Origin of the sequence: Bradyrhizobium niftali, assembly GCF_004571025.1 — a bacterium.
In the GTDB taxonomy this organism is placed as follows: domain Bacteria; phylum Pseudomonadota; class Alphaproteobacteria; order Rhizobiales; family Xanthobacteraceae; genus Bradyrhizobium; species Bradyrhizobium niftali.
This window is the reverse complement of sequence record NZ_SPQT01000022.1, coordinates 1-109,671: the sequence shown is the minus strand read 5'-3', so window position 1 is coordinate 109,671 and position 109,671 is coordinate 1. Positions and strand designations below refer to the sequence as shown.

The 109,671-nt window shown below is 63.9% G+C and carries 114 protein-coding genes, 1 tRNA gene, 1 pseudogene and 1 riboswitch (1 of these 117 only partly in view); of the genes and pseudogenes, 57 read left to right on the top strand and 59 right to left on the bottom strand.

Annotated features, from left to right (window positions below; genetic code table 11):
• The 8 genes from tkt to E4K65_RS31460 form a co-directional block, all read left to right on the top strand.
• Nucleotides 1-50: the final stretch of a transketolase gene (gene tkt, locus E4K65_RS31495; protein WP_135177428.1), read on the top strand. Its footprint begins 1,969 nt before the window's first position; only the last 50 of its 2,019 coding nucleotides appear in the window; its start codon lies beyond the left edge, outside the window; the stop codon is at nt 48-50.
• A gap of 12 nt (nt 51-62) precedes the next feature.
• Nucleotides 63-1,148 (top strand): class II fructose-bisphosphate aldolase, encoded by a 1,086-nt coding sequence (gene fba, locus E4K65_RS31490; RefSeq protein WP_027546250.1) that lies wholly within the window; start codon nt 63-65, stop codon nt 1,146-1,148.
• Between the two features lie 29 nt (nt 1,149-1,177).
• Nucleotides 1,178-2,638, top strand: a complete 1,461-nt coding sequence (locus E4K65_RS31485) for a form I ribulose bisphosphate carboxylase large subunit (protein WP_135177427.1) — start codon at nt 1,178-1,180, stop codon at nt 2,636-2,638.
• An 11-nt stretch (nt 2,639-2,649) separates the two neighbouring features.
• A complete protein-coding gene (locus tag E4K65_RS31480; protein ID WP_135177426.1) occupies nt 2,650-3,054 on the top strand; it encodes a ribulose bisphosphate carboxylase small subunit in 405 nt (134 codons plus the stop codon).
• A gap of 101 nt (nt 3,055-3,155) precedes the next feature.
• Nucleotides 3,156-4,088 (top strand): CbbX protein, encoded by a 933-nt coding sequence (cbbX, locus tag E4K65_RS31475; protein ID WP_167771298.1) that lies wholly within the window; start codon nt 3,156-3,158, stop codon nt 4,086-4,088.
• On the top strand, nt 4,085-4,822 hold the full coding sequence (gene rpe / locus E4K65_RS31470) for a ribulose-phosphate 3-epimerase (RefSeq protein WP_135177424.1): 738 nt from the start codon (nt 4,085-4,087) through the stop codon (nt 4,820-4,822). The genes cbbX and rpe overlap by 4 nt, the downstream gene beginning before the upstream one ends.
• Before the next feature lie 237 nt (nt 4,823-5,059).
• The gene (locus E4K65_RS31465; RefSeq protein WP_235885791.1) at nt 5,060-6,910 is read left to right on the top strand and encodes a putative bifunctional diguanylate cyclase/phosphodiesterase; all 1,851 of its coding nucleotides are present in this window, start codon (nt 5,060-5,062) and stop codon (nt 6,908-6,910) included.
• Nucleotides 6,911-7,293: 383 nt separating this feature from the next.
• Complete coding sequence (locus tag E4K65_RS31460; RefSeq protein ID WP_135177422.1) at nt 7,294-7,506, top strand: hypothetical protein; 213 nt, start codon at nt 7,294-7,296, stop codon at nt 7,504-7,506.
• Between the two features lie 20 nt (nt 7,507-7,526).
• Here the strand turns inward: E4K65_RS31460 and E4K65_RS31455 are convergent, their stop codons facing one another.
• Complete coding sequence (locus tag E4K65_RS31455; protein WP_167771297.1) at nt 7,527-8,363, bottom strand: universal stress protein; 837 nt, start codon at nt 8,361-8,363, stop codon at nt 7,527-7,529.
• A gap of 212 nt (nt 8,364-8,575) precedes the next feature.
• Here E4K65_RS31455 and E4K65_RS31450 point away from each other — a divergent pair, with 212 nt between their 5' ends.
• Entirely contained in the window at nt 8,576-10,123 is a 1,548-nt protein-coding gene (locus tag E4K65_RS31450) for a Do family serine endopeptidase (protein ID WP_167771296.1), read from the top strand.
• A 267-nt stretch (nt 10,124-10,390) separates the two neighbouring features.
• Entirely contained in the window at nt 10,391-10,753 is a 363-nt protein-coding gene (locus tag E4K65_RS31445) for a hypothetical protein (protein ID WP_026312964.1), read from the top strand.
• Nucleotides 10,754-10,765: 12 nt separating this feature from the next.
• Here E4K65_RS31445 and E4K65_RS31440 read toward each other — a convergent pair whose 3' ends face one another.
• Nucleotides 10,766-11,047, bottom strand: coding sequence for a DUF6496 domain-containing protein (locus tag E4K65_RS31440; RefSeq protein WP_135177419.1), 282 nt, complete (start codon nt 11,045-11,047; stop codon nt 10,766-10,768).
• A gap of 89 nt (nt 11,048-11,136) precedes the next feature.
• Nucleotides 11,137-11,331, bottom strand: a complete 195-nt coding sequence (locus E4K65_RS31435) for a DUF3072 domain-containing protein (RefSeq protein WP_027546239.1) — start codon at nt 11,329-11,331, stop codon at nt 11,137-11,139.
• A 115-nt stretch (nt 11,332-11,446) separates the two neighbouring features.
• Here E4K65_RS31435 and E4K65_RS47700 point away from each other — a divergent pair, with 115 nt between their 5' ends.
• Together E4K65_RS47700 and E4K65_RS47695 are read left to right on the top strand one after the other, a co-directional pair.
• Nucleotides 11,447-11,668 (top strand): hypothetical protein, encoded by a 222-nt coding sequence (locus E4K65_RS47700; protein WP_167771303.1) that lies wholly within the window; start codon nt 11,447-11,449, stop codon nt 11,666-11,668.
• Nucleotides 11,669-11,687: 19 nt separating this feature from the next.
• A complete protein-coding gene (locus E4K65_RS47695) occupies nt 11,688-11,897 on the top strand; it encodes a hypothetical protein (RefSeq protein WP_027546237.1) in 210 nt (69 codons plus the stop codon).
• A gap of 93 nt (nt 11,898-11,990) precedes the next feature.
• On the opposite strand, the gene E4K65_RS31425 is transcribed toward E4K65_RS47695, so the two are convergent.
• The gene (locus E4K65_RS31425) at nt 11,991-12,230 is read right to left on the bottom strand and encodes a hypothetical protein (protein ID WP_135177418.1); all 240 of its coding nucleotides are present in this window, start codon (nt 12,228-12,230) and stop codon (nt 11,991-11,993) included.
• A 95-nt stretch (nt 12,231-12,325) separates the two neighbouring features.
• Nucleotides 12,326-12,595 carry a hypothetical protein gene (locus E4K65_RS31420; RefSeq protein ID WP_135177417.1) on the bottom strand — a complete coding sequence of 90 codons (270 nt, stop codon included), beginning with the start codon at nt 12,593-12,595 and terminating at the stop codon, nt 12,326-12,328.
• On the opposite strand from E4K65_RS31420, the gene E4K65_RS48900 reads away from it, so the two are divergent.
• Complete coding sequence (locus tag E4K65_RS48900; RefSeq protein ID WP_235885789.1) at nt 12,528-12,956, top strand: hypothetical protein; 429 nt, start codon at nt 12,528-12,530, stop codon at nt 12,954-12,956. The genes E4K65_RS31420 and E4K65_RS48900 overlap by 68 nt on opposite strands.
• Here E4K65_RS48900 and E4K65_RS31410 read toward each other — a convergent pair.
• From E4K65_RS31410 to E4K65_RS31400, 3 genes are all read right to left on the bottom strand, one after another.
• Entirely contained in the window at nt 12,953-14,443 is a 1,491-nt protein-coding gene (locus E4K65_RS31410; protein WP_135177415.1) for an HWE histidine kinase domain-containing protein, read from the bottom strand. The genes E4K65_RS48900 and E4K65_RS31410 overlap by 4 nt on opposite strands.
• A gap of 13 nt (nt 14,444-14,456) precedes the next feature.
• Nucleotides 14,457-20,744 carry a HAMP domain-containing protein gene (locus E4K65_RS31405; protein ID WP_027546232.1) on the bottom strand — a complete coding sequence of 2,096 codons (6,288 nt, stop codon included), beginning with the start codon at nt 20,742-20,744 and terminating at the stop codon, nt 14,457-14,459.
• Between the two features lie 271 nt (nt 20,745-21,015).
• The gene (locus E4K65_RS31400; RefSeq protein ID WP_135177414.1) at nt 21,016-21,525 is read right to left on the bottom strand and encodes a DUF4142 domain-containing protein; all 510 of its coding nucleotides are present in this window, start codon (nt 21,523-21,525) and stop codon (nt 21,016-21,018) included.
• A 94-nt stretch (nt 21,526-21,619) separates the two neighbouring features.
• Here E4K65_RS31400 and E4K65_RS31395 point away from each other — a divergent pair, with 94 nt between their 5' ends.
• The 3 genes and pseudogenes from E4K65_RS31395 to E4K65_RS49820 all read left to right on the top strand — a co-directional run bounded on the left by E4K65_RS31395 (nt 21,620) and on the right by E4K65_RS49820 (nt 22,377).
• A complete protein-coding gene (locus tag E4K65_RS31395; protein ID WP_135177413.1) occupies nt 21,620-21,814 on the top strand; it encodes a hypothetical protein in 195 nt (64 codons plus the stop codon).
• A gap of 108 nt (nt 21,815-21,922) precedes the next feature.
• Nucleotides 21,923-22,054 carry a hypothetical protein gene (locus E4K65_RS49565; RefSeq protein ID WP_283813910.1) on the top strand — a complete coding sequence of 44 codons (132 nt, stop codon included), beginning with the start codon at nt 21,923-21,925 and terminating at the stop codon, nt 22,052-22,054.
• Between the two features lie 96 nt (nt 22,055-22,150).
• Nucleotides 22,151-22,377, top strand: a pseudogene (locus E4K65_RS49820) (hypothetical protein).
• A 142-nt stretch (nt 22,378-22,519) separates the two neighbouring features.
• Here E4K65_RS49820 and E4K65_RS31385 read toward each other — a convergent pair.
• A complete protein-coding gene (locus E4K65_RS31385) occupies nt 22,520-22,780 on the bottom strand; it encodes a hypothetical protein (RefSeq protein WP_167771295.1) in 261 nt (86 codons plus the stop codon).
• 173 nt (nt 22,781-22,953) lie between these two features.
• Between E4K65_RS31385 and E4K65_RS47685 the strand changes: the two genes are divergently transcribed.
• Nucleotides 22,954-23,112 carry a hypothetical protein gene (locus E4K65_RS47685; protein ID WP_167771294.1) on the top strand — a complete coding sequence of 53 codons (159 nt, stop codon included), beginning with the start codon at nt 22,954-22,956 and terminating at the stop codon, nt 23,110-23,112.
• On the top strand, nt 23,096-23,287 hold the full coding sequence (locus E4K65_RS31380) for a hypothetical protein (protein ID WP_135177412.1): 192 nt from the start codon (nt 23,096-23,098) through the stop codon (nt 23,285-23,287). The genes E4K65_RS47685 and E4K65_RS31380 overlap by 17 nt, the downstream gene beginning before the upstream one ends.
• Nucleotides 23,288-23,298: 11 nt before the next feature.
• Here E4K65_RS31380 and E4K65_RS31375 read toward each other — a convergent pair whose 3' ends face one another.
• The 4 genes from E4K65_RS31375 to E4K65_RS31360 form a co-directional block, all read right to left on the bottom strand.
• Nucleotides 23,299-23,745, bottom strand: coding sequence for a DUF3147 family protein (locus E4K65_RS31375; RefSeq protein WP_135177411.1), 447 nt, complete (start codon nt 23,743-23,745; stop codon nt 23,299-23,301).
• Nucleotides 23,745-24,092 (bottom strand): DUF3147 family protein, encoded by a 348-nt coding sequence (locus E4K65_RS31370; protein WP_135177410.1) that lies wholly within the window; start codon nt 24,090-24,092, stop codon nt 23,745-23,747. Before E4K65_RS31370 ends, E4K65_RS31375 begins: the two co-directional genes overlap by 1 nt.
• Entirely contained in the window at nt 24,089-24,670 is a 582-nt protein-coding gene (locus E4K65_RS31365) for a phosphatase PAP2 family protein (RefSeq protein ID WP_135177409.1), read from the bottom strand. The genes E4K65_RS31370 and E4K65_RS31365 overlap by 4 nt, the downstream gene beginning before the upstream one ends.
• Nucleotides 24,671-24,871: 201 nt before the next feature.
• Entirely contained in the window at nt 24,872-25,099 is a 228-nt protein-coding gene (locus E4K65_RS31360; protein WP_135177408.1) for a hypothetical protein, read from the bottom strand.
• Nucleotides 25,100-25,229: 130 nt separating this feature from the next.
• Between E4K65_RS31360 and E4K65_RS31355 the strand changes: the two genes are divergently transcribed.
• Nucleotides 25,230-25,604, top strand: coding sequence for a PRC-barrel domain-containing protein (locus tag E4K65_RS31355; RefSeq protein WP_135177407.1), 375 nt, complete (start codon nt 25,230-25,232; stop codon nt 25,602-25,604).
• Between the two features lie 23 nt (nt 25,605-25,627).
• Nucleotides 25,628-25,786 carry a hypothetical protein gene (locus E4K65_RS47680; RefSeq protein ID WP_167771293.1) on the top strand — a complete coding sequence of 53 codons (159 nt, stop codon included), beginning with the start codon at nt 25,628-25,630 and terminating at the stop codon, nt 25,784-25,786.
• A 124-nt stretch (nt 25,787-25,910) separates the two neighbouring features.
• On the opposite strand, the gene E4K65_RS31350 is transcribed toward E4K65_RS47680, so the two are convergent.
• Nucleotides 25,911-26,375, bottom strand: a complete 465-nt coding sequence (locus E4K65_RS31350; RefSeq protein ID WP_135177406.1) for a winged helix-turn-helix transcriptional regulator — start codon at nt 26,373-26,375, stop codon at nt 25,911-25,913.
• Nucleotides 26,376-26,537: 162 nt separating this feature from the next.
• Here E4K65_RS31350 and E4K65_RS31345 point away from each other — a divergent pair, with 162 nt between their 5' ends.
• The 4 genes from E4K65_RS31345 (at nt 26,538) to E4K65_RS31330 (ending at nt 30,700) form a co-directional block, all read left to right on the top strand.
• Complete coding sequence (locus tag E4K65_RS31345; protein ID WP_135177405.1) at nt 26,538-27,275, top strand: SDR family oxidoreductase; 738 nt, start codon at nt 26,538-26,540, stop codon at nt 27,273-27,275.
• Between the two features lie 62 nt (nt 27,276-27,337).
• Nucleotides 27,338-28,339: an NAD(P)H-dependent flavin oxidoreductase gene (locus E4K65_RS31340; protein ID WP_135177404.1), complete on the top strand. Its 1,002-nt coding sequence runs from the start codon at nt 27,338-27,340 to the stop codon at nt 28,337-28,339.
• Between the two features lie 109 nt (nt 28,340-28,448).
• Nucleotides 28,449-28,868 (top strand): hypothetical protein, encoded by a 420-nt coding sequence (locus E4K65_RS31335; protein WP_135177403.1) that lies wholly within the window; start codon nt 28,449-28,451, stop codon nt 28,866-28,868.
• Between the two features lie 266 nt (nt 28,869-29,134).
• Complete coding sequence (locus tag E4K65_RS31330; RefSeq protein ID WP_135177402.1) at nt 29,135-30,700, top strand: alkaline phosphatase D family protein; 1,566 nt, start codon at nt 29,135-29,137, stop codon at nt 30,698-30,700.
• Here the strand turns inward: E4K65_RS31330 and E4K65_RS31325 are convergent.
• Entirely contained in the window at nt 30,697-30,918 is a 222-nt protein-coding gene (locus E4K65_RS31325; RefSeq protein ID WP_135177401.1) for a hypothetical protein, read from the bottom strand. The two genes, E4K65_RS31330 and E4K65_RS31325, sit on opposite strands and share 4 nt — an antisense overlap.
• A gap of 258 nt (nt 30,919-31,176) precedes the next feature.
• Between E4K65_RS31325 and E4K65_RS31320 the strand changes: the two genes are divergently transcribed.
• Nucleotides 31,177-31,995, top strand: a complete 819-nt coding sequence (locus E4K65_RS31320; RefSeq protein WP_135177400.1) for an aldo/keto reductase — start codon at nt 31,177-31,179, stop codon at nt 31,993-31,995.
• Nucleotides 31,996-32,061: 66 nt separating this feature from the next.
• On the opposite strand, the gene E4K65_RS31315 is transcribed toward E4K65_RS31320, so the two are convergent.
• Nucleotides 32,062-32,277: a hypothetical protein gene (locus E4K65_RS31315; protein WP_135177399.1), complete on the bottom strand. Its 216-nt coding sequence runs from the start codon at nt 32,275-32,277 to the stop codon at nt 32,062-32,064.
• Nucleotides 32,278-32,372: 95 nt separating this feature from the next.
• The gene (locus tag E4K65_RS31310; RefSeq protein WP_235885788.1) at nt 32,373-32,813 is read right to left on the bottom strand and encodes a hypothetical protein; all 441 of its coding nucleotides are present in this window, start codon (nt 32,811-32,813) and stop codon (nt 32,373-32,375) included.
• A gap of 170 nt (nt 32,814-32,983) precedes the next feature.
• Here E4K65_RS31310 and E4K65_RS31305 point away from each other — a divergent pair, with 170 nt between their 5' ends.
• Entirely contained in the window at nt 32,984-33,256 is a 273-nt protein-coding gene (locus E4K65_RS31305; protein ID WP_027546217.1) for a helix-turn-helix domain-containing protein, read from the top strand.
• Nucleotides 33,257-33,263: 7 nt separating this feature from the next.
• On the opposite strand, the gene E4K65_RS31300 is transcribed toward E4K65_RS31305, so the two are convergent.
• Nucleotides 33,264-34,496, bottom strand: coding sequence for an aminotransferase-like domain-containing protein (locus E4K65_RS31300; RefSeq protein ID WP_135177398.1), 1,233 nt, complete (start codon nt 34,494-34,496; stop codon nt 33,264-33,266).
• 89 nt (nt 34,497-34,585) lie between these two features.
• Entirely contained in the window at nt 34,586-35,113 is a 528-nt protein-coding gene (locus E4K65_RS31295; RefSeq protein WP_167771291.1) for a DUF3124 domain-containing protein, read from the bottom strand.
• Nucleotides 35,114-35,180: 67 nt separating this feature from the next.
• On the opposite strand from E4K65_RS31295, the gene E4K65_RS31290 reads away from it, so the two are divergent.
• The 4 genes from E4K65_RS31290 to E4K65_RS31275 all read left to right on the top strand — a co-directional run bounded on the left by E4K65_RS31290 (nt 35,181) and on the right by E4K65_RS31275 (nt 40,629).
• Nucleotides 35,181-36,911: a cation:proton antiporter gene (locus tag E4K65_RS31290; RefSeq protein ID WP_135177396.1), complete on the top strand. Its 1,731-nt coding sequence runs from the start codon at nt 35,181-35,183 to the stop codon at nt 36,909-36,911.
• A gap of 188 nt (nt 36,912-37,099) precedes the next feature.
• On the top strand, nt 37,100-38,176 hold the full coding sequence (ribB, locus tag E4K65_RS31285; RefSeq protein WP_135177395.1) for a 3,4-dihydroxy-2-butanone-4-phosphate synthase: 1,077 nt from the start codon (nt 37,100-37,102) through the stop codon (nt 38,174-38,176).
• 131 nt (nt 38,177-38,307) lie between these two features.
• On the top strand, nt 38,308-39,522 hold the full coding sequence (locus E4K65_RS31280) for an acyl-CoA dehydrogenase (protein WP_135177394.1): 1,215 nt from the start codon (nt 38,308-38,310) through the stop codon (nt 39,520-39,522).
• 189 nt (nt 39,523-39,711) lie between these two features.
• A complete protein-coding gene (locus E4K65_RS31275) occupies nt 39,712-40,629 on the top strand; it encodes an MBL fold metallo-hydrolase (protein ID WP_027546211.1) in 918 nt (305 codons plus the stop codon).
• Between the two features lie 115 nt (nt 40,630-40,744).
• On the opposite strand, the gene E4K65_RS31270 is transcribed toward E4K65_RS31275, so the two are convergent.
• Both E4K65_RS31270 and E4K65_RS31265 read right to left on the bottom strand, forming a co-directional pair.
• Nucleotides 40,745-41,599, bottom strand: coding sequence for a DUF1499 domain-containing protein (locus E4K65_RS31270; RefSeq protein WP_135177392.1), 855 nt, complete (start codon nt 41,597-41,599; stop codon nt 40,745-40,747).
• Nucleotides 41,600-41,818: 219 nt separating this feature from the next.
• Complete coding sequence (locus E4K65_RS31265; protein WP_135177391.1) at nt 41,819-43,447, bottom strand: fatty-acid--CoA ligase; 1,629 nt, start codon at nt 43,445-43,447, stop codon at nt 41,819-41,821.
• Nucleotides 43,448-43,512: 65 nt separating this feature from the next.
• On the opposite strand from E4K65_RS31265, the gene E4K65_RS31260 reads away from it, so the two are divergent.
• Complete coding sequence (locus E4K65_RS31260; RefSeq protein ID WP_135177390.1) at nt 43,513-44,583, top strand: extensin family protein; 1,071 nt, start codon at nt 43,513-43,515, stop codon at nt 44,581-44,583.
• A 36-nt stretch (nt 44,584-44,619) separates the two neighbouring features.
• Here the strand turns inward: E4K65_RS31260 and E4K65_RS31255 are convergent, their stop codons facing one another.
• Nucleotides 44,620-45,300, bottom strand: coding sequence for a L,D-transpeptidase (locus E4K65_RS31255; protein WP_135177389.1), 681 nt, complete (start codon nt 45,298-45,300; stop codon nt 44,620-44,622).
• Nucleotides 45,301-45,637: 337 nt separating this feature from the next.
• Here E4K65_RS31255 and E4K65_RS31250 point away from each other — a divergent pair, with 337 nt between their 5' ends.
• Together E4K65_RS31250 and E4K65_RS31245 are read left to right on the top strand one after the other, a co-directional pair.
• Entirely contained in the window at nt 45,638-46,615 is a 978-nt protein-coding gene (locus E4K65_RS31250; protein WP_135177388.1) for a magnesium transporter CorA family protein, read from the top strand.
• A gap of 185 nt (nt 46,616-46,800) precedes the next feature.
• Nucleotides 46,801-47,019, top strand: coding sequence for a hypothetical protein (locus tag E4K65_RS31245; protein WP_074077209.1), 219 nt, complete (start codon nt 46,801-46,803; stop codon nt 47,017-47,019).
• 183 nt (nt 47,020-47,202) lie between these two features.
• On the opposite strand, the gene E4K65_RS31240 is transcribed toward E4K65_RS31245, so the two are convergent.
• Together E4K65_RS31240 and pdxH are read right to left on the bottom strand one after the other, a co-directional pair.
• On the bottom strand, nt 47,203-47,955 hold the full coding sequence (locus E4K65_RS31240) for an SDR family NAD(P)-dependent oxidoreductase (RefSeq protein WP_027546205.1): 753 nt from the start codon (nt 47,953-47,955) through the stop codon (nt 47,203-47,205).
• Nucleotides 47,956-48,031: 76 nt separating this feature from the next.
• Nucleotides 48,032-48,673, bottom strand: a complete 642-nt coding sequence (gene pdxH, locus E4K65_RS31235) for a pyridoxamine 5'-phosphate oxidase (RefSeq protein ID WP_135177387.1) — start codon at nt 48,671-48,673, stop codon at nt 48,032-48,034.
• Between the two features lie 113 nt (nt 48,674-48,786).
• On the opposite strand from pdxH, the gene E4K65_RS31230 reads away from it, so the two are divergent.
• Both E4K65_RS31230 and E4K65_RS31225 read left to right on the top strand, forming a co-directional pair.
• Nucleotides 48,787-49,194: an RT0821/Lpp0805 family surface protein gene (locus tag E4K65_RS31230; protein WP_167771290.1), complete on the top strand. Its 408-nt coding sequence runs from the start codon at nt 48,787-48,789 to the stop codon at nt 49,192-49,194.
• Nucleotides 49,195-49,304: 110 nt separating this feature from the next.
• Nucleotides 49,305-50,267, top strand: a complete 963-nt coding sequence (locus E4K65_RS31225; RefSeq protein WP_027546202.1) for a DnaJ C-terminal domain-containing protein — start codon at nt 49,305-49,307, stop codon at nt 50,265-50,267.
• Nucleotides 50,268-50,592: 325 nt separating this feature from the next.
• Here the strand turns inward: E4K65_RS31225 and E4K65_RS31220 are convergent, their stop codons facing one another.
• Both E4K65_RS31220 and E4K65_RS31215 read right to left on the bottom strand, forming a co-directional pair.
• Nucleotides 50,593-51,363 carry an anti-sigma factor family protein gene (locus E4K65_RS31220; RefSeq protein ID WP_135177385.1) on the bottom strand — a complete coding sequence of 257 codons (771 nt, stop codon included), beginning with the start codon at nt 51,361-51,363 and terminating at the stop codon, nt 50,593-50,595.
• A 106-nt stretch (nt 51,364-51,469) separates the two neighbouring features.
• Entirely contained in the window at nt 51,470-51,958 is a 489-nt protein-coding gene (locus E4K65_RS31215) for a sigma-70 family RNA polymerase sigma factor (RefSeq protein WP_011085414.1), read from the bottom strand.
• A 172-nt stretch (nt 51,959-52,130) separates the two neighbouring features.
• Here E4K65_RS31215 and fabI point away from each other — a divergent pair, with 172 nt between their 5' ends.
• From fabI to E4K65_RS31190, 4 genes are all read left to right on the top strand, one after another.
• Entirely contained in the window at nt 52,131-52,946 is an 816-nt protein-coding gene (gene fabI / locus E4K65_RS31210; protein ID WP_027546200.1) for an enoyl-ACP reductase FabI, read from the top strand.
• Nucleotides 52,947-52,958: 12 nt separating this feature from the next.
• Nucleotides 52,959-53,558 carry a histidine phosphatase family protein gene (locus tag E4K65_RS31205; protein WP_135177384.1) on the top strand — a complete coding sequence of 200 codons (600 nt, stop codon included), beginning with the start codon at nt 52,959-52,961 and terminating at the stop codon, nt 53,556-53,558.
• Nucleotides 53,559-53,732: 174 nt separating this feature from the next.
• On the top strand, nt 53,733-54,821 hold the full coding sequence (aroC, locus tag E4K65_RS31195) for a chorismate synthase (protein WP_135177382.1): 1,089 nt from the start codon (nt 53,733-53,735) through the stop codon (nt 54,819-54,821).
• Between the two features lie 139 nt (nt 54,822-54,960).
• Nucleotides 54,961-56,151, top strand: coding sequence for an adenylate/guanylate cyclase domain-containing protein (locus tag E4K65_RS31190; protein ID WP_135177381.1), 1,191 nt, complete (start codon nt 54,961-54,963; stop codon nt 56,149-56,151).
• A 74-nt stretch (nt 56,152-56,225) separates the two neighbouring features.
• Here E4K65_RS31190 and E4K65_RS31185 read toward each other — a convergent pair whose 3' ends face one another.
• The 7 genes from E4K65_RS31185 to E4K65_RS31155 form a co-directional block, all read right to left on the bottom strand.
• Nucleotides 56,226-57,530, bottom strand: a complete 1,305-nt coding sequence (locus E4K65_RS31185) for an FAD-dependent oxidoreductase (protein ID WP_235885787.1) — start codon at nt 57,528-57,530, stop codon at nt 56,226-56,228.
• A 35-nt stretch (nt 57,531-57,565) separates the two neighbouring features.
• On the bottom strand, nt 57,566-58,600 hold the full coding sequence (locus E4K65_RS31180; RefSeq protein WP_135177379.1) for an ABC transporter substrate-binding protein: 1,035 nt from the start codon (nt 58,598-58,600) through the stop codon (nt 57,566-57,568).
• Between the two features lie 99 nt (nt 58,601-58,699).
• Nucleotides 58,700-59,005 carry an ATP-dependent Clp protease adapter ClpS gene (gene clpS / locus E4K65_RS31175; RefSeq protein WP_092188508.1) on the bottom strand — a complete coding sequence of 102 codons (306 nt, stop codon included), beginning with the start codon at nt 59,003-59,005 and terminating at the stop codon, nt 58,700-58,702.
• A gap of 43 nt (nt 59,006-59,048) precedes the next feature.
• Nucleotides 59,049-59,390: a DUF190 domain-containing protein gene (locus E4K65_RS31170; protein ID WP_135177378.1), complete on the bottom strand. Its 342-nt coding sequence runs from the start codon at nt 59,388-59,390 to the stop codon at nt 59,049-59,051.
• 2 nt (nt 59,391-59,392) lie between these two features.
• The gene (gene crcB / locus E4K65_RS31165) at nt 59,393-59,818 is read right to left on the bottom strand and encodes a fluoride efflux transporter CrcB (RefSeq protein ID WP_135177377.1); all 426 of its coding nucleotides are present in this window, start codon (nt 59,816-59,818) and stop codon (nt 59,393-59,395) included.
• Nucleotides 59,819-59,824: 6 nt separating this feature from the next.
• Nucleotides 59,825-60,259: a fluoride efflux transporter CrcB gene (gene crcB / locus E4K65_RS31160; protein WP_135177376.1), complete on the bottom strand. Its 435-nt coding sequence runs from the start codon at nt 60,257-60,259 to the stop codon at nt 59,825-59,827.
• On the bottom strand, nt 60,234-61,442 hold the full coding sequence (locus E4K65_RS31155) for an MFS transporter (protein WP_135177375.1): 1,209 nt from the start codon (nt 61,440-61,442) through the stop codon (nt 60,234-60,236). The genes crcB (E4K65_RS31160) and E4K65_RS31155 overlap by 26 nt, the downstream gene beginning before the upstream one ends.
• A 127-nt stretch (nt 61,443-61,569) precedes the next feature.
• Nucleotides 61,570-61,647, bottom strand: a riboswitch (Fluoride riboswitch).
• Nucleotides 61,648-61,965: 318 nt separating this feature from the next.
• On the opposite strand from E4K65_RS31155, the gene E4K65_RS31150 reads away from it, so the two are divergent.
• Complete coding sequence (locus E4K65_RS31150) at nt 61,966-62,829, top strand: DUF1194 domain-containing protein (RefSeq protein WP_135177374.1); 864 nt, start codon at nt 61,966-61,968, stop codon at nt 62,827-62,829.
• A 160-nt stretch (nt 62,830-62,989) separates the two neighbouring features.
• Nucleotides 62,990-63,625, top strand: a complete 636-nt coding sequence (locus tag E4K65_RS31145) for a hypothetical protein (RefSeq protein ID WP_135177373.1) — start codon at nt 62,990-62,992, stop codon at nt 63,623-63,625.
• A 39-nt stretch (nt 63,626-63,664) separates the two neighbouring features.
• Here the strand turns inward: E4K65_RS31145 and E4K65_RS31140 are convergent, their stop codons facing one another.
• Together E4K65_RS31140 and E4K65_RS31135 are read right to left on the bottom strand one after the other, a co-directional pair.
• Nucleotides 63,665-64,438 (bottom strand): enoyl-CoA hydratase/isomerase family protein, encoded by a 774-nt coding sequence (locus E4K65_RS31140; protein ID WP_135177372.1) that lies wholly within the window; start codon nt 64,436-64,438, stop codon nt 63,665-63,667.
• A gap of 16 nt (nt 64,439-64,454) precedes the next feature.
• Nucleotides 64,455-65,282 carry a nucleotidyltransferase domain-containing protein gene (locus tag E4K65_RS31135; RefSeq protein ID WP_135177371.1) on the bottom strand — a complete coding sequence of 276 codons (828 nt, stop codon included), beginning with the start codon at nt 65,280-65,282 and terminating at the stop codon, nt 64,455-64,457.
• A 129-nt stretch (nt 65,283-65,411) separates the two neighbouring features.
• Here E4K65_RS31135 and E4K65_RS31130 point away from each other — a divergent pair, with 129 nt between their 5' ends.
• A complete protein-coding gene (locus tag E4K65_RS31130; RefSeq protein WP_135177370.1) occupies nt 65,412-65,795 on the top strand; it encodes a bleomycin resistance protein in 384 nt (127 codons plus the stop codon).
• Between the two features lie 30 nt (nt 65,796-65,825).
• Here E4K65_RS31130 and E4K65_RS31125 read toward each other — a convergent pair whose 3' ends face one another.
• On the bottom strand, nt 65,826-66,884 hold the full coding sequence (locus E4K65_RS31125; protein WP_167771289.1) for a class I SAM-dependent methyltransferase: 1,059 nt from the start codon (nt 66,882-66,884) through the stop codon (nt 65,826-65,828).
• Between the two features lie 216 nt (nt 66,885-67,100).
• Between E4K65_RS31125 and E4K65_RS31120 the strand changes: the two genes are divergently transcribed.
• The gene (locus E4K65_RS31120) at nt 67,101-67,703 is read left to right on the top strand and encodes a hypothetical protein (protein ID WP_135177368.1); all 603 of its coding nucleotides are present in this window, start codon (nt 67,101-67,103) and stop codon (nt 67,701-67,703) included.
• 4 nt (nt 67,704-67,707) lie between these two features.
• Here the strand turns inward: E4K65_RS31120 and E4K65_RS31115 are convergent, their stop codons facing one another.
• From E4K65_RS31115 to E4K65_RS31075, 9 genes are all read right to left on the bottom strand, one after another.
• On the bottom strand, nt 67,708-68,814 hold the full coding sequence (locus E4K65_RS31115) for an Acg family FMN-binding oxidoreductase (protein WP_235885786.1): 1,107 nt from the start codon (nt 68,812-68,814) through the stop codon (nt 67,708-67,710).
• A gap of 119 nt (nt 68,815-68,933) precedes the next feature.
• Nucleotides 68,934-70,181 carry a class I SAM-dependent RNA methyltransferase gene (locus E4K65_RS31110; protein WP_135177366.1) on the bottom strand — a complete coding sequence of 416 codons (1,248 nt, stop codon included), beginning with the start codon at nt 70,179-70,181 and terminating at the stop codon, nt 68,934-68,936.
• Complete coding sequence (locus E4K65_RS31105; RefSeq protein WP_027546180.1) at nt 70,174-70,908, bottom strand: TlyA family RNA methyltransferase; 735 nt, start codon at nt 70,906-70,908, stop codon at nt 70,174-70,176. Before E4K65_RS31105 ends, E4K65_RS31110 begins: the two co-directional genes overlap by 8 nt.
• 39 nt (nt 70,909-70,947) lie before the next feature.
• Nucleotides 70,948-71,502: a nucleoside 2-deoxyribosyltransferase gene (locus tag E4K65_RS31100; RefSeq protein ID WP_135177365.1), complete on the bottom strand. Its 555-nt coding sequence runs from the start codon at nt 71,500-71,502 to the stop codon at nt 70,948-70,950.
• A 39-nt stretch (nt 71,503-71,541) separates the two neighbouring features.
• On the bottom strand, nt 71,542-73,470 hold the full coding sequence (gene dxs, locus E4K65_RS31095) for a 1-deoxy-D-xylulose-5-phosphate synthase (RefSeq protein ID WP_167771288.1): 1,929 nt from the start codon (nt 73,468-73,470) through the stop codon (nt 71,542-71,544).
• A gap of 586 nt (nt 73,471-74,056) precedes the next feature.
• Nucleotides 74,057-74,308 (bottom strand): exodeoxyribonuclease VII small subunit, encoded by a 252-nt coding sequence (locus E4K65_RS31090; protein ID WP_008132970.1) that lies wholly within the window; start codon nt 74,306-74,308, stop codon nt 74,057-74,059.
• 74 nt (nt 74,309-74,382) lie between these two features.
• Complete coding sequence (locus tag E4K65_RS31085; RefSeq protein WP_135177363.1) at nt 74,383-75,312, bottom strand: histone deacetylase family protein; 930 nt, start codon at nt 75,310-75,312, stop codon at nt 74,383-74,385.
• 134 nt (nt 75,313-75,446) lie between these two features.
• On the bottom strand, nt 75,447-77,105 hold the full coding sequence (locus E4K65_RS31080) for a bifunctional metallophosphatase/5'-nucleotidase (protein ID WP_135177362.1): 1,659 nt from the start codon (nt 77,103-77,105) through the stop codon (nt 75,447-75,449).
• A 214-nt stretch (nt 77,106-77,319) separates the two neighbouring features.
• Entirely contained in the window at nt 77,320-78,078 is a 759-nt protein-coding gene (locus E4K65_RS31075; protein ID WP_027546175.1) for an enoyl-CoA hydratase-related protein, read from the bottom strand.
• 300 nt (nt 78,079-78,378) lie between these two features.
• Between E4K65_RS31075 and E4K65_RS31070 the strand changes: the two genes are divergently transcribed.
• Nucleotides 78,379-79,617, top strand: a complete 1,239-nt coding sequence (locus E4K65_RS31070; protein ID WP_135177361.1) for an MFS transporter — start codon at nt 78,379-78,381, stop codon at nt 79,615-79,617.
• A gap of 166 nt (nt 79,618-79,783) precedes the next feature.
• On the opposite strand, the gene E4K65_RS31065 is transcribed toward E4K65_RS31070, so the two are convergent.
• Nucleotides 79,784-81,562, bottom strand: coding sequence for an acyl-CoA dehydrogenase family protein (locus tag E4K65_RS31065; RefSeq protein ID WP_135177360.1), 1,779 nt, complete (start codon nt 81,560-81,562; stop codon nt 79,784-79,786).
• Nucleotides 81,563-81,818: 256 nt separating this feature from the next.
• On the opposite strand from E4K65_RS31065, the gene E4K65_RS31060 reads away from it, so the two are divergent.
• Nucleotides 81,819-81,893: transfer RNA gene (locus E4K65_RS31060), tRNA-Gln, on the top strand.
• 58 nt (nt 81,894-81,951) lie between these two features.
• A complete protein-coding gene (locus E4K65_RS31055) occupies nt 81,952-82,689 on the top strand; it encodes a DUF6538 domain-containing protein (RefSeq protein WP_135177359.1) in 738 nt (245 codons plus the stop codon).
• 228 nt (nt 82,690-82,917) lie between these two features.
• Here the strand turns inward: E4K65_RS31055 and E4K65_RS31050 are convergent, their stop codons facing one another.
• From E4K65_RS31050 to E4K65_RS31025, 6 genes are all read right to left on the bottom strand, one after another.
• On the bottom strand, nt 82,918-83,979 hold the full coding sequence (locus tag E4K65_RS31050; RefSeq protein WP_209312103.1) for an RNA polymerase subunit sigma-70: 1,062 nt from the start codon (nt 83,977-83,979) through the stop codon (nt 82,918-82,920).
• A gap of 10 nt (nt 83,980-83,989) precedes the next feature.
• Nucleotides 83,990-84,751 (bottom strand): SDR family NAD(P)-dependent oxidoreductase, encoded by a 762-nt coding sequence (locus tag E4K65_RS31045; RefSeq protein ID WP_135177358.1) that lies wholly within the window; start codon nt 84,749-84,751, stop codon nt 83,990-83,992.
• Nucleotides 84,752-84,978: 227 nt separating this feature from the next.
• Nucleotides 84,979-85,155, bottom strand: a complete 177-nt coding sequence (locus E4K65_RS48240; protein ID WP_209312102.1) for a nuclear transport factor 2 family protein — start codon at nt 85,153-85,155, stop codon at nt 84,979-84,981.
• A 96-nt stretch (nt 85,156-85,251) separates the two neighbouring features.
• A complete protein-coding gene (locus tag E4K65_RS31035; protein WP_135177357.1) occupies nt 85,252-85,692 on the bottom strand; it encodes a DUF3237 family protein in 441 nt (146 codons plus the stop codon).
• 91 nt (nt 85,693-85,783) lie between these two features.
• Entirely contained in the window at nt 85,784-86,323 is a 540-nt protein-coding gene (locus E4K65_RS31030) for a dihydrofolate reductase family protein (RefSeq protein ID WP_135177356.1), read from the bottom strand.
• A 196-nt stretch (nt 86,324-86,519) separates the two neighbouring features.
• Nucleotides 86,520-87,329: an SDR family NAD(P)-dependent oxidoreductase gene (locus E4K65_RS31025; RefSeq protein ID WP_135177355.1), complete on the bottom strand. Its 810-nt coding sequence runs from the start codon at nt 87,327-87,329 to the stop codon at nt 86,520-86,522.
• A 200-nt stretch (nt 87,330-87,529) separates the two neighbouring features.
• Between E4K65_RS31025 and E4K65_RS31020 the strand changes: the two genes are divergently transcribed.
• Nucleotides 87,530-87,733 (top strand): hypothetical protein, encoded by a 204-nt coding sequence (locus E4K65_RS31020; RefSeq protein ID WP_209312101.1) that lies wholly within the window; start codon nt 87,530-87,532, stop codon nt 87,731-87,733.
• 87 nt (nt 87,734-87,820) lie between these two features.
• On the opposite strand, the gene E4K65_RS31015 is transcribed toward E4K65_RS31020, so the two are convergent.
• The 3 genes from E4K65_RS31015 to E4K65_RS31005 all read right to left on the bottom strand — a co-directional run bounded on the left by E4K65_RS31015 (nt 87,821) and on the right by E4K65_RS31005 (nt 89,264).
• Nucleotides 87,821-88,147 carry a hypothetical protein gene (locus E4K65_RS31015; protein ID WP_135177354.1) on the bottom strand — a complete coding sequence of 109 codons (327 nt, stop codon included), beginning with the start codon at nt 88,145-88,147 and terminating at the stop codon, nt 87,821-87,823.
• An 81-nt stretch (nt 88,148-88,228) separates the two neighbouring features.
• The gene (locus E4K65_RS31010) at nt 88,229-88,717 is read right to left on the bottom strand and encodes an Hsp20/alpha crystallin family protein (protein WP_135177353.1); all 489 of its coding nucleotides are present in this window, start codon (nt 88,715-88,717) and stop codon (nt 88,229-88,231) included.
• A gap of 85 nt (nt 88,718-88,802) precedes the next feature.
• On the bottom strand, nt 88,803-89,264 hold the full coding sequence (locus E4K65_RS31005) for an Hsp20 family protein (RefSeq protein ID WP_028153323.1): 462 nt from the start codon (nt 89,262-89,264) through the stop codon (nt 88,803-88,805).
• Between the two features lie 380 nt (nt 89,265-89,644).
• On the opposite strand from E4K65_RS31005, the gene E4K65_RS31000 reads away from it, so the two are divergent.
• Nucleotides 89,645-89,878, top strand: a complete 234-nt coding sequence (locus E4K65_RS31000) for a hypothetical protein (RefSeq protein ID WP_135177352.1) — start codon at nt 89,645-89,647, stop codon at nt 89,876-89,878.
• 66 nt (nt 89,879-89,944) lie between these two features.
• Here the strand turns inward: E4K65_RS31000 and E4K65_RS47675 are convergent, their stop codons facing one another.
• On the bottom strand, nt 89,945-90,088 hold the full coding sequence (locus tag E4K65_RS47675; protein WP_167771287.1) for a hypothetical protein: 144 nt from the start codon (nt 90,086-90,088) through the stop codon (nt 89,945-89,947).
• Nucleotides 90,089-90,546: 458 nt separating this feature from the next.
• On the opposite strand from E4K65_RS47675, the gene E4K65_RS30995 reads away from it, so the two are divergent.
• The gene (locus tag E4K65_RS30995) at nt 90,547-92,577 is read left to right on the top strand and encodes a LuxR C-terminal-related transcriptional regulator (protein ID WP_135177351.1); all 2,031 of its coding nucleotides are present in this window, start codon (nt 90,547-90,549) and stop codon (nt 92,575-92,577) included.
• Between the two features lie 217 nt (nt 92,578-92,794).
• Here E4K65_RS30995 and E4K65_RS30990 read toward each other — a convergent pair whose 3' ends face one another.
• Nucleotides 92,795-94,591 (bottom strand): NAD(P)/FAD-dependent oxidoreductase, encoded by a 1,797-nt coding sequence (locus tag E4K65_RS30990; RefSeq protein WP_135177350.1) that lies wholly within the window; start codon nt 94,589-94,591, stop codon nt 92,795-92,797.
• A 175-nt stretch (nt 94,592-94,766) separates the two neighbouring features.
• Nucleotides 94,767-100,643, bottom strand: coding sequence for an AAA family ATPase (locus tag E4K65_RS30985; RefSeq protein ID WP_135177471.1), 5,877 nt, complete (start codon nt 100,641-100,643; stop codon nt 94,767-94,769).
• Nucleotides 100,644-101,159: 516 nt separating this feature from the next.
• Between E4K65_RS30985 and E4K65_RS30975 the strand changes: the two genes are divergently transcribed.
• The 8 genes from E4K65_RS30975 to E4K65_RS30935 all read left to right on the top strand — a co-directional run bounded on the left by E4K65_RS30975 (nt 101,160) and on the right by E4K65_RS30935 (nt 109,254).
• Nucleotides 101,160-101,624, top strand: a complete 465-nt coding sequence (locus E4K65_RS30975; protein WP_135177349.1) for a metallophosphoesterase family protein — start codon at nt 101,160-101,162, stop codon at nt 101,622-101,624.
• Nucleotides 101,625-102,008: 384 nt separating this feature from the next.
• Nucleotides 102,009-103,610 carry an ABC transporter substrate-binding protein gene (locus E4K65_RS30970; protein WP_135177348.1) on the top strand — a complete coding sequence of 534 codons (1,602 nt, stop codon included), beginning with the start codon at nt 102,009-102,011 and terminating at the stop codon, nt 103,608-103,610.
• Between the two features lie 82 nt (nt 103,611-103,692).
• Nucleotides 103,693-104,703, top strand: coding sequence for an ABC transporter permease subunit (locus E4K65_RS30965; RefSeq protein ID WP_135177470.1), 1,011 nt, complete (start codon nt 103,693-103,695; stop codon nt 104,701-104,703).
• Nucleotides 104,700-105,611 carry an ABC transporter permease subunit gene (locus E4K65_RS30960; RefSeq protein WP_135177347.1) on the top strand — a complete coding sequence of 304 codons (912 nt, stop codon included), beginning with the start codon at nt 104,700-104,702 and terminating at the stop codon, nt 105,609-105,611. Before E4K65_RS30965 ends, E4K65_RS30960 begins: the two co-directional genes overlap by 4 nt.
• Nucleotides 105,612-105,629: 18 nt before the next feature.
• Nucleotides 105,630-106,658 carry an ABC transporter ATP-binding protein gene (locus E4K65_RS30955; RefSeq protein ID WP_135177346.1) on the top strand — a complete coding sequence of 343 codons (1,029 nt, stop codon included), beginning with the start codon at nt 105,630-105,632 and terminating at the stop codon, nt 106,656-106,658.
• Nucleotides 106,655-107,632, top strand: coding sequence for a peptide ABC transporter ATP-binding protein (locus E4K65_RS30950; RefSeq protein ID WP_135177345.1), 978 nt, complete (start codon nt 106,655-106,657; stop codon nt 107,630-107,632). Before E4K65_RS30955 ends, E4K65_RS30950 begins: the two co-directional genes overlap by 4 nt.
• Nucleotides 107,633-108,468: 836 nt before the next feature.
• On the top strand, nt 108,469-108,675 hold the full coding sequence (locus E4K65_RS30940; protein WP_135177344.1) for a hypothetical protein: 207 nt from the start codon (nt 108,469-108,471) through the stop codon (nt 108,673-108,675).
• Nucleotides 108,676-108,687: 12 nt separating this feature from the next.
• Nucleotides 108,688-109,254 (top strand): ATP-dependent DNA ligase, encoded by a 567-nt coding sequence (locus tag E4K65_RS30935; protein WP_135177343.1) that lies wholly within the window; start codon nt 108,688-108,690, stop codon nt 109,252-109,254.
• Nucleotides 109,255-109,406: 152 nt separating this feature from the next.
• Here E4K65_RS30935 and E4K65_RS30930 read toward each other — a convergent pair.
• Nucleotides 109,407-109,671 (bottom strand): transposase (locus E4K65_RS30930; protein WP_209312100.1); only part of this gene is annotated, 265 nt, incomplete at its 5' end.

The window sequence follows — 109,671 nt, the reverse complement described above, 5'->3', positions numbered from 1 at the left end:
AAAACATTGCGGAAGCCGCCCGCCGGGCGATCGCCCGCAAGAGCCAATAAGGAGGACGACCCTTGGCCCGTATCACCCTTCGCCAACTGCTCGATCACGCCGCCAGCCACGGATACGCGGTGCCGGCATTCAACATCAACAACATGGAGCAGGGGATCGCGATCATGCAGGCGGCCGCCGAGGTCGATGCGCCCGTGATCATCCAGGCCTCGCGCGGCGCGCGCAGCTATGCCGGCGATCTCATGCTGTCCCACATGATCGACGCGCTGGAGCGGACTTATCCCGACATCCCGCTCTGCATGCACCAGGACCACGGCAATGACGAGGCGACCTGCGCGTCCGCCATCGCGCACGGTTTCACCTCGGTGATGATGGACGGCTCGCTGAAAGCCGACGCCAAGACCGCGGCCGATTACGACTACAACGTCGCGATCACCCGCCGCGTCGTCGATCTCGCCCATTGGGTCGGCGCCTCGGTCGAAGGCGAGCTCGGCGTGCTCGGCTCGCTCGAACATGGCGGCGGCGAGCAGGAGGACGGTCATGGCGTCGAGGGCAAGGTCAGCCACGACCAGCTGCTGACCGATCCTGACCAGGCCGTCGATTTCGTTCGCGCGACGAAAGTCGATGCGCTGGCCATTGCAATGGGCACCTCGCACGGCGCCTACAAGTTCAGCCGCAAGCCCGATGGCGATATCCTGGCGATGCGGGTGGTTGAGGAGATTCACCGCCGGCTGCCGAACACGCATCTCGTCATGCACGGCTCGTCCTCGGTGCCGCAGCCGCTCCAGGACATGTTCAACCAGTTCGGCGGCGAGATGCCGCAGACCTGGGGCGTGCCGGTGGAAGAGATCGTGCGCGGCATCAAGAGCGGCGTGCGCAAGGTCAATATCGACACCGACTGCCGTCTGGCGATGACCGCGGTGTTCCGGAAAGTGGCCGCGCAGGCACGCTCCGAGTTCGATCCGCGCAAATTCCTCAAGCCGGCGATGGACGCGATGCGCGAGCTCTGCCGCGAGCGCTTCGAACAGTTCGGCACCGCGGGCCACGCGAGCAGGATCAAGGTCGTTCCCCTGAGCGAGATGGCGCGGCGCTATCGCGCCGGCGAGCTCGATCCGCGCGTCGACGCCCGAGAGTCGGTCGCCGCCTAGTCATTCAGAGAGAAGAACAGGAGAGAGTCATGAATGCACATACCGGCACGGTTCGCGGCAAGGAGCGCTATCGCTCGGGCGTGATGGAATACAAGCGCATGGGCTATTGGGAGCCCGATTACATGCCAAAGGACACCGACGTCATCGCGCTGTTCCGCGTCACGCCGCAGGAAGGCGTCGATCCGATCGAAGCGTCCGCTGCGGTTGCCGGCGAGTCCTCGACCGCGACCTGGACGGTGGTGTGGACCGACCGGCTGACGGCCGCCGAAAAATATCGCGCGAAATGCTATCGCGTCGATCCGGTGCCGGGCACGCCGGGCTCGTATTTCGCCTACATCGCCTACGATCTCGACCTGTTCGAGCCGGGCTCGATCGCCAACCTCTCGGCCTCGATCATCGGCAACGTGTTCGGCTTCAAGCCGCTGAAGGCGCTGCGGCTCGAGGACATGCGTTTCCCCGTCGCCTATGTGAAGACGTTTCAGGGGCCGGCGACCGGCATCGTGGTCGAGCGCGAGCGGCTCGACAAGTTCGGCCGGCCGCTGCTGGGCGCAACCGTGAAGCCGAAGCTCGGGCTTTCGGGGCGCAATTACGGCCGCGTGGTCTACGAGGCGCTGAAGGGCGGGCTCGACTTCACCAAGGACGACGAGAACATCAACTCGCAGCCCTTCATGCATTGGCGCGATCGCTTCCTCTATTGCATGGAGGCGGTGAACCGTGCGCAGGCCGCTTCCGGCGAGGTGAAAGGCACGTACCTGAACATCACCGCGGGCACGATGGAGGACATGTACGAGCGCGCGGAATTCGCCAAGGAGCTCGGATCGTGCATCGTCATGATCGACCTCGTGATCGGCTACACCGCGATCCAGTCGATGGCCAAATGGGCCCGGCGCAACGACATGATCCTGCATCTGCATCGCGCCGGTCACTCGACCTATACGCGGCAGAAGAGCCACGGCGTGTCGTTCCGCGTCATCGCCAAATGGATGCGGCTTGCCGGCGTCGATCACATCCATGCCGGCACGGTGGTCGGCAAGCTCGAAGGCGATCCGAACACCACGCGCGGCTATTACGATGTCTGCCGCGAGGATTTCAACCCGACCAAGCTCGAGCATGGCTTGTTCTTCGACCAGTCCTGGGCGAGCCTGAACAAGATGATGCCGGTGGCCTCCGGCGGCATCCATGCCGGCCAGATGCACCAGCTGCTCGATCTCCTGGGCGAAGACGTCGTGCTGCAATTCGGCGGCGGCACGATCGGCCATCCCATGGGCATCGCGGCGGGCGCGATCGCCAACCGCGTGGCGCTGGAGGCGATGATCCTCGCCCGCAACGAGGGCCGCGACTACGTCCATGAAGGGCCGGAGATCCTGGCCAGGGCGGCCGAGACTTGCACGCCGCTGAAGGCGGCGCTCGAAGTCTGGAAGGACGTCACCTTCAACTATCAATCCACCGACACGCCGGACTTCGTGCCGACTGCGCTCGAAACCGTTTGAGGAGACGCAACATGAAACTCACCCAGGGCTGCTTTTCGTTCCTGCCCGACCTCACCGACGATCAGATCGCCAAGCAGGTGCAGTATTGCCTCGCAAACGGCTGGGCGGTGAATATCGAGTTCACGGACGATCCGCACCCCCGCAACACCTATTGGGAGATGTGGGGCCTGCCGATGTTCGACCTTCAGGACGCCGCCGGCGTGATGATGGAGCTCGCCCAATGCCGCAGGGTGTACGGCGACCGATACATCCGTATCAGCGGCTTCGACTCCAGCTATGGCTGGGAGTCGGTGCGAATCTCGTTCCTCGTCAACCGGCCGCCGCAGGAAGCGGAATTCGAGCTGGTGCGCCAGGAAGTGGGGGGGCGCGCGATCCGCTACACCACCGTGCGAAAGACGCCTGCACACGTGTCCTAGTCATCCGTTTCCGCGCGGAGCTCTCCCTGCTCCGTATCCTTGGCGGACCACTGCTTCGCCGCTTCCCCCCCCGCGGCGAAGCTTTTTTCTTCGAGGTGCCGATGCTTGACGTGCCCCATGCGACGACCGCCGAAGGCGGCGAGACCAATTTCGATCTCCGCAAGGAAACCGAAGCGGCCGGGATCACGGATACGCTGCAGCAGCTCGAGCAGGAGCTGGTTGGCCTCCGGCCGGTCAAGAACCGCGTACGCCAAATTGCCTCGCTCCTGCTGATCGAGCGCATCCGGCAGCGTGCGGGCCTCGCCTCCGCGCCGCCGACGCTGCACATGTCGTTCACGGGCAATCCCGGCACCGGCAAGACCACCGTGGCGCTGCGCATGGCGAAGATCCTGCACGGGCTCGGTTTCGTGCGGCGCGGCCAGGTGATCTCCGTGACGCGTGACGACCTCGTCGGCCAGTATATCGGCCACACCGCGCCGAAGACGAAGGAGATCTTAAAGAAGGCGATGGGCGGCGTGCTGTTCATCGACGAGGCCTATTATCTGCACCGGCCGGACAATGAGCGCGACTACGGCCAGGAGGCGATCGAGATCCTGCTTCAGGTGATGGAGAACCAGCGCGAGGATCTCGTCGTGATCCTCGCCGGTTATGGCGAGCGAATGACCAGCTTCTTCGCTTCCAATCCCGGCTTCCGTTCGCGCATCGCCCACCACATCGAGTTTCCGGACTATGCGGAAGCCGAGCTGCTCGTCATTGCCGAGCTGATGCTGAAGGAGCGCGGCTATCGCTTCTCGGCGGCCGCGCGCGAGGCCTTTGAAAGATACATCGCGCTGCGGCGGACCCAGCCGTTCTTCTCCAACGCGCGCTCGATCCGCAATGCCGTCGACCGCATCCGCTTGCGGCAGGCCGATCGGCTGGTGTCCGATCTCGACCGGATGCTCGAAATTACCGACCTCGAGACCATCGATCCCGTGGACGTGCTGGCAAGCCGCGTCTTCAGCGGCGGGGCCGACGTGCGGAGTGCAAAGCCATGATCAGCGAGATCCTTATCGCTCCCTCGATCCTGGCCGCGGACTTCGCCCGTCTCGGGGAGGAGATCGCAGCCATCGACGCGGCCGGCGCGGACTGGATCCATTGCGACGTCATGGACGGACATTTCGTCCCGAACATCAGCTTCGGCGCCGATGTCATCAAGGCGATCCGGCCGGTGACGAAGAAGATCTTCGACGTGCATCTGATGATCGCGCCGGTCGACCCTTATCTCGAGGCGTTCGCGAAGGCCGGGGCCGATGTCATCACCGTGCATGCCGAAGCGGGACCGCATCTCGATCGCACGTTGCAGGCGATCCGCGCGCTCGGGAAGAAGGCCGGTGTCAGCCTGTGCCCGGCGACATCGGAAGGCGCGATCGAATATGTGCTCGATCGCGTCGATCTGGTGCTGGTGATGACGGTCAATCCGGGCTTCGGCGGCCAGTCCTTCCTCGAATCCCAGCTCGACAAGATCCGGCGCATTCGAACCATGATCGGCGATCGGCCGATCCGGCTCGAGGTCGATGGCGGCATCACGCGCGACAACGCTGCTGCTGTGGCCGCCGCGGGTGCCGATACGCTCGTGGCGGGTTCGGCGGTGTTCCGCGGCAAGAGCAGCGCCGACTATGCCGGCAATATTGCAGCTATTCGCATCGCCGCCGAGGCCGGCCGGGTTCCACAATCGCAGGATAATTCCGCGCAGCCGCTGCGGGTCGGCGAAAGCGCGCGTCTCCGGTAGACTACGGGAGCCGTGCACCCGGGTGTCGCTTGTGCCAACGCGTGCCACTTTGCTCCGGGGTTCCACGGAACTTGCCTCACAAGGCGATCGGATTCCTTCAGGCCGGGGTAACCACCGCGTCCGCGGCGAACGTTCGATTAACGCCCGCGCAATGCTAAGAGTCTCAATCTGCGGTTCAGGAACGCGAGATATCTGCGGGCATGAGGCCTGCACTCGGCCAGTTGGGGTGGCATGAGCATGCATCGCTTGTTCGCTGAGCAGCTTCGCTGTGCCACCGAAGCGACCGGACGGGTCGATCTCGACAAGTTGGGCGAACTCGTCAGCGCGGCCTACGAGGCAAACGACCGCGATCGCCAGCGGATCGCCGACGCGCGCGCCCAGACGCACGATCAGGTCGAAGAGGACTTGCTCCGGACCCGCGAGTTCCTCGATACGATCGTCGAGAATATCCCGATTGCCGTGTTCGCAAAGTGCGCGAAGGATTCCCGCTACATTCTGCTCAACCGAGCCGGCGAGGACTATTACGGCCTGCCCCGCGAACAGATGCTGGGCAGGACTCCCGAGGAGATTTTTCCGGCGGACGTTGCCCGCGTGGTCAACGAGCAGGACCGCAGGGTCGTCGCCAGTGGAATGCCGATGTTCCTCGAGGAACACCTACTCGAGGTCGGCGTCAAGGGCCACGATCGCGTCGTCAATTCGCGCAAGATGCTGATCAGGGACGGCGCCGGCGATCCGCAATATCTGGTCGGCGTGATCGAGGATGTCACCGAGCGTGTCACGAACCATGAGCGCATCAGTCATCTTGCCCATCATGATGCCTTGACCGACCTGCCGAACCGCAGCGCCTTCAACGCGGAGCTGGACGAGCGGCTGGAGCGGGCGCAGGAGGCTTCGACCGGCTTTGCAGTGCTCAGCCTCGATCTCGACCGCTTCAAGGAGGTCAACGACGTGTTAGGGCACCCCGTCGGCGACATGCTGATGCGGGCGGCGGCGGATCGTCTTGCCGCAGAAGCCGACGGCGCCTTCGTCGCCCGCATCGGCGGCGACGAGTTCATGATCCTGATGCCCGACAACGCGCGCCGCGAGGACGTGCTGACGCTGGCCGAGCGTCTGGTCGAGGTGATCCGCAAGGAGCTCGAGGTCGACGACTATCTCTCCCAGGTGGGCGTCAGCGTCGGCATCGCCGTCTACCCCGATGACGGCGTGGATCCCGCGACGCTGCTTGCCAACGCCGATTCCGCGCTCTATCGCGCCAAGCGCGAGGGCAGGGCCCGGGTCTGCTTCTTCGAATCCGAGACGGACCAGGAGCTGCGTGATCGCAGGCTGTTGCAGCACGATCTGCGACAGGCGCTGGAGCAGAACCAGTTCCTCGTCTACTTCCAGCCGCAGGCGCGGATGGATGGCGAGGTCATCGGCTTCGAGGCGCTGCTGCGCTGGAATCACCCGACGCGGGGCTTCGTGCCGCCAGACCAATTCATTCCACTTGCCGAGGAGAACGGGCTGATCATCCAGATCGGCGAATGGGTTCTGCGCGAAGCATGCCGCGAGGCGGCATCCTGGCCACGGCCGTTGCAGGTCGCGGTCAATTTGTCGCCGGTCCAGTTCCAGGCCGGCGACCTCGAACGCTCGATCCACCAGGTTCTGCTGGAGACGGGGCTTACGCCGACGCGGCTCGAGGTCGAGATCACCGAGGGCGTGCTGATCGGCGATTTTACCCGCGCGCTCAATCTGCTGCGGCGATTGAAGGCACTCGGCATCCGCATTGCGATGGACGATTTCGGCACCGGCTACTCCTCGCTGTCCTATCTCCAGTCGTTTCCGTTCGACAAGATCAAGATCGACCGCAGCTTCATCTCCAACCTCGAGGCGACGCCGCAATCGGCCGAGATCGTCCGCGCCGTCCTCAGCCTCGCGCACGCGCTGAATATCCCGGTCATCGCTGAAGGGGTGGAGACGGAGGCGCAGCGTGCCTTCCTGGCGCACGAAGCCTGCGAGCAGATGCAGGGCTATCTCGTCGGCCGACCCGACCTGATCGAGCGCTATCTCGACCTGGTCGGCGTGACCGTGGAACGCCGCCTCTACGCCTAGTCGCCGCCCGAAACGAAATGAGCCGCCGGTTCCATGCCCGCACGGCTCCAAAGTCGCAGGCTGCGTTGATAGCGTAGCCGTGGTGTACCGCCGTTACCTTGTTTGCGGCCATACGCAAAAAATTATACGCGCGACAGGGACGTCGGGCTGTGCTTTGCCTCACACATGCCGTAACTTTGTGGCTGGTTCGGCGTTGAGCGGTACGCTGCTGAGATCCATCGCCAAACATTTGTAAAGTTTGCGCCAAAGCAAAGCGGCCGCGTTGCAGCACACGTTAACATTCCCGAGACCGACGGCGTTGCGCAGAAAAAGTTTCGCACAAGTGCAATGCCCCTGACGCAAACCGGAGAAATAAGCCGGGTGTGACCGAGAGGGAGATTCTCATGGAGAACGTACGTCGCTACCGTGCGCTGGCGTCCCTCTGTCGCCAGCAGGCGGCCTACCGGCCGCTCCAGAACTGGGAACTCCTCGGCCAGGCCGAACATTTCGAATATCTCGCCGAGCTCGCACTCAAGGCGCATTTCGATGCGTGCAATGTGCACCGCGACGAGAACGCCACCGCAACCGCTGGATGGGAGACCCCCGCTGCGGCGTGAGAGAGCCGGGCCAGCTTCGGTCAGTGCGACATCAGCGTCGGCACCGTCATGGCTTCCAGCATGGCGCGGGTGACGCCGCCGAGAACGCGCTCCTGCAATCGCGAATGGCCGTAGCCGCCCATCACCAGGAGATCGAGGCTCTCGTAGGCCGCCAGCGACAGGATGGTCGGCTGGATCTCGGAGCGGGTGGCTGACAGGCCGTCCGTGCGGGTCGAGAGCCCGCGCCGGCCGAGATGTCTTGCCAGATTGCTTGCCGACACTTCGCCGGGCACCACGTCGGCTTCGTTGATCGTGATGATCACGATCTCTTCGGCGCGCGCCAGGAACGGTGCCGCGTCGCGCATCGCGCGGGCGGCGAGCCGGCTGCCGTCCCAGCAGATGCCGATCCGCCTCGCCTTGAAGGCTCCTCGGAAAGTGTACGGCAGGAACAGCACCGGGCCGCCCGCCTGGAACAGGATCTCGCCGGGCACGTCGTTGTCGAACGAGCTTTGCGCGGGATCCGGCTGAAGCACGATGCTGAGGTCGTGCAGCCGCGCCATCTCGCCGAGTGATCTGGCCGCATCCACCGGGATCGCGCCGAGCGGGTGGCATGTGTAGGAAATGCCGGCGTTCGCCGCCTCGCTTCCGAACACCGCGAGCGCAGTCTCGGCCCGCTCAACTGCGCGCTCGCGTTCCAGTTCGAACACGGCCGCCAGGGCGGCCCCGCCGTCCATGACATAAGCTGCACTGGCTGCGAGATAGCCGACCGCGGCCGCGTCGAGATGGGCGTTGAAATGCGCTGCGAGCGAGATCGAGCCGTCGATCGCCGGACGCATCGGGCGCTCGGTCGGGATGTGGACGAGAATATCCTTGTACATGGTGCGCCTCCGATGGACATCGTTCGGTGGCCGCAGTCTTTCACCGCGCGGGAGGGCGGCGTTGAGCTGCATCAAATGTGCAGCCGTGATGTCCGGCCGTGCCGCGACCGCACCACCTTTGCCAAGATTTAATCGCGTGGACGGGACACCGTAAGGTGCGAGCGGCCATGTTGCGTGCAAGGCGACACCTGACCCAACATGGACATTTCGACATGAATGACCGCGTCAATCCCGACATCACCACGTCCCGCACGATCTTTAAGCCGCGCCGGCTCGCGCTGCTTGGCACCGTGGCCGCGCTTGGCGTGGCCGTGCTGGCTGCTTCTCCCGGCGCTTCGCCGCTCGGCATAGCCTCCTTCATCGCGCCGGCCCAGGCCGCGGAAAGCGCTGCGACTCCGCCGGGCTTCGGCGACCTCGTCGCCAGGGTCAAACCGGCCGTCATCTCGGTGCGGGTCAAGATCGACCAGGACAACGACAAGAGCGCAATGCTGCAACAGAACCGGATGGATTCGGACGAGGACTCCCCGTTCGACCAGTTTTCGCGGCAGTTCGGCTCCCGCGGCCCGGGGGGCATGAACGGTATGCCGCGCCAGCGTCACCAGATGGTCACGGGCGAAGGCTCCGGTTTCTTCATCTCAGCCGACGGCTATGCCGTGACCAACAACCACGTCGTCGACCACGCCGAGTCCGTGCAGGTCACCATGGATGACGGGACGAGTTACACCGCGAAGGTGGTCGGCACCGATCCGAAAACCGATCTCGCGCTGATCAAGGTCGATGGCAAGAAGGACTTCCCCTTCGTCAAGTTCTCCGACCAGAAGCCGCGGATCGGCGACTGGGTGGTCGCGGTCGGCAATCCCTTCGGCCTCGGCGGCACCGTGACCGCCGGCATCGTCTCGGCCAGCGGCCGCGACATCGGCAATGGTCCCTATGACGACTTCATCCAGATCGACGCGCCCATCAACAAGGGCAATTCCGGCGGCCCGGCCTTCGACATGAACGGCAACGTGATCGGCGTGAACACCGCGATCTTCTCGCCGTCGGGCGGCTCGGTCGGCATCGGCTTCGACATTCCGGCCACGACCGCAAAGCTCGTCGTCGCGCAGTTGAAGGACAAGGGTGCGGTCACCCGCGGCTGGCTCGGCGTGCAGGTGCAGCCGGTGACGTCAGAGATCGCCGACAGCCTCGGCCTGAAGGAGGCGCGCGGCGCGATCGTCGACAATCCGCAGGACAATAGCCCGGCGGCAAAGGCCGGCATCGAGGCGGGCGACGTCGTCACCGCCGTCAACGGTACCGCGATCAAGGACTCCCGCGATCTCGCCCGCACCATCGCCACGCTGGCGCCGGGCACGTCCGTGAAGCTCGACGTCTTCCACAAGGGCGCGAGCAAGACGGTGACCCTCGCGCTCGGCGAACTGCCGAACGAGCGGCAGGCCCAAGGAAACGGAAAGGCCGACGAGGGCAAGGCGCAGCCGGGCAACGGCACGCCGCGCCTCGGGCTCAGCCTGGCGCCCGCCGGCGACGTGCAGGGCGCCGGCCAGAAGGGCGTCGTCGTCACCGAGGTCGATCCGCGAGGGCCGGCGGCGCAGCGCGGCATTCAGACCGGCGACGTCATCCTCAATGTCGGCGGCAAGCCCGTCGCCAATGTCGGCGACGTCCGCTCCGAGCTGGCGCAGGCCAAATCGTCCGGCAAGTCCAGCGTGCTGTTGCAGGTCAAAAGTGCGGACGCGACCCGGTTTGTCGCGGTGCCACTCGCGTAGGTCGAGCTCTTCCGGCGCAAATCCAAAAAGGCGGCCTTCGGGCCGCCTTTTCTCGTTGGCATCCGAGATACCCACAGGTCGCCGATAACATTCTCGTCAACGGCAGCATTGGTGACAGGTTCGTCCGAAAAAGCCGCGTTCGCTCGTCAGAATTCGATCGCGTGTTGCCTTGGCGGCAATGAAGGCGCCCAGGCGAGTTGCAAGAGTGGAACTTCGGACCTCCGGCCGTCTTATGGAACCGGCGGTTCGTATTTGATCGGTGCCGACATGGATCGATTGAAGCTCTCGCTGAGACGTGCGCTGCTCGTGGCGCCGCTCGTGCTGTCGGCTGGAAGTGCCCTGGGGCGCGATGATGGCCGCTACGCCGATTCGCCGCTCAAGCCCTGGTTCGACAGCCTGCGCAGCCATCTCGGCCCGTGCTGCTCGGACGCTGACGGATTTGCCGTCTCCGATCCGGATTGGGAGTCGCATGACGGGCACTATCGCGTGCGCCTCGATGGGCAGTGGGTCGATGTGCCCGATGAAGCCGTCATCACCGAGCCGAACCGCGCCGGCCGCACCATGGTGTGGCCGGTGAAGACCGCGTTTGGCATCTCGATCCGCTGCTTCATGCCGGGCAGCATGATCTAGCGCCGATTGCCGCTATCGCTTGGCGGATTTGCGTTTGGACGTTTTCTTGCTCGTCCTTTTTTTGGATGCCTTCTTCTTGGATGTCTTCCGCTTCGAGGCCTTCTTCGGGACCTTCTTGCCTTTCTTGCGTGCCTTCGACAGGCCGATTGCGATCGCCTGCTTGCGGCTCTTCACACGTCCGCCGCGACCACCGGGGCCGCTCTTTGCCGTGCCCTTCTTGTAGCGCCGCATTTCGCTTTCGACGTCGCTGCCGGCGCTGCGCGAGTAGCGGCGTTTCTTTGCATTGCGTGCCATTCGGATTCTCCCTTGGCCGGGAGAAAACCCATTCGGCATAAGCATGGTTCCGAAAGCGCGCCCGCAACGTTCCGGATGCACGATGCAGCCTAGAAGGAATTTGCCAGTTCGATCTCCGCCTCGAGCACCTGGATGCGACGCGCAGCTTCAGTGAAGGACAGATCGCGATCATATTGCGCGGGCTGATAAGCCTCCTCGCTGAGCCGCTTCAACCTCAGGCCCTGTGACCTCGTCATCTGCTCCGCAAGGAAAACCCTGGCGTCGTATTTACCTTGAACCTGCATCTGGCCTCTCCGTTCTGAAATCGTGACTTGACTATATGTTCTTATTTTGTTCTAACAAGCCATGGACAACAGAATTAATGAAATTCGACGTAAGATCAGCGCCTTGAGGCTGGAAATGGCCGATGTCGAGGCGTCCGTGCGCGGTCTCGTCGATCGCGATCGCGACTGCTCAGAAAAGGCCCTGGCGCAGATGGATCTGCGCCGGAGAATCAATCTGCTGATCGGCGAATGGAAGGCGGCTGGCGGTGGCGATGTCCTGCCGGATGTTCGCGATCGTGTGCGTCTTCGTTCCCTCAAGAAAGCCGCGGGTCCCGTGCGCGCAATCGCGCGCCGCTGAGACATTTTGGGAGCGCGCCATGGAGGAAGACCCGGACACGTACCGGATCTTGAGACTGCGCGCCGAGATCCTCGAACTGGGATCCGCGATCCGGCAATTGCAGCGCGAGGGTCTCGACGATGCCGCGGCCCAGCTTCTGATCGCACGCAAGCGGGCGCAGCTCGATCATCTCGTGAAGACGAACTCCGCGGGCGGTGGCCTGAACATCGCCGACATCCGGCGCAGCTGAAGCGCGCGCGGACGATGGCGTGAGAAGGATTGGAGCGAACACCAAAGCAAGAAGGCCCCGCGATCGCGGGGCCTTCGATGAACGGCGGCGAGCCTACTTGGCGTTGGTCGTGCCCTTGTTGTTCGTCATGGTGCCGCCCTGGTCGGAGCCGGGACTGGAGCCGCCCTGACCGGAGGGATCCGCGCTCTTGGATTTCGTGTTGGCGCCCGTCGTCTGCGAGGACGACGTCGAGGATTCATGTTTCGCCTTGTGCGACTTCGCCTGCGCGGCGAACGGGGCGGCGGCGAGGCCGGTTGCCAACATCATGGCGAGGGCGAGCTTGGTCGTCTTCATGCGCGGGAACTCCCTGAGTTAAAATGACGCAGGCAGCCAACTGCCATCCGCCGCCGGAGTTCCCGACAAAGCAGTTCGCAGGTTTCACGCGCGGTTCAAGATTCCTTGTCCTCGGCGATGATGAACACGATACCTGTGAGCATCGCGCCGATTGCGAAAGTCGTCACTAACGTGACGACGAAAACGGCAGCGGCCGAATCTCCGCCATGTTTCAGCAAATTTGCGACCGGCGGGTTGGATAGAATGAGCGCGAGACCGAAGGCGAGGCCGAGCGCCGCGCCCATCATCGCGTGCGTCATGATCGTGATGATGCCGATTGGAGAGATCAGACTTCTCGACTTTTTCGGCGACTTTCTCACACGCATGGAACCGACCTCGATCATCCGTGCAACGCAGCCGGCGATTTCGGGTTCCATTGGCATGAACGATTTGTCACGTCGGGCTTCATCCGACGTTCATGCCGACCTTGCGACCATGGAAGCCGTCAACACGGGAACATTCGATATGGGTAAGGTTGTCTTTCTCTATCGCTCACTGGCCTATCGAAACGCGGCCGCCGATATGCTGCGCAAGGCGCGCAAGCTGCCACGCGGTGCCGAGCGAAGCGCGGCCCGCCGCTATGCGATGGCGTTACGCGATCTCGCGCAAACAGAAGCTTGGCTCGAAGGGCGCATCGCCCATGAACCGCGGTCGGTGCAGCGCATGAAAGTCGCCGCGTCGGGTTAACCCGACGCGCGCTGGAGCGCGAGGGAGGTGGCGGCGTCGAACTTGCCCTGCGCGGCCGCGGTCGGGGTCTTCCGGGTCAACGGCACTTCCAGGCGGCACAACAGGCCCTCGGCGCGCCAATCGAATTGCGCCTGTCCGCCGAGCTGGGACTCGACGCTCGCAAGCAGGCTCCGCGTGCCGAAGCCGCGAGATTTCGGCGTCCTCACAAGTGGGCCGCCGGATTCCTCCCAGATCAATGTGAGGTGGTCCTCCTTGACCTGCCAGCTGATCATGAGCCGTCCCGACCGCGTCGAGAGTGCGCCATACTTTGCCGAGTTGGTGAAAAGCTCGTGCAGCGCCAGCGCCAGCGTCTGGGCGGTTGCGGGCAGCAACTGAACCTCGGGCCCCGCCAGCTTGATCTGGCCGCCGAGCGAATAGGGCGCGAGTTCCTCGTCGATCAGCTTCGAGAGTTCGGCGCCCTGCCAGCTCGACAGCGACAGGATCGTATGCACGCGCGCCAGCGCGTTGATACGCCCCTCGACGGCGTTGACATAGGCCTTGACCTCGTCGGCTCGGGTGAGACGCACGATCGATTGCGCCAGCGCCAGCGCATTCTTGGCACGATGATCGACTTCCCGCGCCAGCAGATTTTGCCGCTCCTCGGCCCGCTTGCGGTCGGTGATGTCCACGGTGACACCGCTCACGCGCACCACGCGGCCGGCCTGGTCCACCGTTGCGGCCGCCGTGCCGACGCACCAGCGCACCTCGCCGTCGGGCCTGCTGACGCGAAACTCGCCTTCATAGGCGTGCGCCCCGGTGTTGAACGCGGCGATCGCCTGGCCAAACCGGTCGACGTCGTCAGGGTGCAGCAGAGCCTGGATGTTCGCCGAGGTGACGTTGAAGGTCTCCGGCGTCACGCCGAAAATGCGATACTGGCCCTCGTCCCACATCCAGTCGCCGTTGATCCAGTCCCAGTCCCAGGATCCCATCTTGCCGGCGGCGATCGCCATGCTGCGGCGCTGTTCGCTCTCGCGCAGCTTTGCGGTCGAGTTCTCCAGCTCGGCCGTGCGCGCGCGAACGCGATCCTCGAGTTCCTGGTTCAGCCGTTCGAGCTCGCGGGTCTTGCGATAGAGCTCGGCAAACACCTTGATCTTGGCGCGCAGCACCTCCGGCACCACGGGCACAGGAACATAGTCGACCGCGCCCATCTCATAGCCGCGCAACCGGTCGATGTCGCTCACCTGAATGGCCGAGATGAAGATCATCGCCGTCTTCTGGAAGCGCGGATGCTCCCGGATCATCGCCGCGAGCTCGAAGCCGTCGAGCTCGGGCATGCAGACGTCGACCAGGATCACCGCGATCTCGGTCTTGAGCAGCACCTCGAGCGCCTCGCGGCCGGACGAGGCGATCACGAGGTTCTCGCCGAGTTCCTTCAAGATCACCTCATAGGCGAGCAGCTTGGCCGGCTGGTCGTCGACGAGGAGGATGTTGACCTTTTCGTGGTCCATTCGCGCATCCAGCTCAGCGGTGCAGCCACATGCGGATTGCAAGCAGCAATTGATCGGTGTTGACGGGCTTGGCGAGGTAGTCGGACGCGCCGGCTTCCAGGCATTTCTCGCGGTCGCCCTTCATTGCCTTGGCGGTCAACGCGATGATCGGCAGGCGCGCGAAGGCCGGATTTTCGCGGATCACGCCGATGGTCTGATAGCCATCCATCTGGGGCATCATGATGTCCATCAGCACGATGGCGATTTCCGGATTGGACTCGACCAGCGTCACTGCCTCGCGGCCGGTGGTCGCCGTCAGCACCTTCATTCCGCGCCGTTCCAGCACGCTCGACAGCGCGAAGATGTTCCGGGCGTCGTCGTCGACCAGCAGCGCGGTCTTGCCGATCAGGTCCTCGTCGGAACTGTTCAGCTTCTCCAGCATGCGCTGCTTCTCGACCGGCAGTTCCGTGATCACGCGGTGCAGGAATAATGCGGTCTCGTCGAGCAGGCGCTCGGGCGATTCCACGCCCTTGACCACGATGCTGCGCGCCATGGTGTGGAGCTCGGCATCTTCCTCCGCCGAGAGCTCGCGGCCGGTGAACACCACCACCGGAATGTTCGAAAGTGCTTCGTCGTGGCGGATCTGGTCCAGCACCTCGAAACCGCTCATGTCGGGCAGGCGCAGGTCCAGCACCACGCAATCGCAGGGCGCTTCGCGCAGCGTCGAGAGTGCGCCGGCGCCGGTGTCGGTCGTCACGATCTCGATGTCGTCGTGATGCAGGAGCTCGCGGATCGAGAGCCGCTCGGCCTCGTTGTCCTCGACGATCAGGAGCCGCTTGCGACGCGGCCGCGCATATTCCTTGATCTGCGCCAGCGCGGCCGAAACCCCCTCGGTCGTCGTCGGCTTGTTGACGAAGGAGAACGCGCCGCGCGCCAGCGCATGCTGGCGGTCCTCGTCGAGCGTGATGATCTGCACGGGGATGTGGCGCGTCAGCGGATTGTGCTTGAGCTGGCTCAGCACCGTCCAGCCGAGCATGTCCGGCAGGAACACGTCCAGCGAGACCGCTCTCGGCTGGTATTGCTTGGCAAGTTCCAGCGCCTCGGCACCGCGAGCCGCGACCAGCACCTTGAAACCCTTGTCGCGCGCGAGATCGACCAGCACGCGTGCGTAATGCGGGTCGTCCTCGACGATCAGGAGGATGCTGTCGCCGGGTTCGAGGTTGAGGCGGTCGTCGGGAAGCTGCTCGATGACGCGCTGCTCGGGCGCCGTCGGTTGCAGCGCCGGTGGCTGGCTGTATTGCTGTGGCGTGGCGCGCGGCGCAAGTGTCGGGCCGGAATATTTCAACGGCAGATAAAGGATGAAGGACGAGCCCTTGCCCGGTGCGCTGCGCAGATGGATTTCGCCGCCGAGCAGGCTGGCGAGCTCGCGGCTGATGGCGAGGCCAAGGCCGGTGCCGCCATATTTGCGGCTGGTGCCGGCGTCGGCTTGCTGGAACGCCTCGAAGATCAGCTTCTGCTTCTCCAGGGGAATGCCGATGCCGGTATCGGACACCTCGAACGCGATCACGGCCGGCGCGGAGTTCAGCACCGGGTGATCCGTTCCCCAGCCGCCGAGCGCGCCGCCGACCTTCAGGCGCACTTCGCCTTCGGCGGTGAACTTGAAGGCGTTGGAGAGCAGGTTCTTCAGAACCTGCTGCAGGCGCTTGGAGTCGGTGACGATGCTGCGCGCGAGGTTCGGGTCGACGTCGATCTTGAACGACAGATTGCGGTTCTCCGCCTCGTGCCGGAACGGCCGCCCGACGGTTTCGAGCAGGTTCGCAGTCAGGATTTCCTCGGCGTCCACCGTCACCGTGCCGGACTCGATCTTGGAGAGATCGAGAATGTCGCTGATGAGGTTGAGCAGGTCGGTGCCGGCGCCGTGGATGGTGCGGGCGAATTCGACCTGCTTGGCCGAGAGGTTGCCGTCCGGATTGTCGGTGAGCTGCTGTCCCAGGATCAGGATCGAGTTCAGCGGCGTGCGCAGCTCGTGGCTCATATTGGCCAGGAATTCGGACTTGTACTTCGAGGTGAGGGCGAGCTCCGTCGCCTTCTCCTCGAGCGCACGGCGGGCCTGCTCGATTTCCTGGTTCTTGCGCTCGACCTCGACGTTGCGCTCGGCGAGCTGCTGCGCCTTCTGCTCGAGCTGGTCGTTGGTCTGCTGCAATTCGCGCTGCTGGGTCTGAAGCTCGCCGGCCAGCTGCTGCGACTGCTTGAGCAGGCCTTCGGTCTGCATCGTCGCCTCGATCGAGTTGAGCACGATGCCGATGGAGTCGGTGAGCTGCTCCAGGAAGGTCATCTGCGAGGTCGTGAACGAGGTCAGCGAGGCGAGCTCGATCACGGCCTTGACCTGGCCCTCGAACAGCACCGGCAGCACCACGAGGTTCTTCGGGGCGACGCGGAACAGCGCCGAGTTGATCGGCACCACGTCGGAGGGAATATCCGCGACCACGCGCGGCCGCCGGTCGAGCGCGCATTGGCCGATCAGGCCGTCGCCGAACGGCAGTACGCGCTGATAGGGGTAGACGCCGTCGCCGGCGTAGGAAGCGAGCAGCAGGAGCTGTGGATTGTCCTCGTTCTCGACCTGGTAGATCACGCCGGTATGCGCGTTCACCAGCGGCGACAGTTCGGTCAGCAGCAGCCGGCCGACGGTGGCGAGGTCGCGCTGGCCCTGAAGCATGTTGGTGAATTTCGCGAGGTTGGTCTTCAGCCAGTCCTGCTCGGTGTTCACGTCCGTCGTGAGACGGAGGTTCGTGATCATCGTGTTGATGTTGTCCTTCAGCTCCGCGACTTCGCCGCGGGCGTCGACCTGGATCGACCGCGTCAGGTCGCCCTTGGTCACGGCGGTCGCCACTTCCGCGATCGCGCGCACCTGCGAGGTGAGGTTGGCCGCCAGCAGGTTGACGTTGCCGGTGAGGTCTTTCCAGGTGCCGGCCGCGCCGGGCACGTCGGCCTGACCGCCGAGGCGTCCCTCGACGCCGACCTCGCGCGCCACCGACGTCACCTGGTCGGCGAAGGTCGCGAGTGTCTCGGTCATGTTGTTGATGGTGTCGGCGAGTGCTGCGACCTCGCCCTTCGATTTCACCGTGAGATTCTGCTTCAGGTCGCCGTTGGCGACCGCGGTCACGACCTTGACGATGCCGCGGACCTGCTCGGTCAGGTTCGCCGCCATAAAGTTCACGGTGTCGGTGAGGTCCTTCCAGGTGCCGGCGACACCGGGCACCTGGGCCTGGCCGCCGAGCTCGCCTTCGGTGCCGACCTCGCGCGCGACGCGGGTGACTTCGCCGGCGAACGCGTTGAGCTGGTCCACCATGGTGTTGATGGTGTTCTTCAGCTCGAGGATTTCCCCCTTCACGTCGACGGTGATCTTGCGCGACAAGTCGCCGCGAGCCACGGCGGTGGTCACTTCGGCGATGTTGCGGACCTGCGTCGTGAGGTTCGCGGCCAGCAGGTTGACGTTGTCGGTGAGGTCCTTCCAGGTGCCGCCGACGCCGGGCACGACGGCCTGACCGCCGAGCCGGCCCTCGGTGCCGACCTCGCGCGCCACGCGCGTCACTTCGGCGGCGAAGGAGCGGAGCTGCTCGACCATGGTGTTCAGGGTGTCCTTGAGCAGCAGGATCTCGCCGCGCACGTCCACCGTGATCTTCTTCGACAGGTCGCCGCCGGCGATCGCGGTCGCGACCTCGGCGATGTTGCGGACCTGGGCCGTCAGGTTCGACGCCATGAAGTTGACGTTGTCGGTGAGGTCCTTCCAGGTGCCGGCGACGCCGGGCACTTCGGCCTGGCCGCCGAGCTTGCCTTCGGTGCCGACCTCGCGCGCGACGCGCGTGACTTCGCCGGCAAAGCCGTTGAGCTGGTCCACCATGGTGTTGATGGTGTTTTTCAGCTCGAGGATTTCGCCCCGCACGTCCACGGTGATTTTGCGCGAGAGGTCGCCGCGCGCCACGGCGGTGGTGACCTCGGCGATGTTGCGGACCTGGGCGGTGAGGTTGCCCGCCATCGAGTTCACGCTGTCGGTGAGATCCTTCCAGGTGCCGGCGACGCCGGGCACGTTGGCCTGGCCGCCGAGCCGACCCTCGGTGCCGACCTCGCGCGCCACGCGCGTCACCTCGCCCGCGAAGCGGTTGAGCTGGTCGACCATCGTATTCAGCGTGTCCTTGAGCTGAAGGATCTCGCCGCGCACGTCCACCGTGATCTTGCGCGACAGGTCGCCGCCGGCGATCGCGGTTGCGACCTCGGCGATGTTGCGGACCTGGGCGGTGAGGTTACCGGCCATCGAGTTGACGCTGTCGGTGAGGTCCTTCCAGGTGCCGGCGACGCCGGGCACCTCGGCCTGGCCGCCGAGCTTGCCTTCGGTGCCGACCTCGCGCGCAACGCGCGTGACTTCGCCGGCGAAGGCGTTGAGCTGGTCGACCATGGTGTTGAGCGTTTCCTTCAGCTGAAGGATTTCGCCCGACACGTTCACGGTGATCTTCTTCGACAGGTCGCCCTTGGCCACGGCGGTGGCGACTTCGGCGATGTTGCGGACCTGACCCGTCAGGTTCGAGGCCATCGAGTTGACGCTGTCGGTCAGGTCTTTCCAGGTGCCGGCGACGCCGCGCACCTGGGCCTGGCCGCCGAGCTTGCCTTCGGTGCCGACCTCGCGGGCGACGCGCGTGACTTCGCCGGCGAAGGCGTTGAGCTGGTCCACCATGGTGTTGATGGTGTCTTTCAGCTCGAGGATCTCGCCGCGGACGTCCACGGTGATCTTCTTCGACAAGTCACCGCCCGCGACCGCGGTCGTCACCTCGGCGATGTTGCGGACCTGTGCGGTCAGGTTCGACGCCATCGAGTTGACGCTCTCGGTCAGGTCCTTCCAGGTGCCGGCGACGCCGAGCACGTTGGCCTGACCGCCGAGACGTCCCTCGGTGCCGACCTCGCGCGCGACGCGCGTGACTTCGCCGGCGAAGGCGTTGAGCTGGTCGACCATGGTGTTGAGCGTTTCCTTCAGCTGAAGGATTTCGCCCGACACGTTCACGGTGATCTTCTTGGAGAGGTCGCCGCCGGCGATGGCGGTGGCGACGTCGGCGATGTTGCGGACTTGGGCCGTCAGGTTCGACGCCATGAAGTTGACGTTGTCGGTGAGGTCCTTCCAGGTGCCGGCCACGCCGGGCACCTGGGCCTGGCCGCCGAGCTTGCCCTCGGTGCCGACCTCGCGTGCGACGCGCGTCACTTCGGAGGCGAAGGAGTTGAGCTGGTCCACCATGGTGTTGATGGTGTCCTTCAGCTCCAGGATTTCGCCGCGCACGTCCACCGTGATCTTGCGGGACAAGTCGCCGCGCGCCACGGCGGTGGTGACGTTGGCGATGTTGCGGACCTGTGCAGTCAGGTTGCCGCACATCGCGTTGACGGAGTCGGTGAGATCCTTCCAGGTGCCGGCGACGCCGGGCACGATCGCCTGGCCGCCGAGCTTGCCGTCGGTGCCGACCTCGCGCGCCACGCGCGTCACTTCGGAGGCGAAGGAGCGGAGCTGGTCCACCATCGTATTGATGGCTTCCTTGAGCTGAAGGATCTCGCCGCGGACGTCGACGGTGATCTTCTTGGACAAGTCGCCGTTAGCGACCGCGATCGTGACCTCGGCGATGTTGCGAACCTGGTTGGTCAGGTTGTTCGCCATCGAGTTGACGCTCTCGGTCAGATCCTTCCAGACGCCGGTCACCTCGGGCACCTGGGCCTGGCCGCCGAGCTTGCCTTCGGTGCCGACCTCGCGCGCCACGCGCGTCACCTCGGAGGTGAACACGCCCAGCTGCTTGATCATGGTGTTGACGATGTTCGCCGACTGCAGGAATTCACCGCGGAGCGGACGGCCGTCGACGTCGAGCTTGACGGTCTGGAGCAGGTCGCCTTGCGCCACCGCCGCGACCGCGCGGGTCACCTCGCGCGTCGGCCACAACAAATCGTCGATCAGCGTGTTGACGGAGCCTTCCATGTCGGCCCAGGAGCCGGAGGCGAGGCCGAACTTCACACGCTGCCGGGTCTTGCCCTCGCGTCCGACCACCTGGCCGACCAGCTCGAGCTGCTGCGCCATGCGCTGGTTGGCGGCGATGATTTCATTAAAAGTGTCGGCGATCTTGCCGTCGATACCGAGATAGTCGCCGCTCATACGCACCGAGAAATCGCCGCTACGCATGGCCTGCAAGGCGAGTAGCAATTCCGGCCGGGAGTCCGGCTCTGACGTACCGTTAGTTCTTGGCTTTGGGACGCGACGACCGGAGCGTGATGCAGATCCGGGATCGAGGTCGCTCATACTGATTCCCCCGCAGGCGTCGGCCGAATCTAAGGCGTGACGCAATTAGTCAAACTAGAGCGTCAGCCAAATTCGAAATCAAGCGCCAAGGTTGCGACGCCGGGAAATGGAACCTGCTTTGCTCAGCCCGACCGCAACAACGACGATAAAGGCGATTAGTTCCAACCGGTTCCAAAGAATTTTGGACTGATTCGCCCTCTTTGCGGCCACCTCCATGCCAGGCGGGCGGGGGCACCGCAGGCGGGGCGGCCGCCGGCGGACGAAGGGGGGACTATTTGTCCGCCATCGTCCGCTCCGCATCCTTCACCTGCGAACGCAGCACCGGCAGTTGGTCGCGGGCGAAAGCGGCAAGGGCGGCATTGTCGGGAGCTTTCAGATAGTGCTCGAGCAGGGCGATGGTGGATTCATATTCGGGAATCTGCGCGGCGTAGAAGGTTCGCACATAGGCTGGTCCCTCCGAATTGTCGGGTTCGCCGAGGCTTGCACTCGCCGTTGTCTTGCCGACGCGCGGCTCGGCGCCGAGCGCCTGTTGAATGTCCTTCAAGACCTTGTCGCGTTTCGCCGCTTCCTCGGCGCGCAGGGCGGCGAGGTTTTTCACCTCCGCATTGCCCTTCAGATCGGTGCTTTCGAGAAGACCCTGCTGGAAGCGGCTGAACGCGTAGAGGCCGTTGATGACGTCGCTCGCCGTCGGCGTGCGGTCGCCCGGCCTTCGCTCGCCGGTGCTGTCGGCAAGCGCTGCGGTGCTGATGAACATCAGGATGATCGCGACAAGAACTCGCATCGATATCAATGACGGATGGCATGCAAAGTTCCGCGAACGTTACGATCCGGTAAGGGCGGTTGCGCCGCGACCGTTCCGTCCCCACGTTTGATTCATGAAACAGTCTGACATTTTCAGGGACAACGCCGACAACTGCCTGCAGCTCGCCGAGCGAGCGGAAGGGCAACCTGCCCATAAGCGCTATTCGCGCATGGCGGACGCCTGGACCGCGCTCGCGAGAGAACAGGACTGGCTCGATGGCGAAATTCCGCCCGTCACGACCCGTACCTCCCAAAAGCAGGATGCATAGGCGCTCCCGTTTGGGTGTGAGGCCGCGCACGGAATGCAAGCGACCAATCCAGGATCATTCGGGAACAGTCAATCGCGTTGATTTTCGATTCCAGAAGGAGATTTTGCAATGGCTCCACGTCTTGCTCTTCTTTCGCTCATTCTCGCTTTTGGCGTCTCGGTGGCGTTCGCGACGGTGACGACGGTGCGGCAGGTGCATCTGGAAAATGCATCGGCCCCGGTCCATGCGGCGCGTAGCTAGCGCCGCGGCCTCTCGTGTGAACCGGAACATTCGACGCGCCGGCGCGTAAGCGGTTCGGGACATCTGGCAGGACAACTGGAGAGGCGAGTGGACATCATGGCGCATTCCGACCACGGTATCATCAGGGATAACCGCGCGGAGGATCAACCGCGCGACAAGCAGCGCGCGCAGACCGCGCACAAGACGAGCTCGCACAAGACGGGCTCGAGGGGCTCGCCGTCGCGTGAGGCGACTCGCGATCCCAAGCTCAACGACAACAAAACAACAAGACGCCGGGATCCGGCGTGATGCCGGATGATTCCGGCGACGCCCCGACGGGCTAGTTCTCGCAAGGAACGATTCACTGCGCGAAGAGTCGACGGATTGCTTCCGGTTGTCATGCCCCCGGTGCGCCGGAAGCAATCTCCAAGGACGGCCCTGGCACCCCACTGTGCCGGGGTCGTTTGGTTTGCGAGGCCGATGAAATCAATCCTCGGCGTCGTTCTCGGATTTTCCCGGCGTGTGTCCGTCTGGCCCCCGGCCAAATACACCAAACTCGCTTGATTTGATGCCCGTTGACGGGTCGATGCTTGTCTCGATGCCCGCGGCTGCGAGTCCGAACTTGAGCAACTCGCGGACCGCCGCGGCACGCGTTGGCATGCGGTGCTTGAACCGGAAATCATCCACTGCGGCCAGCTCTTCCGGCGAAAGCATGACTTGGAGCCGCTCGTCGCGAAGGTCGTTCATGGTCAATCACGCAAATTGAGCAAGATGAGTAATTTGCTAAACCGGCCAACTTGCCGAGAGTTCCACAGGAGTCCAAAAAAGCGTCAGTTGAGCAATATAATCTAAATAAATCAATAGGTTACTTGAAACTATTCGCGCGGAGGCGCATTCTCATAGGGAAAGGGAGATGCGCCATGACTGACGAGGTCAGGTTACCCCGCAAGCTTTCCGAGGAACGCGAAGCACCAAGGCCGGTGCGTCCAAGCCATCAGAAGGTCATTGAGCAGGTCGAGCGCTGGGCCAACAGCCCGGGCCTGCAACCCCCGAGGACGGACGATGCGAAGACGGTCTGAGCCCCACACATTCGAGCAACGCCTCGAGGCGCAGAGGCTGCTGCTCGAGCATGAGCTTGCGAGCTTGCCGGCCGGCGTTCAGCGCGATTCCGTTGCCGCACGCATCGAGCAGCTTCAGACCGCGGCCGAGATGTTTGAATTCCTGATGCCCCGGGAAGTCTTGGCGCCTCGCTGATCGCGCCAGCGTCAGGATGATGAGCGTCGTCGGGAGACGATGCGCAGCTTTCGCCTCAGCCACCAGATCGACACGGAGACCGCGGCCCAGGTTGCGATGGCTGCGACGAATGCGCCGACGGTGCTCGCTGGAACGGTGATGGAGAAGACGGCGGCGAACGCAGCAAGACCGATGCTTCCCAGGCCGGCTCCGGCGGCGTCGAGCGCAGCAGCCTGTTGTCCCCGTCGCCGGCCATTGAGACCGGCCTTTTCTTTCGCACGGCGCTCATGACTTTCGATCAGCGTAGCGCTGGCGCAGAAGACCGCAGGAAGCGCGAGGAAAAGTCCACCGACGGACTCGCCGAAATGGGCCCCGACAAGTCCCGCCAAAACCGTTGCCAGGCCGCCAAGCACGAAGCGAACGCCGTACTCGTACCAATGCGTCTGCTTCAGCGAAGATGACGACAGCTTGACCAGCATCAGGCTGCACCTCCGAGACCGGCGAGCAGGGCAAAAGCGGCCACGAGCCAGACTGCAAAAGCGAGGACGGTGGCAGGCAGCGCGGCGAACCGGAACCTCATCAGGAGGTGGCAGACGACGACGCTGTAGCAGGCGAGGGCGACGGCGCCGTAGATCATGGTCCAGCTTTCGGCGGCGGCATAACGAGATCCGTGCTGGACGACGGCGATGCCGAGTGTCGCCAGTGCGACCGAAGGCGCAGCGCCCAGCAGTCCGGCGAAACTTTTGGGCCTGAGCATGTCGCCGAGGATGGCGAAGGCGGAGACGATGACGCCGCCCGCGATGAAGCGCAGGACGTATTCGGTCATTGCCGTGCCCGCATCCCGCGCTTGTGGCGCGGCTTCGCCAGCGTCCATGGCCGCAGCAGCCTCTCGACGGCGGCGCCGAGCGCAAAGCCTGCGGCCACGTCGCTCGCCCAATGTGCGAGCAGCGCGACCCGCGTCAGCGAAAGCGCGACGGCGACGGAGCGCACAAGTCGGCGTGGCGCCGGCGGCAGCAGGCCGGCTGCGGAAGCAAGAGCTCCCATGTGAACGGCGTGACCGGACGGAAATGCATCGCTGGATCGGCCGGAAATGGGAACACCGCGCCAATGGCCGCGAACCGTAAGGCGGTCAGGCCTGATCTGATCGAACACGGATTTCAGGATATGCGGCAGCACCGCCGTCACCAGCGAAACTGTCAGGACGTGATTTGCCGCGGGACGTTCATCGGGACGTCGAAGCTGAACGTAAAGCCAACCTGCGGCGGCGAAGGCAAGCAGCACATGCTCGTCCGCGGCCCAGGTCAGCGCTCCAGCAGCTTGCTCGAGCTCCGGATTGGTATGATCCGCGATCTCATTTGCTATCGCGATATCGATCCGGGTCGGTTTGACTGTTACGAGCGCCATCGGCTTGCGGTTGGCGAAATAGTCTGCATGATCGTTCTGTAAAGCTCGGGCACTCGGAGAGGTTCCTGCGCCGAGCGGCTACGGCTGTCCCGAACCGCCCGCCGCGCCGTAGACCTGGCCCGTCGCGTAGCTGGCGTCGGCCGCCGCGAGCTGCACGTTTGTGACGACCAAAACAGCGCCGGAGCCGATGCTCCTGAGCGGCTAGTCGGCCGGATTGCGGCCGGTGCGCGGGTTGATCGGATCGGTCGGCTTGCGCCGCAATCGCTCCGGCAGGAACGGTTCGTCCGGCGAGGCCGACGGCGCTGACCGCACGTCGGCATGATGCTGCGCGCGCTCATGCGGTGTCTGGGTGGAGTTGATGTGCCGCTTCACGTCGAGCCCGTCGACGGGATCGTTGACGCCGTGCTGGATGTCGCGAAAGTCGCTCATGGTTCATGTCCTCTGAGGACTCAGAGAACCACTCGTTTCCAGCGATGTTCCTGATGAGCCGCCGAACCCGCTTTGGAACGATCACCATCGGAACAGATTGGTCCACACACTGGCTGAGTGGAGAATTGAGATGTTGGATCAAGGCGAACTGGACCGCAGCGAAATGGGCCGGTTGATCGGCAGCGACAGGGTCGAGGGAACATCGGTCTATGGCGCGGATCGCAACAAGATCGGTTCGATCGAGCGCGTGATGATCGACAAGATCAGCGGCAAGGTGTCCTACGCCGTGCTCGGCTTTGGCGGATTTCTGGGCGTCGGAAATGACCACTATCCCCTGCCTTGGCAGTCCCTGAAGTACGACACCGAACTCGGTGGCTACGTGACGGGGATTACGGCCAAGGAGCTGCAGGGCGCGCCGAAATATGGTGAGCAGAGCGATTGGAACTGGGGTGACGATGCGGCGGTGCGCGGCATCAACTCCTACTATGGCGTTCCCTTCGCGTAGGCTCCGCACCTTAAGGAGATCCAATGAGCAAGGAAAAGCCCACCGACGATCCCCGGCATCAGAACGATCGGGGATCGCACGCCCAGACGGACAAGCCCTGGAAGGGCAATCCGGAGAAGGAGCAGCGATCGGGCGAGGCGAAGCCCGATCTGGAAAAGTGGCAAACCACCAAGACGCACTGACCAAGGTGCGCCGAGGCTGAAAGTATCACGAACGAAGAGTGCGGCATCGGCACCGCGCTTTCGCTCGCGATCGTCAGCCGTGCTGATGATCCCACCGCGGCAGTGCTGTGCGCGTCAGCGCCACTCACCCCACCGCCTCGTTGCGCCCCGGCCCCGCGTGCACATGCACCTGCTTCGCATGCAGCACCTCGCCGCATTCCGAGCACACCATCACCGGGTCGAACAGCTTGCCGCAGGTCTTGTGCTCATGCAGCATCGGGCGACCGCGTTCGTCGCCCATGTGGGTGTCGCCCCAATGCACCATCGCCATGATGATCGGGTAGAGGTCGAGGCCCTTCTGCGTCAGGATATATTCGTAGCGCTTGGGCGCCTCGGAATAGGGGACGCGGCGCAGGATGCCGAAGCGGACCAGCTTCTTCAGCCGCTCCGACAGAAGATGCCTGGTGATCTGGAGCGAGGACTGAAATCCCTCGAACCGTCGCACGCGCAAAAAGCATTCGCGCAGGATCAGAAGCGTCCAGCGATCGCCGACCACGGCGACGGTACGGGAGAGCGAGCAGGGCTCTTCGTCCAGCGTGTCCCACTTCATGATCCGGTCTCCGGCCGCAGGCGTAGTAAGTCAGAAAAAGGAACTGACTTGAACGATCAATGCAATTTGTCCCTGAAGCTAGCATCCCACCCCGAAATTTGACAGTTCTATTTTAGAACTATAGCCTTCGGTTCAAACACATGCGCACCTGAGGAGGCGACCTTGCCCAAGCGAAACGCGACAGCTGCCGTGATCGGGGCCGGCGATTTCATCGGCTCCGAGATTGCCAAGAAATTCGCAGCCGAGGGTTTTTCGGTCTTCGCCGGACGCCGCAACGGCGACAAACTGGCGCCTCTGGTGAAGGATATCGAGGCCGCCGGCGGCGAGATCCACGCGCGCTCGCTCGATGCGCGGAAAGAGGAAGAGGTCATCGCCTTCCTCGACGATGCCGACAAGCACGCACCGCTGGAAGTTTGCATCTTCAACGTCGGCGCCAACGTCAATTTCCCGATCCTCGACACCACCGAGCGCGTGTTCCGCAAAGCCTGGGAGATGGCCTGCTTTTCCGGCTTCCTCGCAGGCCGGGAAGCGGCGCGCCTGATGCTTCCGCGCGGCGGCGGCAATATCTTCTTCACCGGCGCGACGGCAAGCTTGCGGGGCGGCAGCGGCTTTGCCGCGTTCGCCAGCGCCAAATTCGGCCTGCGCGCGGTGGCGCAGGCGATGGCGCGTGAGCTCGGGCCGAAGAACATCCACGTCGCCCATCTCATCATCGATTCCGGCGTTGATACCGAATGGGTGCGGCAGCGCCGGCTCGAAGCGCTCGGCCCGAACGCGCTGGATAATCCCGACCTGCTGATGCCGCCGTCGGCGGTGGCCGATTCCTATTGGCAGCTCTACCAGCAGCCGAAGAGCGCCTGGACCTTCGAGATGGAGATCCGGCCTTTCGGAGAGAAATGGTGACCGCGACACGAGACTGCGACTAGACTGAACCCATACAAACCGAAATCCGGGAGGAAGCCTGCGTGAAGACCGCGATCACCGAACTGTTCGGCATCGAGCACCCCATCATTCAGGGCGGCATGCATTTCGTCGGCTTTGCCGAGCTGGCCGCCGCCGTCTCCAATGCCGGCGGGCTCGGCATCATCACCGGTCTCACGCAGAAGACGCCGGAGCTGCTGGCAAAAGAGATCGCGCGCTGCCGCGACATGACCGACAAGCCGTTCGGCGTGAACCTCACCTTTCTGCCGGCCTTCTCGGCACCGCCTTATCCCGAATACATCGCGGCCATTGTCGAAGGTGGCGTCAAGTCAGTGGAGACTGCAGGTCGCAGCCCGGAACAGTATATGCCGGCGCTGAAGGCGGCCGGCATCAAGGTGATCCACAAATGCACATCGGTGCGCCATTCCCTGAAGGCCGAGCGCATCGGCTGCGATGCCGTCAGCGTCGACGGCTTTGAGTGCGGCGGCCATCCCGGTGAGGACGACATTCCGAACATGATCCTGCTGCCGCGGGCAGCGGAGGAATTGAAGATCCCGTTCGTCGCCTCCGGCGGCATGGCCGACGGGCGCAGCCTCGTCGCGGCGCTGTCGCTGGGCGCGGCCGGCATGAACATGGGCACGCGCTTCATCGCGACCAAGGAGGCGCCGGTGCATCAGAACGTGAAGAATGCGCTTGTTGCGGCAACCGAGCTCGACACCCGTCTGATCATGCGGAGCTTGCGCAACACCGAACGCGTCCTGAAGAACGCCAATGTCGATCGTCTGCTCGAGATCGAGCGCGCGAAGGGCGCCAAGCTCACCATCGACGACATCCACGACCAGGTCGCGGGCGTCTATCCCAGGATCATGCTGGACGGAGAGATGGACGCGGGCGCCTGGAGCTGCGGAATGGTCGCGGGTCTCATCCACGACATCCCATCCTGCAAGGAACTCGTCGATCGCATCATGGGCCAGGCGGAAACCATCATCCGCAGCCGCCTGATGGGGTTCCTGGATGGGACGGGTGCGACGCGAAAGGTCGCCTGACACTGCCAAACTTCTTAACCACGGCGGCACTTGAACGCTGGAATTGCGCGCGACGCTTCCTAAATAGGGGTAAATTACCCCTTTGATAAATCAATTTCAGGAGGCGTCCGTGGTCCTGAAGAGCGCTCATTTTGCCGTCGCCGTTGCCCTCGTGCTCGCATGGGGCGGCGTCGCGCGCGCTGATGACTACAAGCCTGATGAATATCTCGGCCTCGATCTGTCCAAGGCGGTGTTGTCGCCGAAGCGGCTCGGGCCGGAGACGCGGTTCGCACCGGTCGCACTCGAGGCCCGCGGCGGCAGCGAAGCGCAGGCCCGCGCCGAGCCCATGGACGTGCCGAAGAAGGTCGCCGCCGAACGCGTGCATGTGTCGGAGCCGAAGGTCGCGCACGTCAAGCCCGCGCAGCCGCGCGGTGCGGCCCGGACCAAGCTCGCGAATCGCCACGGCAATCCGCTGGATGCGCAGGCGAGGGATACCCGCATCCAGACCTGGCCGTGCCGCTCCGGCGGCATCTGCAACTGGCAGCGCTGAGCCTTCGCCTCTCCCCGCGTGCGGGGAGAGGCCGGAATGCGCGCGTAGCGCGGATTCCGGTGAGGGGGACTCTCCGCGAGTCCGTCTCTCACTGTGATCGCGGATAGCCCTCACCCCAACCCTCCCCCGTAAGAACGGGGAGAGGGAGTAGACCATCGGCCGTCATCCCCACGTCGTAAAACCGTCGGCGCGGAGTCAAGAAACCGTAAGGGTAGGAGTCAAGGAGCGCAGGCACCTTCCGTCGCGATTCGACGAAGGTCTCCTGAATGGCAACGCTCCGCGCCCCGCGCGCATGGACCCGGCGGCAATTCCTGGTCCGCTCCACCACCAGCCTCGCCTTGGCCGCGCTCGCAAAGCCATCCATCAGCCGTGCCGCCGACCGCCCGCGGATCGCCGGCGGCATCCAGTCCGGCGACGTCTCGGACGGCTCCGCCGTGATCTGGGCGCGCGCCGACCGGGCCGCGCGCATGCAGGTGGAATGCTCCACCGTCGAGAGTTTCAAGACCATCATTGCGGCGGCCTCGAGCGACGCGCTGCCCGACGCCGACTTCACCTCGAAGCTGCTGCTGAGCGATCTGCCGCCCGGACAGGACATCTTCTATCGCGTCCGCTTCGACGACATCGCGACCGGCATCGCCGGCGAGAGCCGCGTCGGCCATTTCCGCACCGCGCCGGCCGCAGGGCAATCGATCTCGTTCCTGTGGTCCGGCGACACCGCGGGGCAGGGCTGGGGCATCGACGTCTCGCGCGGCGGCTATCGCAGCTATCGCACCATGCTCGACAACCGCCCTGACTTCTTCATTCACTCCGGTGACCATATCTACGCCGACTGCACGATTCCATCCGAACAGAAGCTGCCGAACGGCGAGACCTGGCGCAACATCGTCACGGAAGAAAAATCCGAGGTCGCGCACACGCTGGCGCAATTTCGCGGCAACTACAAATACAATCATCTCGACGAGCATTTTCGCGATTTCCACGCGAATGTGCCGATGTTTGCGCAGTGGGACGACCACGAGGTCAGCAACGACTGGTCCCCGTCCGGCAGCTATGACGAGGCTGGCTATGAGGACGACGGCACGCCGCGCCTGGTCGCGCGCGCCCGCCGCGCCTTCTTCGACTTCATGCCGATCCGCGACGTCGGCGCACGGCAGGGGCGGGTCTATCGCAAGATCGCTTATGGACCGCTGCTCGACGTCTTCATGATCGACATGCGCAGTTTTCGCGATGACACCTGGAACAAGGGTAACGACCATCGCGGCTGGATCCTGGGCGCCGAGCAGCTGGCCTGGCTGAAGCGGGAGCTCGCAGCCTCGCGCGCGACCTGGAAGGTGATCGCGGCCGACCTGCCGATCGGCCTGATCAGCCTCGATGCGGTCGCGCTCGGTAATGGGCCGCCCGATAGACGCGAGCACGAGATCGCCGATTTGCTCAGCTCCATCAAGCGCGCGGGCGTGCGCAACGTCGTCTGGCTCACCGCAGACATGCACTACACCGCCGCGCATTACTACGATCCGAACAGCGCGCAATTCCAGGATTTCGAGCCGTTCTGGGAGTTCGTCTCTGGCCCGCTGCATGCCGGCACCTGGGGTCCGGGCGAGCTCGACGACACTTTTGGTGCGGTCGCGATGTACCAGAACGGCTGCAGCGAGGCGCAGGGCGAGAATTTGGCGCCGTGTTTCGGACTTCAGTTCTTCGGCCGCGTCGATATCGATGGCGTGACCGGCGTGATGACCGTGACGCTGAAGGACGTCGACAACCGCGACCTCTGGTCGGTCGACATCGTGCCGCAGTCGCAGGCGCACCCGACCGTGGTCGCGCAGCATTCCTAAGGCATGCGCAAGCCGATGCCGCCGCGCACGGGACGGGGCGTGGCCTGCGGAGCCTCTGCGCGCGCATTCATCCAGTCAGGCGCTCGCGGCGCGGCGGGTTGCCGGACAAAGAATTCGCCCTGTTTGAGCGAGCCCGTGTAGGCAAAGCGGTCGGCATGCGCCGGAACTGCGCTGGCGAGGGTTGCCGCTACAAAGGCCATCGTCAAAAGCGTCTTCATGATCGTCTCCTGATTGCCTGCGGCCGGAACGACCGCGATGGTGAGATGCTGACAGGAGAGAGCGATGATCTGAAATGCCGTTTGGCTGTTGCGGCGATGCCCGCCGGCTATCTTGCTAAACTGATCTTGATTTGGTCCCCTTCGGCCATCGCGCTATAGTGTCGCCTCCCGCCACCTCTTTTCCATCACCGAAGAGTCTGTCCCCACGGCCTCACCGCGGGCATCTCAGCGGGCTGAAATACGTCAGGAGCCTGTTTTATGGACAATCTGAAGACACAGGGCATCAGCATGCCCAAGCTCGGCCTCGGCACCTTCCGCATGCAGGGCGATGCCTGCCGTGCCGCGGTCGAGAGCGCGCTGTCGGTCGGCTATCGCCACATCGACACGGCTGAAATGTATGCCAACGAGGAATCCATCGGCGCCGCGCTCGCCGCGGCCCGGCTGCCGCGTAGCGAGCTGCACGTCACGACGAAGGTCTGGCATGAGAATTTGGCACCGGATGCGATCCGGCGGGCCTTCGACGCCAGCCTGGAGAAGCTCCGGCTCGACCATGTCGATCTCTATCTCGTGCACTGGCCGTCCAGGTCCGCGAACTGGGGCGCGGTGTTCGAGACCTTGATGAAGCTGAACGAGGAGGGGCGCACGCGGGCGATCGGCGTCGCCAATTTCACCACGGCGCTGCTCAAGATCGCGGTCGAGGAGATCAGGGCGCCGATCGCCTGCAACCAGATCGAATATCACGCGATGCTCGATCAATCGAAGGTGCTGGACTATCTCAATGCCAGGTCGATTCCGCTGGTCGCCTATTGCCCGCTGGCGCAGGGGCGCATTGCCTCCGATCCGGTGCTGGCGGAGATCGGCACCAAGCACAACGCGACCGCTGCGCAGGTTGCGTTGAAATGGCTGCTCGACCAGGGCGGCGTCGCGGCGATCCCGAAGGCCTCGCGCCGCGAGAGCCAGCAGGCCAATCTCGATGCGCTGAAGATCACGCTCGACGATGCCGACCGCAAGAAGATCGCCGCGCTGCCGAAGGACAGGCGCTGCGTCAATCCCGGCTTTGCGCCGGCGTGGGACTGACCAAGCGCATGTTGCGCACACAAAGAAATGGCCCCGCAAGGGGCCATTTCCATGTTGCGTTGCGCGTTAGTCCCAGTGGTGATGGTTGCGCTTGACCACGACGACACGATCGCGATGGTGCCAGCCGCGATGCCAGCCATGATCACGATGCTCACGCATTTCGGCGCGCGCGCCGTAGCCATGGTGGCCGTTCTTGATCACCACCGTTTCGGCACTCGCCATCGTCGGTGCAATGATCGCGAACGCGCCGAGAGCAGCAACCACATAACCAAGCTTCTTCATGATGTCCTCCTCCAATCCAATGCAGATGAGAACGGCGCGTGCGTGCGAACGTTCCGGAGGAACTGGCGGAGAATTCTGAACGGATGTTCAGATGCTCAATCGCAGCGTTGCTGCGCAGGCGTCGGCGCGCCCGTGGCGACGTATTTGCCGTCCCTGATCGTGTACGCGCCGCGCTCGCTGCGATTGTAGATCGCGCGCAGGCTGCCGTCCTTGGCCAGCAGCAGCCCGAACTCGCGGGTCTGATGCAGCGATGGAAAGTACACCATCACATTGAGCAGGCCCTCGGCGTTGACCGTGGCGGACACGACCTCGTTCTCGTCCTTGGCCTCGCCGAAATTGCGCCGGTACATCACCCGGCCATCCTTCTGGATTTCGTAAGTCAGGAGCGCACCCTTGTCACGGTCGGGCCGGACCGCGCAATCGACCGCCCATGAGCCGAGCAGGCCCCATTGTTCGACCGTCGCCGCAAGCGTCTCGGCACCGGCCGTGGACGTGAACGCGACCCACACCACCGCGGCCGTGGTCCAGCGGCTCATACAACGCGTCATGTCCTGAAAGGCCCCACCTCGAAGAATTCCAAAGTGTAGCATCCCGCCCGCGGTCGTCCACGGCAGCCGCCGATCGCGCGCGAATTTGATCCGCGTCAATGAGGCCGGCCGCTTCCAGGCTAGGATGGCGCTTCCCGAAGGCGAACGTGGATAGACCAATGCTGAATCAAGTCATGGATTTTGCGGGCGAAGTGCTGCCGGGCAGCTGTGCCGTGCCGCCTTATTCGGAGACCGCGTTTTTGGCCGAACTGGGCGACCGCTTGAGATCCTCGCGCATGCGCTGCGACCTGTCGCGCCGGGAGTTGGCCCGCCGCTCCGGGATTTCCGAGCGCTATATCGCCCAGATCGAGGCCGGCAAGGGCAACGTCTCGATCGTCCTGTTGCTGCGGCTGGCCTCCGCGATCCACGGCAGCCAGCCCCAGGCGGCTTGATGAGGCGTTAAGCCCGCTTCTCCACATTGGCGCTGCGGGCGGGCACGCCGAACTCCCTGCGGCAGACCTCGGCCAGCACAGCGACGCCCTCGCGGATCTGCTGATGTGAGGGGCTGGCAAAGCACAGCCTGAGGCGTGAGCTGGAATGGCCCTTGTTGGTCGACCATTCCGGCCCCGGATTGATCGACACGCCGGCAGCAAGCGCGGCCTGATACAGCTTCAGCGTATCGACCTGGTCGGGCAGCTTCACCCACAGGAAGATGCCGCCCTTGGGCTCTTCGAACTCCGCCGCCGTCCCGAACTGCTCGTTGAGGGCTTCCATCAGCGTATCGAGCTTGGTGCGCAGCACCTTCGTCAGGGCCGGCACGTGGCTTGCGAAATGCGGCTTGCAATAGGCCGCCAGCACCATCTGCTCCAGCGCGCCGGAGCCGGCATCCGTCTTCAGCGACAGCATCCGCGACATCACATCCCAGGGCGCGACGACGAAGCCGACGCGCAGCGCCGGCGCGATCGATTTCGAGAACGAGCCGATATGGATCACGCCGCCGTTCGGGCTCATCGCGTAGATTGCCGGCGGCCGCTGTCCCGACCAGACGAGATCGGCATAGCAGTCGTCCTCGAAGATCGGCACGCCATACTCGGCGGCGAGCCGCACCAGCTCGGCGCGGCGGCTCTCCGGCATGATGCTGCCGGTCGGGTTCTGCACCGTGGGGATGGTGTAGATGTATTTTGGGCGGATGCCGCGGCTCTTCAGGTCGGCCAGCGTCGTGGCCAGCACGTCCATGCGCATGCCGTCCGCATCGAGCGGAATGCCTGCTACGTTGACGCCGAGCCGTGCCAGGCGGTTCAGCGAGCCCTGATAGCTGTCCTGCTCGAAGATCACGGTATCGCCGCGGGCGAGCAGCGTATTGTTGACGAGGTCGAGCGCCTGGAGCGAGCCGGAGACGATCAGGAGATCGTCGACCGTGCAGTTGACGCCGGCATCGCGCTTCAGCTTGGAGACGAGGAATTCGCGCAGCGGCAGGTAACCTTGCGGACCATGCGCCAGACCGTAAGTGGCGAGCGATCGGCCCTCGCGTTGCAGGGCGAGGTTGGCCGCCTCGATCAGCTCGTCCAGCGGCACCTGCTCGGAATCATTGTTGCCGCCGACGAAGCTGTATTTGGCAAGGCCCGTCCAGCGCGCGGAAGGGGCCGGCAGCCCTGCGGGAAACAGGGGCGCGAAATCGAAGCTGGACGTCATGGGAGCGTTCCTCGTTTTGTTCTTGTTGAGCGACCGGCTTTGCACCGGCCTGCTTTACGTCTTGCCGGCCGTCCGGGTCGGACGGCCCTCTACTTCTTTGTGGCCGTCCGGGTCGGACGTCCCTGGCTGATGAAAGCGTAATGCGCATTGGCGACGCCGCCAACCATCAAGGCCTCGACCACCGGCTCGGCGATCTCGCCGGTTGCCGCCCAGTCGACGAGGAAATTGGCTCCGGTCCCGCCGCGCACGTCGTCGGTCGGAATGAAGATCGAGACGGTGGCGAGGGGCCTCAAGGCCACCGGCGCCTTCAGATAGCTTTCGACCTGCTTGCCTGCAGTGTCGAAATAGGCGATGCGTTTGACCACCAGTGGCTGAGTCTCGGAGGCGTTGTGAACGCTCAATGTCACCGAGAAATCGACGCGCAGCTTGCCCTGGCTCATCGCGACGCTGGAATAGGCCGGCACATAGAACCCGCCGGCGACGGCCAGTTCCTCCTTCGGCAGCGCGGTGAGCGAATCGGCAAAGTTTTGTTCGATATTGACCTTGGATTGGGCCGCGGCCGGCAAAGCGGACGCGAATGAACCTAGCAGGGCTATCAGCCAGAGCACGATCCGCATGTGACGAATTGCTCGCTTGCCGCGGCGCAACCCGTCTCTAGGGTGCGGCGAAACGGACCAATTTGGCATGCACGAGCTCATTCGCGACATCACTCTCTGTATCCTGTTTGCCTGGATGCTGGGCCTGCTCGCCCATTTCTCCCGGCAGCCGCTGATCCTGGCCTACCTTATCGCCGGCTTTTGCATAGGTCCATTCGGTGCCGGGTGGGTCAAGTCGCAGGAATCGATCAGCGTCATCTCCGAGCTCGGCCTGATCTTCATGCTGTTCATGATCGGCCTTGAGATCGACCTGAAGAAGATCGTGCGGGCGGGAAGGGTGATCCTGTTCGCGGCGGGCGGCCAGCTGCTCGGCGGCTGCCTGCTCGGGGTCCTGTTCTTCGCCGGCATCGGCCTGTCGCTCGGCGGCGGCCATTTCGATGCGGTCTATCTCTGTATCGCCTGCGCGCTGTCGAGCACCGTCATCATCGTCAAGGTGCTCTACGAGAAGCGTGAGCTCGACACGCTGCCCGGCCGCATCACGCTCGGCGTGCTGGTGCTCCAGGATATCTTCGCCATCCTGTTTCTGGCGGTGCAGCCGAGTCTTGCCAATCTGCAAGTGAGCGTCATCCTGCTCTCGATCGGCCGCGTCGCGGTGCTGGTCGCAGCGGCGCTGCTGGTCAGCCGTTATGTGCTGCCGCGCCTCTTCCACCAGATCGCCCGCCGGCCCGAACTGATCCTGCTCGGCGCGCTCGCCTGGTGCTTTCTCGTCGCCGAGACCGCGGAGCGGCTGTCGCTGTCGCGCGAGATGGGCGCCCTGATCGCCGGCGTCTCGCTCTCGACCTTTCCCTATGCACTCGACGTCACCGCCAAGGTCACCACGCTGCGCGACTTCTTCATCACGCTGTTCTTCGTCGCGCTCGGCATGACCATTCCCGTGCCCGGCCTCTCCGTGATCGGGCTTGCCTTGATGATCGCGGCGTTCACGGTGGTGAGCCGGCTCGTCACGACCTTCACGCCGCTCTACCTGATGAAGCAGGGGCTGCGTGCCAGCCTGTTGCCGGCCCTGAACCTCGCGCAGATATCGGAATTCTCGCTGGTGGTGATCCAGACCGGGGTCACCGACAACCACATCGCCGCCGAAACGGCGAACGCGGCCTCCTTCGCCTTCGTGGTGCTGGCCGTGCTCTCGACCTTCGTGATGACGCGCAGCGACGAGATCACCCGCTGGGCGATCGGCCCGTTGAAGCGGATCGGCCTGCGCGATCTCGATCACGGCAACGGCCATGCCGAGGAGGGCCACGAGGGCGGCCATGGCGAGGCCCGCCGCATCGTCATCCTCGGCTTTTTCCGCGCGGCGAGCGCGCTGCTGGCCGAGATCGAACGGCAGGCGCCGGTGCTGCTCGAGCAGATCACCGTGGTCGATTTCAACCCCAATGTGTACCAGACCCTGCTTTCGCGCGGCCTGCACGTGATCTATGGCGACATCAGCAGCGCGGACACGCTGCTCCATGCCGGCGTCGGCAAGTCCGAGATGATCATCCTCAGCGTGCCGGATGCGCTTCTCAAGGGCGCCAGCAACGAGAAGCTCGTCCGCCACGTCCGCACCCTCAACCCGACCGCCATGATCGTGGCTACGGCCGATCTTTTGTCGGACGTGGGCGAGCTCTACGAGGCCGGCGCCAGCTACGTCACCGTGACCCGGCTCAGCGACGCCCACGAGCTGTTTACCGTGATCGAGGCCGCCCAGGCCGGCCTGCTCGCGGACAAGCGCGCCGAGCTCGACCTGCGGCTCGGCGAGCGGCGAGAGGTGCTGCCCTGACGGCGTCCGGTCGTCTTCCATCCGGGGTTTGTGCGCCTATATCCCTGGTATCTTCGGTGCAAGCCTGAGACCCGCCGCCCCGACGGCCATCCGGCATATGCGGTTGCGTCCAGGACACTAGCGCTTGGGGCCAAGTCCGGCTAAGGCGTCCGCTGAGCCCCCGGCTCATAACCGATAGAGATTGGGAAATGCCCGATACCGTCCAGGAAGTCTTGCAGGCCTTTGCCAGGGGCGAGCTCGTCGTCGTCACGGACGACGAGGACCGCGAGGGCGAGGGCGATCTGATCGTCGCGGCCTCGCTCTGCACCGCCGAGAAGATGGCATTCATCATCCGCCACACCTCCGGCATCGTCTGCGCGCCCGTGACCACGGAGGACGCGCGCCGCCTGCGGCTCGATCCCATGGTGGCCCACAACGATTCCGCGCACACCACCGCGTTCACGGTCTCGATCGACTACAAGCCCGACGGAGGCACCGGCATCTCCGCCGATGAGCGCGCCTCGTGCTGCCGCGCGCTGTCCAATCCCAATGTCGGCGCCAACGATTTCGCCCGGCCCGGCCACATCTTTCCGCTGATCGCCAAGGATGGCGGCGTGCTGCTGCGCTCCGGCCATACCGAGGCCGCCGTCGACCTCTGCAAGCTCTCCGGCCTGCCGCCGGTCGGCGTCATCAGTGAGCTGATGAACGACGACGGCAGCGTGATGAAGGGCGAGCAGGTCGCCCGCTTCGCCGTCCAGCACAAGCTCAAGCACGTCACCATCGCGGACATGATCGCCTACCGCCAGGTGCGTGAGAAGCTGATCGAGCGGGTCTCGACCTTCGTCACCGACAGCCCGATCGGCCCCTTGCAGGGCTATGCCTATCGCTCGCCGTTCGACTCCATCGCCCACGTCGCCTTCGTCTACAACGGCGTCGGCGACGGCAAGAACGTGCTGACGCGCTTCCACAAGCCGAACATCGTCAAGGACATCTTCACCGGCCACAAGCGCATGGCGGCCGTGCTCGAGCATTTCGAGAAGTCCGGCCGTGGCGTGCTGGTCTATTTGCGTGACGGCGCAGCCGGCGTGCCGGTGGCCCCGCTCCCGGACGAGACGTCGACGGAGGCCGACCGCAACCGCCAGTGGCGCGAGATCGGCGTCGGCGCGCAGATCCTGCGCGATCTCGGTGTCACCTCGATCCGGCATCTCACGTCCTCGGTGCACGACTACAAGGGCCTGTCCGGCTTTGGCATCGAGATCGTCGCCAACGAGCAGCTCGAAATCTGACGGCGTTGTTTCCGGGCTCGTGCCATTGCGCGCCCCGGAATGACCGAAACCAGGATGCAATTGCACTTGTTGCCGCGGCGCTTTACTTTGTCGGGCAATTCTTGACGGAACCAGACGCGAAAGGACGTTTCATGAGCGTGCGCCCTCAGGCCAAGGACAAGCCCGCTGCGGCTTCTTTCCAGTGGGACGATCCGTTCCTGCTCGATGAGCAGCTTACCGAAGACGAGCGCATGGTGCGCGACACCGCGCGCGCCTACGCCCAGGACAAGCTGATGCCGCGCGTCGCCAAGGCCTATCTCGAAGAGACGACGGATCGCGAGATCTTCAACGAGATGGGCGAACTCGGCCTGATCGGCATCACGCTGCCGGAGGAGTACGGCTGCGCCAATGCGAGCTACGTCGCCTACGGCCTGGTCGCGCGCGAGATCGAGCGGGTCGATTCCGGCTATCGCTCGATGAATTCGGTGCAGTCCTCGCTGGTGATGTACCCGATCTACGCCTATGGCGACGAGAACCAGCGCAAGAAGTACCTGCCGAAGCTCGCCAGCGGCGAGTGGGTCGGCTGCTTCGGCCTGACCGAGCCGGACGCCGGCTCCGACCCGGCCGGCATGAAGACCCGCGCCGAGAAGGTCTCGGACGGCTATCGCCTGACCGGCAGCAAGATGTGGATCTCGAACGCGCCGATCGCCGACGTGTTCGTGGTCTGGGCCAAGTCGGCCGCGCACGACAACCAGATTCGGGGCTTCGTGCTGGAGAAGGGCATGAAGGGCCTCTCCGCGCCGAAGATCGGCGGCAAGCTTAGCTTGCGCGCCTCCATCACCGGCGAAGTCGTGATGGACGGCGTCGTGGTTCCGGAAGACGCGCTGCTGCCCAACGTCTCCGGCCTCAAGGGCCCGTTCGGCTGCCTCAACCGCGCCCGCTACGGCATTTCCTGGGGTGCGCTCGGCGCGGCCGAGGACTGCATGCACCGCGCCCGTCAGTACACGCTTGACCGCAAGCAGTTCGGCAAGCCGCTTGCCGCGACCCAGCTGGTGCAGAAGAAGCTCGCCGACATGGAGACCGAGATCGCGCTGGGCCTCCAGGGCTCGTTGCGCGTCGGCCGCCTTATGGACGAGGGCAAGTTCGCCCCCGAGATGATCTCGATCATGAAGCGCAACAATTGCGGCAAGGCGCTCGACATCGCCCGCGTCGCGCGCGACATGCACGGCGGCAACGGCATCTCGATCGAGTACCACGTGATGCGCCACGTCCATAACCTCGAGACGGTCAACACCTACGAGGGCACCCACGACGTCCACGCCCTGATCCTGGGCCGCGCCATCACGGGCATTCAGGCGTTTTTCTAGTCGCCACGTACTCCGTGGCCGTTGTTTTGCTCGGCTGTCGTCGTCCGCCCTGTGCGCAATTGCGCACTAGAGCGGACGATCCAGTATCCCAGAGACCTCGCCTTGGCCACGGACGCTACGGCGTACTGGATACCCCGCTTTCGCGGGGTATGACGGCGAGGTGTGGGGCAGCAGTGCACAGGAAGTCCGATGTCCGACAGCGACGACGTCCCGTTCAACCGCAACTTTCCACTCAAGGCCGGCGTCGTCGAGGAAGTCCGCCCCGGCGTGCGGCGCGTGCTCTGTAACAATCCGAGCCCGTTCACCTTTACCGGTACGGTCAGCTACATCGTCGGCACGGGCAACGTCGCGATCATCGATCCCGGTCCGGACGACGCGGCGCATGCGGCGGCGCTGCTCGATGCCGTGCGCGGCGAGACGGTGAGCCATATCTTCGTTACCCACACCCACCGCGACCATTCGCCGAACACGGCGCGGATCAAGCAGGCGACCGGTGCGCCGGTTTATGCCGAGGGCCCGCACCGCGCCTCGCGCCCGCGCTTCGAGAGCGAGAAGCACAATCCGGAATCCGGCGTCGACCGCGATTTCGCGCCCGATACCAGGATCGCCCATGGCGACGTCGTCGAGGGCGCGGGCTGGCGCCTCGAGGCGGTGGCGACGCCGGGCCATACCGCCAACCATCTCGCCTTCGCCTGGCCCGAGCGAAAATTCAACTTCGTCGGCGACCACGTGATGGGCTGGTCGACCTCGATCGTTGCGCCGCCCGACGGCTCGATGATCGACTACATGGAATCGCTCGACCGCTTGGCCGCCCGCGAGGAGGATCTCTATTTCTCGGGCCACGGCCCCGAGATACCGGACGGCCCGCGCTTCGTGCGTTTCCTGATCCGCCACCGCAAGGCGCGCGAAGCCTCGATCCTGCATCGCCTCGCCAAGGGCGAGGCCGACATCCCGACCATGGTGCGCGCGATCTATATCGGCATCGATCCACGGCTGACGACGGCTGCCGGCTATTCCGTGCTGGCGCATCTGGAAGATCTGGTCGCCCGCGGCGTGGTGGCGACGGATGGCGATCCCGTGATCGGTGGGACGTATCGGATGGCTTAGCTCGTCATTCCGGGGCGCGCGTCAGCGCGAACCCGGAATCCATCGGCCGCAGCATTGGTGGATGAATGGATTCCGGGCTCGGTCCTGCGGACCGCCCCGGAATGACGCTAGCGCGTCACTTCTTCACCGTCTTCGCCGGTGCCTTCGGCGGCGTCACCGGGGTCTTCTTCACCGGCTTCAGCGCGTCCGCATCGGCGGCGGTGTTGAGATCGTCGATGAATTTCTTGACGCGTGCGGCGTTGCTGCCGAGGTCGCTATCGAAATAGCGCGAGGCGGAACGGATATCGACGCGGGAATCGTCGCCGTCGGGCACGACCCTGATGGAAATGTCCTCGCGCAAACCCATGATCGGTGTGCGCGCCACCGCCTCGATGCGGCCGATGCGGCGCGGCGGCTGCGGCGCGCGCTCGTCGATGACGAGCCATTTGCGCTTGTTGACGAGCTGCAGCGCGATCGCATAGGCGCGGTCGACCGGGATCTCGAGTTCGATCGGCTCGATATCGGGATAGAAATGGCGCTGCTGCTCGGCCGAATAGAGGCCGGCATAGACCGCGGTATTGGCGCCTTCACCGGCGCGCAGGCGCGCCAGCGCGTCGAAGCGGGGCGGGTCGATCGGGTCGGTGGTGACGTCGTGGATCGCCGGCAGCTTGCGGTATTGCAGGCCGAGATAGGCGGGGTAGGCGAGGATCATGCCGTCGATCAGGAAGGCGAGGAGGATGCGCGCCATGCCGCGCGAGCCGTTCTGCCAGATCGCGGCGAAGCCGGCGAGGCCGAACAGGATCGAGAGCGCGGCGATGGCGAGGCCGCCGAAGAAGGTGACGAGCGCGGGCTTCGGCTCCAGAAAGCCGAACCGGACGACGATGATCGACACCGCCACCGCCACCACCGCGAACACGGCCAGATTGCGCGCCCAGCTGGCGAGGCTGGACACGGGCTCCGACTGGTAGGGAGCGGAAATCCTGCGGGCCATCGGGTGAGCTCTGCCGGGGTTTTCGAGGCGGTGCCGCGCCGATCTGGCGCGACGATAGGAGGCGTTGAGACCACGCCCCGGCGGCAATTTCAAGGGATACCGGGTTGCTCCTGCCCGTCATTCCGGGGCGCCCGAAGGGCGAACCCGGAATCTCGGGATTCTCAGGTTCGCAATTGCGAACCATAGTTCGATGCCGTTGGCATCACCCCGGAATGAGTCCTACGCCGCCGCGTTCGGGAAGCGGTAATCCTTGAACTGGTCGCGTAGCGCGGTCTTCAGGATCTTGCCGGTGGCGGTGTGCGGGATGCCGTCGACGAAGGCGACGTCGTCCGGCATCCACCATTTGGCGATCTTGCCGTCCATGTACTTTAGGATGTCCTCGCGGCTGGCCTGCTGGCCCTGCTTGAGCTGAACGATGAGCAGCGGCCGCTCGTCCCATTTGGGGTGGAATACGCCGATCACGGCGGCTTCCGCCACGGCCGGATGGCCGACCGCGAGGTTTTCGAGGTCGATCGAGGAGATCCACTCGCCCCCGGACTTGATCACGTCCTTGGAGCGGTCGGTGATCCGCATGTAGCCGTCCTCGTCGATGGTCGAGACGTCGCCGGTGTCGAAGAAGCCGTCCTCGTCGAGGATGTTGGCATCGACCCGGTAATAGGCCTTGGCGACGGCGGGGCCGGAGACCTTGAGGCGGCCGAAAGTCTTGCCGTCCCAGGGCAGCTCCTTGCCAGCATCGTCGGTGATCTTCATCTCGACCGCGAAGGGTGCATAGCCCTGCATCTGGAGCACGTCGAGCCGCGCATCGCCGGTCGCGTCTTGGAACGGCGGCTTCAGCGCCGCGACGCTGCCGATCGGGCTCATCTCGGTCATGCCCCAGGCGTGGCGGACGTTCGAGCCCATGTCGAGGAAGGCCTTGATCATCGAGCGCGGCATCGCCGAGCCGCCGCAGATCACCATCTTCAGCTCAGGCAGCTTCAGATTGTTGGCGGTCATGTGCTGGAGCAGCATCAGCCACACCGTGGGCACACCCGCGGTGTGGGTCACCTTCTCGGTCGAGAGCAATTCATAGACCGAGGCGCCGTCGAGCTTGGCGCCGGGCATCACCAGCTTGGTGCCTTGCGAGGGCGCGGAGAAGGCGATACCCCAGCTGTTGGCGTGGAACAGCGGCACCACCGGCAGCATCGTCTCGGAGGCGCTGGTACCGAGCGCATCGACGTTGTTGGCCATCAGCGCGTGCAGCACGTTGGAGCGATGCGAATACAGCACACCCTTCGGATCGCCCGTGGTGCCAGATGTGTAGCACATCGCCGCCGCCGTGTTCTCGTCAAAGTCCTTCCATTTGAATTTGCCGTCGGCCTGCGCAATCCAGTCCTCGTAGGCGATCACATTCTTCAGCGTGGTCTCAGGCATATGCGCCTTGTCGGTCAGCACGACGTAGCGCTCCACGCTTGGCAGCTTGTCGGCGATCTTCTCCAGGATCGGAACGAAGGTGATGTCAGTCATCACGATGCGATCCTGTGCATGGTTGATGATCCAGGCGATCTGCTCGGGGAAAAGGCGGGGATTGACGGTATGGCAGATGGCGCCGATTCCCATGATGCCGTACCACACCTCGAGATGGCGCCAGGTGTTCCAGGCGATCGTTGCGACGCGGTCGCCGACCTTGATGCCGTCGCGCTCCAGCACCTGCGAGACCTTGAGCGCCCGCTTGTGGATCTCGGCGTAGGTGGTGCGATGGATCGGTCCCTCGACCGATCGCGTAACGACCTCCTGCTTGCCATGAATCCTGGCGGCGTGTTCGATGATCCGGTGGCAGAGCAGGGGCCAGTCTTGCATCAAACCAAGCATTCCGACGTTCCTCCGAGAAGTCGCTGGACGCGTTATCGCTCTCAGCGTTGGGCCAAAGAATTGTCATGAGTTTTAGCCTGCCGGACTTTCGCCGCAAATGGTCTTGTCGCGGCTATATGTCCGCCGGCGCGGCAATGGTTACCGCCGCGCTCGGGCTGACGCTTGCGCTCGCGGACCGGGCGGAGGCGCGAAAATATAGTGCGCCGCTCGATATCTTTGGCTTTGGTACACCACGGCCGCGCGCGACGGTTCATGCCGCCAAGATCCCGCTACCAAAACCACGCCCTGCGGAAGCCCCCAAAGCACCGGACGAGGCGGCACCGGAGGCCGACGGCAAGCCTTCCCCGGACAAGCCGGCCGAGGCCACGCCGCCGCCGGAGAAACAGGTCTCGGCCTGCCGGCTCGCGCTGACCGAGGAGATCGCGATTGCCCCCTCCATTCCGGATATCCGTGGCCCCGGCGCCTGCGGCGGCGAGGATCTGGTGCGGCTAGAGGCCATCGTGCTGCCGGACAAGCGCAAGGTGGCGGTCAAGCCGGCGGCGATCCTTCGCTGCACCATGGCGTCTGCGATCGCCGACTGGGTACGCAAGGACATGGTGCCGCTGGCCACCAGCCTCGGCTCGGCCATCGCCGATCTCGACAATTTCGATAGCTTCGAGTGCCGCGGCCGCAACCGCATCGCCGGCGCGATGCTGTCCGAGCACGGCAAGGCCAACGCCCTCGACGTCCGCGCCATCAAGCTCGCAAACGGGCAGTCGATCGGCCTCACCGATCGCACCATGTCGCGAGACGTGCGCGAGCGTGTGCTGCATTCGGTGTGCGCGCGCTTTTCCACCGTGCTCGGCCCGGGCTCGGACTGGTACCACGAGGACCATATCCATCTCGACCTGGCGCAGCGGCGCAACGACTACCGGATCTGCCAGTGGAACGTCTGGGATCCCCTGCCGCAGATCGCTCCGCTGCTGCCGGCGGAACGGCCTGAGGAGGCGCCGCCGCGCGAGGTTGCGTCCAAGCCCGAGGCAAAGGATGGAGCTGATGACGAGGCGGCGGAGAAATCCCCCGCGCCTGCGAACAAGTCGGCGGCCGGCGGCGACAAGGTCCCGTCACGCAAGCCCGCAACAAAAAAGCGCCGGTAAAACCGGCGCTTTTGAAAGGCCTCGGGAAAGGCCGATTTAGTAGGAAGAATTGGAGCCGCCGCCCTGGAGCGCAAGGCGCGAATTGTAGGGCGAGTCGCCGTGCTTCGGCTCGAGCACCACGACGATGGTGCCGACCTTGACCCGGTTATAGAGGTCGATCGCGTCCTCGTTGGTCAGGCGGATGCAGCCCGACGAGATCGAGGCGCCGATATATTCCGGCTGGTTGGTGCCGTGGATGCGGAACAGCGTGTCCTTGCCACCCGAGTAGAGATACATCGCGCGTGAGCCCATCGGATTGTCCGGACCGGGCGCAACATAGGTCGGCACGCCCAGGCGCGAAATCTCGCCCGGGGTCGGATGCCAGGCCGGCCACTCGGTCATGCTGCCGACCTTGGCGATGCCGGACCAGGCCATGGCTTCTTCACCGACGGTGATGCCGTAGCGGATCGCCTTGCCGCCATCCATCACCCAGTAGAGGTAATGGTTGTCGGAATCGACCACGATCGAGCCCGGCGATTCCTTGCGGTGGTAGTCGACGATGGCGCGGCGGAACGGCTCCGCGACCGGGGTATTCTCGTACCGGACCTTGGCGAGCAGTTCCTTGTCCTTCGGCTTGAAGGCCTTGGTGTCGGTCGCCTCGAAATGCGTGGCCTGCATGCAGCCCGACAGCATCAGGCCGGCGGCCAAAATACCCAACTTAACTTTCAGCGACGACATGATTTGGTTCCAATCAAAACAATACCGCGCGGGAAAGCCTGAGCTTAGCGCCCAAGTTCCTCGACTCCGTTAATCCCATTATCGTTGAAATCTGCCACAATTCCAGCACTCAAGGCCTTTTCCCGCGCTGCGAGACCTCAGCTGTGGCTTTTTTGCCGCAAGTTTTTCGACTTTGAGCGGGTTTTGGGGCAAAGCGTGCCGAACTGTCGATTCCGTGCCACGGTTGGGCCACGGCGTCGCCACAAATGCAAACGCTCCGTTAATGTGCTTGTCATGATGAACTTGTCAGAATCGCGCTAAAGGCTGTCATTCTGTCGCAGGTTCTCTGGAGTTGTTCATGTTTTCGGTGTTTGTCCCCTCCGAGTCCTCCCTCAAGAAGGCTGTCGTCGAGGATCTCACGGCGCTGCCGGAGAGCGCGGTCTGGATCGACCTCTTCAGTCCGAGTGCGGCCGAGGACAAGGCGGTAGAGCGGCTGGCGGGCATCGCCATTCCGACCCGGGAGGACATGCAGGAGATCGAGATCTCCAGCCGCCTCTATATCGAGAACGGCGCGCGCTACATGACCGCGACGCTGATGTGCCACTCGGATACCGACATGCCCCGGACCACGGCGGTGACCTTCATTCTCGGCGACCACCGCCTGGTGACGGTACGCTACGACCTGCCGAAGCCGTTCGCCCTGGTCGAGGCCAAGCTTGGCCGCTCCTGCACGCCGGCGATCACCGGCGAGATGGTGCTGATGGAACTGCTGGACGCCGTGATCGACCGTTGCGCCGACATTCTGGAGCGCTGCGGCGCCGAGATCGACCAGGTGTCGCATGACATTTTCGAGCCCGAGAGCGAGCGCCACGGCCACGCCAAGCAATATTCCCAGATCCTGATCTCGATCGGCCGCAAGGGCGATCTCACCTCCAAGGTTCGCGAGAGCCTGGTGTCGATCGGCCGCGTCGTTGCCTTCCTCTCGGCGGTGGTGGAGGGCGTGAAATGGTCCAAGGACATGCGCGAGCAGCTCAAGACCATGCAGCGCGACGTCTCCTCGCTGACCGACCACGCCTCCTATCTCTCGAGCAAGATCACCTTCGTGCTCGACGCCATGCTCGGCGTCGTCAATCTCGAGCAGAACAACATCATCAAGCTGTTTTCGGTCATGGCTGTTGTCCTGATGCCGCCGACGCTGATCGCCTCGATCTACGGCATGAACTTCAAGTCGATGCCGGAACTCGAATGGGTGCACGGCTATCCGATGGCACTGGTGCTGATGCTGATCGCGGCCATCGTTCCGTACTGGATCTTCAAGTTCAAGAAGTGGCTCTGATACCTACCGAGACCTTACGCCGTTCGTCGAGACACGGTGGTTGGTGTCGCAGAATAGAGCGGGATTGCGGCGTCGCGGTGATGCGTGGCTGCCGCCCCAATTCCTCCGGTAAAATTTGAGCGGTGAGCTGAACGTTTGCGCGAAACTTGTCTGCGATAAGTAGTGCGTAGCCGCGAGGAACAGCCATGGTTGAAAAACACATAACGTCGCCCCGGAACGTCATCGATCTGGCGAACTATCGTCAGGCCCTGGCGAACGGCAAGGCGTCGTCGATGTCGGCACGCATGTGCCGGCACTGTGGTGCTCCGCTGCTCGATGGTGAGAACGACGACGACTGCTCGACCGCATTCAGCACGGCAACGCCAAGGCCGCGCGAGAGGTCACGTCGGATTCGACTCGATTGAGCAACGGAAGGTAAGGGCGATCCAGGTCTTGCGGCGGCTTTGTCTGGATCGCCTTGCTTCCGTTCCAAGTTACGGCAGATTCAAAAATCCAATTCACCGTCATTCCGGAGCGCCCTGAGGGCGAATCCGGAATCTCGAGATTCCGGGCTCGGTGCTTCGCATCGCCCCGGAATGACAGTGCGCCTAGACGTGCTGGCCGCCGTTGATGTGGATCTCGGCGCCGTTGACGTAGGACGAGGTGTCCGTGCACAGCACGTAGACGATCTTGGCAACCTCGTCGGGCGTGCCGAGCCGGTGCATCGGGATCTGCTGCTCCACGATCTTCTCCGTGCCCGGCGACAGGATCGAGGTGTCGATCTCGCCCGGCGCGATCGCGTTGACGCGGACGCCGACGCGGCCGAAGTCCGAGGCCATCTCGCGCGTCAGGGATGCGAGCGCGGCCTTGGAGGTGGCATAGGCCGCGCCTGCGAAAGGATGCACGCGCGAGCCCGCGATCGAGGTGACGTTGACGACCGAGCCCCTGGCCGCCTTCAACTCCTCGATCAGTCCGCGCGCCATCATGATCGGCGCGAAGAAGTTGACGTGGAAGACATGCGTCCAGGTATCGAGATCGGTGTCGACCGAGCCGAGCCGCGAGCCGCCCGGGCCCTTCGGCGAGATCGCGGCGTTGTTGACCAGCGCATGCAGCATGCCGCCCTCGAGGCGGTCGCGGATTTCGGAGATCGCGCGGGTCGTGTCCTTGGGGTCGGCGAGGTCGACCTGGATGTGGTCCTCAGGACCCGCATCCCAGGGGCAGTCCTCCGGGAAGGGATGCCGCGAGCAGGTGATGACGCGCCAGCCCGCCGAGGAGAAACGGATCACGGTGGCATGGCCGATACCGCGGCTGGCTCCGGTCAGGAGCAGCGTGCGTCGCGGTGCGTTTGACGAATGCGGCATGAAGGTCTTTCAGGTTGGAGCATGATCCGGAAAAGTGTGCAGCGGTTTTCCGAAAAGATCATGCTCAAACAAAATGCTAAGGGTACATCCGCGTCTTGGACCACTTCTGGCCCGCGGCGTCACGACGAAATTCGATGCGGTCGTGCAGACGGAATGGGCGATCGTGCCAGAACTCGATGCGGACCGGTGTGATGCGCCAGCCGCTCCAGCCCGGCGGCCGCGGCACCTCGCTGATGATGTACTTGGCCGCGACTTTTGCGATGGCCTGTTCGAACGCGAAGCGGCTCTCCAGCGCCTCGGACTGCTTGCTCGCCCAGGCGCCGATCTGCGCCTGCTTGGGACGGGTGGCGAAATAGGCGTCGGCCTCGGCGTCGGTCACCGGCGTCACGTTGCCGCGGATGCGGACCTGACGGCGCAGCGACTTCCAGTGAAAAAGTAACGCTGCCTTAGGATTTGCGGCGAGTTCACGGCCCTTCTGGCTCGCGATGTGGCTGTAGAAGACAAAACCCCCGGTATCGAAGCCCTTCATCAACACCATGCGCACATCAGGCAGGCCTTCCGGGTCGACGGTTGCGAGCGCCATGGCGTTCGGATCGTTCGGCTCGCTCTTGATCGCCTCGTTCAGCCAGGCCTCGAACAGCGCAAAAGGCTCGTCGGCGGCGGTGAAATCACCGGATGTTAAGGGTGTCTGGTGTTTCATCGAGGTCGTGTCGGTCATGTCTGGAGTCCGAGTTGCGTTCCGCGGCCCAAAACGCGTTGTTGTCCGCTACCGCCCTATATAGGGCATGGGGACGCGTTGGCCTATCGGCGATCCGGCCGTCCGGCTTTGCCATGACGGTGATCCTGATCGGCTTCGGCGCCGGCGGTTGCAGCTTTTCCCGCAATGACACCAGCGCCTATGCCAAGGCCGCCGACAGCGACCTCACCGGCTCGATCATGCGGCCGGCGAAGGACGCGGCACCGACCGAGACTGATCTTGCCTTCGCCCGCAACGCTGCGTCCGACGTGCTGAGCAAGGGCGACAAGGATTCCAGCCAGCACTGGGAGAATCCGGATACCGGGGCGCGCGGCTCGGTGACGCCGATCGCGCAATCCTATGCCGCCGAGGACGGCCGCAAATGCCGCGATTTCCTCGCGAGCTACGTCAACGGCAATACCGAAAGCTGGCTCCAGGGCGCCGGCTGCCAAAGCAGCCGTGGCCGTTGGGAGATTCATACGCTAAAGCCGTGGCGGAGCTAGGATTCGGCCGGCAATTCTAGTTGCAAAAATGCCACTCTCTCCCCACATGGTTCGCAGGTGGGGCGGGGAGCCCTTTGAACAATTCGATTTCTTTGAAGGAGACGTGACGGATGCGCGACCCCTATGAGGTCTTGGGGGTGCCGCGGAGCGCCAACGCTGCCGCGATCAAGAGCGCCTATCGCAAGCTTGCCAAGAAGCACCATCCCGATAGCAACAAGGACGACCCGAAGGCCGCCGAGCGTTTCGCCGAACTCAATTCGGCCAACGAGATCCTCGGCGACGAGGACAAGCGCAAGCAGTTCGACCGCGGCGAGATCGACGCCGACGGCAAGCCGCGCTTCCAGGGTTTTCCGGGCGGCGGCGGGCCGCGTGGTCGCGCGGGTCCCGGCGGGTTCGAGAGCTATACGTTCCGCTCCGGCGGCGGCCCGGGTCAGGGTGGCGGCGCCTTTGAAGACATCCTCAACAGCATGTTCGGCGGCGGGGTGCGCGGCGCGCGGCCCGGGGCCGGCAGCGCCGGGCAGTTCGAATTCGACACCGGCGGGGTCGGGCTCGATCTCGACGTGAACGTCGCCATGTCCGTCTCGCTGGAGGAGTCGGTCAAGGGCGGCGAGAAGCGCGTCCGGCTGCCGACGGGCAAGGAGCTCAACGTCAAGATCCCGGCCGGCGTCACCGAGGGTCAGCAGATCCGGCTGCGCGGGCAGGGCGAGAGCGCCCAGGGCCATCCGCCGGGCGATCTCCTGATCACCATCGGCATTGCGCCGCACCCGTATTTCAAGGTCGAGGGCGCGGATCTCAGGATCGACCTGCCGGTCACGCTCTACGAGGCGGTGCTCGGCGGCAAGGTCCGCGTGCCGACCCTTGGCAATGCGGTCGAACTCTCGGTCCCCAAAAACACCTCCAGCGGCCGCACCTTCCGGCTGAAGGGCAAGGGTCTGCCCAAAGCGGGCGGAACCGGGGATCTCTTCGTCACCGTCAGGATTATGCTACCGGACGGGAACGACGCCGAGCTTGAGGCATTGATGGAGAAGTGGCGGGACCAACACCCCTACAATCCACGTAGCGGGCTTGGTTAGGGCGCGATCGGAACTGAAGGGGTTTTCCAAAGGTCTACAGCATCCTCCCGGGAGATGATGCTCATCATATGCCTGAGGCGCGATAGCGCTTCCCGGCTCACATGCTCGACGTGTCGGCTGTCCGGCGGGGCAGCCGATAAAAAGGTGCGGCCTCGAGAGGGGGACCAGCGCGGTACCAAAAACCCCAATCGAGGCCGCCCGCGTCGATCGGCGGATCGAACGCTACTCATTTTCGCGTGATCATCCGGTGCGATAATGAGACGCGCCGATGTCTTGATTCCAAATTTTCAATGACGGAATCGAGGCACCGCGCTTGTGCGGTTGTCTAGGTGCCGTTTTTCTCTGCCTGGTCGTACACCGCCTGCGCCACCTTGGTCAGCCGGTCGCGATCGCCGCCGCCGCTGACGACGTAGCCAACGCCGCGCTCGGCCCAGAACAGCGCGCCGTCCTTGTCCGTCCTGGCGTACCGCATCTGCGTTGCACCATTCTCGGTCTTGGCAGTGTAGATCGTGTACCGCTCGCCCGAGGCGCCCTCATACATCAGGAACGACGCCGGCCCGTTCGGCCCCGGCAGGAGCCGGCCGCCGACCAGCTTCAACCCACTCGCCTCCAGGTTCGGTGCGAACACGGTCCACCCGCAGCGCCTGGTCAGCCAGGCCTGAAGATGGTCGCGCTCGTTGCCGCCGACCTCGACGGGGTGGCGGACCTCGACGACATAGAGGCGGTGGGCGTCGAGTGCGTCCGCCGTGAAGCTCTGGAAGGTCGAGGGAGCGCTGGCGGCGCCATGCGCGACCCAGCCGGCGGTGCCGCCGGCGACGAAGGCAACCAGCACAGCCGCGGCGGCGCCATAGAGCCATTGCCGGGGGCGGCGCTCCAGCCGTTCGAGCTCCAGCCGTGCCGGCACCGGCTCCTGGGCGACGGTATCGTAGCGGGCGTGCAGCATCTCGGCCATGGTGCGCCAGGACTGCACCCGCTCGGCATCGTCAGGATGGGCGGCCAGCCAGGCCTCGACGTCGGCACGTCGCTCGGCCGGCAGCTCGTCATCGACATAGGCGTGCAGTTCGTCTTCGGTGATCGGAATATTGCGGTCGTTCATATCGATCGTCTCTGGCTCTGCGGCCCAAAATATCCTTCGTGCCTCAACTTCGCTCGCCTCATCGACAGACTGCTGGCGGACACTACGCGATGCATCAATCCCGCCATCATTTCACCCGCCTGAGCGCCGGGCGCTCACCCTCCAGCGAGGCTTTAACGTGGGCGCGGGCGCGTGCCAGGCGCGACATCACGGTGCCGATCGGCACGCCCTGGATGTCGGCGACCTCGCGGTAGCTCATGCCCTCCAGCATCACCAGCAGCAGCACCGAACGCTGCTCCTCGACCAGCGTTGCCAGCGCCTTCTCGATGTCGCGTCCCTCGGCTTCGGTCCCGCTGGCATCCGGGTTGTTCTCCGTCAGCTGCATGAATTGCGGCCGCCTTGCCAGTGAGCGCCGCCGGTTCTTGTTGAGGTTGGTCAGGATCGTATACAGCCAGCTCCTGACGTCGCCTCCGAGAAACAGGCGCTCCGAACGCAGTGCGCGCACCAACGTATCCTGCACCAGATCGTCGGCCGCATCCGCATCGCGCGTGAGCGCGCGGGCGTAGCGGCGCAACGCCGGGATCATGGCTTCCACACTCTGGCGAAACGCACTCATTGCCGTCTTGACGTCCTGGTGTTCGGCGCGAGCGCCTTACCCATCATAACACCCGAACGGAACGGCTATTCCGGCGCTCGAAACAGCGTTAACGCCGCGTATTAGGACTGTACCGCGAAGGAGGGCTGGTGTACCTCCAGACCTCAACGAGAGCTCGACGGGACGTTCAAAAATGGCGCAGAATTCAGGTCTGATGCAAGGCAAGCGCGGGGTGGTCCTCGGCGTTGCCAACAACCGCTCGATCGCCTGGGGCATCGCCAAGGCATGCCACGCAGCGGGCGCCGAGCTCGCCTTCACCTATCAGGGCGATGCGCTGAAGAAGCGCGTCGAGCCGCTCGCCGCCGAGATCGGCGGACTCGTGCTCGGCCATTGCGACGTCACGGACGCCGCGACCATCGACGCCGCCTTCGCGGTGCTGAAGGAGAAGTGGGGCAAGATCGACTTCCTGGTGCACGCGATCGCCTATGGCGAGCAGCTCGACGGCCGCTACGTCGACACCACGCAGGAGAACTTCTCCAAGTCGATGCTGATCTCCTGCTACTCGTTCACCGCCGTGGCACAGCGCGCCGAGAAGCTGATGACCGATGGCGGCTCGCTCATCACGCTCTCCTATTACGGCGCCGAGAAGTGGATGCCGCATTACAACGTGATGGGCGTGGCGAAAGCGGCGCTGGAGGCAAGCGTGCGCTATCTCGCCGCCGACCTCGGCGAGAAGAACATCCGCGTCAACGCGATCTCGGCCGGGCCGATCAAGACGCTCGCGGCCTCCGGAATCGGCGACTTCCGCTATATCCTGAAGTGGAACGAGCACAACGCGCCGCTGCGGCGTAACGTGTCGACTGAAGACGTTGGCGGCAGCGCGCTGTATTTCCTTTCCGACCTCTCGCGCGGCGTCACCGGCGAGGTGCACCACGTCGATTCCGGCTATCACGTACTCGGCATGAAGCGGCCGGACGCGCCGGACATTTCGTTCGGCGGGAAGGACTAACGCTTACCGGCAATGCCCGTGCCCACGATCTACTATCTTCGCCACGGCGAGACCGAGTGGAATGCGCTCGGGCGGCTTCAGGGCACCAAGGACGTTCCGCTGAACGCACGCGGCCGTAGCCAGGCGATGCAGGCCGGCGGCATTCTCGCCGACCTGTTCAAGCGCGACGGCCGCGACAAGGCGGCGCTGCCCTATGTGTCGAGCCCGCTCGGCCGCGCGCGCATGACCATGGAGCTTGCGCGCGGCAGGCTCGAATTGCCGGTGGCCGATTATTCGCTCGACGATCGCCTGCGCGAGATCGGCTACGGCGTCTGGGAAGGGCTGACGCTGGCCGAGAGCGAGGCCGCCGATCCCGAAATCTACGCCAGGCGCCTCGCCGACAAATGGACGGTGGGCCCCGCGGGCGGGGAGACCTATGCCGATGTGCAGGTCCGCGTCCGTGCCTGGTACGACCAGCTCCGGACCGACACCGTCGCAGTTGCCCATGGCGGGACCTGCCGGGCCCTGATGGTTTCGCTTGGCCTGGAGACGCCGGCCAGCGCCGCCGAGCTCTATATCGAGCAGGGCGCCGTCTACGTGTTCCGGGACGGGCGGGTGGAGAAGTATAGCTAAGCCGAGTTTTCGTCATTCCAGGGCGGTGCGCAGCACCGAACCCGGAATCTCGAGATTCCGGGTCTGGTCCTTCGGACCATCCCGGAATGACGGGAACACCGTTTGACCGGTTCTGCCTCGCGCGCTACCACCGCAATGTAAATTTGTCAGCATGGATTAGGTCGGCGTCCGCGAATGTCCTTCAACACCTTCGGCCACATGTTCCGCGTCACCACCTTCGGCGAGAGCCATGGGGTGGCGATCGGCTGCGTGGTCGATGGCTGCCCGCCGATGATCCCGCTCACCGAGGCCGACATCCAGGGCGATCTCGATCGCCGCCGGCCCGGCCAGTCGCGCTTCACCACCCAGCGCCAGGAGCTGGATCAGGTGAAGATCCTGTCCGGGGTGATGGCGCATCCGGAGACCGGCGTGCAGGTGACGACGGGCACGCCGATCGGGCTCCTGATCGAGAACACCGACCAGCGCTCCAAGGATTATTCCGAGATCAAGGACAAGTTTCGGCCCGGTCACGCCGACTTCACCTATGAGGCCAAATACGGCCTGCGCGACTATCGCGGCGGCGGACGCTCGTCGGCGCGCGAGACCGCGACGCGGGTTGCCGCCGGTGCGATCGCGCGAAAAGTACTGCCCGACGTCAAGGTGCGCGGCGCGCTGGTGCAGATCGGCCCGCACAAGATCGACCGTGAGAAGTGGGACTGGGACGAGATCGCCAGGAACCCGTTCTTCTGTCCCGACAAGGACAAGGCCGCGTTCTTCGAGACCTATCTCGACGGCATCCGCAAGAGCGGCTCCTCGATCGGCGCGGTGCTCGAGATCGTCGCCGAAGGCGTGCCCGCGGGTCTCGGCGCGCCGATCTACGCCAAGCTCGATTCCGATCTGGCGGGTGCGATGATGACCATCAACGCCGTGAAGGGCGTCGAGATCGGTGCCGGCTTCGGCGCGGCCGAGCTGACGGGCGAAGAGAACGCCGACGAGATGCGCACCGGCAATGACGGCACGCGTTTCCTGTCCAACCACGCCGGCGGCGTGCTGGGCGGCATCTCCACGGGACAGCCGATCGTGGTGCGCTTCGCGGTGAAGCCGACCTCGTCGATCCTCCAGCCGCGTCTCACCGTGGATCGCAAGGGCGCTGATACCGAGATCTTCACCAAGGGGCGCCACGACCCGTGCGTCGGCATCCGTGCCGTCCCCGTCGGCGAGGCCATGATGGCCTGCGTGCTGGCCGATCATTTCATTCGGGATCGCGGGCAGGTGGGACGCTAGAGCAGGGGGTGAGGCGTTAGTGCATGATCGGGAAAAGTGTGAAGCGGTTTTCCGAACAGATCATGCGCCCGCTACAATGTCGCGGTACTAGCCCACCGCGCAGCTTGACGTTCCCAAAACTTCGTCCGCAAATGCGGCCATGCAAAACTCCGAGATCCAGCGCATCACCAACTGGCTGATCGACGGTGCGAGGTCGTCCGGGACCCCTTCCGAGATGATCGCCGAGGTCTGCGAGCATCTGGTCGCGGCCGGCCTGCCGCTGTCGCGGTTCGGCATCTTCATCCGCACGCTGCATCCGGAAATCTTCGGCCGCAACTTCATCTGGCGGCAGGGCGAGAAGGTCGAGATCGGCACCGTCGATTTCGATATCCTGGACACGCCCGAATTCGCCCGGAGCCCGCTCCGGATCGTGTTCGAGGAGGGGCTGGAGGTCCGGGGACGGATGGACGATCCGGACAGCAGGCGGTTTCCGTTCCTCGACGACATGCGCGCCGAAGGCGTGACCGACTACCTCGCGATGCCGATGCACTATCTCGACGGCTCGATCCACGCGACGAGCTGGGTCACGCGGCATCCCGGCGGCTTCAGCGACGACGACATCGCGGCGATCCGCTCCATCGTGACGCCGCTCGCGCGCGTCAGCGAGATCATCAGCCTGCGCCGCACCGCCGAGATGCTGCTCGACACCTATGTCGGCAACCGCGCCGGCGCGCGCATCCTCGGCGGCCAGATCCGCCGCGGCCATAACGACACGATGCAGGCCGCGATCTGGCTCTCGGATCTGCGCGGCTTCACCGCTTTGTCGGATCGGCTGCCGGCCGAGACCGTAGTCGAGATCCTCAACAACTACTTCGACTGCCAGGTGACCGCGATCCGCGGCCATGGCGGCGAGGTGCTGAAATTCATGGGTGATGGCCTGCTCGCGGTGTTTCCGATCGACGAATATGTCGGCGATGCCACGCATGTCTGCGCGCGCGTGCTGGAAGCCGCGCGCGAGTCCCGCGCCAGCGTGGAAGCGCTCGCGCACCCGGTCGGCGACGTCGTCGAGCGCTTCCGCTTCGGCGTTGCGCTGCATGTCGGCAACATCCTCTACGGCAATATCGGCGGCGGCAACCGGCTCGACTTCACCTGCATCGGCCCCGCCGTCAATCTCGCTGCGCGGCTGGAGAAGATCGCCGGCCGGCTTGGCCGCACCGTCGTGGTCTCGGAGGTCTTCGCCAACGCCTGCCGCCACGACTGGCGCGAGCTCGGCGAATTTCCGATCGCGGGGTTTTCGAAGGCGCAGCGCGTGTACGGGCTGGCCGAAGAGACGCCGGTGGTGATGGCCTAAGGGCGTCCAGATCGACGATCACGGCGGTCGGCTGAGCAGAGAGCTACGGCCACCGCTCCCGGCTGCTGCGCATCTCAGTCCGTCCGCTCCAGATTGTCGCGCACGCGCCACTTCAGCGCATCGATGTCGATCTGATGCACGCTGCCGCTGCCGGCGAGGTCGAGCGCGTGCGCAGCGGCGGCGCCCATTGCCATGCAGGGGCCCATCACCCGAACGCTGGAGAGTGCGGCCTTGTCGGCATCGATGCAGCGGCCGGCGGCGACGATGTTGTCGGCTTCCTGCGGCGCCAGGCTGCCGAACGGCACATAGTGGACGTGGTCCTTGTCGAAGACGTGCCAGTGATGGCCGGAGCCGTGGTCGTGCAGTTCGATCGGCCACGCCGTGCGGCCGACCGCGTCTTCGAATTTGGTGCCGGCGCGGACGTCGTCGACCGACAATTGCTGGCGGCCGACGATCCAGCGCGTCTGGCGGATTCCGGGAAAGCCATAGGCGCGGATGCGCGCCTTGCCGAAGCAGGCGGGGAATTCGTTCCTGAGGAAGGCGAAGGCGCGGTCGGCCTGGTCCTTGCCCTCGATGCCCTTGCGGCTCGCCTCCAGCGGCTCCAGTGGCGTCTCGACATGGGTCATGTTCATGGCGGCAACGCCGCGCCCGGGAATGACGAAGGACAGGCCCTCGCGCCGCAACAGTCCGTAGTCGCCGGCCTTCTCTCGCATGCGCGCCGGCAATTCCTCCCGGCTCGGCACCTTGCTCTCGTCGATATTCTCCACGATCAGCATTTGCGTGCCGTAGATCGGGCCGTCGTCCGGCTCGCGGCAGGCAAAGCCCGCCTGCCACACCAGCGCGGCGTCGCCGGAGGCGTCGACGAAGCCGTTCGCCTCGACCTCGACGTCACCGTAGCGGGTGGAGAGATCGATCCCGGTCACGCGCCGGCCGGCGACACGGACATTGTGCATGACGGCGCCGACGATCACGGTGACGCCGGCCGCAAGCATCGCCTTCTCGACCCAGCGGCCGAGCGCGACCTCGTCGTAATAGACGACGGTGGTGTGCGGCCCGCGGCGGTAGAACAGCGCGTTCTCCTGCGCACCGAGGTCGCCCAGGAGATCGTCGGCGATACCGTGGGTGAACTGGTAGCCGTCGCTGCCGTTCGAGAACAGGCCGCAGAAGGTGCCGATGATGGAGTTGACCGCCTGGCCGCCGAGCGCGGGCAGGCTGTCGACCAGCACCACCTTGCGTCCGGCACGCGCGCCCTCGATCGCCGCCGACATGCCGGCCGCACCCGAGCCGACCACGCAGATGTCGGCGACGACGCGCGACGGTTTTTGGTTCGCGGCACGCCGGACGATTTTGGTGCCCGCGGTGACTTCGCTCGCGCTCATGGGTAGCTCCGTGTTCTTGTTGTCGTTGTCGTCAGTCATTTCGGCGCCGTCGGGCGGTCCGGGACGAAGGATTTGTCGATGATCTTCTCGGCATCGATATCGGGTTCGACCATCTTCTGGCGCTTGAACCAGGCGATCTGGCGGGAGATGTCGGCGCTGTCGAGCGCGGGATCGACGACCGACAGCCCGATGCGGAGCTGCTCGACCTTCTGCTCGGTGTACTTGGAGATGATCGCAATCATCGCGTCACCTTCCTCGCTGCGGGCGAATTTGCCGTCCGCATCGCGCTTCAACAGCACGCGCGCATAGTCGTCGGCGCCGCGGCGATAGACGGCCAGCACTTTCTCGACCAGCTTGCGGTTCTTCTCGATCGTCGCGGTCGAAGCCACGACGCAGCCGAGCATCCAGGGCGTCTCGTCGCCGACGAAGCCGAGCACGATCGCATCGCCAGAGGCGACCACCGGGCTGATCGTGGTCGTGGCGGTGAGCGCCGCGTCAAGCTGGCCGCCCTTGATGGCCGCGGCGACATTCGGCAGCGATTGCAGCGGAACGACCCGGACGGAGGTCACGTCGAATTTCAGCTTGTCGGCGATCAGGCCGAGCGAATAATGGAAAGTCGAGCCGACTTGCGTGATGCCGACGGAATGGCCGGGCAAGTCCTTCAGCGTCTTCAGGCCCGAATCATATGCGCGCTTGGAGACGACATAGGCCGTGTTCTGGAAGCCGGGTGCCTCGCGCGCCGTGCCGGCAACCACCTTCAGTCCGCCCTTGCCCGCGAGGTTGTAGAAGGCGGCCGTGAAGCCGGTGAAACCGATGTCGATATCGCCGGAGACGCTGGCTACCGCGATCGGCACGGCGGCATCGAAGAATTTCAGATCGGCCTCGATCCCTTCCTGCTCGAAATAACCACGCTCCTTGGCGAGGAACAACGGGGCTGCCGAGGAGAGCTTCAACAGCCCGATGCGGACCCGTTCGGCCGCTTGCGCCGCGCCGGTGGTGAAGAAGGCGATCGCCGCCAGCGTCAGGACCAGTTGGCCTCTGGTCGCGAAGCTTCTTATTGATATGCCCACTTCCGTCGTTTCCCGCCTTGCTTTTTGTCCGGCCTGCGCCGGTTTGCGGCATTGTCGGCGATCTCCGGCGGGAATGCAAAGTCGGAAGGCGCGGATGGCCTATTCCTCCGGCTCCGTCGTGAACAGCAGCGGATAGCCCTTGGCGCGGCCGGCGTCGGTGGCGCGCGTTGCCTTGGTCTCGGCGACGTCCTTGGTGAACACGGCGACCACGCAGGCGCCCAGCTTGTGCGCCGTGATCATCACCTTGTAGGCCTGATCTTCCGTCATGCGGAACTCGGCCTTGAGGATCATCGTGACGAACTCGCGCGGCGTGTAGTCGTCGTTGATCAGGATGACCTTGTGCAGCTTCGGTCGCTCGACCTTGGTCTTGGTCCTGGTTTTCGGCTTGGTGACGGCGTCGTTCATTCCGCCTCCTGGACACGGCGGGCTCGGGTTCCTGCCGGAGCGATCAGCTCGCGGCCCTCTCACCATATTGCAGGACCTGCACCTTCTCCAAGGTGATCAGCCCGCTCGACATCATGCCATCCAGGATGGGCAGGAATGCGTTGATGTTGTCCTCGCTGTCGACAATCTCGATCAGCAGCGGCAGGTCTTCCGAGAGCCGCAGGATTTTCGAGGTGTGCAGCCGGCTCGACTTGCCGAACCCCATCGGACCGCGCAGCACGGTGGCGCCGGCGAGGTGCAGCTCGCGCGCCTTCATCACGATCGCTTCATAGAGCGGCCTGCCGTCGCAATGGTCGCTCTCGCCGATGAAGATGCGGAGCGAAACGGCCTGATTGGGAATTTGCATGGTCAGCTCCTTCTCAAGCGGTTGTAGCGGCTCGCCATCATATGGCCGAGCCAGACCGACACCAGCCAGCAGACGACGGAGGAGGCGACATAGGCCAGCGCGGTGTATTTCATGCCGCCATGGACCAGGCGGAAGGTTTCCAGGCTGAAGGCCGAGAAGGTGGTGTAGCCGCCGCAGAACCCGGTCATGACGAACTGCCGGTGCTCGGGCCGTGCCAGCATGCGGCCGTCCGGGCCGGTCAGCGTCGCATAGAATCCGATGATCAGCGAGCCGGTGGCATTGATGAACAGGGTCGCGACGGGAAAGCCCGGACCGGTAACGAGCGCGAGCCCGACCAGATAGCGCGTCAGGCCACCGACGACGCTGCCGGCGGAAACCCAGGCATAGAGCATCGCGCTGCGCCGGCGCTCGGCGGAGGGAGAATTCATCGGCCGCTACCCTCCAAGACCGTCAGCGAGCAGGAAGCCGCAGCTGACGGCGGCGAGGCACAGTCCGACCGAGAAGGCGACGTTGCCGAGCGCATGCATGGGCTCGCCGTTACGGGCGAGCGTCAGCGTTTGCAGGCTGAACGAGGACACCGTGGTGTAGCAGCCGAGGAAACCGGTCACCGCGAACAGCCATGGATTGGGCGAGGCGAACATCGAGCCGGGATGGGTTGCCAGCGCGCCAAAAATGCCGATCAGGAAGGCGCCGGTGACGTTGATGGTCATGGTGCCCCACGGAAACGTCTCGCCCAGCCGCCGCGCGATCGCGCCGGAGATGAAATAGCGCGCACAGCCGCCCAGCACGCTGCCGATCACAATGGCAAGCACCCCGCTCAACACGATGAACAACTCCCCGTCATCATTTGCCCTCCGCTGCCAGCCCATTGCCGACGGCGAGCAGCCCCACGAGCGACACCAGCGCGAAGCCGAGCCCTGCCAGGAACGTGCCGGCCGGACCATAGGCGTCCCACAGCGCACCTGCGATCACGCTCGCGGCCAGCAGTGCCAGGCCCGTGAACAGGTTGAAATAGCCGAATGCGGTGCCGCGCAAGCTTGGCGGCGCGGCATCGGCGACGAGGGCCGAGAGCAGGCCTTGCGTCAATCCCATATGCAGCCCCCACAACGCGACACCGAGCGCCAGGCCGCCAAGGTTCGGCAGCAGCGCGAGTGCGAGGTCGGCGCCGCAGAGGAAGAGGAGGCCGAGCGCGAGCAGGGCGGTCCGGTTGATGCGGTCCGACAACACGCCGGCCGGATAGGCCGACAGCGCGTAGACGATGTTCATCAGCACCAGCACCGCAGGCACCCACATCGCATTGAGGCCGATGTTCTGCGCGCGCAGGATCAGGAAGGCTTCGCTGAAGCGCGCGAGCGTGAAGACGATTCCGACCGCCACGACGCGCCAGTAGACCGCTCCGAGCTGCCGCATCGCAGCGAGATTGAGCGGATTTTTCGCAGATTCCCGGCTTGGGTCCGGCTCCGGCTCGCTCACGGCAAAGGCGATCAGGCCGAAGGACAGAAAGGCCGGCAGCACGGCAACCCAGAACACGGCGGTAAAATTGTCAGCCGTCCACCACATCAGGCCGATCGCCGCGAGCGGTCCGACGAAGGCGCCGATGGTGTCGAGCGATTGGCGCAGGCCAAAGCTCGCGCCGCGCAGGCCGATGGGAGCGATATCGGCGATCAGCGCATCGCGCGGCGCGCCGCGGATGCCCTTGCCGACCCGGTCGATGAAGCGCGCGGCCACCAGCCATTCGACGCTGGGCGCGAGCGGGAACAGCGGTTTGGTGAAGGCAGCCAGCCCGTAGCCGAGGGCGGCGAGCAGCTTGCGGCGGCCGAGCCAGTCCGACAGCGCGCCGGAGAAGATCTTGGTGATCGAGGCCGTCGCCTCCGCAATTCCCTCGATGAAGCCGACCGTGAGCGTCGAGGCGCCGAGCACGGTGACGAGATAGACCGGCAGCAGCGCGTGGATCATCTCGGAGGAGACGTCCATCAGCATCGAGACGAAGCCGAGCACCCAGATCCCTCTGGGCAGCCCGGCACGCGCAGCATTCGGTGTCGTCGTCGTCACGCCTCGGATTTCCCCTTGGCCTTCACGTCCTGGCCTTCTCGCTGCTTTCGTCGTCAGGCAACAAAAAACCCGCCATCGGCGGGTTCGTCCATGCTCCCGCCAAAGGCAGAGGCTCAAAATTGCCCCACCTCAAGCAGGAGTCATCAGCCCATCACGGTCACCGACCGCCGGGCGGTTGTCGGGGGACTCCATCCCCATCGGTGCGGCCAGCCTAGCATGGAAATCGCGTCGGACAAGTGGGCGGGACGCTCCATCCCACGAGTCGTTATTCCAGGGCGACGCGCAGTATCGAACCCGGAATCTCGAGATTCCCGGACGCAGGGCGCGCCGGAGCTTCGCGTTTCGCGAGCCCTGGAATGACGGCGCAGGTGATTGCGCGTTCCGACGTCATCGCTATGGCCAAACGACGGCAAGTCGCCGCAACGACGCAAATTCCTAACTTGAATGTGAAGCGCAAGCGATCTTCGCACTTTGCGGCTAGGCGATTGCATGTCACCATCGCGTCATACGACGGGAGGCTGCGATGCGCTTGCTGTTCTCGATCGGGGCTGTGCTGGTGGCCGGCGTGCTCGCCGGGGGGGATGTTGCGGGCTTCGCCGCACCAGGACCTAAATTTGAGGCGTCCAAGGATCGATCGCAGCGGCCGGCGGCCGACAGGGACGCGCAGACGGTCGATGTCGAACTGGTCCTTGCGGTCGACGTCTCCTACTCCATGGACATGGACGAGCTCGCGATCCAGCGCGAAGGCTATGCGCAGGCGATCCAGTCGAAGGAGTTCTTGCAGGCGCTGAAGCTCGGTCCGAACGGCCGGATCGCGGTGACCTATTTCGAGTGGGCTGCTTCCAGCGACCAGAAGATCATCATTCCCTGGCGGTTGATCGACGGACCGGAGACCGCGGATGCGGTCGCCGCCGAAATCTTGAAGACGCCGATCCGGCGCGCCTCGCGCACATCGATCTCCGGCGCGATCACGTTCGCGATGCCGCTGTTCGACGAGGATCCCTATCGGGGCTTGCGCCGCGTCATCGACATCTCCGGCGACGGTCCCAACAACAATGGCGGCCCGGTCACGGTGGCGCGCGACGCCGCGCTCGAGAAAGGCATCATCATCAACGGCCTGCCGATCATGGTCAAGGAGCCGTCCTATTCGACCATGGATATCGACAATCTCGACTACTACTACGAGGATTGCGTGATCGGCGGTCCCGGCTCCTTCGTCATCACGATCAAGGACCGCGAGAAGTTCAAGGAAGCGATCCGCACCAAGCTCCTGATGGAGGTCGCAGGCCGCACGCCGGAGCGTCCCGTGGTGCGCGTTGCGGACAAGGAGCCGCGCGTCAGCTGCATGATCGGCGAGAAGATCTGGTCGGATCGCTGGGGACGCTAAGGCAGGCCCCGGCTGAGGCGTTTTGCCGTGTCAGCCGGCGGTTGAACTTAACCGCTCGTTAACCTGCGCGTGGCCCTAATCGGATGGTTCCGTTCATTTCCGGCCAGCATCCTGACATTGCTGGAGCGAACGAAAGCGGGTTTTTCCGCCGAGCAATCCAATGGCCATCGTCACATCGAGCACCAGCCAGATTTCGCCCGCGAACGAGCGCATCTTTCACCAGAGCACTCTGGTCGGTGACTGGAAGGGCAATTGGGTGGGCAACAACCAGCCCGTCGGCTTCAAGGTCGTGAACATCCGCGGTGCCCGGGCGCAGGTCGAGTATACCCATAACGGGCATACCGAACGCGGCTTCGGCGAGGTCCAGGGCTCGCTTATCACCTTCGGCGGCGTCACGGTCGGCACCAAGGACGGCAAGAACATGGTGCTCCTGTTCTCCGCGGGTGGCGCTGGCAAGCAGACCGCCAATCTCGAGAAACAGGCGCCTCCGGCCTCCGACAGCCGTCTCATGGGAAGCTGGGGCGGCTATTCCAGCGACAACGGCAAGAGCGCGAGCTTCAAGGTGCTCGCCGTCAACGGCAAGGAGGCGCAGGTCAGCGTCACCACCGACGGCATCACCCGGCAGGGCACCGGCTACGTCTACAAGAACGTCATCATGTTCGGGCAGGCGCAGATTGCGACCGATGACGGGAAGAACGGCAAGATCATCTACCAGGTCGGCACCAAGTCCTTCATGGTGCCCGTGACGAAATATCCACCGGCCGATTCATCGTCTTCGGTCGACAAGACCGCCTGAACGCTTCGCATTCCCGACTCGCGCGGTGGCCGGCCGTCCTCACCATTTCGCTGCCCGCTTCTCCACGAACGCCCTCAGGCCCTCCTGCGCCTCGTCCGACGTCGCGACGTTGCAGAAGTCGTCCACGGCGCTGGCAATGCTGCGCCGATAGTCGAGGTCGATCTGGCGCATGAAGGCGGCCCGGCCCATCCGCAGCACCGCGGCCGATTTCGCGGCGAACCGCGCCGCGAGCCTCACGACCTCGGCCTCGAGCTCCGTATCTCCGACGACGCGGTTCACCACGCCGAGTTCGCGTGCCTCGGCGGCGCTGAAGACGCGGCCGGTGAACAGCAGCTCGAAAGCGCGGTGGCGTCCGACGATGCGCGGCAGATGCGCGTAGTGGATCGCGGGAATGACGCCGACGTCGATCTCGGGATAGCCGAACGTTGCACTCTCGGATGCCAGCACGACGTCGCAGGACACTGCCATGGTCATGCCACCGCCGCGGGCCGCGCCAGCGACCGCAGCGATCGACGGCTTTCCGAGCCCGTACTGGGCATCGTAAAGGTCGATATAGAGCGCCTGGAGGAATTCGCGGATCTCGGCGCCAGGCTTGCCGAGCAGGATGTCGAGATCGAGGCCCGCCGAAAAGCGCCTGGCAATCGCGCTCGCCAGCACGACCACGCGCGCATCCGCATCGTCGGCGGCGCGGCGGAGCGCCGCGACCACCGAGCGGATGACCTCGAGGCTCAGCGCATTGACGGGCGGGCGGCGCAGCGTGATGCGGGCGATGTTGCCGATGCATTCGTAAGTGACGGGACTGTCGGATGTCACCTGGTGCTCCGTGTTTTCAAGACGTCAGCAGCTTCAGCTGTCGGTCGATCCTGCGCAAGACTTCGCAAGCCGGCGCCAAGGCGCCGCTGCCGATCTGCCGCCAGATCTCGTCCGCCTGCTGCACCAGATGCGGGATGGTCAGCGGGAGGCCGGCCGCCTCCTGGACCGCGCCCTTTTCATTGACGAGATAGCGTTCGTTCAGTGCGAACAGCACCTGCGCGAGGCACGCGAGCGACCTGTAGAGGCATCCCGCGACATGGGTCTGTTCGCCGCGCGCCACCGCAAGCTCCGTATTCTCGATACCGAACGAGATTTCCCACTGAAAGCGCCGGATCAACGCCGTACGCAGCGGCGACGGATAGGGCAGCGCAATCGATTTCAGCCGGGCGATTAGCGCCTGCGGATCGTGCAGTGGCCGGCAATAGGCGATCTCGCCCATCCAGATCGCCGAGCAGAAGCCGTGCGGATGACCAGGCTGGTAGTCCATGGTGACCACGCCGGCGCGGCAGGATTGCATCACCGCCTCGACCGCGTCGGCGTTGCGGTAGAGCAGGTCCACCTTGCGGCCTTCCACCGACAGCCAGGCGCCGCCGACGATCCACGGGCCCCATTCGCCGACCGGCGTCACGGCCGTGGCGGCGGGATCGTCGGCGATCTCCTTTGCGGCGGCGAGTAGCCGATCCGTATCGAGCGAACTCGCCGCCGAGAAGTACAATCCCATGTCGTAATCGGAGGAAGCATGCGCGCTGCCCCGCGCGCGCGAGCCGCCGAGCACGATGGCAGCGATGCCCGGCACCTTGGCAAAGGCGGATGTCAGGCGCGTGAGCAGGGGATCGTGCGGCATGACTCCCGTTCCGGCGGACTCGCGCCGCCTTGTTCGGGCGACAGCTTACGGTGCGGCTTGGGCTGTGCAAGACCTCCAGCGCGCATGTTAGCCTGCGCGCCGGAGATTGCTTGCCAGAGGGAGGGACCAATGACCGACGAACACCCGATGATGGCCGGCTCCGCCACCGTCTTCGTCGTCTCCGACATCACTGCCAGCCTCGCCTATTACCGCGACGTGCTCGGCTTCGAGGTCACCTTCGAATACGGTCAGCCTCCGTCTTATGCCTGCCTCTGCCGTGATGAGGTCGGCCTGCACTTGCTCGCGGCGGCCGCAACGAAACGGTTGCCCGGACAGGGCGGTCTTTGCGTTTTCGTCAGAGATGTCGACCGGATCTATGCCGAGGTATCAGGACGCGGTGCCAGGCTGCTCAATCAACCGGAGGACCGCGACTATGGCATGCGCGACTTCGACGTCGTGGATGCCGACGGCAATCAGCTCACATTTGGCATGGGGACGGGCGCCGCGGCCTGACATCGTCGGCCGCACACGTCCGCCGTTGAGTCAGATGCGCGCCTCCAGGATCAGGTTGAACGGCGTCTCGGCGGCGCGGCGGAAGCGCGTCAGGCCGCCTTCGCGGGCGACCTTGCGCAGCCTTGCTTCGCCCGCTTGTGCACCCAGTGCGAGGCCGACCTCCTGGTCGAGCGAGGCCGGTGTGCAGATCATGGTCGACGCCGCATAGTAGACGCGGCCGACGGGATTGAGATTGTCTTCGAGGCGGTCGCCCGCGAACGGCTCGACCAGCATGCAGGTGCCGTCCTTGGCCATGGATTCGCGCACGTGGCTGATGGCGCCGACGGGATCGCCCATGTCGTGCAGGCAATCGAAGAAGCAGACGAGATCGTAGCCTTCGGCCGGATAGGTCTTGGCCGAGTGAACAGCGAAGCTGACCCGGTCGCCCAGCTTGGCCTCGACGGTCGCCTTTCGCGCAGCCTCGATCGAGCCCTCGTGATAGTCGAAGCCGTAGAATTGGGAGTTCGGGAAGGCTTTCGCCATGAGCCGCGTCGAAACGCCATGTCCGCAACCGACATCGGCGACTTTGGCGCCGCGCTCGAGCTTGTCCACGACGCCGTCGAGCGCGGGCAGCCACTCCTGCACCAGATGATGCATGTAGCCGGTGCGGAAGAAGCGGGCGGTGCCGCAGAACAGGCACTCGCTCCGCCGGTTCCAACCGACACCCTTGCCGGACTTGAATGCATCCGTAATCTTCGGTTCGTCGAGAAACGCCGCGGCAATGACATTGCCGACTGCGCCGAGGAACACCGGGCTGTCCTCGTCGGCAAGCGCCATCGCCTGCTCCGGCAGCATCGAGAATTTTCCTGAAGCGGTATCATATTCGACGTAACCAGAAGCCGCCTGGCTCGCCAGCCACTCGCGGACGTAGCGTTCGTTCGTTCCGGTGGCGCTCGCCAGCTCGGCGGAGTTCATCGGTCCCTTGGCGGCGAGGGCGCGGTAGAGGCCGAGCTTATCGCCCAGCAGGACCAGCGATGCGTTCATCGCCGCCCCCACCTCGGTGATCATCTTGCCCATAAAGGCATTCAACCTGTCGGAATTGACCTCCATGACAACCTCCATCCAATGGCGTTTTCAAAGGTCTTTCGGACCAAGGCATGGGCGCGGGCTTGCGCGTCCCTTAAATGGGTCCATCCGTCACGGAGCAGGTTCAATGTGTCAGGAAAAGGTGATCCCGGAACTGGATGAGCCGGCCACCGGCATCGCGTCGCTGGCAATCTTGTGGTCCTGCGAGTATGATTTTGGGACGTTCTGACGGTTACCCGAATGCTAGGCTCTACTTCTTCACGTGCGCTCGCAACCCTCTTCGCCGTGCTCTGCTTCTGCGGAGCCCCGGCTCATGCGCAAGTTGCACCCTTGAGGTATTGGGTCCCGGGTGGGGCCTTCGGCTATGGCGACAGTGCCGGCCAGAGCTCCGACACTTACGGCAATTTTCCAAGCTTCAATACGAGCGACGCAGGCGGGCGCGCCAATTTTGCGAACGGCTTCTTTGTCGGCAGCCAGCGCGGCAACCTCAATTGGAGCGGTCTCGGCCGGGCGGGACAGGCCGGCAATTTCAGCGCGCTCTCCTATGACAGCTCACAGTTCGGTTACAACACCAAGACTGCGGGCGGGTTGCCCGTCACGTTCTTTGCCGGTTTCGACACGCTGAAATATGGCAACGGCATTGGCAGTTCGCTTGCGCCGCTCACCTCCGGCGCCGCGCCCGGATACGGTGCGTTCGCGGGCGTCGAATTCAAGCCGACCTCCAACCTCAGCCTGTCGTTCGGGGCCGGGTTCACCCAGCAGGACTCGAGCCGCATGGACAGCGATATCAGATCGAACATGCTGCCCGGCGAGTCACCGGCATTGAGCGGCCTTCGGCGCTAGAAGACTATTGCGTCGGCCGCATCACCAGTTCGGGGGCGCGGCGGAGCGATTTCGGCAGGTCCGGCCCGGCTCCGAAGCGCATCACGATATCGGGACGCCGCTCGCCGAGTCCGAGCGAGGCGGCGAACTGCGGCCTTAGTGTCGCCACCTCGACCGGCTGGTTGATGAAGGAATATTTGAGCCCGAGCGCGGTCGCCTGCAGGGCGAACCGCTGGCAGGCACGGCCGACCGCAATCCAGTGCGACGTGTCGCTACGATCGGCGGCAAGCACGACGACACCTGCGGAGCTGTCGAGCTCGGCGCGGTATTTCCCGTTCTCGCCGCTTTCGGTGAAGAAGAACCTGAGCAGCGGCCGCGCGATCCATGCCGGCAGGGACGGGTTTCCCGAGGCCCGCGAGAACAACCCGTCCATGGTTGCGACCGCATCCGCCTCGTTGAAGCGCATCCAGCTCACGAGCTCGCGCATGAAGGCCTTGTCGCGCATTTGCGCGGCATTGCCTTCGAGCACATAGTCGGTGATCTTTGCGATGGCGGCGCGTTCGGTCATCAGGATTGCCGAAACGTTCGGCTCCCGACAGGCGTTCTCGAGCTGGCGCAGCATGTCAGGCGCCACCGGCTTGCCGTCGAAGGCTGCACGGGTGCATTGCCTGAGGGAAATCGCGTTGACCAGCGCCGACGCTTCGGGGCGCGCCGGCTCCAGCGCGATCCGGACCCTGTCACCGTCGACCATCGGGTTCGCGCGCCAGCCGAGCGCTGAAGCCGCGAGGACGAGGTTCTCGACGGCGCAGCCGAGGCTGACGAAAAGGTGGTGATCGTCCGGATCGACCACCTGACAGCGGCGCGCGAAGTCGGGCGCAATCACGATTTCATTGCTGCGGGCGGAGAAGATCCAGGGCTGGGTGTTGTGGCTGTTGGCGGCGAGCGTGGCAAAACGCACGAGCTCGCGGTCCCGCGGCACCGGTTGCAGCGGCGCTCGCGACGCTCGCACCGTTTCCTCATAGGTCGTCGTCGCCGCAGCCGAGGGGCGGGCGGTGATTGCCGCCGCGGAAAGTCCGAGCGCGGTGGCCATGAGTTGTCGCCGGTCGATCGCCATCATCCGCTCCACGGCCATTTCGCACGACGCTTCTAGCGTCACCGGAAGCTCGGGTGGTTGACCGGTATCAAGGTTCGGATCGGCACCGGATCAATTTGATGAGGCGCCCACAGCGGACCGTCCCGCGAGGCTAGCAGCTACCGCGCAAACCGCGCCACCAGCTCGACATGCGGCGTGTGGCGGAATTGGTCGACCGGCACGACGCCGTCGATCCTGTAACCGCCATCGATCAGCAGCCGTGCGTCGCGGGCGAAGGTTGCGACGTTGCAGGAGACCGCGACGATGACGGGCACCTTGCTTGCGGCGAGCTTCAGTGCCTGCGCCTGTGCGCCCTGGCGCGGGGGATCGAACACGACGGCGTCGAAGTCGCGCAGCTCCTGGGGCATAAGGGGGCGGCGAAACAGGTCGCGCGGCTCAGCCTTGATTGGCTTCAGGCCGGGCGCGCGCGCGGCCTTTGCCAGCGCGGCAACTGCGCCGGCGTCGTTGTCATAGGCGGTGACGCGGGCCTTCTCAGCGAGCCGCAGCGCGAACGGCCCGACGCCGCAGAAGAGGTCGAGAACCTCCTTGGCCTTGCCGACGCGCTCGGCGACGAGAGACGCCAGCGTCTCTTCACCCGCGACGGTTGCCTGCAAAAACGAGCCCGGCGGCAGCGTGACTTCAGCACGGCCCATCTTCATCGTCGGCGGCAGGCGTTGCAGCACCAGCTCGCCGTGCCGCGTCAGCCGCGCCAGGCGATGCTGCTCGGCGACGCGCGACAGCGCCGTGACCAGCGGCGTCGGCAGCGGGCCGGAGCCGCGCACGTCGACGTCGAGGCCGTTGGCGGTCGCCGTGACCTGGATGTCGAGCGGCTTCGTCACAGGCATTTTGGACGTCAGCGGCTCGGCCAGCGCCCAGGCGGCATCGAGTGCGCCGTCGAGCGCGGGATCGAGGATCGGGCAGCGATGGATCGGGATGACGTCGTGCGAGCTCGCTGCCGAGAAGCCGACCTTGAGGATGTCATGCGTGCCGAACCGGCCGTGCAGCGTGACGCGCCTGCGCCCCACGCCATGGGCATCGACCAGCGGCGCAACCTCGCAATCGATGCCGGCCTGCGCCAGCGTCTCGACCACGATGCTGCGCTTCCAGGCATGATACGGCTCGGCCGCCCAATGCTGGATCGCGCAGCCGCCGCAGACGCCGAAATGCGGGCAGAACGGTGCGATGCGCTCGGGGCTTGCGACATCGACCGCGAGCAGCTTGCGGCGGTCGGGATGATTGCCCGCGACGTGGTCGACCTCGACGGTCTCGCCGCCGAGCGCATATGGCACATAGATCGCTTCGCCGGCGTCGAGCGCGACGCCGTCGCCGCGATGGCCGACGTGATCGATCCTCAGGCGCTCAACCACGGCGCGCGCCCAGGAAGAATTCGCTGTTGCCGTCGCCGCCGGTGATCGGCGAGGGAAACACCTCGATGTCGGTGCAGCCGAGCGAGGCGGCGAAGGCCGCGATGTCGTCGCAGATCTCCCGATGCACGGCGGCGTCGCGGATGATGCCCTTCTTGTTGTGCTTCCGCTCGGCCTCGAATTGCGGCTTGATCAGCGCCAGCAGGCTCATCGGTGCAGCCGCCAGCGACAGAGCCACGGGCAGCACGGTCTTCAGCGAGATGAAGCTGACGTCGATGACGACGATATCGGGCCGCGCCGGCAGGCGTTTGCCTTCATAGGCGCGGATGTCGGTCTCCTCCATCGACACGATCTTTGGATGACCACGCAGCGAGGGATGCAACTGGTTGGTGCCGACATCGATGGCGAACACCAGGCTTGCGCCATTGGCCAGCAGCACCTCGGTGAAACCGCCGGTGGAGGCGCCGACGTCGAGGCAGACGTGGTCCTCGATCTCGATCGGGTAGCGTTCCAGTGCGCCCGCGAGCTTGACGCCGCCGCGCGACACGTAGGGGTGCGCGGGCTCGGCCTGGATCACCGCGTCCTCGGCGATGGTCTCCGACGGCTTTGTCACCTGCTTGTCGTCGGCCATGACGAGGCCGGCCTCGATGGCCGCGCGCGCCCGCGCCCGGCTCTCGAACAGGCCGCGCTCGACCAGCAGAATATCCGCGCGCTTGCGGGGAGGGGACATCATGCTCTCATGAGACGATTTTTGGGACGATTGATGCGCTTATGGTGCAATCAATCGCGCGGCCGCCATCCGGACGCAAGCCTCGAACGCGGCGAGATCGTGCCAGACGTCGATCGGCATCGTGGCCGGCGTTACCAGCGGGCAGCCGTGCAGTTCCAGCGCATGGATCATCATGAGGTTGTCGACGAGGCCAAAATCCTCAACCGTCAGGCCTTGCGCATCGACCAGCCGCCCGTCCTCGGAGGTGACGTCCATGAAGCGGCCGACGCGGTCGGCATAGGCGGCGCCATCGTTGGAATAGGCCAGACAAAACTTGCCGCGCCCGGCCATATAGCCGAGCTCGTAGACGGTCCCGGGATCGGCGCCGGCACCGCGGAACGGCGTCAGGTTGGCGATGATCGCGTCGGCCGCATCCATCATCGCCTCGTTACCGCAAAAGATCTGCCGCGAGGCATCAGGCGAGGTGAGATCGATCGCGTTGTCGAGGGGATAGAGGCCGGTGAGCCCGAAGCGGGCGCAGATGTCCGCCTTGCGACGGCCGACCTCGACCGCATCCGGCAGGAACACGTCGGGGCCTGCCAGATAGATATTCATGGACGTCGCGCTGCTTCGCTGAAGGTCGAAGCTCGCCCCTCAGGCGAGCTTGACCGTCTCGGTCTTCACGTCCTTGCCGAGCGCTTCGAACACCTTGGCGACAATGCCCTTGGCGTCGAGACCGGCGCGGGCGTACATCGCGGCAGGGGTGTCGTGGTCCTGGAACACGTCGGGCAGCACCATCGTGCGGAACTTGACCATGCCGCTGTCGAGCGCGCCCTGGTCGGTCAAGAATTGCGCGACATGCGAGCCGAAGCCGCCGACCGAGCCTTCCTCGATCGTGATCAGGATCTCGTGGTCGCGGGCGAGCTTGAGAACCAGCTCGGTGTCCAGTGGCTTCATGAAGCGCGCATCCGCGATCGTGGTCGAAAGGCCGTGGGCGGCGAGCTCGTCGGCCGCCTTCTCGCATTCGGCGAGGCGCGTGCCGAACGAGAGCAGGGCGATCTTGCTGCCCTGACGGATCACGCGGCCCTTGCCGAGCTCGAGCGGAATGCCGACCTCGGGCATCTCGATGCCGCGGCCTTCGCCGCGCGGATAGCGCAGCGAGCTCGGACGGTCGTCGATCGCGACCTGGGTTGCCACCATGTGCACGAGCTCGGCCTCGTCGGCCGCCGCCATGATCACCATGTTCGGCAGACAGCCGAGATAGGCGTTGTCGAACGAGCCGGCATGCGTCGCGCCGTCGGCGCCGACGAGGCCGGCGCGGTCGATCGCGAAGCGGACGGGGAGATTCTGGATCGCGACGTCATGCACGATCTGGTCGTAGCCGCGCTGGAGGAAGGTCGAGTAGATCGCGCAGAACGGCTTGTAGCCTTCGCTCGCCAGACCTGCGGCAAAGGTCACCGCGTGCTGCTCGGCGATGCCGACGTCGAAGGTGCGGTCCGGGAACGCCTTGTTGAAGATGTCGACGCCGGTGCCGGACGGCATCGCCGCGGTGATGGCGACGATCTTCTCGTCCTTCTGCGCTTCCTTGACGAGGCTCTGGCCGAACACGTTCTGGTAGGCGGGCGCGTTCGGCTTGGCCTTGGCTTGCGTGCCGGTCGCGACGTCGAACTTGACGACGGCATGGTACTTGTCGGCGGAGGCTTCCGCCGGGCCGTAACCCTTGCCCTTCTGCGTCACGACGTGGACGAGGATCGGGCCTTCCTCCATGTCGCGGACGTTCTTCAGCACGGGCAGGAGGTGATCGAGGTTATGGCCGTCGATCGGGCCGACGTAATAGAAGCCGAGCTCTTCGAACAGCGTGCCGCCGTCCATCATGAAGCCGCGCGAATATTCCTCGACGCGGTTGGCGCGGTTGGCGATGATCTTGGGCAGGCGCTTGTTAATCTGCTTGGCCGCCTCGCGCAGCGTGCGATAGGTCTTGCCGGAATACAGACGCGACAGATAGGCGCTCATGGCGCCGACCGGCGGCGCGATCGACATGTCGTTGTCGTTGAGGATGACGATCAGGCGCGAGTTCATCGCACCGGCATTGTTCATGGCTTCATAGGCCATGCCCGCCGACATCGCGCCGTCACCGATGACGGCGATAACGTTGTTCTTGCCGCCGGAGAGGTCGCGCGCCACGGCCATACCGAGGCCGGCGGAGATCGAGGTGGAGGAATGCGCCGCGCCGAACGGATCGTAATCGCTCTCGCTACGCTTGGTGAAGCCGGACAGGCCGCCGCCGGTGCGCAGGGTGCGGATGCGGTCGCGTCGCCCGGTGAGGATCTTGTGCGGATAGGCCTGATGGCCGACGTCCCAGATCAGCCGGTCGCGCGGCGTGTCGAAGACGTAATGGATCGCGGTGGTGAGCTCGACCACGCCGAGACCAGCGCCGAAGTGACCGCCGGTTACCGAGACGGCATCGATGGTCTCCTGCCGCAACTCGTCGGCGACCTGCCGAACCTGCTCGATCTTGAGCTTGCGCAGGTCTTCCGGTGTCCGGATGGTGTCGAGGAGCGGCGTCTTACTGTATGCGTTCACGGCGATTTCCAATTTGTCAGCGCCGGAAGGTCGTTCCGGTGCGCGATGGGTTTGCACAATATCGGCGCAGCGCGAGTCCTTAAACCGTCGGAGCCACCTGCATGGGGCAGGGCCCCGTCTTCAAGCTTAGGTGAGCTTAAGTGTGCTCCGGTTCAGTCTCTGTGATCCCTGTCACTTAGATCGGCTTCGTCCGTCCCAGCCAATTTCATTAGCAATTTGAAGCGCTTGTCGTCGGTAATCGGTGCCCACGCAAGGCTAACAAAAAGCCACACTCCGCGCAGCTTTACACCAAAGCTTGGGCCAAAGCCAACCCGTTGGGGCGATTACGGGCATGCACCTGCAACCCCCGGGCCAGAGTGGTTAACTGCGGCGCCCGCGGGGAGGTTCCTGCCTTGCCCGGTTCCCCGGCAGGATTTTGGGCGAGAGGAAGGCTATTTCCGCTCGATTCGCGGGGCCGAATGGCTCCCGCGCGGGAACTCTTCGATCTCAGTGCCTGGCCGTCCGCCCCATGGACACAGCCAGCAGCGTGCGATCATGAAAAAATTGCAGGCGTCCGATGCCCGAAACAGGCTTTGGTCGTCGTCCCTTACTGGACGTCGAGCGGCGCGGTGCCGGTGGCCTGGCCGCTCGCATCGGTGGTGATCTTGTCGACCCGCGCCTCGGCCTGGCGCAGCAATTCCTCGCACCGGCGCTTCAGTGCTTCGCCGCGCTCGTAGATCGTCACGGATTCCTCGAGCGGCACCTTGCCGTCCTCTAGCCGTTTCACGATCGTCTCGAGTTCCTCGATCGCGCGCTCGAAGGTGAGCCTGGAGACGTCGACTTGGGTATTTTCGGCCATATCCGTTTCCGATTGCCCGATTCGCTTCACATGCAGAAGAAGCAGGGTTTTGCGGGCTTAATGTGGCGGGCTCGTCAGGCGCCCATCAGGGCGCCGACATGCGCCGTAACAGATTCTTTCAGTCCTTGCAGGTCGTAACCGCCCTCGAGCACCGAAACAACGCGGCCCCCCGCGGACTTGTCCGCAAGGTCCATCAGCTTGCGCGTCACCCAGGCATAATCCTCCGCGCGCAAATTCAGCGAGGCCAGCGGGTCGCGATAATGCGCATCGAAGCCCGCAGAGATGATGAGGAGCTCGGGGCTGAATTTTTCGAGCTGCGGCAGAATCAGGTTCTCGAAAGCGCTGCGGAATTCCGGACCACCATCTTCGGACGCCAGCGGCGCGTTGACGATGGTGTCGTGGTCGCCGCGTTCGCCCTTCGCGCCGGTGCCCGGAAACAGCGGCATCTGGTGCGTCGAGCAGTACATCACCGTGGGGTCCGACCAGAAGATGTCCTGCGTGCCGTTGCCGTGATGCACGTCGAAATCGACGATGGCCGCGCGCTCGATGCCGTATTTGCGCTGCGCGTGACGCGCGGCGATCGCAACATTGTCGAAGAAGCAGAAGCCCATGGGCTTGCCGATCTCGGCGTGATGGCCGGGCGGGCGCACCGCGACGAAGGCGTTGCGGTGCTCGCCCGCCATTACCGCTTCGGTCGCCGCGACCGCGCCGCCGACGCCGCGCATCACCGCTTCCCAGGTGCCCGGCGACATCGAGGTGTCGCCGTCGATATAGACGAGGCCGCTGGTCGGCGCGATGTGGCGCAGCTCGGTGACGTAATGCTCGTTGTGGCACAGCGTCACGAGATCGAGATCGCCCTCCGGCGCCTGGTCGCGGACGAGGAACTGGAAACGCTCATGCGACAGCGCTTCCTCCACTGCGCGCAGGCGGTCCGGCCTTTCGGGATGTCCCGGCGGCGTGACGTGGTCGAGGCAGGCCTTATGGGAGAGGAGAAGCGTGCTCATCAGGTCGGGCTCACTGGGAACGGGCTCTTGACGTCGCTTGGCGCATCCGGCGCCAAAACGCAATGCAAAACCCAATCTATGCGCTTCACCGGGAATGGCAAAGGGTTGTCCCGTTCCGGCCCGTTTGATCCGAATCAATTCACGCGCAGGATGCGGCTCGGCGGCAGCGGGCCGATCGGCCCGTGCGCCCGGAAGAACGCGAACAATGCGTCCGCGTCGTAGCCGCCATATTGCGGGGCCGCACCTTGCTTGGCGACCGTAAAACCGTCGCCGCCGACGGCGAGGTAATCGTTGAGGGTGACGCGGTAGCCGCTTCCAGGTTCGATCGGCCTGCCGTTGAGCGTCATCCTCTCGGCCATCACGCGTTCGCCGAACGGCTTCGACGCATCCCAGGCGTAGCTGAACCCGTTCGACACCTGAAGGATTCGCGGCCGCTTCGGATCGAGCCATTGCTGCTCCAGCATCTCCTTGAGCTGGCTGCCCGTCAGCGTCATGGTGACGAGGCGGTTGCGGAACGGCTGGCTCGCGAACAGCTCGCCGAAGGACACCGCGCCGTTCTCCTTCGGAACGATATCGGTGCGGATGCCGCCGGGATTGGTGAGCGCGATGACAGCGCTGCCATTCGTGGCCTCCTTCGTCGCGGCGAGCTGCGCGTCCGCGATGACGTCGCCGAGCGGGCTTTCACCGGCTTCGTTCGGAATGCGCGACAGCGTCTGCGTCACCGATCCGGCCGGCCGGTTGGCGATCGGCGCGGCGAGCTTGTCATAGGCTTCGATCAGCGCGGTCTGCTCCGCGTCCTTCGCCAGCGAGGCATTGGCGACGATCACGTTCTCGGCCTTGGCGCCGACGATGTCGCGCGTCGCCGGATCGAGCTTGAGATCGATCGCCGTGACCAGCGTGCCGTACTTGTCGCCGCTGGTCACCAGCCGTCCGTCGATATCGCAGACATAGGCGCGATGGGTGTGGCCGCTGACGACGACGTCGACGGCGCGATCGAATTTCTTCACGATCTCGACGATCGGCCCCGAAATGCCCGGGCACTCATTGTAGTCGCCGGCGGGCTCGCCGCCTTCGTGGATCAGCACGACGATCGCTTCCACGCCGCGCACCTTCAGTTGCGGCACGAGCGCATTCACCGTTTCGGCCTCGTCGCGGAATTCGAGGCCGGCAATGCCCGAGGGCGACACGATGCCAGCGGTGCCTTTCAAGGTCAGCCCGATGAAGGCGACGGGAATGCCGTCGAACTCACGGATCTCAAACGGCGGCAGCACGCTTTGACCGGTCGCTGTCTCCACGGTGGAGGCGGCGAGGTAGTGGAATTTGGCGCCAGTGAAGGGATGCGGTCCCTGGCAGCCGTCGACCGGATGGCAGCCGCCGTTCTGCATCCTGAGCAGCTCGGCCTTGCCCTCGTCGAACTCGTGATTGCCGACCGAAGTGATCGCGAGCCCCATCATCGAGAGCGCCTCGACCGAAGGCTCGTCGTGAAACATCGCCGACAGGAACGGGCTCGCGCCGATCAGGTCGCCGGCGGCCACGAAGATCGTGTTCTTGTGCCCTTCGCGCAATTGCTTCACCAGCGTCGCCATATACTCGGCGCCGCCGGCCGCCACCATGACCTTCTTGCTTCGATCCTCGGGATCGTTGATGCGGATGCCGCCGGGCGGCGGCCGCAGATTGCCGTGAAAATCGTTGATCGCAAGGATGCGCAGCTCGACCGGTGCGGCGGTCTGGGCAGAGGAGGGCAGGGCGGCGAGCGCGAGGGCGAAAGTGATCAGGCGGAGAAGATGTCGCATGGAACCAGATTAGTCGTTCAGCGCGAAGATTTCACGAAGCATTGTCGTGAACGTACCGCGATTCCTTCCTTCTCCCCGTGGCGCGAAGCGCCGGATGAGGGGTTCTATCCGCGAATGACGATGCGAAAGGGGTGCTCGCGGAAGCAACCCCTCACCGTCTCGCCGCTTACGCGGTGAGCCACCCTCTCCCACAAGGGGAGAGGGAAAGCGGGCTCTATCGCTTCTTCCTGTTCGCGAACGCGTTGAATGCAGCCACGGCGTCGTCCGACTTCAAACGCTCGCCGAACAGATGGGTCTCCTGGTCGATGCGGCGGGTCAGTTCCTCCGGTGGGGTACGCAGCAGCCTGCGCGAGATCGCGACCGCCTCGGCGGGCAGCCGGCAGATCTCGCGCGCCACCTTGCGCGCCTCGACTTCGGTGTGCCCCGGCGAGACCACGGTGTTGACGAAGCCCGCAGCGTGCGCCTCCGCGGCGGTGAAGGTCCGTCCCATCACCAGCATCGCGAAGGCGCGCTGGTAACCCATCGTGTTCGGCATCAAGAGGCTGGCGGCGCCGACCGGCACCAGCCCGAGGTGGATATAGGGCGCGGAGAAGGTCGCCGCGTTCGATGCGAGCACGTAGTCGCAATGGAACAACATCACGGTGCCCATGCCGATCGAAGCGCCGTCGACGGCCGCGATGATCGGCTTGACGTTGAGGGCGAGCGAATAGAGAAACCTGGCGCCGTTCGACAGCGTCTCCGGGCGTGCCGTGTCGGCCTTCAGAAAATCGTCGATGTCGTCGCCGGCGGTGAACACGCCGGAGCCGCCGGTGATGATCATGCAGCGGATATCCGGGTTGTTCTGCGCGGTGTCGATCGCGTGGCTCATCTCCCGATACATGTCCTGCGTGATCGCGTTCTTCTTGCCCGGGCGGCGCAGGGTGATCACGCGCGTTCCACGCTCTTCGGCGACGATGATATTGCCATTCGGCATAAGGACCCCCTGCGCTCGCCGCGACGCTTGACCTTGGCGAGTCTCGCAAACATCAGCCTACATCATCTCGCAGGCGTGCCAATCCGCCCGCGCGACCTTTTCGAAAGCGATCCCGTGAGCCCGGTGGATGACACCGCTGTCATAACTTCCGTCCCGGAACCGCATCGCGTCAGATCGCGCCGGTTGTATTGTCTTGCACGCTCCATTGCGCAATGCAACAAATGGCTACAATGTTTAATTTGAAAAACCGGTGGTTGTGGTGCACGATCGCGCCGTTCCATTTGGCCGATTGCTCGATTGATGATTGCAGCAACGCGTGTCGACGAATCCTCGCTGCATTATCGCGGCTGGCGGGTCGTGCTGGCCTGTTTCCTGATGGCCTTCTTCATGTTCGGCTTCGGCCTGTATGGTCAGGGCGTCTATCTCGCCGAGCTTCAGCGCGCCCATGGCTGGCCGGGCACGCTGGTCTCCGCGGCCAGCACCTTCTCGTTTCTCCTGACCTCCGTGCTGGTCATCTTCACCGACGATCTGCTCGCCCGTATCGGGCTGCGTTCACTGATCCTGTGCGGCCTGTCGGCGCTCGGCGCATCGACCGTGCTGCTGGCGCTGATGCAGACGCCCTGGCAGCTCTATCTCGCCTATGCGCTGATGTCGGTCGGCTGGACCGGCATGGGCACCGTGGTGATCGCGACGGTGCTGAACTCCTGGTTCGATCGGCGCCGTGGCCTCGCGCTCAGCCTCGCCTTCAACGGCGCGACCTGCGGCGGCATCGTCCTCGTTCCGCTGCTGCTGTCGCTGACCGGCAGCATCGGCTTCCGTTCGGCAATGCTGTCGGCCACGATGGTGATGGTGCTGCTGGTGCTGCCGGTGGTCGTCGGCTTCATCCGCTGGCCGGCCGGGCTGCCGCCGGCATCGGGTGAGCGCCCCGCCGATGGCGATGCGCCCGCGCCGGCTCATTCCCGCAAGGCGCTGCTCGCCAACGCGGCGTTCTGGACCATGGTGCTGCCGATCGCTATCGCGCTGCTGGCGCAGATGGGATTCATCATCCACCAGGTGACGTTCCTCGAACCGCTGATCGGGCGCGCCAGCGCCGGCCTTGCCGTCACCATCATGGCTGCGATGGCGGTGGTCGGGCGCCTGTCGCTCGGCCTGTTCGTCGACCGGCTCGATCCGCGACTGGCCTGCGCGGCGTCGATGACGAGCCAGGCGGCGGCGCTGTTCGTGCTGGTGCAGAGCACGAGCCCGACGGCGCTGCTGGTGTGCTGTGCCGTGTACGGCTTCTCGATCGGCAACATGATCACGTTCCCGCCCCTGATCATCCAGCGCGAGATCGGCGCCAGTTCCTTTGCCGCCGCGATGGGCCTGGGCACGTCGATCAGCGGCGTCGTCAGCGCCTTCGGCCCGGGCATCGTCGGCCTCGTGCGCAGCCTGACCGGCGACTACACGATGGCGTTTGCGATGTGCGTGGTGCTCGACCTCGTGGCCGCGGGAATCGTGCTGTGGCGGCCGGGGAGACGGGCGAAGCTCGCAGCTTCATAGCCCGGACGGAGCGAAGCTCCAGGATGACCGACTGTGGGCCAACTGCGTCCCCAACATTCGGTGTCATCGCCCGACTTGATCGGGCGATCCAGTAGTTTACCGAGAGGCCGCGGCGTACTGGATTCCCCGCCTTCGCGGGGAATGACAGCGGGGAGGAGCGTAGACCTTACCCCAGCAACACCGCATCCGCGGCCGCGACCGACTCCGCGCTTTCCGTCACGGTGCGCTCCAGCGCGCCCGCCTGCACCGTGATGTTCTCGGCGAAGAAGCGCGCGAGCGAGACATAGCGCGGCGCATCGGCAAGGCCGTCGCCCTTCGCGGCGAGCGCCTCGGACGCCAGCAGGCAGCCGCCGAGCGTGGCGCCGAACTGCTGGAGATACGGCGTTGCGCCGGCAAGCGCCTCGTTCGGTGCGGACGTGACGCGCTCGAGCAGCCATTTGCTGGTGCGCGTCAGCGCGTCCAGCGCTTCGCGCAACTTTGCGCCCGTGGTGCCGAAAGCCGGATCGTTGGAGGCTCCGACCTGCTTGACGATGGCCGAGAGCTCGTCGAGCAGCGCCCACACCGCGGCGCCGCCATTGGCCGCGAGCTTTCGCGTGACCAGGTCGATCGCCTGGATGCCGTTGGTGCCCTCGTAGATCGCGGTGATGCGGGCGTCGCGATAGTGCTGCGCGGCGCCGGTCTCCTCGATGAAGCCCATGCCGCCATGCACCTGCACGCCGAGATAGGCGACCTCGTTGCCGATATCGGTGGAATAGCCCTTGGCCATCGGCGTCAGCAGCGCCGCGCGCGCGGCCGCGTCAGCGCGGACCTTTGGATCCTTGGCGCGGGTCGAAACGTCGATTGCGACCGCGGTCGCGTAGCAGATGGTGCGCGCAGCCGCGGTCTGCGCCCGCATCCGCATCAGCATGCGCTTGACGTCGGGGTGGACGAAGATCGCGTCCGAGCCGTCGCCCTTCTTGCCGACGGCGCGGCCCTGCTTGCGCTCCTGCGCATAGGACAAGGCCTGTTGATAGGCGCGATCGGCAACGCCGACGCCTTCGAGGCCGACGCCGAGGCGGGCCTGGTTCATCATCGTGAACATGCAGCGCATGCCCTGGTTCTCTTCGCCGACGAGGAAGCCGATCGCGCCGCCATGATCGCCCATGGTCATGGTGCAGGTGGGGGACGCGTGCATGCCGAGCTTGTGCTCGACGCCCGACGCATAGATGTCATTGCGCGCGCCGAGCGAGCCGTCGGCATTCACCATGAACTTCGGCACGAGGAACAGCGAGATCCCCTTGGTGCCGGCGGGCGCGTCTGGAAGACGCGCGAGCACGAAATGCACGATATTGTCGGTCATGTCGTGCTCGCCATAGGTGATGAAGATCTTCGTCCCCTTGATGCGATAGGTGCCGTCGGCCTGCTTTTCGGCGCGGGTGCGCAGCGCGCCGACGTCGGAGCCGGCCTGCGACTCGGTCAGCTGCATGGTGCCGGTCCATTCGCCGGAGACGAGCTTTTCGAGATAGATTTTCTTCAGCTCCTCGCTGCCATGCGCATCCAGTGCCTCGATCGCGGACGCCGTCAGCAGCGGGCACAGGCCGAAGGCGATGTTGGCGGCGCTCCAGATCTCGGTGCAGGCGGCGTTGATCGCAACGGGCAGGCCCTGGCCGCCGAAGGCTTCAGGCCCTGACACCGCGTTCCAGCCGCCCTCGGTCCAGCGCTTGTAGGCATCGGGCCAGCCTGGCGCGGTCGTGACTTTCCCCGCGTCGAGCTTGATGCCGTGCTCGTCGCCGACACGGTTGAGCGGCGCCAGCACGTCGGTTGCGAACTTGCCGGCTTCCTCCAGCACGGCGGCCGCGATGTCGGCGTCGAAATCGCCGTAATGGCCGGCTTCCACGGCGGCCTTCAGGCCAGCGCCGTGATTGAGCGACAGCAGCATGTCAGAGATCGGCGCGCGGTAGGTCATGGCTCACTCCCGTGGACTGATATTGGCGTCGTCTTCCCATGAAACGCAGGTGGTCTCAACTGCCTGGACGCCTGACGGCTCCGGCCCGGAACGGGTCTTCGCCCGGACGTATGATAGAGTGTGGTGCGCCCGGTCCCGGAAGCTGTGGTATTTTGCCCCTCCAGGCGGTTGAAATGCCGCGCCGCACCCTATAGACCGGCTGCGACCGAAGGGAATCTGCGGTAGCCAGTTCTTCCACCGACCCCGGGTCGCCTGTTGGGGCGTAGCCAAGCGGTAAGGCAGCGGATTTTGATTCCGCCATTCGGAGGTTCGATCCCTCCCGCCCCAGCCAGAGGTCCCAGTTCCCCTGAAATTGCTGCCGAAACCGGCCTGGCTGGGGCGCTGCTGCAATGGCTTTCCACATCTTTCGCCGCCAGGCCGTCTACTATTGGCGGCGCCGTACCCCTCGCGCGCTTGCCAAGGTGCTCGGCCGCCAGCATCTTTCCATGAGCCTGCAAACGTCGAACCGCGCGGCGGCTCGCCGCCTGGCTACCCAGGTCAACCTGTTCTTGGATGATGTTGCCATCCTTGCTGATGGTACGGATCAGCTGTCACGGTCTCAAATCGAGACAATGCTCCATGCTATCGTCGAGAAGCAGGTCGCCAAGCTGGATTTGGTGGCGCTCGCCGCCAAGAACGCGCCTGACTTTGACGTCGACCAGGCGCGATCCGACGATAAGTGGGCCTTGTGGACCTTCACCCTGCTCGATGCCCAAGGACATGGCGCTACCGTGCGTCCACAGGATCGCGATCGCATGATCGCCGAAGGCCTTTCGGAAGCAGACATCGAGGCGGTGAAGCGCCACCTGGGCATGCTTCGGGCCAACGACATGGTGCCGACGAAGTACCACGTCCTTCGGCAAATGATCGAGGGCGTGCAGGCGTTGCCGACCGCCATGAACATGGATGTGGCGCAAGGGACGTACTTCCGTGGAATGAGACTTGCGCTGGCTCAATCCGAGCGCCGCTATGGCGGGGCGAGGGTCGAAGACGAGGGGCTGGCGGATCGCTGCTCGCGAAGAGCGATCCACCGAAGTCGATTATCCCGGCGGCAAGCCCTGCGGTGGATCGCTCTGACGATCCACTGAATCGGTGCGCGACGAGGATCTGACGATCGAGCAACTTCGCGGGTAGCGCCGCTCCTTCGCTCCTCCAATCTTCTCATGAAATCCATCGATGGCTCATCCAAATACGGGCCAACCCTTCAGTTTCCGTCGTCGGAGCCTTGGCGGCATGCGTGAAGTTGCCTGCGGCCGCCGAAGCCTCGAGAGACATGAGATCACGGATCCAAGCCCAACCGATCTCGCGCAGAACCATCAGGCTTCCCGGATGGTCGGCAGCTGGAATGCCGCGAAAAGCCTCTGGGCAAGCGGCTGCATGAACGCCGTGAACGTCGCGATCCCGTCTCTGTCCAGCGACAGAAGCTGTAGCGAATGTGCGTTCCAGCGCCCTTCGGCGCCGAGGGTGTAGAGGGCGAAGGCCGGTTGGAGGTTAGCGCCGACCGGAACAAGCCGAAAGCCGCGATAGGCGGGCCAGACAGCCCCGAAGAAATCCCCGATCGAACCGCGGCCCCGATACCATTCTCGCCACGGAGGCATCGCATAGACGGCGTCTTCCTTCAGAAGCGCGACGAACCGTTCTAGGTCCGCGCTTTCCCAGGCCTGCACGTACCGCTCGAGCAGGCTCCGCTGGTGTTCGTCTGTCATCGGGGCCTGTCGAACATCGCGATCGATCGCGGCCAGCTTGGCCCGCGCCCGCTGCAGGGCGCTGTTCACCGACGCAACGGAAGCATCGAGCACGGAGGCGACCTCGATCGAGGACCAGCCCATGACGTCGGCCAGCAACAGCACGGCCCGCTGACGCGGCGGCAGTTGCTGGATCGCTGCGACGAACGCGAGCCGGACGGACTCACGTAGCTCGTAGCGGGCATCTGGCCCCGCAGCGGGATCGGGGAGGCTCGCCAGCTCGGCGTCGGGATAGGGCTCGATCCACAGGGTCCCGGTGTCCGGGCGCCCCTGCGGCCTCTGGGTCGCCGGGCCCTCCACCTGATCGGGCATCATCCGGCCGCGCCTCGAACGGCTCGCGATCATGTTCAGGGACACGTTGGTCGCGATCCGGTAGAGCCAGTTCTTGATCGAGGAGCGCGCCTCGAACTCGTCGAAACCCCGCCAGGCCCTCAGCATGGTTTCCTGGACCGCGTCCTCGGCCTCGTGCAGAGACCCAAGCATGCGATAGCAGTGCAGCTTGAGCGCGCGGTGGCGCATCTCGGCCGCCTTGGCGAAGTCGGCGCGACTGGGCGGAGTGTCGCCCACAGAGCTCACGAGCTCCTTATCTTTCATGACGCCCCCCTCGACTTTCCGGCTGCGCAGCTCGTCCATCTTGCCATCTTCAGCTTGCCGCCGCGAAGCCATCGGCTGAAATGGTGAAGATCGATCCCGGCTCTGCCGGTGGCTTCATCGCAATGTCGAGGACCGCCTTGGCAACATCCGTGGGCGACTGCCGCGGGCCCATGTTCTCGAGGAACTTTTCCGCCGGAACGCCGAGGTATTTGGCGTAGCCATTCACCGCGGCCTGCCCGAGGTCGGTCTCCGGCATGACGCGCGAGGGCACCAGCGCCGCGAAGCGGATGCCAAGCTCGCGGCGATCGGATTCGGCCTGACAGTACTTGGCGATGAACATCTGCATCCGCTTGGCGCCGGCGTAACCGCCGGAAATTGGCGACCCGCCAAGACCAGCGCCGCTGGAGATAATCACGACGACCGAGCCCGGCGCCAGCGGCAACCGCAACGCCTCGCGGCAGAACAGGAATGCCATTTTGGCGTCGACTTCCCAGTTGATGCCGAATTCGGCCCAGCTCAGCTCGGACATCGGACGGGTCGGCGGGGTGGCGCCGCCGCATATCACCAAGAGGTCGGGCCTCGCCCTTCGGAAGACCTTCAGCGGCGCGGCTTCCGAGGCCGCGTCCAGCGCCAGCGTGTCGACGCCCCGCATCTCTTTTTCAAGATCGGCCAAGCCGTGCGCTTGCCTGGCGACCGCCAAGACCTGCGCACCCTCGGCCGACGCATGCAGCACAATCTCGCGGCCGACGCCGCGGCTGGCGCCCAGCACGACCACGCGCTTGCCCCGCAACACCCCGTTCTCCGACGACATGATCCAGAACTCCTCTGATCGACAGCTGTTGATGTTGTGGAGACCGCGGGCCGCCCGAAACTCATCGGCCGGGCGAAGACGCAAATCGAGGTCCCGCCAGCCATCCGCACGCACACCTTAGTTCGCACCTTTGGCGTAGCCGAGCGCCTTGACGATCAAGGTGTCGCGTACCCGCACGAAGCTCACGCCGCGGATTGGAATCGTTCTGTCCGCGCCCCAGATGTTGGTCAAAGCGCGCTCCACGATTTGAGACAATGCTCCGCCATGGAGGCAGGCTGCCTTGCCGACGTACCGATCGCCGTTCGGTGCGGCGACGGTGTGTTCTCGATCACGCAATCGTCCGCTACCAGATCATCAAGCACCTCAGGCGCGTACTCCAGAAACGCCGCGTTGAAGCGTTCCATGAGGTGCGCGGTCAGAGCCGAGTGCGGGTCACTCGCTGGCGTCATCGTGGTTCCTCATGTACGGGCGCCTTGCTGAACAGGTCGGCAGGCCGCACGTCAGTGCAGATAGACGTCAATGTGGATCTTGTTGGTGGCCAGGTTCGCGTACCCCGAACCCCAGGCCGGTTTCGCGTTGACCCACGAATAGGCGGCCACGGCCGTCAGGAGATCGATTTTCACGGCCAGCTCGACGATCGGCTCGCCGTCTCGCGGGGACCCGACGCCCTCGGCGGAGAACGCGATCCGGCTCCCGTCATCGGTTTCGATGGTGCCCCTGAGTTCGAGTTCGCGGCGGCCGTCCGGACGCACACGCAGGTAATCGACGCCGCGCAGGGTGCCCGTTACGCGCCCTTTGACGGGCCCCGCGAGCGAGAGGTCGAATTGAGCGCCCTGCAGCGGCACACTCTCTCGCCCTGTAAGTATCGCCTCCATATCGGCGCCGTAGTCAGTCACGCCGGTGATATCGAGGTCGTATTCGAAGATCTTTTCGTAGCTCATGGCGTCTTCCTCTCGAGTCTAGGCACGGCAACTGGTGCCGTTGACCGGATGCGGCCAAGCAAGCCACGTTGCTGATGGTTTGGTCGCAACGTTAGTTGGGGCGGTACTTGAGGACCACGACGCCATTTCGGAACGCGTGCGTGCGGATGAGCTCCAGATTGAGCTGGTCCGCGTCGACGTCGGCGAAGGCCCGTTTGCCCTGACCGGCGCGGGTCGGCATGATCCAGACGTCGTATTCGTCGACGAGCCCGTTATCCAACAGCGTCCTGTCCAACTGCGAGATGCCGTATTTCAGGATGTGACCGCCGACCTGACTCTTCAGCGTGGCGAGCTCTTTGGCCAAGTCGCCCTTGATGAGCGACGCGTTCCACCTGACCTCGTTGAGCGTCGTCGACGCCACGAGCTTCTTCAGCTCGTTGATCCGGTCGATGTAGGCATTCCCTGTTACGGTAGTCCAGGCCGGGACAAACGCCTCGTAGGCCTTGCGGCCAAGCAGGAAGTACTCGACGTCGTCGAGCTTCCGAAGAGCATACTCTCTGCACTCATCGTCGAAGAACCGTCCTCCCCAGGCCATCGGAGCCTCGATGACGCCGTCGAGAGAGACGAAACTAGATACCATCAGCTTACCCATGACGGAAGATTCCTTTCCGGGACTGTTCTGATCGACCATCGCTCATGTTGTGGAGACCACGGACGGCGAGGAATTCATCGGTCAATCGCGATTTCTCGTCGTGCGGGGCAACTGACGTTCGAAAGGCGTTTGCCCCGAACCGGATGGGTTCGAACGTCAGGCGGCGCTCCAGGACGGCCCTCGCGACGTCTGCCCGTTAGTCGACGATCAGCCCGCCGGTCAGGTTGGCCACGGTTCCGGTCATGCCGCTGCCGCGGTCGGAAGCCAGGAAGGCAGCCATCTCCGCGACTTCGGAGACCTTGGTCGAGCGCTTCCGGTGCGTCAGACTCTCGATGAAGCCTTGGAACTGCTCGCGGGGGATGCCCATCGCGTTGGCATGCAGCCCGAAGACGACGTCGATTGTCTCCGTCTCCGGCATGCCGCTCGAGCGCACGCAGATCGCGCGGACACCCTTGGGACCGAATTCGGCGGACAGGTTGCGGTTAAAGGCTTCCATCGCGGCCCAGGCGGGACCCATCCCTCCGACCAGGGCCGCTCCGAGCCGCGCCGGTTCAGGGGTATGCATCAGCAGCACGCCGGAGCCTTGCTCGGCCATCCGCCGTGCCGCCGCCCGCGCCGTCAGGAAGTGTGATCGCATGTAGGTCGTGATCGGCGCGGTGAAGCTGTCGACCGACAGCTGAGCGATAGGAATACCCTGCGTGCCAGGCTGCGGAACTGCGGTGATGGCGTTGAAGGACACGTCCAGCCGCCCGGTTTGCTCGACGACAACGGCCACGTGGCTTTCCACGGCCCGTTCTTCCATGGCGTCGACCTGAAAGGCTTGGGCGGTACCGCCGGCCGCTACGATCTCCCTCGCCACGCGTTCGACCTTGCTGAGCGTTCGGCCAGAGAGGAAGACCTTGGCGCCCTCGCGGGCGAAGGTCCGCGCCACGGCGCCGCCGATGGCCCCGCCGGCGCCATAGATGATCGCTGTCTTGTTCTCTAGGAGCACAGCCTGTCCTTCCATCTGGCGTTTGATGCGAGGTGGCGGCTGGGCTTGCCGCCACCTGTGTGTTCGTAGTGTGAGGACCGCGCTTACCCGCGAAATTCATCGGCGCGGCCGCAAGAAAATGCTGAGGCTGGCGGCCGAGTTGCTCGCGTCAGTAGGATGCGTATTCGGGCTCGGCGACATGGCGCGCTGCCGAGCGCCGGCGAGAAGGAGCCGCCATGGCCAAGGAGCGCGAGCGGCGGGAGAAGACGGTCGCAAAGGCTCAGGCCGCCCTTGATGGCGCGAAGGCCGAGCACGACGCGACAACGCGCGCTATCGAAGCCGAGCGCGCGGCTTTGGACAAGCGGGCCGAGGACGAGGAGGTCCGCTGGGAGAAGCGCAAGGAAAAGCTCGAGGCCGCCCTGCGCCGAGCGCGGGATTAGGGTCTCGCCTACGCTCGCTGCGTGGGCCGCTCTCCCAACTCGCTCATGAAGGAAATGAACGGAACGGCCCATGCCCTAGCGTGAGCATCATGCGGACCTCCGCTGCGCGGCGGCCCAGGGCCGCCGCAGCCGCATGGGGACGCCGCCGGGTCGGGGCGGATCGTCGTCGCCGTCCAGGCGCCGCAGAGCCGCGAGGATGTCCGCGAGCCGGATTGTGTGGCCCATGCCGGGAATTTCGCGTAGCGCGGGACAGGATTCGACCGCGAACATGTCGGAGGCCCATGACGACAGTATGATCCGCTTCTCCGGCGTGGAGAGCGCATTGTCGTTCAAGACGTCCTCCGGAGACGTATAGTGCGCGGCCGGGTGGAAGAGGGGATGAAGATTGCCTGCGTTCGTGTTGGCATTGGTCATCGGTTGGCTCCCTTTACGCTCCTTTCCTCGGGACGTTTTTCGGTGAGTTCGGGCGGCGGAGACCGCCGCCCGTGATAGTCTTTACTGCGTGTTGATCGCGATGCGTTTGACCCCCGCGCGCGGGTTCTCGGACTTCGGCAGCGAGATCGTCAGGACGCCGTTCTTAAACGACGCCGCGGCCTTGTCCTCGTCGACATCCTCGAGCGCGATCTGCCGCTGGAACGAGCCGTAGTAGCGCTCGGTGAAGTATCTGCCTTCGTCGTTGCGCTCGCTCTTCTTCTCGCCGCGGATGGTCAGCACCCCGTTGGCGGTTTCGATCTGGACGTCGTTCTCCGTCATACCGGGAAGCTCGGCCGAGATTGTCAGCGCCTTGTCGGTCTCGCTGAGCTCGATCTTGGGCCAGCCGAATTGCCCCTCCATGAGCGGCGACAGGCCCGTCCCGCCGAAGCCGCGGAAGACATCGTCGAACAGACGGTTCATTTCGCGATGCAGCGTCATGAACGGATCGGTGCCGCGCGCCGGCGCGAGTTCCTGGTTTCTCGACCAAGGAATGAGATCACGAACTGCCATATTTTTTTTTCTCCTTTGTTGCATGAGCCAGGGAGCGCAGCCGCGCTTGCGCGCGCCGCGTTCCGCTGTCGAACCTCATCAGGCGTCAGGCCGCCTTCTTCTGCTCGATCTGCGAAGCGGGAGAGGCGCCGCCTCCGATCTGGATCCGGCGCGGCTTCATGGCTTCCGGCACCTCGCGGACGAGATCGATGATCAGCAGTCCGTCGCGGAAGGAGGCCTCCTTCACTTGAACATAGTCGGCGAGGTTGAACACGCGCCGGAAAGGACGCGCGGCGATGCCCCGGTACAGGTATTCGCCGGCCGCTTCCTCGGGCTTCCTGCCCTCGATCGTGAGGGCGTTCTGCTCGGCCGTCACGGCGATGTCGTCGGCTCCGAAGCCGGCGACGGCGAGCGAGATCCGGTAGTGGTCCTCGCTGGTACGTTCGATGTTGTACGGGGGATAGTGATCTTCGCTCGCCTGGCGGAGCGTGCTGTCGACGAGGTCGGCCAGATGGTCGAAGCCGATGGTGGAGCGCCACAGGGGCGCGAAGTCAAAGGTGGTCCTCATAACCAAGTCCTCCAAAGAGCAAGATGGATACAAGGAGCGCAAGGCTGGAGTCAGCGGGTCTGATACCCGGCCCGGCGCCCGCGCCGGACCCGTGAAGGCGCCCGGCACACCGCTCTCGCGGCGAAAAACTAATTAGAAAAACGAGAAGTCGTTTCAAGGGGCGGATTGAAAAAAATCCATATGCGGCGCTCGGTCGCGGTGCAGAGGTGTCAGCCATTGCGGCAGCGCAAATGCCGTTGGGTGATCCGGCCAAGGATTTGGGGTTCGACCGCCGCCGGAATCTTGACTCCCGGTATCGCCCGAATATTTTTGCGTCGGGAAATTCGCTTCCCGCTTTTCAACATCAAGAAGGACCGTGACGACCGTCAGGAGAGGCGACGATGCTCGACGAAGGCTTTGCCCGCATTCGTGCTCACCGCAACAACATCCACCGCTATCGACGCCTGCTTCGGACCAGGCTATCGGAGCTGGAACGTCAGTTCATCGAACGCCGCCTCGCCGAGGAGCAGACCGCGCTCGATGCTCTGGCCGCCGAAACCTTCCCCGTCGCTTTCACGCTTCCGGAAGGTCAGGATCCACAAGGATGGGGGGCGGGCGATGAGCGACGTCCATGAGTTCCTCATCCGCGGCAGTGGTGAGCCTACTTTCGCGCGGCTTGCCGGCCGCGGCGAAGGCATCCATCACAGGTCCTCCCGCAAATCTTCGCGAAAGGCATCGGCGAGCAGCTTGCGCCACCGGGTCACCGGCGTGTTGTTGTTGGGGGCGAACGGCCCGGCCACAGACGTTTCCTCTTTGAACCGGAACACGATGCCGTTTCGGCTCATCGCGGCTTCGCGCGGAGCCGCACACCTTCGCCCGTCCGGTCGCTCGCGCGGCGGCTCGAATTGCTAGACCGTCGTGCTCTTGCGGAGTGCGATGCCTGACTTCCGGTATCGGCCCTTAGCCGAAGGTCGATTAAGCGCGTGTCAGTCGGCTGTCGGGGCAAACCGGACGCCAATCCCACTTGGCGTCCACCGCTGCTTTGGACCCAAAGCGGACGATTTGGCCATCCGAATTCCGTTCTCCCGTGCTGTAATCGCCGAATTCGATGGGCTTTCTGTCGGCTGCGAGCGCACTTCTTCGGTGGCCTGATCAGTTGCAAGTATGGTCATTCGATGCCTTATTAAGCTACCGGAACCAAGAGGGGCGTTGTGCGTTGGCGCGCTGCTCTTGAAAGTGACGCTTGAACCTAGGCCGCATTTGCTGGGCGAGTTAGGACGGAACGCCGGGCGAGGTAGCGCAGATGCTTCGTATCCGACTCGTGATAGCAGATCGCCGTCCGATCGTTCTGCAAGGTTTTGCGTCGCTATTTGCGGCGGAGCGTGACTTCAAGATCGTTGCGTCGTGCATTAATGGAGCCGGTTGCCTCGAAGCAGTTCGGAGGTTGACGCCAGATATCGTGCTTGTAGAGGACGGATTTTCTGACGTGACGGCTTCTGAAATGCTCGCCGCCGTCAATGCCGAGAACCTTCCCACACGGCTGGTCTTCTACACCGCGTCCATTGCGCGTGGCGATCTCGCTGCTGCAATCGCAGCGGGGGCCTGCACTGCGATCCGGATGCGCGAGGAGCCCGAAACCGTGTTGCAGTCCCTGAGGCTGGTGGCGCCGACCGCGGACCGGGCGGCTACCCGCAAGGCAGGCAATGGCGCGTTTGGCGACAATGGGCTGGCAGCGCTGACGGACCAGGATCGCAAGATCATGCGTCTGGTCGCCTGCGGTATGTCGAACAAGGAGATTGCGCGCCAGCTTAAGGTCGCCACAGGCACCATCGAGGCGCGAATCGATCACATATCTGCGCAGCTTGAGACCAAAAACCGGACGGAGCTCGCAACGTTCGCCCTGTCGCGCCTTTACGGCGGGGTCGGCGCGCTTGCAGCTCTGATTTGGGCCGCGCTAGACGACGTTCAATCAGCGAGCGCGACCACAGTTTGTCATGCGTATACCGATAGTGTCACGGTAATGGCCGCAGACGGCACCGGCGCGGTCGTGACCGTCAAAATCACCTCCCAAAAAATGACCGCTGCTCCGGGCAAAACGGCCAAAGCCGGCCGCGTTGAGAATTCTGTAGGCGACATGCCGACGCGGGCCAGCAAGCTCATCGAATCCCGTGCCGATATTGCCGCCAACACGATCACGTTGCCGACACTCAACCCTCCAAGGCCGGGCTTGAGCAGCTATGGCACATTCATGATGACGGCGGTCGGAGTCTCGATTTACGAACTCCTTAACAGCCCCGCGCAGGCGTTCAATGTTTGCGATAGCCTGAGCGATCTCTTTGCGTCGGCTGCCGCAAACGGCAACAGCGAATTGGTCGCCCTCAATATTCCTGGCAGCGCCGATGCGAACCTCAACGGCTTCGACAATTTGGCCTGGCTCTACCCCGAAATACACCATGAATCGTTTGCCTTCGAGGCTGCCCGAGGCGATGCCATCGGCAGAAGCGACGAACTTCAGATCATCGATGCAGCCGCGAGCGAGGATAGCGTCAGCGGCAACGGCAACCCTCCCACCGGATCCGGTGCCATCGACGCTTTGATCGGTCATAACGGCTTCGAACAGGCGGCCGCAACGGATGCGTCGAGGAATGCCGAACACGGCACGATACAGGCGACCGCAGGAGACGGATCCAATTATGAGAAATCGCAGCGTGATTTGCACGCTTCGGAGGACGGCGCAGCAGCCGGCAAGAAGCATACCAAGCTCGCCCCACCGGGAGACGATTCCACTCATGGACAATCGCAGCGTGATTTGCATGTTTCGGAAGACGGCGCAGCAGCCGGTAAGCAGCATGCCAAGCACGACTCAACCGGACACGAAGCCAATCGTGGACAATTGCACGATTTACACGCTTCGGAGGACGGTTCCGCAACTGCCGAGCAGCATGTCAAGGATGATGTACCGGGAAGCCATGTCAATTCCGGCCAATCGCAGCGTGACTTGCACGAGGCGCATTCAAACGCTTCTAAAAATCTGCCCGCAGGGCCGAGCCAGAACGCTGGCGGCAACGACCAAGCTACCGATCACTCCGGTCCGGCACAAACGGCAGCTGCGCCCGAGCCCTTAGATTCCTTTCATTTCAAGAATGATATGGCAGGGGCCAAAGCTTCAGACAATTTTGAGGATGGCCACGGACCGGTTGAATATGGTCTGCACAAAGCCGGAGTAGCGCTGATCCAGGATGCAGACCTGATTGGCCCTTCACACGCCGAGCAAAGCGCCGTTGATCACGCAAGAGGCGTTGAGAACCATCTGACCCATGATTTGTTTGTGTAGCTGACTCGACGCCCTCGCACACCAGCGTCGGTATTCTGGTCTCGAGCGTGTTGCCGGCCACGTCCGCCGCGACTGCTGATGGCCCCTTTCCGACATGGCGGATTAAGTCAGCTGTGTCGTCTCAGCGAGACAAGGCGGCCATTGCGCTGGCGAGTGCGGAGACCCGGAAATAGCATGGGACTCGCAATCCGCGAGCCCCGCTGTGCACTCGGCAATTTCAGGCCTTGTGATGGACAGTCTGCAGGCCGTAGACCGGCGTCGGGATGCTCTCGTAGCGCGCCTTCAACTGCAGGGAAAGGAATTGCGAGTAATGTCGCGACTGATGCAGATTTCCGCCGTGGAACCATAGGCCTTCCTGCTGCGTCGGCTTCCACATGTTGCGCTGCTCACCTTCCCATGGGCCGGGGTCCTTTTTCGTATTCGAGCCGAGGCCCCAGACCTTGCCGACTTTGTCGGCCATTTCCGCACTCACGAGATCGGCGACAAAGCCGTTCATCGAGCTGTAGCCGGTGGCATAGACGATCACGTCCGCTGGCAATTCCTTGCCGTTGTCGAGCCTGACGCCGTTGGGCGTGATTTCCTCGACCTGTCCAGCGAACAGTTTGATTTTTCCGTCAATGATAAGCTGTGAGGCGCCGACGTCGATGTAATAGCCCGAGCCGCGGCGCAGATATTTCATGAATAGCCCGGAATCGTCGTCACCGAAGTCGAGCATGAAGCCGGCCTTCTCTAGCCCGGCATAGAAAGCGGCGTCGTCCTGGCGGATCTTGTCGTAAACCGGCTTTTGAAACTGATTCAAAATCTGGTAGGGCAGTGAAGCGAAGATCAGATCGGCCTTTGCCGTGGTCATTCCGCTGCGGACGGCACGTTCGGAATAAAGATCACCGAGGGTCGCCATCAGCGAATCCGAGCGCACAATGTGGGTCGTCGAGCGCTGCACCATCGTTACGTCGATGCCGGCCTCGTACAGCGCAGCGCAGATGTCATGGGCCGAATTGTTCGAGCCGATCACCACCACCTTCTTGCCTTTGTAGCCGCCGGAGCCGGGATGGCGTGAGGAATGGTGTTGCTCGCCCTTAAATGCTTCCATGCCTTTGATTTTCGGCATGTTCGGCTTGGCCGACATGCCGGTCGCGAACACAAGCTGCTTGGGCCGCAGAGCAATCTCCTTGCCATCGCGTTCGACGATGACGGTCCATTCCTTCTTGGTGTCGTCCCAACTGGCGCGTTTGGCCACGGTGTTCGTCCAATAGTTCAGCTCCATGACCTTGGTGTACATTTCCAGCCAATCGCCGATCTTGTCCTTGGGCGAGAACACAGGCCAGTTCTTGGGGAAATCGATGTAGGGCAAGTGATCGTACCAGACGGGATCGTGCAGGCAGAGCGACTTGTAGCGGTTGCGCCAGGAATCGCCGGCGCGTGCGTTCTTTTCGACGATGATCGTCGGCACACCGAGTTGGCGCAGCCGCGCCCCGAGCGCAATGCCTCCCTGTCCGCCGCCGATGACAAGCACGTAGGGCTGCGTCTTGAAGCCAAGTTGCTCGACTTCCTCGTCACGCAGTTCCTTCCAGGTCTTGGCGCCGGGATTAACGCCGTGCCTGGCGCCGAGCGGTCGGCTGAAGCCAGCCTTTTCCTCATGGGCCTTCAGTTCGGCCATGGTCGTCAAGAGCGTCCAGATCTGACCATTCTGCAGGCGGATAAGTCCATATCCGCGCGCGACATCGGTCTCGAACGTGATCCAAGATTCGGTCACGGCGCCGGCCTCGGTTGGCGTTTCACCTTCGGCGGTTTTCCAGTTGTGCGGCTTCACATGCGCGAGGCAATGCGCGAGCATGTCGCGGATCTGATCGCGGCCTTCCATGGTCCTGATGTTCCAGGTGAAGGCAACCAGGTCGCGCCAGTAGCATTCCGGAGCGAACATTCCTACGGCGGCGTCGAGATCGCCCGTCGCAAGCGCGGCTTCAAACTTGTCGAGGAAAACCTGGACGCGCGCGCTAAGCATGGTGTCGAGCATCGCTTCCTCCCGGATGTCGTTTGTAATTGTTCTCCGCAGCGTAACCTTACCCCAACCATCGCGGGAATCCAGACCGGCGCGGCAGGGTTCCCGGTCGGCTTCAGCGCCTCTCAGCGCTCGCCTGCAACAACATCGCCCTGCCCACCGGCGAGTGGTACACCAACCCCCGAGATCATCATGAAGCGTCTGCGGGACAGACCGGCACGGTGAAATGAAAAGTCGCGCCGCGGGGCAGGTTAGGGGTCACCCACAGGCGCCCGGCATGAGCTTCAACAATCGAACGGCAGATGGACAGTCCCACCCCGAGCCCGCCCGGCTTCGTCGTGTAAAAGGGGGTGAAGACGTGCTCGAGATTTTCCACTGCCAACCCCGGTCCCGAGTCCTGCACCTCGACAAGAACACGGTCAGGGCCGACCTCACCGGTGGTGATAAGCACCCTTCTGGCGTCGTCCGCCACAGTGCCCACTGCCTGGACGGCATTGACAATCAGATTGAGGACCACTTGCTGCAATTGGACACGATCGCCTTCCACAAGCGGTAAGCTGTCTGCAAGTTCCGTCTGTACCGAGACGCCGTTCTTCATCGCTTCGCCGCGGGTAAGCTCAATCACGTCCCGGATCGCCTCGTTGATATCCAAATTATCCTTCCGAGGCGGTGCTTTTTTGATGAGATCGCGAATTCGCTGGATGATGTCGCTGGCCAGAGCAGTATCGTTCATGAGCCAGCCCAGTGATTGCCTGACCCTCTCGAGATCGGGCGGGTTTCTGTCCAGGAACCGCGCGGCGGCACCAGCATTCATGGATGCCGCGGCAATCGGCTGGCTCACTTCATGGGCGATCGAGGCCGTGAGTTCGCCCATGGTGGCGAGGCGGTTGGCATGCGCCAACTCCCTCTGCATCTCGCGCAGGGCCTCCGTGGCCCGCTTCTGTTCGGTGATGTGCCGTCCCACGCCGCGATAACCGACGAACTTCCCGGACTCGTCGAAAATCGGCATCCCGGAGACGGACACGTAGCGCTTGCGGCCGTCGGTCGTCGGGCGCGCGAGCTCGAAATCACGGAACGGCAGGTGGGCATCGAGCGTCTCCCGATGCTTGCGCCAAGCCTCCTCGTCGGGCTCCAAGTAGGGCACCTCCCAGCGCGTTTTACCAAGTTCAGAGCCCGACGCGGGAGCGTCAGCAATGGTTTCGGCGAACTCCTGGCGGATGAAGCGATGGTTTGCATCTGATTCCCAGTACACGTCGAAAGAGAACTGTACGAGAGTACGAAAACGCTCTTCGCTCTCCCGCAGAGCCTCCTCGGACCGTTTACGTTCCGTCAGGTCGACGACAAAGGAGACACCTTGGTCCCGTTGCTCGTCGAACGCAGCCATTCCGATCAAGACCGGCACGCGGCTTCCGTCCTTACGGAAATACTCTTTCTCGAACGGCTGTACGCTCCCCATCTTCTTGAGTTCCGGGATCCACCATCGTTCGTGGCGGTCGAGCCATTCCGGCGGTGTCAGGTCAGTCCAGAGCAGGCGGCCGGAGGCGAGATCCTCACGGTCGTACCCCACGATGCGCAGAAACGCATCATTGGCCTCCAGAATTGGCCCTTCAAGCTCCCAGATGATGATCCCAATGATGTTGGCGTCGACAAGGCGGCGGATCTTCGCTTCGCGTTCTCTGACATCACGATACAGAGTCGCATTTTCCAGCGCGATTGCCGCTTGCGAGGCGAGTAGTTTTATAACAGCAACCCTTGCGGGTGCGAAAACGTGAGGCGTCAGTGTATTCTCAAGGTAGAGCACCCCGATAAGTTTCCCCTGGTTGATCAGGGGCAAGCAAAGAATGGAACGAGGCTTGCGCTGACCAAGGTAGGGGTCCGTAGCAAAAGGAGGTTGGCAGGCGGCATCTTCGAGAACAGCGCACTCTCTGGTCCGCATTACGTAATAGAGAACGGATTCCGGAACCAGAGCCTCGGTCACCGCTGCATCACGCAGTTCGACGGTCACTCTCTCGCCGGTTGTCGTGGCTTCCGCCTCGATGCGCGGCTCGTTGTTCTCGTGCGACAGGATCAACAGACCCCGTTCAGCTCCTGCCTGTTCAACGGCCGTGTGCATCAGCGTCTCGACAAGCTTTTCCAAGACCATCTCGCCTGATACCGCTTCAGACACCTTGATCACGGTGGCGAGATCGAGATGCTCGACCGGCGCCCCGATGGTGCTCATCGCGCCGGGCTCTGATCTCACCTCCTTGAGGTGCGGATGGATATCCTCAAGTTGCCGCACTTTTCCGTCCGCTCCCCAACGAACATAGCAATCGCGCGCTCTTTGCAGATAGATGCGCGCAAACTCTTCGAAGCCACGCGTGCCGTAAAAGCGCGCGGCCAATTCGTAAGCGAGTCCCTCGTGGTGGACGAAGCCATTGCCGCGGGCGGAGCGGATGGCTTGTTCAAAGAGACGCTCCGCGTCAAGTTCTCTGCCTTGGAGGCGGGCGATTTCTGCGCCGGCAAGGAGAGCGCGATTCGCGAAGCTCTCAGGGCAATTCTGCGCCCACAGTTCGAGCTGCTGCTGGTGGGCCGTCAGCGCTTCAAGGTGCTCTTGCTGTTCTTCAGGGGGTGCCAAATCCCAGCAGGCCGCGTGGGACAGTGCTGCATAGAACTCGTATTCCGCCGTTTCGAATAGCTGAGGTGGTGACCACGGTAGGCTCCGAGCCCTGGCCGCGGCGGCAACGGCCGACACATAGTCGCCGGCAAAGAAGCATGCTTGCAGCTTGCGGATCCAGTACCAGCTCTCAGGCAATGCGAGTGCCTGATCAGCAGCCAAATGCCGCTCGAACCGAAGCTCGTCGGACTGATTGTCGTGAAGGGCGCCGAACCGCCGCGTCAGGCCACGCAGCATCCTGATCAGCCCAAGCTGCGGCTTTATGATGTCGCCGATCAGCGCAAATTTCGCCTTCTCGGTCAACCGCAACCCGTGCTCGGCTTCGCGTTGTGCTTCTGCAAGCGGATCGCCCGCCGCAAGGAAATTGGTATTCAGGCTGGCGCAGCTGAAGGCCGCGAACGTGATATCGCCACTGTTGCTCGCCGCCTCGAATGCGCGTCGAAACGCGTCTCGCGCGTGCTGGAGGGGCTTTGTCCATGAAAGGACAAGGTTGCCATAGTTCAGGTAAGTCCGCGCTTGAACGAGCGAAAATCCGCGTCGCTCGACCAGCTCTGTGCCGATACGGCTCAATCGAAGCCCCGCCTCATAGTCGTCGAAGCGCGCGCCGGCGATGGCGCCGAACATGACGTAGGGAACGCACGAAGCATCGTTGTTCCCCCACTCCAGGCTGAAATCGACCGCCTTGATGACCACCAGCGAGCGAAGGTTCGTATCGGTGAAGAATGCAGGCGGCATGAGGGCCGTCAAAAGATCCAACATGGCCAGTGCGAGCGGGTCGGTCATCAGCGGCAGATCCAACACCTCCTCGATCGCTCGGTCTCCGAGGCGAGATCGGACGCGCTCGTATTCCTGTCGGACGTGATCATCGCTTGGGTGGGCCAGCCATCGAATCCCGAGTCGTTCCAGACAGCCGAGACCGGCGTCAACCGCGCGGTCCGGCTTGCTGAGCGCCGTATACAAATCCACCAGCCGGCGTGCGACGACAGCAAGGTCGGTTGCACTCGCGATTCGCGTCGTCAGTTCCTGTAAGCGCTGTTCCGCCTCAACGACAGCGCCGGTCACGAACTCGCATTCGGCGCGATGCAACTCGAGCGAAAAAGCAAGCCGCTGGAAGCGCTCCCAACAGTCGTGCGGTAACAATGCCGCACCGGTTGCGGCGTAATTGAGCGATGCCGCGTAGGCCGCCGACGCCCTCGCGCGCAGGCTGGCTGTCAGATTGAGCTCCGCAAGCTGCACGCGTTCATCTCGCGAGGTGATCAAGGCCGCGCCGCGGTTGAGCTGATTGACGATTGCGAAGATCGCCTTCTCGCGCTTCTCCCCGAATGTCTGCGCCAGCAACTGGCGCCCGATTCGTAGATGGAGCGCCGCGCGTTGATGATCCGGGATCAGCGAATAGCAGGCTTCTTGTACGCGGTCGTGGACAAACCTGTAGGCGCCGGTCTGTTGCTCGATCAATTCCTGGCGGACCGCCTCCCAGAGCGCCGAATGAACCTGCTGCTCGGAGCGCCCGAGGACGATCGAGAGTGTCGTGGTTTCGACGAAATTTCCGAGACAGGCCAACTCCCGCAGCGTGTCCTGTGTGTCAGCCGGCAGCTGTGCCAGCTTTGCGATCATCAAATCCACGACGTTGTCGGTGTGACCTTTTGCGTGAATGCGATCCAAATCCCAGCACCAGCACATCGCCTCATGATCAAAGCGGACGAGGCCTTCCGCGGCAAGTACGTGGAGGAACTGATTTACGAAGAATGGATTGCCGGCCGTTTTATCGTGGATCAGACGCGCGAGCGGCGCCGCATGCAGCAAATCGCAGCCTAGAGCATCAGAAATCAGGCGCGAAATGTGTTCGCCGGCAAGCGGCGCAAGGATGATCTGCTGCACGTTTGTGCCAGCGTTCTCCATGCCCTCAAGCCTACGCCGTAACGGATGGGCGGCCGTGACCTCGTTGTCCCGAAAGGACCCGATCAGCATCAGGTATTGCAGATCGGTCCGGGTCAACAGATCCTCAACCAGGTCCAACGTGGCGGCGTCGACCCATTGGAGATCGTCGAGGAAAAGTACCAACGGATGCTCGGAACGTGCGAATACCCCTATGAAGCGTCGGAGTACGTGATGGAAGCGGTTTTGTGCCTGCGGTGGCGGGAGATCAGGAACGGGTGGCAGCTCTCCCATGATCAGCCGCAATTCAGGAATCAGGTCGATAACAAGTCGCCCATTTGCGCCAAGCGCATCTTGAAGGGCTTGGCGCCAATTCGCGAGCTCGACGTCATTCTTGCTCAGAAGAGACCTCACGAGGCTCTGAAAGGCCTCGACCAGAATCGAATACGGAATATCGCGTTTGTACTGATCGAACTTGCCCGATGCGAACAGTCCGTGCGACGGAACAAGCCGATGATGGAGCTCATTGACCACTGAGGACTTGCCGACGCCGGAATATCCGGAAACCAGCACCAATTCCGGCGCGCCGCTCTTGAGCATGCGGTCGAACGCGCCCAGCAAGAGTTCAATCTCGCGGTCTCTTCCATAGAGCTTTTCGGGGATCAGCAGTCGGTCGGGCGTGTCGTATTGCCCGAGTGCAAACTCTTCGATCCGACGTCCGGTTTCCCATTCATTCAGGCAGCGGCGTAGATCATGCTCGAGGCCCGTCGCGCCCTGATAACGTTCCTCGGCGGACTTGGCGAGCAGCTTGAGTACTACGGCCGAGATTGCAGTCGGTACAGTGCTCACGCGCTCGCTGGGCGGTACCGGCTTTCTCGCGATATGGCAATGTACCCACTCCATCGAATGTGCCGCGGTGAACGGCAACGAGCCAGTCAGCATTTGATAGAGCGTCACACCAAGCGAGTAGAGGTCGCTACGGAAATCGATCGAGCGGTTCATCCACCCGGTCTGTTCGGGCGCCATGTAGGGCAGCGTGCCCACGATGAACTCGGGCGGCCCGGGCATGCGTCGCTCCCGGACCAGGCGCGAAGCGATACCGAAACCGGTGAACCGGATCCGTTCGTCGTCGCAGTTTACCAGTATATGCGCCGGTTTCAGGTCCTTGTGAACGAGGCCGCGCTGATGCACCTTGTTCAAGGCTCTCGCGATCTCGATTGCTAGTCGCAAAAAGCGTTCGATGTCCATGGGCTCACCAAGCAACTGCTCGAGTGGCTGGCCGCCAGGATACTCAAGCAGCAGAACAGGGTGACCACCGTCGTACTCCAGCCCGAGCGGGCGCATTGCCCACGCGCCATCCAGCTGGTCCTTCAGTTCGAATTCGTGAGCGAGCCGATCGAGGATGCCGGACGAAGCATGCTTCGCCTTGGGATGTACTGCCAATACAGCTCTGCAGGTGGCATCGGAATCAGGACACAAAGCCCGGCAAAAGACGCGGGCATCGTCCTCCCATAGCACTTGGAACCTGTTGTCCATGCGCGTCGAACCGAAAAACGATGGGGTCAACCGGAAGCCTCCAAGTGACCCAATGCTGGGTGAGGAGGTACTGTCCTAAGCTCTGATTCTGCCACAAACGCGCAGGTGTGCCCAGCCTAAGCTGGGGCGGCCAAAGCACCGGGAAGAAGCGACGAGGATCATCTGCTGAGGTTTTCTCGCAATCATTGGTTTATGCCCGCTCAGCGCTATCGGAAACGGGGCTGGATCGCCCAGCGTCAGCCGCTGACAGCACATCGCTTGTTCCGAGGCATCGTCAATGCAACATCGTGCCAAACGTCGCTTCGGTTTGATTGCGCGAGGGCCATTTTGACCCGGCGGCGCTGACCAGCAATACCTTCGATATCGAATGGCCCCCCGAAGCGGTCGACGGCAGAGTTTTGCTGAAGTAGACCGCGCGGATTGGTTCGACATCGAGTTCGCGCGGACTAAGATGCTGTCCGCTCAGGTCGAACTTCTCGATCGTCTTTTGGCGATCGCAGCTTAGAACGACGGAAAGTGATGTTCAGGATTGGAATCATTTCGGACACGCACGGCCTGTTGAGGCCGGAGGCGGAACGAGCCCTGACGGGCGTCGAACACATCATTCATGCCGGCGACATCGGGCGTCCCGAGATCATCGACGCGCTTCGCCGGATCGCTCCTGTCACCGCCATCCGTGGAAACGTGGACAATGGCGAGTGGGCTCGCGAATACCCCGACACGAACCTTGTGCGCTTGGCGGGAAAGTCGATCTACGTTCTGCACGACCTGAAGACCCTTCAGGCCGATCCCGGCGCCGGCATCGACGTCATCGTCTCCGGGCATTCTCACGTGCCGAAGATCGACACGGCCGGCGGCGTTCTCTACCTGAATCCGGGCAGCGCGGGACGGCGACGCTTCAAGCTGCCAATCACGCTTGCGACGCTCGAAGTCACGCCTGAGGGCATGCGACCGGAAATCCACGATCTTGGACGGGACTGAACACATGACCGCGGAGGGGATTCGCAGAGCGAAAGTTGGATTTCGAGCGCGCCAAGGACAGCTTCTGGCGCAAAGCTGCCGTTCGCAGGAATGTCCGTTCATGGGGGCAAAGCCGACTTCCCGGTCGCCCGCCCAGACTTCTCAGTTTGACCCACAACCGACTTCGTACCGGGTCGGGTTCTTGTCCGCCTTCAGGACTAAAGCAGAAAATCGCCGCTGCCCCACCTGCGCACGATTTCGGAGCCGGATGACTTTTCTTCGAAACGTCATCCCGTCACCCCAGGACGCATTGACAGCTGCAATACGCAATCGCAATCTCGTTTCTGGCGTCTTTGGCGCAGCCTGCGTCAACCGCGCCGAGAGAATTCACCAGGAGTTCCGACAGTGAACAGATCAATCCTGCTCGCCGGCGTCTGCGCTACGGCGCTCGCGGCGGCCTCGACCGCGTCTGCCAAAACCTTGATTTACTGCTCGGAAGGCAGCCCGGAGAACTTCTATCCCGGCATCAACACCACCGGCACGTCGTTCGACGGCAATGAGCCGATCTACAACCGCATTGTCGAATTCGAGCGCGGCGGCACGAAAGTGGTGCCGGGCCTCGCGGAAAAATGGACGATCTCGCCTGACGGCGTCACCTATACTTTCAACCTGCGCAAGGGCGTGAAGTGGCATGCGACGTCGAAGTCGTTCAAGCCGACGCGGGAGTTCAATGCTGACGACGTCCTATTCTCAATCGAGCGGCAATGGAAGGACGACAATCCGTATTTCAAGGTAACGAGTCCGAACCATTCCTATTTCGGCGACATGGGCATGCCGAAATTGTTGAAGTCGGTCGAGAAGCTCGACGACTACACCATCAAGATAACGCTCAACCAGCCGGAAGCGCCTTTCCTCGCCGATCTCGCGATGCCCTACGCAGCCATCCAGTCGAAGGAGTATGCGGATGCCATGCTGAAGGCCGGCACGCCTGAGAAGATCGACCAGGATCCGATCGGCACCGGCCCATTCTATCTGGTGCAGTACCAGAAGGACGCCGTGATTCGTTACAAGGCATTCCCTGAATTCTGGGGCGGCAAGGCCAAGATCGACGACCTCGTCTATGCGATCACGCCGGATGCATCCGTTCGTTGGGCCAAACTCCAGAAGGGCGAATGCGACGTGATGCCCTATCCGAACCCGGCCGACATCGACGCGATCAAGAAGGATCCGAACGTCACGATGCTGGAGCAGCCCGGCCTCAACATCGGTTATCTCGCGTTCCAGACACAGAAGAAGCCCTTCGATGACGTGCGCGTGCGCAAGGCCATCAGCATGGCGATCGACAGGAAGGCGATCATCGATGCCGTCTATCTGTCGACCGGCATCGCGGCCAAGAACCCGATCCCGCCCACCATGTGGTCGTACAACGACAGCATCAAGGACGATCCCTTTGATCCGGAGCAAGCCAAGAAGCTTCTGGCCGACGCCGGCTACCCGAACGGTTTCGAGACCGATCTATGGGCCATGCCGGTGCAGCGCCCCTACAATCCGAACGCCAAGCGCATTGCCGAGTTGATGCAGGCCGACCTCGCCAAGATCGGCGTCAAGGCCGAGATCAAGTCGTTTGAATGGGGCGAATACCGCAAGCGGTTGCAGACCGGCGAGCATCAGATGGGCATGTTCGGCTGGACCGGCGACAACGGCGACCCTGACAACTTCCTGCACACATTGCTGGGCTGCGCCTCGGCGCAAACGGCATCGGGCTCGAATATCGCCAAATTCTGCTACAAGCCGTTCGACGACCTGGTCGTGAAGGCCAAGACGGTCAGTGATCAGGCCGAGCGGACCAAGCTGTACGAGCAGGCGCAGGTGATTTTCAAGGAGCAGGCGCCTTGGTTCACCATCGCGCACGCGGTGCAGTTGAAGCCCGTCACCAAGAGAGTGATTGACTTCAAGCTGTCGCCGTTCGGACGCCACAATTTCTATGGCGTCGACGTCAAGGAATAGTAGACGACAAGGGCGGAGTGGCTTTTTGTTACTCCGCCCATTTTTCTTTACCCTTTCCCTTGGGAGGGTGGCAGGAAACGGCATGCTTCGGTTCGTCTTTACCCGGCTGAGTCTCGTGGTTCCGACCTTCATCGGGATCACGTTGCTTGTGTTCGTGCTGATCCGCCTGATCCCTGGCGATCCCATCGAGACGATGGCGGGCGAACGCGGTATCGATCCGGCCCGGCACGCGCAACTGCGCAAGGACTACGGCTTCGATCAGCCGGTGCTGGTGCAATACGGCCTCTATCTGTCGCGGCTGGTGCATGGCGACCTCGGCCGCTCGATCGTCACCCATGAGCCGGTGATTTCCGAATTTGGGACGTTGTTCCCGGCGACGATCGAACTATCGGTCTGCGCGATCCTGTTTGCGTTAGGCCTCGGGTTACCAGCCGGGATTATCGCGGCGGTCCGGCGCAACTCCATCTTCGATCACGGGGTGATGGGCATCTCGCTCACCGGATATTCGATGCCGATCTTCTGGTGGGGATTGCTGCTGATCCTGCTTTTTTCCGTGCAGCTCGGATGGACGCCGGTGTCGGGCCGGATCGCCGTGCAATACTACATCGAACCGGTGACCGGCTTCCTGCTGATCGATGCGCTGCTGGCTGGTGATTTCGGCGCGTTCCGCTCGGCCCTGTCTCACCTTGTGCTGCCGATGATTGTGCTCGGCACGGTGCCGCTCGCCGTAATCGCCCGTATGACGCGGTCCGCCATGCTGGAGGTCCTGGGCGAAGATTACATCCGCACCGCACGCGCCAAAGGGTTGCCGCGTTCCCGGGTGATCGCGATCCATGCGTTGCGCAATGCGCTGATCCCGGTGGTGACGGTGATTGGGCTGCAGGTCGGCGTCCTGTTTACCGGCGCGATCCTCACGGAGACCATCTTCTCCTGGCCGGGCGTGGGCAAATGGCTGATCGAGGGCATCAACCGCCGCGACTATCCGGTGCTGCAGGGCGGCACGCTCTTGATCGGCGCGATCGTCATGATCGTCAATCTGCTGGTTGACGTCGCCTATGGGCTGATCAATCCCCGCATCCGGTACACAAGATGACCGCCGAAGTCCTCGAAACTCCCGTCGTCGTGGCGCAAGCAAACGCGCCCCCGCATCCGCTGTTGCAATTCTGGTCAGATTTCAAAGCAAATTTCGGCGCCGTGGCAGGCCTCGTCGTGATCGTGGTTCTAGTTCTGCTCGCGCTCTTTGCCGATTTCGTTGCGCCACATTCCCCGATCCTCATCAACAATACCGCCTTTCTCAAGCCTCCCTTCTGGCAGCAGGGCGGATCGACCGCCTATCCGCTCGGTACCGACGCGATCGGCCGCGATATTCTATCCCGTCTCATCCACGGAGCACGGCTTTCGCTTCTGATTGGCATCGCGGTGGTGACGTTGTCGGTGGTCGCCGGGACGATTCTCGGTCTGGTCGCGGGTTTTTTCCGCGGCCTGATCGAGATCGCGATCATGCGGCTGATGGACATCACATTGACGCTGCCAAGCCTTTTGCTCGCCATCGTGATCGTTGCGATCCTCGGGCCGGGCCTGATGAATGCGATGCTGGCGGTCGCGATCGTGCTCCTGCCGCACTACGTGCGGATCGCGCGCGCCGCCGTGATCAGCGAAGTGTCGAAGGACTACGTCACCGCGGCCAAAGTCGCAGGAGCCGGCCGGCTTCGGTTGATGTTCAGGGAGGTATTGCCGAATTGCGCAGCGCCCCTGATCGTGCAGGCGACGCTCGGCATTTCGACCGCAATCCTGGACGCGGCCGCGCTCGGCTTTCTGGGTCTCGGTGCGCAACCGCCCCTGCCAGAATGGGGAACCATGCTGGCGGACGCGCGCGAATTCGTACTCCGGGCCTGGTGGGTCGTCACGCTTCCGGGCCTGGCGATCCTCGTGACCGTGCTGGCCTTCAACCTTCTGGGCGACGGACTGCGCGACGCGCTCGATCCCAAGCTCAAGCGATAGCTTCCTGAAGTCGATCTGATGCCGCTGCTCGAGATTGAAAATCTATCGGTTGAGTTTCCATCCCAGAACGGGATGGTGCGCGCCGTGGATGGCGTCAACATCACGCTCGAAAAAGGCGAGGTGCTGGGAATCGTCGGTGAATCCGGTTCCGGCAAGAGCGTCGGCATGTTGGCCCTGATGGGACTCGTGCCCTATCCGGGGCGTGTCCGAGCCGACAAGCTGCTGTTCGAGGGGCGGAATCTGCAGACTTTGTCCGACCGCGAGCGGTGCGCGCTCACCGGCAAGGACGTCGCGATGATCTTCCAGGAGCCGACGACATCGCTCAATCCCTCTTTCACGATCGGCTATCAGTTGGCCGAGACGTTGCACGTCCATGAAGGGATGGATCGCAAGGCCGCGCGGCGCCGCGTCATCGAGCTCTTGGAGCAAGTCGGCATTCCGGCCCCGGAGAGCCGGCTGTCGGCCTACCCGCACCAGCTCTCGGGCGGCATGAATCAACGCGTCATGATTGCGATGGCGATCGCCTGCAATCCGAAGCTCCTGATCGCGGATGAGCCGACGACGGCGCTCGATGTCACCATCCAGGCGCAGATCCTCGATCTTCTGCTGTCTCTGCAACGCGATCGTGGCATGGCGCTGATCCTCATCACGCATAACATGGGTGTGGTTTCGGACACGACTGAGCGAGTCGCCGTCATGTATGCGGGACAGATCATGGAACAGCGCCCGACGCAGAGCCTGTTTGCGTCGCCACAGCATCCCTATACAGCCGCGTTGCTGGCGGCACGCCCGGAGGCAGGTGATGGCGGACGGCTCGCCACCATTCCTGGCGTGGTGCCGGGGCTCCATGATCGACCGCCGGGGTGCCTGTTTAGTCCGCGTTGCATCCATGCAACGCCGCTGGCCGAAAAGGTGCGCCCCGATCTGCGCCCCTGGATGGACGGCCTGATCCGTTGTCATTATCCGCTCGGCGATCCGACACGGGATGAGCGCATCGCGGCCGATGGGGGCGGCGCGTCGATCCTCAAGCGCGAGTCCGTGTCATGACGGCGCTTGTCACCGCCACCGATCTCAGGCGCGGTTACGAGATCAAGCAGGGCTGGTTTCGCCCACCGGCGCATCTGCAGGCCGTGGGCGGAGTATCGTTCGCGCTTGAAGCCGGCAAGACGCTGGCGGTCGTCGGCGAATCCGGTTGCGGCAAGTCGACGCTCGCAAGGCTTGTGACTCTCATCGAGAAGCCGAGCGCCGGCACGCTGATGCTCGACGGCGTCGATGCGGTCAATCCTCCGGCCAGCGCTGTGAAGACATTGCGTCGCACCGTGCAGATCGTGTTTCAAAACCCCTATGGGTCGCTCAACCCCCGCAAGCGCGTTGGCCACATACTCGAAGAGCCGCTGATCATCAACACCAGACTTTCCAAGCAAGACCGGCGGGCGCAGGCGCTCGACATGATGGCGAAGGTCGGGCTGCGACCGGAGCAATATGGCCGCTATCCGCACATGTTCTCGGGTGGCCAGCGTCAGCGCATCGCAATCGCGCGCGCCTTGATGCTGCGGCCGAAGCTGCTCGTTGCCGATGAGCCTGTGTCCGCGCTCGACATGTCGGTGCAGGCGCAGGTTCTCAACCTCCTGGTCGATCTGCAGCGCGAACTGGGGCTGGCTTATCTCTTCATCTCGCACGATCTCGCCGTGGTGCGTCACATTGCCGAAGACGTGATGATCATGTATCTGGGGATCGTAGTGGAGCATGGGCCGAAAGAGCGCATCTTTGCGCGGTCGTTGCATCCCTATACACAGGCCTTGCTTGACGCGACGCCGGGCCTCGGTCGCAAACGCCAGCGCATCGTTCCGAAGGGCGAGTTGCCTTCGCCGCTCGATCCGCCGAAAGGCTGCGTGTTCTCGACCCGCTGTCCCTATGTGACGGATCTCTGCCGCACGCAGCGTCCGCTCTTGCGCCCGCTCGACGGCCGCCTCGTCGCCTGCCACTACGCCGAGCGTTTCCTGGAAGTACAGGCGGCTTAGAGCCGATTGGCCGAGCCAAGCGATGAACTGAGCGTCCGACTTCGCAAGCCGCTACGCCGGACAAGCTACGCTGCTTCGTGCGGGAGAACGAAAACGACGAAACAGGTGATCGCAAACATCAGCCGAGCACCTGCGAGCGGCCAGCAACCGCGCTCGCACAATATGCGCGGGTGAGCGCCAGACGGATGGCTCTCTACGACGCGCAAAGAGGACATTCACCGTCAGCGGCTTCACCTAGCTGCCGACCAATCTCGCCCATAAGAGCCCTCGGGTCCCAGTTCGTGCCGTCACTCTTGACGACTCTCTTCGCGCGCTCGAAAGCATGGCTCTCGGCCGCATCATCCCCTATGCGGATGGTCACTTGAGAATGGAAGGGGCAGACCGCGATTGCACGGGTCGTCTCTAGAGCAAAGCGCACGGTCGCGCGGAGATCATCGGCGTAATTTTCGGCGGACACGTTAGCCTCCTGTCGCACATCGCCTGCGAGATCAACACACAGTCAGGGGCGGATAGGCAGTTAAGGCGAGGCCCGGTGCGCCTAGGAGCCCAGGGCCTCATAACCTCAGAAGCCTGACAATAGGTTGTTCGGCTACGCGTCCAGTCTGTCCTACATGGCAGGATATCGCTTTGACGCTGCGCAAAGCCCCTCGGACCAGCCCGGCCCCCTTGCGGCGGTACGGAGGGGACAGTTGCGGGGCCGGGCGGTCCGACGGGCTGGCGCCGTGAGGAGGCGCCACGCAATTGGAGGCTAGTCCCCGTCGGCGATATCGCTCTGTTCACTTGTGACCCGGAACAGGTATTTGTAATGTTCCCGCACTGGAACATCGAGGCCGCAGATGAAAGACATGCAGGCCCAACTGGAGAAGCTACAGCGAGACGCCGCTGAGTGCGCCCTTATTCGCGACTTGGCGACGGACCCCAAAAAGCGCGAACTGTTTGCCAAACTGGCTGAACACCTTGCAGTGCTCGCATCCGCAGTGGAGCAGGCTATCGGTGAGAGCACGGGCAGCGACATCGCTCCTGATCTGCCGCCCAAGCCGTAAAACTGTGGACGCGTGCGCCTTATCACGCGCGGTGGCTACAATTGGGCCAGTCGCTATCCTTGGATCGTGGAAGCCGCGCGTAAAATCCGCCAGAAGCACTTCGTCCTCGATGGCGAAGCGGTCGTGCTCGGCGTCGATGGCATCTCCGATTTCAATGCACTTCACTCGCGTAAGCACGACTACGAAGTGCCGTTCTGCGCCTTCGATATTCTTGCCGAAGGCGGCGACGATCTCCGCATGCTCCCGTTGTCGATGCGGAAGAACTTGGAGCGCCTGTTGGCACGGCGTCGTGAAGGCGTTTTCGTCAATCCCTTTGAGCGCGGCGAGCTTGGGGCTGATCTGTTTCGCGCGGCCTGTAAACTGGGGCTAGAAAGGCTAGTGTCCAAGCGGCGCGACCGGCCTTATCAGGCGGGTCGGAGCAAGCATTGGGTAAAGGTAAAAAAAACCGCAGTCACCCCGCGATGGAGCGGGAGCTGCGAGGTCGCGAACAAACAAGTTGGCAGGCGCCAGCTTGTTGCACGCAAGCAACTCTTCTCTTGTTCCGTGATTTGCACCGAGTTTTCCGGCTTCACACGATAAGCCTCACCTGCGTAGATAATCTGCGCGCAAAAGTGGCTGGTACTATTATGATCGGCGGGGAAGGCCGCGCGCATTTATCCGGCGCCTACAGAAAGACCGTCTGTAGATGGTCTTTCTGTAGTCGTTTGTGAAGAACGTCTCTGAGCACCGTTTTAGGCAAGGTGTGGTTGCGATAGGTGGCGACAGAGTATCCATAACAGGCCGCGTAAAAGTTCCGCGAGCCAGCGGCGAAGCAGGCTGAAGTTGTAGCCAGCGGCGGCAAGCACGGCGTTGATGCGGTCGCCGTCGCGGCCCTTGAGATGGTTACGGCGCATCCGGTGGTCGTCCTTGAGATGGCCGATCACAGGCTCGACGGCGGCGCGACGCCGCATCTCGCGGCGGATCGCTTTGGTGACACGGCGAACCTGGCCGCTGATC

Excerpts from the sequence above, each read along its gene's own strand:
- E4K65_RS31485 (WP_135177427.1), top strand. The coding sequence starts at position 1,178 with ATGAATGCACATACCGGCACGGTTCGCGGCAAGGAGCGCTATCGCTCG.
- E4K65_RS31480 (WP_135177426.1), top strand. The coding sequence starts at position 2,650 with ATGAAACTCACCCAGGGCTGCTTTTCGTTCCTGCCCGACCTCACCGAC.
- cbbX (WP_167771298.1), top strand. The coding sequence starts at position 3,156 with ATGCTTGACGTGCCCCATGCGACGACCGCCGAAGGCGGCGAGACCAAT.
- rpe (WP_135177424.1), top strand. The coding sequence starts at position 4,085 with ATGATCAGCGAGATCCTTATCGCTCCCTCGATCCTGGCCGCGGACTTC.
- E4K65_RS31465 (WP_235885791.1), top strand. The coding sequence starts at position 5,060 with ATGCATCGCTTGTTCGCTGAGCAGCTTCGCTGTGCCACCGAAGCGACC.
- E4K65_RS31460 (WP_135177422.1), top strand. The coding sequence starts at position 7,294 with ATGGAGAACGTACGTCGCTACCGTGCGCTGGCGTCCCTCTGTCGCCAG.
- E4K65_RS31455 (WP_167771297.1), bottom strand. The coding sequence starts at position 8,363 with ATGTACAAGGATATTCTCGTCCACATCCCGACCGAGCGCCCGATGCGT.
- E4K65_RS31450 (WP_167771296.1), top strand. The coding sequence starts at position 8,576 with ATGAATGACCGCGTCAATCCCGACATCACCACGTCCCGCACGATCTTT.
- E4K65_RS31445 (WP_026312964.1), top strand. The coding sequence starts at position 10,391 with ATGGATCGATTGAAGCTCTCGCTGAGACGTGCGCTGCTCGTGGCGCCG.
- E4K65_RS31440 (WP_135177419.1), bottom strand. The coding sequence starts at position 11,047 with ATGGCACGCAATGCAAAGAAACGCCGCTACTCGCGCAGCGCCGGCAGC.
- E4K65_RS31435 (WP_027546239.1), bottom strand. The coding sequence starts at position 11,331 with ATGCAGGTTCAAGGTAAATACGACGCCAGGGTTTTCCTTGCGGAGCAG.
- E4K65_RS47700 (WP_167771303.1), top strand. The coding sequence starts at position 11,447 with ATGGCCGATGTCGAGGCGTCCGTGCGCGGTCTCGTCGATCGCGATCGC.
- E4K65_RS47695 (WP_027546237.1), top strand. The coding sequence starts at position 11,688 with ATGGAGGAAGACCCGGACACGTACCGGATCTTGAGACTGCGCGCCGAG.
- E4K65_RS31425 (WP_135177418.1), bottom strand. The coding sequence starts at position 12,230 with ATGAAGACGACCAAGCTCGCCCTCGCCATGATGTTGGCAACCGGCCTC.
- E4K65_RS48900 (WP_235885789.1), top strand. The coding sequence starts at position 12,528 with ATGATCGTGATGATGCCGATTGGAGAGATCAGACTTCTCGACTTTTTC.
- E4K65_RS31420 (WP_135177417.1), bottom strand. The coding sequence starts at position 12,595 with ATGCGTGTGAGAAAGTCGCCGAAAAAGTCGAGAAGTCTGATCTCTCCA.
- E4K65_RS31410 (WP_135177415.1), bottom strand. The coding sequence starts at position 14,443 with ATGGACCACGAAAAGGTCAACATCCTCCTCGTCGACGACCAGCCGGCC.
- E4K65_RS31405 (WP_027546232.1), bottom strand. The coding sequence starts at position 20,744 with ATGAGCGACCTCGATCCCGGATCTGCATCACGCTCCGGTCGTCGCGTC.
- E4K65_RS31400 (WP_135177414.1), bottom strand. The coding sequence starts at position 21,525 with ATGCGAGTTCTTGTCGCGATCATCCTGATGTTCATCAGCACCGCAGCG.
- E4K65_RS31395 (WP_135177413.1), top strand. The coding sequence starts at position 21,620 with ATGAAACAGTCTGACATTTTCAGGGACAACGCCGACAACTGCCTGCAG.
- E4K65_RS49565 (WP_283813910.1), top strand. The coding sequence starts at position 21,923 with ATGGCTCCACGTCTTGCTCTTCTTTCGCTCATTCTCGCTTTTGGCGTC.
- E4K65_RS31385 (WP_167771295.1), bottom strand. The coding sequence starts at position 22,780 with ATGAACGACCTTCGCGACGAGCGGCTCCAAGTCATGCTTTCGCCGGAA.
- E4K65_RS47685 (WP_167771294.1), top strand. The coding sequence starts at position 22,954 with ATGACTGACGAGGTCAGGTTACCCCGCAAGCTTTCCGAGGAACGCGAA.
- E4K65_RS31380 (WP_135177412.1), top strand. The coding sequence starts at position 23,096 with ATGCGAAGACGGTCTGAGCCCCACACATTCGAGCAACGCCTCGAGGCG.
- E4K65_RS31375 (WP_135177411.1), bottom strand. The coding sequence starts at position 23,745 with ATGCTGGTCAAGCTGTCGTCATCTTCGCTGAAGCAGACGCATTGGTAC.
- E4K65_RS31370 (WP_135177410.1), bottom strand. The coding sequence starts at position 24,092 with ATGACCGAATACGTCCTGCGCTTCATCGCGGGCGGCGTCATCGTCTCC.
- E4K65_RS31365 (WP_135177409.1), bottom strand. The coding sequence starts at position 24,670 with ATGGCGCTCGTAACAGTCAAACCGACCCGGATCGATATCGCGATAGCA.
- E4K65_RS31360 (WP_135177408.1), bottom strand. The coding sequence starts at position 25,099 with ATGAGCGACTTTCGCGACATCCAGCACGGCGTCAACGATCCCGTCGAC.
- E4K65_RS31355 (WP_135177407.1), top strand. The coding sequence starts at position 25,230 with ATGTTGGATCAAGGCGAACTGGACCGCAGCGAAATGGGCCGGTTGATC.
- E4K65_RS47680 (WP_167771293.1), top strand. The coding sequence starts at position 25,628 with ATGAGCAAGGAAAAGCCCACCGACGATCCCCGGCATCAGAACGATCGG.
- E4K65_RS31350 (WP_135177406.1), bottom strand. The coding sequence starts at position 26,375 with ATGAAGTGGGACACGCTGGACGAAGAGCCCTGCTCGCTCTCCCGTACC.
- E4K65_RS31330 (WP_135177402.1), top strand. The coding sequence starts at position 29,135 with ATGGCAACGCTCCGCGCCCCGCGCGCATGGACCCGGCGGCAATTCCTG.
- E4K65_RS31325 (WP_135177401.1), bottom strand. The coding sequence starts at position 30,918 with ATGAAGACGCTTTTGACGATGGCCTTTGTAGCGGCAACCCTCGCCAGC.
- E4K65_RS31320 (WP_135177400.1), top strand. The coding sequence starts at position 31,177 with ATGGACAATCTGAAGACACAGGGCATCAGCATGCCCAAGCTCGGCCTC.
- E4K65_RS31315 (WP_135177399.1), bottom strand. The coding sequence starts at position 32,277 with ATGAAGAAGCTTGGTTATGTGGTTGCTGCTCTCGGCGCGTTCGCGATC.
- E4K65_RS31310 (WP_235885788.1), bottom strand. The coding sequence starts at position 32,813 with ATGAGCCGCTGGACCACGGCCGCGGTGGTGTGGGTCGCGTTCACGTCC.
- E4K65_RS31305 (WP_027546217.1), top strand. The coding sequence starts at position 32,984 with ATGCTGAATCAAGTCATGGATTTTGCGGGCGAAGTGCTGCCGGGCAGC.
- E4K65_RS31300 (WP_135177398.1), bottom strand. The coding sequence starts at position 34,496 with ATGACGTCCAGCTTCGATTTCGCGCCCCTGTTTCCCGCAGGGCTGCCG.
- E4K65_RS31295 (WP_167771291.1), bottom strand. The coding sequence starts at position 35,113 with ATGCGGATCGTGCTCTGGCTGATAGCCCTGCTAGGTTCATTCGCGTCC.
- E4K65_RS31290 (WP_135177396.1), top strand. The coding sequence starts at position 35,181 with ATGCACGAGCTCATTCGCGACATCACTCTCTGTATCCTGTTTGCCTGG.
- ribB (WP_135177395.1), top strand. The coding sequence starts at position 37,100 with ATGCCCGATACCGTCCAGGAAGTCTTGCAGGCCTTTGCCAGGGGCGAG.
- E4K65_RS31280 (WP_135177394.1), top strand. The coding sequence starts at position 38,308 with ATGAGCGTGCGCCCTCAGGCCAAGGACAAGCCCGCTGCGGCTTCTTTC.
- E4K65_RS31275 (WP_027546211.1), top strand. The coding sequence starts at position 39,712 with ATGTCCGACAGCGACGACGTCCCGTTCAACCGCAACTTTCCACTCAAG.
- E4K65_RS31270 (WP_135177392.1), bottom strand. The coding sequence starts at position 41,599 with ATGGCCCGCAGGATTTCCGCTCCCTACCAGTCGGAGCCCGTGTCCAGC.
- E4K65_RS31265 (WP_135177391.1), bottom strand. The coding sequence starts at position 43,447 with ATGCTTGGTTTGATGCAAGACTGGCCCCTGCTCTGCCACCGGATCATC.
- E4K65_RS31260 (WP_135177390.1), top strand. The coding sequence starts at position 43,513 with ATGAGTTTTAGCCTGCCGGACTTTCGCCGCAAATGGTCTTGTCGCGGC.
- E4K65_RS31255 (WP_135177389.1), bottom strand. The coding sequence starts at position 45,300 with ATGTCGTCGCTGAAAGTTAAGTTGGGTATTTTGGCCGCCGGCCTGATG.
- E4K65_RS31250 (WP_135177388.1), top strand. The coding sequence starts at position 45,638 with ATGTTTTCGGTGTTTGTCCCCTCCGAGTCCTCCCTCAAGAAGGCTGTC.
- E4K65_RS31245 (WP_074077209.1), top strand. The coding sequence starts at position 46,801 with ATGGTTGAAAAACACATAACGTCGCCCCGGAACGTCATCGATCTGGCG.
- E4K65_RS31240 (WP_027546205.1), bottom strand. The coding sequence starts at position 47,955 with ATGCCGCATTCGTCAAACGCACCGCGACGCACGCTGCTCCTGACCGGA.
- pdxH (WP_135177387.1), bottom strand. The coding sequence starts at position 48,673 with ATGACCGACACGACCTCGATGAAACACCAGACACCCTTAACATCCGGT.
- E4K65_RS31230 (WP_167771290.1), top strand. The coding sequence starts at position 48,787 with ATGACGGTGATCCTGATCGGCTTCGGCGCCGGCGGTTGCAGCTTTTCC.
- E4K65_RS31225 (WP_027546202.1), top strand. The coding sequence starts at position 49,305 with ATGCGCGACCCCTATGAGGTCTTGGGGGTGCCGCGGAGCGCCAACGCT.
- E4K65_RS31220 (WP_135177385.1), bottom strand. The coding sequence starts at position 51,363 with ATGAACGACCGCAATATTCCGATCACCGAAGACGAACTGCACGCCTAT.
- E4K65_RS31215 (WP_011085414.1), bottom strand. The coding sequence starts at position 51,958 with ATGAGTGCGTTTCGCCAGAGTGTGGAAGCCATGATCCCGGCGTTGCGC.
- fabI (WP_027546200.1), top strand. The coding sequence starts at position 52,131 with ATGGCGCAGAATTCAGGTCTGATGCAAGGCAAGCGCGGGGTGGTCCTC.
- E4K65_RS31205 (WP_135177384.1), top strand. The coding sequence starts at position 52,959 with ATGCCCGTGCCCACGATCTACTATCTTCGCCACGGCGAGACCGAGTGG.
- aroC (WP_135177382.1), top strand. The coding sequence starts at position 53,733 with ATGTCCTTCAACACCTTCGGCCACATGTTCCGCGTCACCACCTTCGGC.
- E4K65_RS31190 (WP_135177381.1), top strand. The coding sequence starts at position 54,961 with ATGCAAAACTCCGAGATCCAGCGCATCACCAACTGGCTGATCGACGGT.
- E4K65_RS31185 (WP_235885787.1), bottom strand. The coding sequence starts at position 57,530 with ATGAGCGCGAGCGAAGTCACCGCGGGCACCAAAATCGTCCGGCGTGCC.
- clpS (WP_092188508.1), bottom strand. The coding sequence starts at position 59,005 with ATGAACGACGCCGTCACCAAGCCGAAAACCAGGACCAAGACCAAGGTC.
- E4K65_RS31170 (WP_135177378.1), bottom strand. The coding sequence starts at position 59,390 with ATGCAAATTCCCAATCAGGCCGTTTCGCTCCGCATCTTCATCGGCGAG.
- crcB (WP_135177377.1), bottom strand. The coding sequence starts at position 59,818 with ATGAATTCTCCCTCCGCCGAGCGCCGGCGCAGCGCGATGCTCTATGCC.
- crcB (WP_135177376.1), bottom strand. The coding sequence starts at position 60,259 with ATGGGCTGGCAGCGGAGGGCAAATGATGACGGGGAGTTGTTCATCGTG.
- E4K65_RS31150 (WP_135177374.1), top strand. The coding sequence starts at position 61,966 with ATGCGCTTGCTGTTCTCGATCGGGGCTGTGCTGGTGGCCGGCGTGCTC.
- E4K65_RS31145 (WP_135177373.1), top strand. The coding sequence starts at position 62,990 with ATGGCCATCGTCACATCGAGCACCAGCCAGATTTCGCCCGCGAACGAG.
- E4K65_RS31135 (WP_135177371.1), bottom strand. The coding sequence starts at position 65,282 with ATGCCGCACGATCCCCTGCTCACGCGCCTGACATCCGCCTTTGCCAAG.
- E4K65_RS31130 (WP_135177370.1), top strand. The coding sequence starts at position 65,412 with ATGACCGACGAACACCCGATGATGGCCGGCTCCGCCACCGTCTTCGTC.
- E4K65_RS31125 (WP_167771289.1), bottom strand. The coding sequence starts at position 66,884 with ATGGAGGTCAATTCCGACAGGTTGAATGCCTTTATGGGCAAGATGATC.
- E4K65_RS31120 (WP_135177368.1), top strand. The coding sequence starts at position 67,101 with ATGCTAGGCTCTACTTCTTCACGTGCGCTCGCAACCCTCTTCGCCGTG.
- E4K65_RS31115 (WP_235885786.1), bottom strand. The coding sequence starts at position 68,814 with ATGGCCGTGGAGCGGATGATGGCGATCGACCGGCGACAACTCATGGCC.
- E4K65_RS31105 (WP_027546180.1), bottom strand. The coding sequence starts at position 70,908 with ATGTCCCCTCCCCGCAAGCGCGCGGATATTCTGCTGGTCGAGCGCGGC.
- E4K65_RS31100 (WP_135177365.1), bottom strand. The coding sequence starts at position 71,502 with ATGAATATCTATCTGGCAGGCCCCGACGTGTTCCTGCCGGATGCGGTC.
- E4K65_RS31090 (WP_008132970.1), bottom strand. The coding sequence starts at position 74,308 with ATGGCCGAAAATACCCAAGTCGACGTCTCCAGGCTCACCTTCGAGCGC.
- E4K65_RS31085 (WP_135177363.1), bottom strand. The coding sequence starts at position 75,312 with ATGAGCACGCTTCTCCTCTCCCATAAGGCCTGCCTCGACCACGTCACG.
- E4K65_RS31080 (WP_135177362.1), bottom strand. The coding sequence starts at position 77,105 with ATGCGACATCTTCTCCGCCTGATCACTTTCGCCCTCGCGCTCGCCGCC.
- E4K65_RS31075 (WP_027546175.1), bottom strand. The coding sequence starts at position 78,078 with ATGCCGAATGGCAATATCATCGTCGCCGAAGAGCGTGGAACGCGCGTG.
- E4K65_RS31070 (WP_135177361.1), top strand. The coding sequence starts at position 78,379 with ATGATTGCAGCAACGCGTGTCGACGAATCCTCGCTGCATTATCGCGGC.
- E4K65_RS31065 (WP_135177360.1), bottom strand. The coding sequence starts at position 81,562 with ATGACCTACCGCGCGCCGATCTCTGACATGCTGCTGTCGCTCAATCAC.
- E4K65_RS31055 (WP_135177359.1), top strand. The coding sequence starts at position 81,952 with ATGGCTTTCCACATCTTTCGCCGCCAGGCCGTCTACTATTGGCGGCGC.
- E4K65_RS31050 (WP_209312103.1), bottom strand. The coding sequence starts at position 83,979 with ATGGACGAGCTGCGCAGCCGGAAAGTCGAGGGGGGCGTCATGAAAGAT.
- E4K65_RS31045 (WP_135177358.1), bottom strand. The coding sequence starts at position 84,751 with ATGTCGTCGGAGAACGGGGTGTTGCGGGGCAAGCGCGTGGTCGTGCTG.
- E4K65_RS48240 (WP_209312102.1), bottom strand. The coding sequence starts at position 85,155 with ATGGAACGCTTCAACGCGGCGTTTCTGGAGTACGCGCCTGAGGTGCTT.
- E4K65_RS31035 (WP_135177357.1), bottom strand. The coding sequence starts at position 85,692 with ATGAGCTACGAAAAGATCTTCGAATACGACCTCGATATCACCGGCGTG.
- E4K65_RS31030 (WP_135177356.1), bottom strand. The coding sequence starts at position 86,323 with ATGGGTAAGCTGATGGTATCTAGTTTCGTCTCTCTCGACGGCGTCATC.
- E4K65_RS31025 (WP_135177355.1), bottom strand. The coding sequence starts at position 87,329 with ATGGAAGGACAGGCTGTGCTCCTAGAGAACAAGACAGCGATCATCTAT.
- E4K65_RS31020 (WP_209312101.1), top strand. The coding sequence starts at position 87,530 with ATGGCCAAGGAGCGCGAGCGGCGGGAGAAGACGGTCGCAAAGGCTCAG.
- E4K65_RS31015 (WP_135177354.1), bottom strand. The coding sequence starts at position 88,147 with ATGACCAATGCCAACACGAACGCAGGCAATCTTCATCCCCTCTTCCAC.
- E4K65_RS31010 (WP_135177353.1), bottom strand. The coding sequence starts at position 88,717 with ATGGCAGTTCGTGATCTCATTCCTTGGTCGAGAAACCAGGAACTCGCG.
- E4K65_RS31005 (WP_028153323.1), bottom strand. The coding sequence starts at position 89,264 with ATGAGGACCACCTTTGACTTCGCGCCCCTGTGGCGCTCCACCATCGGC.
- E4K65_RS31000 (WP_135177352.1), top strand. The coding sequence starts at position 89,645 with ATGCTCGACGAAGGCTTTGCCCGCATTCGTGCTCACCGCAACAACATC.
- E4K65_RS47675 (WP_167771287.1), bottom strand. The coding sequence starts at position 90,088 with ATGAGCCGAAACGGCATCGTGTTCCGGTTCAAAGAGGAAACGTCTGTG.
- E4K65_RS30995 (WP_135177351.1), top strand. The coding sequence starts at position 90,547 with ATGCTTCGTATCCGACTCGTGATAGCAGATCGCCGTCCGATCGTTCTG.
- E4K65_RS30990 (WP_135177350.1), bottom strand. The coding sequence starts at position 94,591 with ATGCTCGACACCATGCTTAGCGCGCGCGTCCAGGTTTTCCTCGACAAG.
- E4K65_RS30985 (WP_135177471.1), bottom strand. The coding sequence starts at position 100,643 with ATGGACAACAGGTTCCAAGTGCTATGGGAGGACGATGCCCGCGTCTTT.
- E4K65_RS30965 (WP_135177470.1), top strand. The coding sequence starts at position 103,693 with ATGCTTCGGTTCGTCTTTACCCGGCTGAGTCTCGTGGTTCCGACCTTC.
- E4K65_RS30960 (WP_135177347.1), top strand. The coding sequence starts at position 104,700 with ATGACCGCCGAAGTCCTCGAAACTCCCGTCGTCGTGGCGCAAGCAAAC.
- E4K65_RS30955 (WP_135177346.1), top strand. The coding sequence starts at position 105,630 with ATGCCGCTGCTCGAGATTGAAAATCTATCGGTTGAGTTTCCATCCCAG.
- E4K65_RS30950 (WP_135177345.1), top strand. The coding sequence starts at position 106,655 with ATGACGGCGCTTGTCACCGCCACCGATCTCAGGCGCGGTTACGAGATC.
- E4K65_RS30940 (WP_135177344.1), top strand. The coding sequence starts at position 108,469 with ATGAAAGACATGCAGGCCCAACTGGAGAAGCTACAGCGAGACGCCGCT.